General features: G+C 71.7%; 116 protein-coding genes and 1 pseudogene (2 of these 117 only partly in view). 65 read left to right on the forward strand and 52 right to left on the reverse strand.

Annotated elements, in window-relative coordinates:
- Positions 1–786 carry the 3' portion of a Gfo/Idh/MocA family protein gene (locus ACULK4_RS03420; RefSeq protein WP_445965057.1) on the forward strand. Its footprint begins 336 nt before the window's first position, so only the last 786 of its 1,122 coding nucleotides appear in the window; its start codon lies beyond the left edge, outside the window; its stop codon occupies positions 784–786.
- Between the two features lie 9 nt (positions 787–795).
- Here the strand turns inward: ACULK4_RS03420 and ACULK4_RS03425 are convergent, their stop codons facing one another.
- Positions 796–1,980, reverse strand: coding sequence for a multidrug effflux MFS transporter (locus tag ACULK4_RS03425; RefSeq protein ID WP_445965058.1), 1,185 nt, complete (start codon positions 1,978–1,980; stop codon positions 796–798).
- 224 nt (positions 1,981–2,204) lie between these two features.
- Between ACULK4_RS03425 and ACULK4_RS03430 the strand changes: the two genes are divergently transcribed.
- Complete coding sequence (locus ACULK4_RS03430; RefSeq protein ID WP_445965059.1) at positions 2,205–3,914, forward strand: formate--tetrahydrofolate ligase; 1,710 nt, start codon at positions 2,205–2,207, stop codon at positions 3,912–3,914.
- An 82-nt stretch (positions 3,915–3,996) separates the two neighbouring features.
- A complete protein-coding gene (gene nhaA, locus ACULK4_RS03435; protein ID WP_445965060.1) occupies positions 3,997–5,847 on the forward strand; it encodes a Na+/H+ antiporter NhaA in 1,851 nt (616 codons plus the stop codon).
- A gap of 90 nt (positions 5,848–5,937) precedes the next feature.
- Here nhaA and ACULK4_RS03440 read toward each other — a convergent pair whose 3' ends face one another.
- Positions 5,938–7,266 carry an MFS transporter gene (locus ACULK4_RS03440; protein ID WP_445965061.1) on the reverse strand — a complete coding sequence of 443 codons (1,329 nt, stop codon included), beginning with the start codon at positions 7,264–7,266 and terminating at the stop codon, positions 5,938–5,940.
- 325 nt (positions 7,267–7,591) lie between these two features.
- Here ACULK4_RS03440 and ACULK4_RS03445 point away from each other — a divergent pair, with 325 nt between their 5' ends.
- Positions 7,592–10,090, forward strand: coding sequence for an FAD-dependent oxidoreductase (locus tag ACULK4_RS03445; RefSeq protein WP_445965062.1), 2,499 nt, complete (start codon positions 7,592–7,594; stop codon positions 10,088–10,090).
- 46 nt (positions 10,091–10,136) lie between these two features.
- Here the strand turns inward: ACULK4_RS03445 and ACULK4_RS03450 are convergent, their stop codons facing one another.
- From ACULK4_RS03450 to ACULK4_RS03470, 5 genes are all read right to left on the reverse strand, one after another.
- A complete protein-coding gene (locus ACULK4_RS03450) occupies positions 10,137–11,342 on the reverse strand; it encodes a Dyp-type peroxidase (RefSeq protein ID WP_445965063.1) in 1,206 nt (401 codons plus the stop codon).
- Complete coding sequence (locus ACULK4_RS03455) at positions 11,339–11,899, reverse strand: copper chaperone PCu(A)C (RefSeq protein ID WP_445965064.1); 561 nt, start codon at positions 11,897–11,899, stop codon at positions 11,339–11,341. Before ACULK4_RS03455 ends, ACULK4_RS03450 begins: the two co-directional genes overlap by 4 nt.
- 139 nt (positions 11,900–12,038) lie before the next feature.
- Positions 12,039–12,653 (reverse strand): hypothetical protein, encoded by a 615-nt coding sequence (locus tag ACULK4_RS03460; RefSeq protein WP_445965065.1) that lies wholly within the window; start codon positions 12,651–12,653, stop codon positions 12,039–12,041.
- Positions 12,654–12,761: 108 nt separating this feature from the next.
- Positions 12,762–12,983, reverse strand: a complete 222-nt coding sequence (locus ACULK4_RS03465; protein WP_445965066.1) for a three-helix bundle dimerization domain-containing protein — start codon at positions 12,981–12,983, stop codon at positions 12,762–12,764.
- A gap of 31 nt (positions 12,984–13,014) precedes the next feature.
- Positions 13,015–13,623, reverse strand: coding sequence for a GNAT family N-acetyltransferase (locus ACULK4_RS03470; protein WP_445965067.1), 609 nt, complete (start codon positions 13,621–13,623; stop codon positions 13,015–13,017).
- A gap of 203 nt (positions 13,624–13,826) precedes the next feature.
- Here ACULK4_RS03470 and ACULK4_RS03475 point away from each other — a divergent pair, with 203 nt between their 5' ends.
- Genes ACULK4_RS03475 through ACULK4_RS03485 form a run of 3 tightly spaced genes read left to right on the forward strand, consistent with a single transcriptional unit; the run spans position 13,827 to position 16,518 of the window.
- A complete protein-coding gene (locus ACULK4_RS03475; RefSeq protein WP_445965068.1) occupies positions 13,827–14,807 on the forward strand; it encodes a 1-phosphofructokinase family hexose kinase in 981 nt (326 codons plus the stop codon).
- Positions 14,804–15,559 (forward strand): 5'/3'-nucleotidase SurE, encoded by a 756-nt coding sequence (locus tag ACULK4_RS03480; RefSeq protein ID WP_445965069.1) that lies wholly within the window; start codon positions 14,804–14,806, stop codon positions 15,557–15,559. The genes ACULK4_RS03475 and ACULK4_RS03480 overlap by 4 nt, the downstream gene beginning before the upstream one ends.
- 44 nt (positions 15,560–15,603) lie before the next feature.
- Positions 15,604–16,518 carry a hypothetical protein gene (locus ACULK4_RS03485; RefSeq protein WP_445965070.1) on the forward strand — a complete coding sequence of 305 codons (915 nt, stop codon included), beginning with the start codon at positions 15,604–15,606 and terminating at the stop codon, positions 16,516–16,518.
- 49 nt (positions 16,519–16,567) lie between these two features.
- Here the strand turns inward: ACULK4_RS03485 and ACULK4_RS03490 are convergent, their stop codons facing one another.
- A complete protein-coding gene (locus tag ACULK4_RS03490) occupies positions 16,568–17,395 on the reverse strand; it encodes a Rossmann-fold NAD(P)-binding domain-containing protein (RefSeq protein WP_445965071.1) in 828 nt (275 codons plus the stop codon).
- 136 nt (positions 17,396–17,531) lie between these two features.
- On the opposite strand from ACULK4_RS03490, the gene ACULK4_RS03495 reads away from it, so the two are divergent.
- Complete coding sequence (locus ACULK4_RS03495) at positions 17,532–18,545, forward strand: AraC family transcriptional regulator (protein ID WP_445965072.1); 1,014 nt, start codon at positions 17,532–17,534, stop codon at positions 18,543–18,545.
- 7 nt (positions 18,546–18,552) lie between these two features.
- Here the strand turns inward: ACULK4_RS03495 and ACULK4_RS03500 are convergent, their stop codons facing one another.
- Positions 18,553–18,843 (reverse strand): DUF4287 domain-containing protein, encoded by a 291-nt coding sequence (locus ACULK4_RS03500; protein ID WP_445965073.1) that lies wholly within the window; start codon positions 18,841–18,843, stop codon positions 18,553–18,555.
- A gap of 10 nt (positions 18,844–18,853) precedes the next feature.
- Complete coding sequence (locus ACULK4_RS03505) at positions 18,854–19,255, reverse strand: cupin domain-containing protein (protein ID WP_445965074.1); 402 nt, start codon at positions 19,253–19,255, stop codon at positions 18,854–18,856.
- A 46-nt stretch (positions 19,256–19,301) separates the two neighbouring features.
- Here ACULK4_RS03505 and ACULK4_RS03510 point away from each other — a divergent pair, with 46 nt between their 5' ends.
- Entirely contained in the window at positions 19,302–20,291 is a 990-nt protein-coding gene (locus ACULK4_RS03510; RefSeq protein ID WP_445965075.1) for an ArsR/SmtB family transcription factor, read from the forward strand.
- Positions 20,292–20,359: 68 nt separating this feature from the next.
- Positions 20,360–21,388: a LacI family DNA-binding transcriptional regulator gene (locus ACULK4_RS03515; RefSeq protein ID WP_445965076.1), complete on the forward strand. Its 1,029-nt coding sequence runs from the start codon at positions 20,360–20,362 to the stop codon at positions 21,386–21,388.
- Here ACULK4_RS03515 and ACULK4_RS03520 read toward each other — a convergent pair.
- Positions 21,374–23,056, reverse strand: coding sequence for a glycoside hydrolase family 32 protein (locus ACULK4_RS03520; protein WP_445965077.1), 1,683 nt, complete (start codon positions 23,054–23,056; stop codon positions 21,374–21,376). The genes ACULK4_RS03515 and ACULK4_RS03520 overlap by 15 nt on opposite strands.
- A gap of 709 nt (positions 23,057–23,765) precedes the next feature.
- Here ACULK4_RS03520 and ACULK4_RS03525 point away from each other — a divergent pair.
- Complete coding sequence (locus ACULK4_RS03525; protein ID WP_445965078.1) at positions 23,766–25,349, forward strand: glycoside hydrolase family 68 protein; 1,584 nt, start codon at positions 23,766–23,768, stop codon at positions 25,347–25,349.
- A 57-nt stretch (positions 25,350–25,406) separates the two neighbouring features.
- Here the strand turns inward: ACULK4_RS03525 and ACULK4_RS03530 are convergent, their stop codons facing one another.
- From ACULK4_RS03530 to ACULK4_RS03540, 3 genes are all read right to left on the reverse strand, one after another.
- Positions 25,407–28,352, reverse strand: a complete 2,946-nt coding sequence (locus tag ACULK4_RS03530; protein WP_445965079.1) for a GH32 C-terminal domain-containing protein — start codon at positions 28,350–28,352, stop codon at positions 25,407–25,409.
- A gap of 297 nt (positions 28,353–28,649) precedes the next feature.
- Positions 28,650–29,585 carry a carbohydrate kinase family protein gene (locus ACULK4_RS03535; protein WP_445965080.1) on the reverse strand — a complete coding sequence of 312 codons (936 nt, stop codon included), beginning with the start codon at positions 29,583–29,585 and terminating at the stop codon, positions 28,650–28,652.
- 2 nt (positions 29,586–29,587) lie between these two features.
- On the reverse strand, positions 29,588–30,649 hold the full coding sequence (locus ACULK4_RS03540) for a LacI family DNA-binding transcriptional regulator (protein ID WP_445965081.1): 1,062 nt from the start codon (positions 30,647–30,649) through the stop codon (positions 29,588–29,590).
- A 118-nt stretch (positions 30,650–30,767) separates the two neighbouring features.
- Here ACULK4_RS03540 and ACULK4_RS03545 point away from each other — a divergent pair, with 118 nt between their 5' ends.
- From ACULK4_RS03545 to ACULK4_RS03565, 5 genes and pseudogenes are all read left to right on the forward strand, one after another.
- A complete protein-coding gene (locus ACULK4_RS03545) occupies positions 30,768–31,871 on the forward strand; it encodes a substrate-binding domain-containing protein (RefSeq protein WP_445965082.1) in 1,104 nt (367 codons plus the stop codon).
- Between the two features lie 111 nt (positions 31,872–31,982).
- Entirely contained in the window at positions 31,983–33,023 is a 1,041-nt protein-coding gene (locus tag ACULK4_RS03550) for an ABC transporter permease (RefSeq protein WP_445965083.1), read from the forward strand.
- Positions 33,020–33,835: pseudogene (locus ACULK4_RS03555) on the forward strand (ATP-binding cassette domain-containing protein). Before ACULK4_RS03550 ends, ACULK4_RS03555 begins: the two are co-directional and overlap by 4 nt.
- Positions 33,832–34,188 carry a putative quinol monooxygenase gene (locus ACULK4_RS03560; RefSeq protein ID WP_445965084.1) on the forward strand — a complete coding sequence of 119 codons (357 nt, stop codon included), beginning with the start codon at positions 33,832–33,834 and terminating at the stop codon, positions 34,186–34,188. The pseudogene ACULK4_RS03555 and the gene ACULK4_RS03560 overlap by 4 nt, the downstream one beginning before the upstream one ends.
- Before the next feature lie 120 nt (positions 34,189–34,308).
- Positions 34,309–34,626, forward strand: coding sequence for a hypothetical protein (locus ACULK4_RS03565; protein ID WP_445965085.1), 318 nt, complete (start codon positions 34,309–34,311; stop codon positions 34,624–34,626).
- Between the two features lie 251 nt (positions 34,627–34,877).
- On the opposite strand, the gene ACULK4_RS03570 is transcribed toward ACULK4_RS03565, so the two are convergent.
- From ACULK4_RS03570 to ACULK4_RS03580, 3 genes are all read right to left on the reverse strand, one after another.
- A complete protein-coding gene (locus tag ACULK4_RS03570) occupies positions 34,878–35,549 on the reverse strand; it encodes a cupredoxin domain-containing protein (RefSeq protein WP_445965086.1) in 672 nt (223 codons plus the stop codon).
- Positions 35,550–35,646: 97 nt separating this feature from the next.
- The gene (locus ACULK4_RS03575; protein WP_445965087.1) at positions 35,647–37,116 is read right to left on the reverse strand and encodes a multicopper oxidase family protein; all 1,470 of its coding nucleotides are present in this window, start codon (positions 37,114–37,116) and stop codon (positions 35,647–35,649) included.
- Positions 37,100–37,594 (reverse strand): COX15/CtaA family protein, encoded by a 495-nt coding sequence (locus ACULK4_RS03580; protein ID WP_445965088.1) that lies wholly within the window; start codon positions 37,592–37,594, stop codon positions 37,100–37,102. Before ACULK4_RS03580 ends, ACULK4_RS03575 begins: the two co-directional genes overlap by 17 nt.
- A gap of 197 nt (positions 37,595–37,791) precedes the next feature.
- Between ACULK4_RS03580 and ACULK4_RS03585 the strand changes: the two genes are divergently transcribed.
- The 5 genes from ACULK4_RS03585 to ACULK4_RS03605 all read left to right on the forward strand — a co-directional run bounded on the left by ACULK4_RS03585 (position 37,792) and on the right by ACULK4_RS03605 (position 42,170).
- Positions 37,792–39,858 carry a sensor histidine kinase gene (locus tag ACULK4_RS03585; protein ID WP_445965089.1) on the forward strand — a complete coding sequence of 689 codons (2,067 nt, stop codon included), beginning with the start codon at positions 37,792–37,794 and terminating at the stop codon, positions 39,856–39,858.
- A complete protein-coding gene (locus tag ACULK4_RS03590) occupies positions 39,851–40,528 on the forward strand; it encodes a response regulator transcription factor (RefSeq protein ID WP_445965090.1) in 678 nt (225 codons plus the stop codon). The genes ACULK4_RS03585 and ACULK4_RS03590 overlap by 8 nt, the downstream gene beginning before the upstream one ends.
- Positions 40,529–40,647: 119 nt before the next feature.
- Positions 40,648–41,139: an SRPBCC family protein gene (locus ACULK4_RS03595; protein WP_445965197.1), complete on the forward strand. Its 492-nt coding sequence runs from the start codon at positions 40,648–40,650 to the stop codon at positions 41,137–41,139.
- Positions 41,136–41,453 carry an ArsR/SmtB family transcription factor gene (locus tag ACULK4_RS03600; protein WP_445965091.1) on the forward strand — a complete coding sequence of 106 codons (318 nt, stop codon included), beginning with the start codon at positions 41,136–41,138 and terminating at the stop codon, positions 41,451–41,453. Before ACULK4_RS03595 ends, ACULK4_RS03600 begins: the two co-directional genes overlap by 4 nt.
- A gap of 84 nt (positions 41,454–41,537) precedes the next feature.
- Positions 41,538–42,170, forward strand: a complete 633-nt coding sequence (locus tag ACULK4_RS03605) for a GyrI-like domain-containing protein (protein WP_445965092.1) — start codon at positions 41,538–41,540, stop codon at positions 42,168–42,170.
- A gap of 31 nt (positions 42,171–42,201) precedes the next feature.
- Here the strand turns inward: ACULK4_RS03605 and ectB are convergent, their stop codons facing one another.
- Together ectB and ACULK4_RS03615 are read right to left on the reverse strand one after the other, a co-directional pair.
- A complete protein-coding gene (gene ectB / locus ACULK4_RS03610) occupies positions 42,202–43,491 on the reverse strand; it encodes a diaminobutyrate--2-oxoglutarate transaminase (RefSeq protein ID WP_445965093.1) in 1,290 nt (429 codons plus the stop codon).
- 95 nt (positions 43,492–43,586) lie between these two features.
- Positions 43,587–44,225 carry a MerR family transcriptional regulator gene (locus ACULK4_RS03615; RefSeq protein WP_445965094.1) on the reverse strand — a complete coding sequence of 213 codons (639 nt, stop codon included), beginning with the start codon at positions 44,223–44,225 and terminating at the stop codon, positions 43,587–43,589.
- Positions 44,226–44,307: 82 nt separating this feature from the next.
- Here ACULK4_RS03615 and ACULK4_RS03620 point away from each other — a divergent pair, with 82 nt between their 5' ends.
- The gene (locus ACULK4_RS03620; RefSeq protein ID WP_445965095.1) at positions 44,308–44,733 is read left to right on the forward strand and encodes a hypothetical protein; all 426 of its coding nucleotides are present in this window, start codon (positions 44,308–44,310) and stop codon (positions 44,731–44,733) included.
- 17 nt (positions 44,734–44,750) lie between these two features.
- Here the strand turns inward: ACULK4_RS03620 and ACULK4_RS03625 are convergent, their stop codons facing one another.
- Positions 44,751–45,794: a hemolysin family protein gene (locus ACULK4_RS03625; RefSeq protein ID WP_445965096.1), complete on the reverse strand. Its 1,044-nt coding sequence runs from the start codon at positions 45,792–45,794 to the stop codon at positions 44,751–44,753.
- The gene (locus tag ACULK4_RS03630; protein ID WP_445965097.1) at positions 45,791–47,227 is read right to left on the reverse strand and encodes a hemolysin family protein; all 1,437 of its coding nucleotides are present in this window, start codon (positions 47,225–47,227) and stop codon (positions 45,791–45,793) included. The genes ACULK4_RS03625 and ACULK4_RS03630 overlap by 4 nt, the downstream gene beginning before the upstream one ends.
- A 317-nt stretch (positions 47,228–47,544) precedes the next feature.
- Between ACULK4_RS03630 and ACULK4_RS03635 the strand changes: the two genes are divergently transcribed.
- A complete protein-coding gene (locus tag ACULK4_RS03635; protein ID WP_445965098.1) occupies positions 47,545–48,420 on the forward strand; it encodes an RNA polymerase sigma-70 factor in 876 nt (291 codons plus the stop codon).
- Positions 48,421–48,721: 301 nt separating this feature from the next.
- Here the strand turns inward: ACULK4_RS03635 and ACULK4_RS03640 are convergent, their stop codons facing one another.
- Both ACULK4_RS03640 and ACULK4_RS03645 read right to left on the reverse strand, forming a co-directional pair.
- Positions 48,722–49,432 (reverse strand): alpha/beta hydrolase, encoded by a 711-nt coding sequence (locus tag ACULK4_RS03640; RefSeq protein WP_445965099.1) that lies wholly within the window; start codon positions 49,430–49,432, stop codon positions 48,722–48,724.
- 299 nt (positions 49,433–49,731) lie between these two features.
- Positions 49,732–50,418 (reverse strand): alpha/beta fold hydrolase, encoded by a 687-nt coding sequence (locus tag ACULK4_RS03645; RefSeq protein ID WP_445965100.1) that lies wholly within the window; start codon positions 50,416–50,418, stop codon positions 49,732–49,734.
- A gap of 128 nt (positions 50,419–50,546) precedes the next feature.
- On the opposite strand from ACULK4_RS03645, the gene ACULK4_RS03650 reads away from it, so the two are divergent.
- From ACULK4_RS03650 to ACULK4_RS03660, 3 genes are all read left to right on the forward strand, one after another.
- Complete coding sequence (locus ACULK4_RS03650) at positions 50,547–51,026, forward strand: recombinase family protein (RefSeq protein WP_445965101.1); 480 nt, start codon at positions 50,547–50,549, stop codon at positions 51,024–51,026.
- 64 nt (positions 51,027–51,090) lie between these two features.
- Positions 51,091–51,588, forward strand: a complete 498-nt coding sequence (locus ACULK4_RS03655) for a DUF2975 domain-containing protein (protein ID WP_445965102.1) — start codon at positions 51,091–51,093, stop codon at positions 51,586–51,588.
- The gene (locus ACULK4_RS03660; RefSeq protein ID WP_445965103.1) at positions 51,588–51,866 is read left to right on the forward strand and encodes a helix-turn-helix domain-containing protein; all 279 of its coding nucleotides are present in this window, start codon (positions 51,588–51,590) and stop codon (positions 51,864–51,866) included. Before ACULK4_RS03655 ends, ACULK4_RS03660 begins: the two co-directional genes overlap by 1 nt.
- Here ACULK4_RS03660 and ACULK4_RS03665 read toward each other — a convergent pair.
- On the reverse strand, positions 51,859–52,809 hold the full coding sequence (locus tag ACULK4_RS03665; RefSeq protein WP_445965104.1) for a DUF1254 domain-containing protein: 951 nt from the start codon (positions 52,807–52,809) through the stop codon (positions 51,859–51,861). The two genes, ACULK4_RS03660 and ACULK4_RS03665, sit on opposite strands and share 8 nt — an antisense overlap.
- A gap of 92 nt (positions 52,810–52,901) precedes the next feature.
- Between ACULK4_RS03665 and ACULK4_RS03670 the strand changes: the two genes are divergently transcribed.
- Positions 52,902–53,330, forward strand: coding sequence for a hypothetical protein (locus ACULK4_RS03670; RefSeq protein WP_445965105.1), 429 nt, complete (start codon positions 52,902–52,904; stop codon positions 53,328–53,330).
- Here ACULK4_RS03670 and ACULK4_RS03675 read toward each other — a convergent pair.
- Complete coding sequence (locus tag ACULK4_RS03675; RefSeq protein ID WP_445965106.1) at positions 53,327–54,043, reverse strand: TetR/AcrR family transcriptional regulator; 717 nt, start codon at positions 54,041–54,043, stop codon at positions 53,327–53,329. The genes ACULK4_RS03670 and ACULK4_RS03675 overlap by 4 nt on opposite strands.
- A gap of 102 nt (positions 54,044–54,145) precedes the next feature.
- Between ACULK4_RS03675 and ACULK4_RS03680 the strand changes: the two genes are divergently transcribed.
- Positions 54,146–55,171 carry an NAD(P)-dependent alcohol dehydrogenase gene (locus ACULK4_RS03680; protein WP_445965107.1) on the forward strand — a complete coding sequence of 342 codons (1,026 nt, stop codon included), beginning with the start codon at positions 54,146–54,148 and terminating at the stop codon, positions 55,169–55,171.
- A gap of 31 nt (positions 55,172–55,202) precedes the next feature.
- Here ACULK4_RS03680 and ACULK4_RS03685 read toward each other — a convergent pair whose 3' ends face one another.
- Entirely contained in the window at positions 55,203–57,008 is a 1,806-nt protein-coding gene (locus tag ACULK4_RS03685) for an AfsR/SARP family transcriptional regulator (RefSeq protein WP_445965108.1), read from the reverse strand.
- 122 nt (positions 57,009–57,130) lie between these two features.
- Between ACULK4_RS03685 and ACULK4_RS03690 the strand changes: the two genes are divergently transcribed.
- From ACULK4_RS03690 to ACULK4_RS03740, 11 genes are all read left to right on the forward strand, one after another.
- Positions 57,131–58,330 (forward strand): acyl-CoA dehydrogenase family protein, encoded by a 1,200-nt coding sequence (locus ACULK4_RS03690; RefSeq protein ID WP_445965109.1) that lies wholly within the window; start codon positions 57,131–57,133, stop codon positions 58,328–58,330.
- Positions 58,331–58,360: 30 nt separating this feature from the next.
- Complete coding sequence (locus ACULK4_RS03695; RefSeq protein WP_445965110.1) at positions 58,361–58,921, forward strand: flavin reductase family protein; 561 nt, start codon at positions 58,361–58,363, stop codon at positions 58,919–58,921.
- Positions 58,921–59,652: an AzlC family ABC transporter permease gene (locus ACULK4_RS03700; protein WP_445965111.1), complete on the forward strand. Its 732-nt coding sequence runs from the start codon at positions 58,921–58,923 to the stop codon at positions 59,650–59,652. The genes ACULK4_RS03695 and ACULK4_RS03700 overlap by 1 nt, the downstream gene beginning before the upstream one ends.
- Complete coding sequence (locus ACULK4_RS03705) at positions 59,649–59,963, forward strand: AzlD domain-containing protein (protein WP_445965112.1); 315 nt, start codon at positions 59,649–59,651, stop codon at positions 59,961–59,963. The genes ACULK4_RS03700 and ACULK4_RS03705 overlap by 4 nt, the downstream gene beginning before the upstream one ends.
- Complete coding sequence (locus tag ACULK4_RS03710; RefSeq protein WP_445965113.1) at positions 59,960–60,157, forward strand: hypothetical protein; 198 nt, start codon at positions 59,960–59,962, stop codon at positions 60,155–60,157. The genes ACULK4_RS03705 and ACULK4_RS03710 overlap by 4 nt, the downstream gene beginning before the upstream one ends.
- 135 nt (positions 60,158–60,292) lie before the next feature.
- Positions 60,293–61,729, forward strand: coding sequence for an MBL fold metallo-hydrolase (locus ACULK4_RS03715; RefSeq protein ID WP_445965114.1), 1,437 nt, complete (start codon positions 60,293–60,295; stop codon positions 61,727–61,729).
- A 9-nt stretch (positions 61,730–61,738) separates the two neighbouring features.
- Positions 61,739–62,041 (forward strand): rhodanese-like domain-containing protein, encoded by a 303-nt coding sequence (locus ACULK4_RS03720; protein ID WP_445965115.1) that lies wholly within the window; start codon positions 61,739–61,741, stop codon positions 62,039–62,041.
- Positions 62,042–62,135: 94 nt separating this feature from the next.
- Positions 62,136–62,924 (forward strand): sulfite exporter TauE/SafE family protein, encoded by a 789-nt coding sequence (locus tag ACULK4_RS03725; RefSeq protein ID WP_445965116.1) that lies wholly within the window; start codon positions 62,136–62,138, stop codon positions 62,922–62,924.
- A gap of 105 nt (positions 62,925–63,029) precedes the next feature.
- The gene (locus ACULK4_RS03730) at positions 63,030–63,287 is read left to right on the forward strand and encodes a BatC protein (protein WP_445965117.1); all 258 of its coding nucleotides are present in this window, start codon (positions 63,030–63,032) and stop codon (positions 63,285–63,287) included.
- The gene (locus tag ACULK4_RS03735) at positions 63,287–64,522 is read left to right on the forward strand and encodes a cupin domain-containing protein (protein WP_445965118.1); all 1,236 of its coding nucleotides are present in this window, start codon (positions 63,287–63,289) and stop codon (positions 64,520–64,522) included. The genes ACULK4_RS03730 and ACULK4_RS03735 overlap by 1 nt, the downstream gene beginning before the upstream one ends.
- Positions 64,519–65,433 carry a ferredoxin family protein gene (locus ACULK4_RS03740; protein ID WP_445965119.1) on the forward strand — a complete coding sequence of 305 codons (915 nt, stop codon included), beginning with the start codon at positions 64,519–64,521 and terminating at the stop codon, positions 65,431–65,433. The genes ACULK4_RS03735 and ACULK4_RS03740 overlap by 4 nt, the downstream gene beginning before the upstream one ends.
- A gap of 56 nt (positions 65,434–65,489) precedes the next feature.
- Here ACULK4_RS03740 and ACULK4_RS03745 read toward each other — a convergent pair whose 3' ends face one another.
- On the reverse strand, positions 65,490–66,431 hold the full coding sequence (locus ACULK4_RS03745; RefSeq protein WP_445965120.1) for a prenyltransferase/squalene oxidase repeat-containing protein: 942 nt from the start codon (positions 66,429–66,431) through the stop codon (positions 65,490–65,492).
- A gap of 77 nt (positions 66,432–66,508) precedes the next feature.
- On the opposite strand from ACULK4_RS03745, the gene ACULK4_RS03750 reads away from it, so the two are divergent.
- On the forward strand, positions 66,509–67,528 hold the full coding sequence (locus ACULK4_RS03750) for an alpha/beta fold hydrolase (RefSeq protein WP_445965121.1): 1,020 nt from the start codon (positions 66,509–66,511) through the stop codon (positions 67,526–67,528).
- 64 nt (positions 67,529–67,592) lie between these two features.
- Here ACULK4_RS03750 and ACULK4_RS03755 read toward each other — a convergent pair whose 3' ends face one another.
- The 9 genes from ACULK4_RS03755 to ACULK4_RS03795 form a co-directional block, all read right to left on the reverse strand.
- Positions 67,593–68,048 (reverse strand): nitroreductase family deazaflavin-dependent oxidoreductase, encoded by a 456-nt coding sequence (locus ACULK4_RS03755; protein WP_445965122.1) that lies wholly within the window; start codon positions 68,046–68,048, stop codon positions 67,593–67,595.
- 46 nt (positions 68,049–68,094) lie between these two features.
- On the reverse strand, positions 68,095–68,499 hold the full coding sequence (locus ACULK4_RS03760) for a DUF6855 family protein (RefSeq protein ID WP_445965123.1): 405 nt from the start codon (positions 68,497–68,499) through the stop codon (positions 68,095–68,097).
- 16 nt (positions 68,500–68,515) lie between these two features.
- Positions 68,516–70,549, reverse strand: coding sequence for an acyl-CoA dehydrogenase family protein (locus ACULK4_RS03765; RefSeq protein ID WP_445965124.1), 2,034 nt, complete (start codon positions 70,547–70,549; stop codon positions 68,516–68,518).
- Between the two features lie 247 nt (positions 70,550–70,796).
- A complete protein-coding gene (locus ACULK4_RS03770; RefSeq protein ID WP_445965125.1) occupies positions 70,797–70,943 on the reverse strand; it encodes a hypothetical protein in 147 nt (48 codons plus the stop codon).
- A gap of 101 nt (positions 70,944–71,044) precedes the next feature.
- Entirely contained in the window at positions 71,045–72,091 is a 1,047-nt protein-coding gene (locus ACULK4_RS03775) for an NADPH:quinone reductase (RefSeq protein WP_445965126.1), read from the reverse strand.
- A 97-nt stretch (positions 72,092–72,188) separates the two neighbouring features.
- A complete protein-coding gene (locus ACULK4_RS03780; protein WP_445965127.1) occupies positions 72,189–72,680 on the reverse strand; it encodes an SRPBCC family protein in 492 nt (163 codons plus the stop codon).
- A 5-nt stretch (positions 72,681–72,685) separates the two neighbouring features.
- Complete coding sequence (locus ACULK4_RS03785; protein ID WP_445965128.1) at positions 72,686–72,985, reverse strand: antibiotic biosynthesis monooxygenase family protein; 300 nt, start codon at positions 72,983–72,985, stop codon at positions 72,686–72,688.
- Between the two features lie 56 nt (positions 72,986–73,041).
- Positions 73,042–74,595: an HD domain-containing phosphohydrolase gene (locus tag ACULK4_RS03790; RefSeq protein WP_445965129.1), complete on the reverse strand. Its 1,554-nt coding sequence runs from the start codon at positions 74,593–74,595 to the stop codon at positions 73,042–73,044.
- 63 nt (positions 74,596–74,658) lie between these two features.
- On the reverse strand, positions 74,659–75,111 hold the full coding sequence (locus tag ACULK4_RS03795) for an Lrp/AsnC family transcriptional regulator (RefSeq protein WP_445965130.1): 453 nt from the start codon (positions 75,109–75,111) through the stop codon (positions 74,659–74,661).
- Between the two features lie 82 nt (positions 75,112–75,193).
- Between ACULK4_RS03795 and ACULK4_RS03800 the strand changes: the two genes are divergently transcribed.
- Positions 75,194–75,886: a LysE family translocator gene (locus tag ACULK4_RS03800; protein WP_445965131.1), complete on the forward strand. Its 693-nt coding sequence runs from the start codon at positions 75,194–75,196 to the stop codon at positions 75,884–75,886.
- On the opposite strand, the gene ACULK4_RS03805 is transcribed toward ACULK4_RS03800, so the two are convergent.
- Positions 75,880–77,043, reverse strand: coding sequence for a hypothetical protein (locus ACULK4_RS03805; RefSeq protein WP_445965132.1), 1,164 nt, complete (start codon positions 77,041–77,043; stop codon positions 75,880–75,882). The genes ACULK4_RS03800 and ACULK4_RS03805 overlap by 7 nt on opposite strands.
- Positions 77,043–77,438, reverse strand: coding sequence for a hypothetical protein (locus ACULK4_RS03810; protein WP_445965133.1), 396 nt, complete (start codon positions 77,436–77,438; stop codon positions 77,043–77,045). Before ACULK4_RS03810 ends, ACULK4_RS03805 begins: the two co-directional genes overlap by 1 nt.
- Before the next feature lie 156 nt (positions 77,439–77,594).
- Here ACULK4_RS03810 and ACULK4_RS03815 point away from each other — a divergent pair, with 156 nt between their 5' ends.
- The 4 genes from ACULK4_RS03815 (at position 77,595) to ACULK4_RS03830 (ending at position 80,362) form a co-directional block, all read left to right on the forward strand.
- Positions 77,595–77,963: a nuclear transport factor 2 family protein gene (locus ACULK4_RS03815; protein WP_445965134.1), complete on the forward strand. Its 369-nt coding sequence runs from the start codon at positions 77,595–77,597 to the stop codon at positions 77,961–77,963.
- 97 nt (positions 77,964–78,060) lie between these two features.
- Entirely contained in the window at positions 78,061–79,137 is a 1,077-nt protein-coding gene (locus tag ACULK4_RS03820; RefSeq protein WP_445965135.1) for a winged helix DNA-binding domain-containing protein, read from the forward strand.
- Between the two features lie 41 nt (positions 79,138–79,178).
- Complete coding sequence (locus tag ACULK4_RS03825; protein WP_445965136.1) at positions 79,179–79,703, forward strand: dihydrofolate reductase family protein; 525 nt, start codon at positions 79,179–79,181, stop codon at positions 79,701–79,703.
- Between the two features lie 26 nt (positions 79,704–79,729).
- Positions 79,730–80,362, forward strand: a complete 633-nt coding sequence (locus ACULK4_RS03830; RefSeq protein WP_445965137.1) for a putative glycolipid-binding domain-containing protein — start codon at positions 79,730–79,732, stop codon at positions 80,360–80,362.
- Between the two features lie 22 nt (positions 80,363–80,384).
- Here ACULK4_RS03830 and ACULK4_RS03835 read toward each other — a convergent pair whose 3' ends face one another.
- From ACULK4_RS03835 to ACULK4_RS03845, 3 genes are all read right to left on the reverse strand, one after another.
- Entirely contained in the window at positions 80,385–80,756 is a 372-nt protein-coding gene (locus ACULK4_RS03835) for a hypothetical protein (protein WP_445965138.1), read from the reverse strand.
- A 32-nt stretch (positions 80,757–80,788) separates the two neighbouring features.
- Positions 80,789–81,154, reverse strand: a complete 366-nt coding sequence (locus tag ACULK4_RS03840) for a cupin domain-containing protein (RefSeq protein WP_445965139.1) — start codon at positions 81,152–81,154, stop codon at positions 80,789–80,791.
- Positions 81,155–81,323: 169 nt separating this feature from the next.
- Complete coding sequence (locus ACULK4_RS03845) at positions 81,324–82,109, reverse strand: FCD domain-containing protein (protein ID WP_501043354.1); 786 nt, start codon at positions 82,107–82,109, stop codon at positions 81,324–81,326.
- 109 nt (positions 82,110–82,218) lie between these two features.
- Here ACULK4_RS03845 and ACULK4_RS03850 point away from each other — a divergent pair, with 109 nt between their 5' ends.
- The 11 genes from ACULK4_RS03850 to ACULK4_RS03900 are packed head-to-tail and all read left to right on the forward strand — an operon-like array spanning position 82,219 to position 94,585.
- On the forward strand, positions 82,219–83,589 hold the full coding sequence (locus ACULK4_RS03850; protein ID WP_445965141.1) for an ABC transporter substrate-binding protein: 1,371 nt from the start codon (positions 82,219–82,221) through the stop codon (positions 83,587–83,589).
- A gap of 1 nt (position 83,590) precedes the next feature.
- The gene (locus ACULK4_RS03855) at positions 83,591–84,535 is read left to right on the forward strand and encodes a carbohydrate ABC transporter permease (protein WP_445965142.1); all 945 of its coding nucleotides are present in this window, start codon (positions 83,591–83,593) and stop codon (positions 84,533–84,535) included.
- Positions 84,528–85,430 (forward strand): carbohydrate ABC transporter permease, encoded by a 903-nt coding sequence (locus ACULK4_RS03860; RefSeq protein ID WP_445965143.1) that lies wholly within the window; start codon positions 84,528–84,530, stop codon positions 85,428–85,430. Before ACULK4_RS03855 ends, ACULK4_RS03860 begins: the two co-directional genes overlap by 8 nt.
- A gap of 7 nt (positions 85,431–85,437) precedes the next feature.
- Positions 85,438–86,589, forward strand: coding sequence for a mandelate racemase/muconate lactonizing enzyme family protein (locus ACULK4_RS03865; protein WP_445965144.1), 1,152 nt, complete (start codon positions 85,438–85,440; stop codon positions 86,587–86,589).
- A 19-nt stretch (positions 86,590–86,608) separates the two neighbouring features.
- Positions 86,609–87,571, forward strand: coding sequence for an MBL fold metallo-hydrolase (locus tag ACULK4_RS03870; protein ID WP_445965145.1), 963 nt, complete (start codon positions 86,609–86,611; stop codon positions 87,569–87,571).
- Complete coding sequence (locus ACULK4_RS03875) at positions 87,568–88,653, forward strand: Gfo/Idh/MocA family protein (protein ID WP_445965146.1); 1,086 nt, start codon at positions 87,568–87,570, stop codon at positions 88,651–88,653. The genes ACULK4_RS03870 and ACULK4_RS03875 overlap by 4 nt, the downstream gene beginning before the upstream one ends.
- Positions 88,650–89,900, forward strand: coding sequence for a CaiB/BaiF CoA transferase family protein (locus ACULK4_RS03880; protein WP_445965147.1), 1,251 nt, complete (start codon positions 88,650–88,652; stop codon positions 89,898–89,900). Before ACULK4_RS03875 ends, ACULK4_RS03880 begins: the two co-directional genes overlap by 4 nt.
- The gene (locus ACULK4_RS03885; protein WP_445965148.1) at positions 89,900–91,045 is read left to right on the forward strand and encodes a hypothetical protein; all 1,146 of its coding nucleotides are present in this window, start codon (positions 89,900–89,902) and stop codon (positions 91,043–91,045) included. Before ACULK4_RS03880 ends, ACULK4_RS03885 begins: the two co-directional genes overlap by 1 nt.
- Complete coding sequence (locus ACULK4_RS03890) at positions 91,045–91,824, forward strand: enoyl-CoA hydratase/isomerase family protein (RefSeq protein ID WP_445965149.1); 780 nt, start codon at positions 91,045–91,047, stop codon at positions 91,822–91,824. Before ACULK4_RS03885 ends, ACULK4_RS03890 begins: the two co-directional genes overlap by 1 nt.
- A gap of 35 nt (positions 91,825–91,859) precedes the next feature.
- A complete protein-coding gene (locus ACULK4_RS03895) occupies positions 91,860–93,029 on the forward strand; it encodes a fumarylacetoacetate hydrolase family protein (RefSeq protein ID WP_445965150.1) in 1,170 nt (389 codons plus the stop codon).
- A 14-nt stretch (positions 93,030–93,043) separates the two neighbouring features.
- Positions 93,044–94,585, forward strand: coding sequence for an aldehyde dehydrogenase (NADP(+)) (locus ACULK4_RS03900; RefSeq protein WP_445965151.1), 1,542 nt, complete (start codon positions 93,044–93,046; stop codon positions 94,583–94,585).
- 22 nt (positions 94,586–94,607) lie between these two features.
- Here ACULK4_RS03900 and ACULK4_RS03905 read toward each other — a convergent pair whose 3' ends face one another.
- From ACULK4_RS03905 to ACULK4_RS03920, 4 genes are read right to left on the reverse strand one after another with little or no spacing between them, the layout of a single operon-like run.
- Entirely contained in the window at positions 94,608–95,588 is a 981-nt protein-coding gene (locus ACULK4_RS03905) for a sugar kinase (RefSeq protein WP_445965152.1), read from the reverse strand.
- Positions 95,585–96,196, reverse strand: a complete 612-nt coding sequence (gene eda, locus ACULK4_RS03910; RefSeq protein ID WP_445965153.1) for a bifunctional 4-hydroxy-2-oxoglutarate aldolase/2-dehydro-3-deoxy-phosphogluconate aldolase — start codon at positions 96,194–96,196, stop codon at positions 95,585–95,587. Before eda ends, ACULK4_RS03905 begins: the two co-directional genes overlap by 4 nt.
- Positions 96,193–96,951, reverse strand: coding sequence for an SDR family oxidoreductase (locus ACULK4_RS03915; protein ID WP_445965154.1), 759 nt, complete (start codon positions 96,949–96,951; stop codon positions 96,193–96,195). Before ACULK4_RS03915 ends, eda begins: the two co-directional genes overlap by 4 nt.
- Entirely contained in the window at positions 96,948–98,009 is a 1,062-nt protein-coding gene (locus ACULK4_RS03920; protein WP_445965155.1) for a zinc-dependent alcohol dehydrogenase, read from the reverse strand. Before ACULK4_RS03920 ends, ACULK4_RS03915 begins: the two co-directional genes overlap by 4 nt.
- A 148-nt stretch (positions 98,010–98,157) precedes the next feature.
- Between ACULK4_RS03920 and ACULK4_RS03925 the strand changes: the two genes are divergently transcribed.
- On the forward strand, positions 98,158–99,129 hold the full coding sequence (locus ACULK4_RS03925; protein ID WP_445965156.1) for an aldo/keto reductase: 972 nt from the start codon (positions 98,158–98,160) through the stop codon (positions 99,127–99,129).
- Between the two features lie 19 nt (positions 99,130–99,148).
- Here ACULK4_RS03925 and ACULK4_RS03930 read toward each other — a convergent pair whose 3' ends face one another.
- Positions 99,149–99,895, reverse strand: a complete 747-nt coding sequence (locus ACULK4_RS03930; protein ID WP_445965157.1) for a FadR/GntR family transcriptional regulator — start codon at positions 99,893–99,895, stop codon at positions 99,149–99,151.
- A gap of 65 nt (positions 99,896–99,960) precedes the next feature.
- Between ACULK4_RS03930 and ACULK4_RS03935 the strand changes: the two genes are divergently transcribed.
- Genes ACULK4_RS03935 through ACULK4_RS03950 form a run of 4 tightly spaced genes read left to right on the forward strand, consistent with a single transcriptional unit; the run spans position 99,961 to position 102,786 of the window.
- Positions 99,961–100,824, forward strand: coding sequence for an amidohydrolase family protein (locus ACULK4_RS03935; protein ID WP_445965158.1), 864 nt, complete (start codon positions 99,961–99,963; stop codon positions 100,822–100,824).
- Positions 100,821–101,675: a fumarylacetoacetate hydrolase family protein gene (locus ACULK4_RS03940; RefSeq protein WP_445965159.1), complete on the forward strand. Its 855-nt coding sequence runs from the start codon at positions 100,821–100,823 to the stop codon at positions 101,673–101,675. Before ACULK4_RS03935 ends, ACULK4_RS03940 begins: the two co-directional genes overlap by 4 nt.
- Entirely contained in the window at positions 101,672–102,439 is a 768-nt protein-coding gene (locus ACULK4_RS03945) for an SDR family NAD(P)-dependent oxidoreductase (protein WP_445965160.1), read from the forward strand. The genes ACULK4_RS03940 and ACULK4_RS03945 overlap by 4 nt, the downstream gene beginning before the upstream one ends.
- Positions 102,436–102,786 (forward strand): L-rhamnose mutarotase, encoded by a 351-nt coding sequence (locus ACULK4_RS03950; RefSeq protein WP_445965161.1) that lies wholly within the window; start codon positions 102,436–102,438, stop codon positions 102,784–102,786. Before ACULK4_RS03945 ends, ACULK4_RS03950 begins: the two co-directional genes overlap by 4 nt.
- Positions 102,787–102,916: 130 nt before the next feature.
- Here ACULK4_RS03950 and ACULK4_RS03955 read toward each other — a convergent pair whose 3' ends face one another.
- Complete coding sequence (locus ACULK4_RS03955; protein WP_445965162.1) at positions 102,917–103,492, reverse strand: dienelactone hydrolase family protein; 576 nt, start codon at positions 103,490–103,492, stop codon at positions 102,917–102,919.
- Between the two features lie 107 nt (positions 103,493–103,599).
- On the opposite strand from ACULK4_RS03955, the gene ACULK4_RS03960 reads away from it, so the two are divergent.
- Entirely contained in the window at positions 103,600–103,722 is a 123-nt protein-coding gene (locus ACULK4_RS03960) for a hypothetical protein (protein WP_445965163.1), read from the forward strand.
- Positions 103,723–103,731: 9 nt separating this feature from the next.
- Positions 103,732–104,439, forward strand: coding sequence for an SGNH/GDSL hydrolase family protein (locus ACULK4_RS03965; RefSeq protein ID WP_445965164.1), 708 nt, complete (start codon positions 103,732–103,734; stop codon positions 104,437–104,439).
- A gap of 28 nt (positions 104,440–104,467) precedes the next feature.
- On the opposite strand, the gene ACULK4_RS03970 is transcribed toward ACULK4_RS03965, so the two are convergent.
- Complete coding sequence (locus ACULK4_RS03970) at positions 104,468–104,914, reverse strand: VOC family protein (protein ID WP_445965165.1); 447 nt, start codon at positions 104,912–104,914, stop codon at positions 104,468–104,470.
- Positions 104,915–104,970: 56 nt separating this feature from the next.
- Here ACULK4_RS03970 and ACULK4_RS03975 point away from each other — a divergent pair, with 56 nt between their 5' ends.
- Positions 104,971–105,243, forward strand: coding sequence for a DUF1905 domain-containing protein (locus ACULK4_RS03975; RefSeq protein ID WP_445965166.1), 273 nt, complete (start codon positions 104,971–104,973; stop codon positions 105,241–105,243).
- Between the two features lie 110 nt (positions 105,244–105,353).
- Here ACULK4_RS03975 and ACULK4_RS03980 read toward each other — a convergent pair whose 3' ends face one another.
- Positions 105,354–106,496 carry an epoxide hydrolase family protein gene (locus ACULK4_RS03980; RefSeq protein WP_445965167.1) on the reverse strand — a complete coding sequence of 381 codons (1,143 nt, stop codon included), beginning with the start codon at positions 106,494–106,496 and terminating at the stop codon, positions 105,354–105,356.
- 67 nt (positions 106,497–106,563) lie between these two features.
- Between ACULK4_RS03980 and ACULK4_RS03985 the strand changes: the two genes are divergently transcribed.
- On the forward strand, positions 106,564–107,520 hold the full coding sequence (locus ACULK4_RS03985; RefSeq protein WP_445965168.1) for a helix-turn-helix transcriptional regulator: 957 nt from the start codon (positions 106,564–106,566) through the stop codon (positions 107,518–107,520).
- Between the two features lie 29 nt (positions 107,521–107,549).
- Here ACULK4_RS03985 and ACULK4_RS03990 read toward each other — a convergent pair whose 3' ends face one another.
- From ACULK4_RS03990 to ACULK4_RS04000, 3 genes are all read right to left on the reverse strand, one after another.
- On the reverse strand, positions 107,550–107,945 hold the full coding sequence (locus ACULK4_RS03990) for a hypothetical protein (RefSeq protein WP_445965169.1): 396 nt from the start codon (positions 107,943–107,945) through the stop codon (positions 107,550–107,552).
- A gap of 108 nt (positions 107,946–108,053) precedes the next feature.
- Positions 108,054–109,412, reverse strand: coding sequence for an RNA polymerase sigma factor (locus ACULK4_RS03995; RefSeq protein WP_445965170.1), 1,359 nt, complete (start codon positions 109,410–109,412; stop codon positions 108,054–108,056).
- A protein-coding gene (locus ACULK4_RS04000; protein ID WP_445965171.1) for a YciI family protein crosses the window boundary here: on the reverse strand, positions 109,394–109,575 show its 3' end. It continues 199 nt past the right edge of the window; the window shows 182 of its 381 coding nt (coding positions 200–381); its start codon lies off the right edge, out of view; it ends in the stop codon at positions 109,394–109,396. Before ACULK4_RS04000 ends, ACULK4_RS03995 begins: the two co-directional genes overlap by 19 nt.

Here is a 109,575-nt window from a genome sequence, read left to right on the forward strand (position 1 = left end):
CCCGTCGCCGCCGTCCCGTTCATCTACCGGTACTACGGGCTCGTCCGCGAGATCCGCGAGCGTATCCTGCGAACCCCGGAGAACCGGCTCTGGATGCTGCACGGCAGCTACCTGCAGGACTGGCTCGCCGGCGTCGACCAGACCAACTGGCGCGTCGATCCGACCGCGGGCGGCGCGAGCCGTGCGTTCGGCGACATCGGCGTGCACTGGTGCGACCTCATGGAGTTCGTCACCGGCCACCGCATCACCACGGTCACGGCCACGGTCGGCAATGCGTTCGAGCGCGAGGGGGGACCGGCGCAGAACCTCACCGAGGACGGGGCCGTGCTCACCTTCACGACCGACCACGGCGCCATCGGATCGCTCGTCGTCAGCCAGGCGAGCGCCGGGCGCGACAACCGCCTCTACTTCTCGTTCGACGGGCCCGAGGAGAGCTACGAGTTCGACCAGCAGCTGCCCGAGCGCGCGTGGATCGGCCGCCGCGACGAGAGCCGCCTCATCACCCGCAACCCCGCCAAGGCGCTCGCATCGCCCGTCGGACTCGAGCCGGTGCCCGCCGGCCACCCCCAGGGCTACCAGCAGTGCTTCAACGACTTCGTCGCCGACGCGTACGTCGCCCTGGCGGGCACGCCGTCGGGCACGCTGCCGACCTTCGCCGACGGGCTGCGCGCCGCGCACGTCACCTCGGCGGTGCTCGAGTCGGCGCGCACCGGGGCCCGCGTCGCCGTTCCCGAGCCGACGGCGACCTGGGTTCCGGAACCGGCCGTCGCCGGTTCTCGCGCCTGAGCGCAGGCCTCAGCGTCGCCTGCGCGACCACGCGAGCCAGGCGCTCACCAGCCCGACCGTGGCGAAGCCCGCCATCGCCGTCATCGCCGGCAACGCCGTCTGCGTGCCGGCGATGCCGCCCAGCGGCGACGCGACGGCACCGAAGACGAACTGCGTGAAGCCGACCAATGCCGAACCGGCACCCGCGGTGGCACGGGCCTCGCCGACGGCGAGGGCGGATGCGCTCGACATGACCGACCCGCAGCCCATCGCGAACACGGCCACCACGATCAGGTACGTCGTCAACGTCAAGGTGCCCGTCAGGGCGAGCACCACGCCCGCCGCCGCCGAGGTCGCCTGCAGGAACTGAGCGACCCGCAGCGTCGGGTACGCGCCGATCCGATGCGCGACCATCCCGTTGAGCCATGCGCCCGCCATCACCGAGACGGAGCTGAACGAGAAGGTGAGGGAGTACCCGAGGGGCGTGATGTCGAGCACGTCCTGCACGATGAACGACGACGAGCTGATGTAGACCATCAGCGCGGCGTAGCCCGCTCCGAATGCGATCGTGTACCCCATGAAGGCGGGATGGTGCAGGAGCCTGGCGATGTTCCGTACGAGGGCGGCGAGGGTGAACGGGTGCCGCCGCTCCGGCGGCAGGCTCTCCGGGACGAAGAGCGCCGCGACGACGAGCATGCCGGTCGCGAGCGCGGCGAGTCCGAGCAGGGCGGCCCGCCACCCACCCACCTGCGTCAGGAGCGCGCCGAGCGGACTCGCCACGGCGGGGCCGAGCGCGATCATGACGAAGATCGTGCTGAAGGCGCGCACCGCCTGTGCGTGATCGACGAGGTCGGCGATGACGGCGCGGGCGAGCACCGTCCCCGAGGCGCCGGCGAATCCCTGCACGGCGCGGACGAGGATGAGCACCTCGACCGTCGGACTGACGGCGGCCAGGTAGCAGCAGAGCACGAACACCGTCAGCGCGGCCAGGAGCGTGCGGCGCCGGCCGAGTGCGTCGGACACCGAGCCGATCAGGAGCTGGCCGAGCGCCGATCCGGCGAGGAGGGCCGTGAGCGTGAGCTGCACCGTCGACGCGCCGACCCCGAGGTCTGCGGCGATGTCGGGGAACGCCGGCAGGTAGAGGTCGGTCGACAGCGAGCCCGCCATGGAGATGTAGCCGAGCGCGAGCATCAACCCCGGGCTGATCCGGCGCACCCGGCCCTCGGCCGGCAAGGACGCCGTCACCGCCCGGCCACGGCGTGAGGCCGGAACGCCGGTGCGTGTCGAGAAGTGCGGGCCACGAGATCCTCCTCCGAGTCGATCGGCGAGCTGGACAGCATGATGACAGGTCCTGACGCGCGGCCGGCAGAGCGGCCGGTTCCCGCGACTCGACGTAGGCTGGCTGCCGCGGGCAGCGCAGCCCGCGGACGGGAGGACCTGTGGCGCTCAGCAGCATCGAGATCGCCCAAGCGGCGGAACTCCAGCCCATCGGCAGGATCGCGGCGGGCCTGGGCATTCCCGACGAGAGCATCGTGCCGTACGGCCGCCACAAGGCGAAGGTGGCGCTCTCGCACCTCAGGACGCTGGAGGACCGCCCACAGGGCAGCCTCGTGCTGGTGACGGGGGTCTCGCCCACGCCGGCGGGCGAGGGCAAGTCCGCGACGTCCGTCGGGCTCGGCGACGCCCTGCGGCGCATCGGCGAGCGCGCGATGATCTGCCTGCGCGAGCCCGCGCTGGGCCCGGTGTTCGGCATGAAGGGCGGAGCGGCCGGCGGCGGCTACGCGCAACTCGGCCCCATGGAGGACATCAACCTGCATTTCACCGGCGACTTCCAGGCGATCCAGATCGCCACGAACCTGCTGGCCGCGATGATCGACAACCACGTCCACCAGGGCAACGAACTGGGGATCGACGTGCGGCGCATCACCTGGCGCCGCGTGCTCGACGTGAACGACCGGGCGCTGCGCGACATCGTGATCGGACTCGGCGGCACCGGCAACGGGATTCCGCGCGAGGCGGGCTTCGACATCGTCGTCGCCAGCGAGGTGATGGCGATCCTCTGCCTGGCCACGAGCCTCGCCGACCTCAAGGAGCGGCTCGGCCGGATCGTCGTCGCCTCCACGCGCGACCGGAGGCCGGTGCGGGCGAGCGACCTGCACGCGCACGGCGCCATGGCGGCCATCCTGCGCGACGCGCTCGCGCCCAACCTCGTGCAGTCGCTCGAGGGCACGCCCGCCTTCGTGCACGGAGGTCCGTTCGCCAACATCGCGCACGGCTGCAACTCGCTCATCGCGACCTCCTCCGCGCTCCGGATGGCGGACTACGTCGTCACCGAGGCCGGGTTCGGGACCGACCTCGGCGCGGAGAAGTTCGTCGACATCCTGTGCCGTTCCTCCGGCCTGCGTCCGGCGGCAGCGGTGATCGTGGCGACGGTGCGGGCGATGAAGTACCACGGCGGGGTCGCCGTCGCCGACCTCGGCACCGAGGACCTTCCCGCCCTCGAGCGGGGGCTTCCCAACCTGGAACGGCACGTCCACATCATCCGAGAGGTCTTCGGGCTCCCGTGCGTCGTGGCGATCAACGAACGCGCCGAGGACACGCCCGCCGAACTCGACGCGCTCGTCGCAGGGGCCGCCCACTTCGGCGTCCGTGCCGTTCGGGCACGTCATTTCGCAGAGGGCGGCGCCGGCGCGGAGGACCTGGCCCGGGAGGTCGTCGCCCTCTGCGCGGATCGACGGGCAGGGGCGCCGGCGGTGCAGTCGGCGACGGGCGATGGGCTGACGTTCACGTATCCGGACGACGCGTCGCTCTGGCAGAAGGTCAAGGCCGTCGCCACCCGCGTGTACGGCGCCGCCGACGTCTCGGCGTCGACTGCGGTGCGCGCGCAGCTGAAGCGACTGGAGGAGGAGGGGTACGGCCGTCTGCCGGTGTGCGTCGCGAAGACCCAGTACTCGTTCTCGACCGATCCGAAGCTGCGCGGGGCGCCCACGGGGCACATGGTCGACATCCGGGAGGTGCGGCTGGCCGCGGGTGCGGAGTTCGTCGTGCTGGTGTGCGGTGACATCATGACGATGCCCGGCCTGCCGACGCGCCCGGCGGCCGAGGCCATCGACGTCACCGACGACGGCCGCATCGTCGGGCTCTACTGAGGTGCGCACTCGGCGGATGGCGCGCGGCATCCCCCCGGATGAGTCATGCCGCCGACGCGGCATCCGCCCCTAGCATTGGCGCATGAGCGCCCCCGCACCCGCGCCCGCCGCCACCACCGAGGGCGGCCGGCGCCGCACCCGGCTCCACCTCGGCACGGGCGACCGCCAGGCGGCCGCCCTCCTCCTGTTCGCGACCGTGCTCGCGATCGCCTGGGCCAACTCGCCCTGGGGTGAGACGTACGAGGCGTTCTGGGGGCTGCCGATCGAGCTGGGCGTCGGCGAGTTCGTGCTCGCCACCGACCTGCACCACTTCGTGAACGACGCGCTCATGACGCTGTTCTTCTTCGTCGTCGGCCTCGAGGTCAAGCGCGAGTTCACGCTCGGCGAACTGACCGACCGCTCCCGCGCGATCGTGCCGGTCGTCGGCGCCGTCGCGGGGCTCGTGGTGCCGGCGCTCATCTTCTTCGCGATCGCCTGGGACACCGGGCAGGCGCACGCCTGGGGGATCGTCATCTCGATGGACACCGCGTTCCTGCTCGGCGCGCTCGCGATCATCGGCCCGAGGTTCCCGGCGCGGCTGCGGGCGTTCCTGCTCACGCTCGCCGTGGTCGACGACATCGGAGCGCTGCTGGTCATCGCGGTGTTCTACAACACCGGCCTCGACCTCGCGCCCCTCGCGATCGCGGTCGTGCTCATGATCGCGATCGCGCTCGTGCGGTTCCTCCGGGCGGGTCGCGGCATCGCCTACGCGACGCTCGGCATCGCACTGTGGTTCGCGGTGCTCTCGGCGGGCATCCACCCCACGCTCGCGGGCGTCGCCGTCGCCCTGCTGATCCCGGTGTTCCCGCCCGCGCGGTCCGACGTGGAGCGCACCGCCGAGCTCACGCAGGCGTTCCGCGAGTCGCCGAATGCGGCCTACGCCGCCGCAGTGAACCGGAGCCTCCGGGAGTCGATCTCGATCAACGACCGGCTGCAGGGGGCGTGGGGCCCGTACATCTCGTTCCTCGTGCTGCCGATCTTCGCGCTCGCGAACGCGGGCGTGCACCTGGACGCCGAGACGCTCGGCGCCGCGGTCGTCTCGCCCCTCGTGTGGGGCATCGTCGCCGGTCTCGTGATCGGCAAGTTCGTCGGCATCACCGGTGCGGTCGCCGTCGTCGTCGCCACCGGCGTCGGCAGGCTCGCGCCCGGGCTCGGGATGTCGCGCATCGCCGGCGGCGCCGCCCTCTCCGGCATCGGCTTCACGATCTCGCTGTTCATCGTGTCGCTCGCGTTCACCGACCCCGAGCTGCAGGACCTCGGACGGGTCGGCGTGCTCGCGGCATCCGTCATGGCCTTCGGCCTCGGCTGGGCGGTGTTCCTGGTCGGCGACCGGGTCTGGCCGCCGCAACCGGTCGGCAAGGTGCTGGTGCGACCCTTCGACCCCGAGCGCGACCACTACCGGGGCCGGCCCGACGCGGCGTACCAGATCGTCGAGTACGGCGACTTCGAGTGCCCGTTCTGCAGCCGCGCGACCGGGTCGATCGATGCGGTCATCGAGCACTTCGGCGACGACGTCTGCTGGGTGTGGCGGCACCTGCCGTTGGAGGCCGTGCACGCCCACGCGAAGGAGGCCGCCCAGGCGTACGAGGCCGCTGCGCTGCAGGGCCGCCACCTCGACATGGCCCGGCTGCTCTTCGCCAACCAGGATGCACTCGACACCGATCACATCTGCCGCATCGCCGACGAGCTCGACCTCGACGTCGAGCGGTTCCTCGAGGACCTGCACTCGCCGAAGGTCGTCAACCGCGTCGAGGACGACCAGCTCGACGCCGAGGTGATGGACCTGCACTCGACGCCCACGTTCTTCATCGGCGGCATCCGCCACGTCGGGCCGTGGGACTCGCGGTCGCTGATCCGGGCCCTCGAGCGGTCGGTCGACCCGGGCTCGCCCTGATACCGTTCGGCGCACACGAGACGGGGGCGGATGTCGCGTGACATCCGCCCCCGTCGTTCGCGCGGAACCCCACCGCGCGCCGCACGTGCCCTAGACGTGCAGGTCGGTGCCCTTCGTCTCCTTGACGAACGAGACGGCGGCCAGCGAGATCAGCGCGGCGATGGCGATGTAGACGCCGATCGTCCACGAGTTGCCGGTCGCGGTGAGGAGGGCCTCGGCGATCATCGGGGCGAACGCGCCGCCCAGGATCGCGCCGAGCGCGTAGCCGATCGAGACGCCCGAGTAGCGCACGTTCGCCGGGAACATCTCGGCGTAGAGCGCCGCCTGCGGGCCGTACGAGAGGCCGAGGCCGAACGTCATCACGAAGAGTGCGACGAAGTACCAGACGATGTTGCCGGTGTCGATGAGGAACCACATCGGCACGGCCCACAGGGCGAGGAAGCCGTACCCGATCTGGAAGGTGCGGATGCGCCCGATGCGGTCGGAGACGCGGCCGCCGAACATCGTGAAGACCAGCCAGCCGAACGAGGCGAGCACCGTGGCGAGCAGCACCGTCGGGCGGTCCATGCCGAGCACCGTCACCGCGTAGGTCGCGAAGAAGGCGATGAGCAGGTAGCCGGCCGCGTTGTTGCCGATGAAGATGAGCGCCGTGAGGACCACGTTCTTCGTGTTGTGGCGGAACAGCTGGCCGAGGGGAGCCGACGACTCCTTCTGGCGGCGCTGGAGGTCCTGGAAGACCGGGCTCTCCTCGACCGCGCGACGGATCGCGTAGCCGATGACGATGAGCACGATCGACAGGATGAACGGGATGCGCCAGCCCCACGTGAGGAACGCCTCCTGGGACATGGAGGACGTGATCACCCAGAGCGTGAAGGTCGCGAGGATCATGCCGACCGGCACGCCGATCTGCGGGAACGCGCCGAAGAAGCCCCGCTTCTGGTTGGGGGCGTGCTCGACGGCCATGAGCGCCGCGCCGCCCCACTCGCCGCCCGCCGAGAAGCCCTGCAGGATGCGGAGGGTGATCAGCAGGATCGGCGCCGCGATGCCGATCGCGGCGTAGGTCGGCAGGAAGCCGATCAGCGAGGTCGAGACGCCCATCATGATGAGCGTGAAGACCAGCATCTTCTTGCGGCCGATCTTGTCGCCGAGGTAGCCGGCGACGACCGCGCCGAGCGGACGGAACAGGAACGAGATGCCGATCGTCGCGAACGCGAGGATCTGGGCCAGAGCCGGGTTCGCCTCGGCCACGGGGGCCAGGAACAGCGGGGCGAGCACGAGGCCGGCGGCCTGGGCGTAGATGAAGAAGTCGTACCACTCGATGGAGGTACCGACGAGGGTGCCGGCGAGGACCTTGCGCTCCTCCTTGGGCATGCGCCCGGTGCGCTCGGCTTCCTCATGGATCTGTGACGTCGTCGTCATGCGAACTCCGTTGTTCTGTGCAGGTTCGGGTGTGTCGGGTTGTCGGCCGCGCGGGGGATGGTGCGCCGCCGTTGGTGCAGGCCGAACGACCGGTCGCTTTGCTGACCGATCGTTCGGTATGGAAATCAGACCATAGCGCAGATCCGTCGTTCGACGGAACCCCCCTGCGACGAACGGCGGCGCACGCGCGACGAACGGCGGTGTCGGATGCCGCGGTGCGGCCGAGCCGCGGGACCCATGGCCCATGCGCGCCATCCCGCCGGTCGTAGCCTCGGGACGGGCTGACACGGCGAACGACCGCGCGCCCCGCTCGGAGGGAGTCCGCATGAAGATCGTCGTCGTCGGAGGAGTCGCGGGAGGGGCGTCCATCGCCGCGCGAGCGCGTCGGCTCGACGAGTTCGCCGAGATCATCGTGTTCGAACGCGGCGACTACGTCTCGTTCGCCAACTGCGGACTGCCGTACCACATCGGCGAGGTCATCACCGATCGCAGCCGCCTGCTGCTCCAGACACCCGAGAGCCTCCGCGAATCGCTCGACATCGACGTGCGGGTCGGCACCGAGGTGGTCTCGCTGGACCGTGACGCGAAGACCGTCACCGTGCGGGAGCTCGCGACCGGACGCGAGTACGCCGAGTCGTACGACCGGCTCGCGCTGTGTCCCGGCGCCGACCCGCTCCGGCCGCCGCTGCCCGGCGTCGACCTCCCGGGGGTGCACGTGCTGCGCAACATCCAGGACATGGACGGGATCAAGGCCGAGCTCGACGCGGCGCTCGAGGCCGCGGCATCCGCTCGGGGTCGCACGGTGCACGCCGTGGTCATCGGCGCCGGGTACATCGGCGTCGAGATGGCCGAGAACCTGCGGCACCGCGGCGCGGCCGTCACGATCGTCGAGCTGAGCGACCAGATCCTGCCCCCGCTCGACAAGGAGGTGTCGATCCCGGTGGAGCAGCACCTGCGCAGCCGGGGAGTCGACCTGAACCTGTCGACCGCGGCGGCGGCGTTCACCGAGCGGCCCGGTGGCGGCGTCACGGTCGAGCTGCAGAACAACCGGTTCCTCGAGGCCGACCTCGTGATCCTCTCCGCCGGCGTGCGTCCCGCGGTGGGCCTCGCGAGGGACGCGGGACTCGAGATCGGTCCGCGGGGCGGCATCGTCGTCGACACCCGCATGCGCACGTCCGACCCGAGCATCTGGGCGGCCGGCGACGCCGTCGAGACCGCGCACACGGTGCTGCCCGGCTCGTGGCTCACGCCGCTCGCGAGTCCCGCCAACCGCGAGGCGCGCGTCGCCGCCGAGAACATGTGCGGGCGCGACACCGAGTACCTGTCGTCGCAGGGCACGTCGATCGTGAAGGTGTTCGACATGGTCGCGGGCGGCACCGGCGCCACCGAACGCCAGCTCGACGCCGAGGGCATCGAGCACCGCACCGTGCACATCCACCCGTCCGGGCACGCCGGGTACTACCCGGGCTCGGCGATGATGCACCTCAAGCTGCTCTTCGCCCCCGACACGGGGAGGATCCTCGGCGCGCAGGTCGCGGGCTTCGACGGCGTCGACAAGCGCCTCGACGTGCTGGCGACCGTGATCCGCCTCGGCGGCACCGTGCACGACCTCGAGCGACTCGAGCTCGCGTACGCGCCGCCCTTCGGCTCGGCGAAGGATCCGGTCAACATGGCCGGCTTCGTCGCGACCAACGTGCTGCAGGGCGACCTGACCCTCTGGTACGCGAAGGACTTCCCGGCCGCCACCGAGGGCACCCGCCTGGTCGACGTGCGCACGCCCGAGGAGTTCGGCATCTGGCACATCCCCGGCGCCGAGAACGTCCCGCTCGCCACCCTGCGCGCCGCCTGCGAGGGCTGGGACCGCTCGACGCCGGTCCGCGTGTACTGCGCCGTGGGCTTCCGCAGCTACCTCGCGCACCGCATCCTCGTGCAGCGGGGCTTCGCGGATGTCGCCACCCTCTCGGGCGGCTCGAACACATTCCGCTACTGGCATGACATCGAACCCGCGTCGCCCGCGCCGCCCGTGCCCGAGACGCACTACGCCGAGGCCGTCGACCTCATCACCGCGGCGCGAGGGACCGGGAGGTCGGTCGACCTCGACTGCACGGGCCTCGCCTGCCCGGGGCCGATCATGCGCCTGTCGAACACGATGGGCGAACTCGCGGACGGCGACGAGGTCGTCGTGCACGTCTCCGATCCGGGGTTCTTCAGCGACGGACCCGCGTGGGCGGCGAGCCACGGGCACGAACTGCTGTCGATGGAGCCCGAGGGGCCCGGCTACGTCGCCGCGTTCCGCAAGGGCGGGGCGGCGGCATCCGCTTCGGCCGGTTCGGGGCTCGCGCTCGGGCAGAAGCTGAACCAGACCTCGTTCGTCATCTTCTCGGGCGACCTCGACAAGGTGCTCGCCGCGTTCATCATCGCGAACGGCGCGCTCGCGATGGGCCAGCAGGTGTCGATGTTCTTCACCTTCTGGGGCCTCAACGCGCTGCGCCGCGAGGACCCGCCGAAGCGCGACCACACCGCCCTCGAGCGGATGTTCGGGATGATGATGCCGTCCGGCCCCGACCACCTCCCGCTGTCGCAGATGAACATGGCCGGAGCCGGCGCCGCGATGATCAAGCACGTGATGAAGGGCCACGACGTGCAGTCCGTGCCCGAGCTCATCGGCGCGGCGCGTCAGAGCGGAGCGCGGCTCATCGCGTGCACGATGACGATGGACCTGCTCGGCATCGCCGAGTCGGACCTCATCGACGGCATCGAGCTCGGCGGCGTCGCGACGTTCCTCGGCGAGGCGGAGAAGTCGGGCACGACGCTGTTCATCTGATCGGCGGCGGACCGCCCGGCCGGTGCCGGACGGTCCGCTCCTCGGTTCACGCCAGCAGCGTCTCGCCGACGAAGCCACCCTCGGCGCAGCCGGGCGGGATCGCGAACACGGCCGACCCGAGGGGCGTGGTCCACTCGTTCAGCAGGTCGAGTTCGTCGAGTCGCCGCTGGATCGGCACGAACTGGCGGTCGACGTCGGCCTGGTACGACGCGAACAGCAGCCCGGCGTCGGAGATCGCGCCTCCGGCCGGCGCGTCGTCGTAGTTGTACGAGCGGCGGAGGATCCGCTCGGCCGGGTCGGCGCTGCGCGAGCGCCGGAGGTGCGCGAACTCGGGAATCACGCGGAGCCCGACCGCGTCGGTCGCGTCGAGGTCCGGTTCGTCGTGCTCACGGGTGCCGGTGAGCGGCGCGCCGTTCGCGAGCGTGCGGCCGACGGCCTGCTCGCGGGCGAACCGGTCGACGCGGTCCCAGCCGTCCAGGTCCATGTGCACGCGCCGGAGCACGAGGCTCGTGCCGCCCGCGAGCGGGCCCTCGGGGATCCACACGAGTCGCGCGAACTCCTCGGTTCCCGGCACGGGATTGCTCGTGCCGTCGACCTGGCCGAAGAGGTTCCGCATGGTCGTGCCTGCGTTCTCGGCGCCGTGGCTCCGTCGGAATCCGCGCTGCGTCCACCGCACGGTCGCGAACGATCGCGCGTCCTTCAGCAGCATGCGCGCGGCGTGCGCGACGGTGACCGGGTCGTCGGCGGCGATCTGCAGCAGCAGGTCGCCGTCGGAGAACGCCGGGTCGAGCCGATCGATCGAGAACGCGGGCAACGGGCGCAGCCAGCTCGGTACGGTCGCCGGCGCGGCGAGCGCGACGAGTCCCGGTCCGAATCCGAACGTGACCGTCAGCCGGGCCGGGACGAGCGCGAGCTCGGGCTCGGTGTCGGCCAGCGCCGCCTCGCCGCGCGTGAGCCGTGCGGCGTCGTCGGTGAGCAGGCGCATCATGCGCGCGATCGCGGCCCGGTCGACGTCGTCGCGCAGGTCGAGCGCGATGAACGCGGCGTGCGCCTGTGCGGGGGTGTCGACGCCGGCCTGGTGCGGGCCGTGGAACGGGACCGTTCCCGTGCCGTGGAGCGGGCAGGCGGATGCGGCATCCGTGCCCGCGCCCGTGGCCGCCTGCACGCCGAGCGTCGCCGCGGCACCCAGCCCGGCGCCGAGCCCGGCGGCCGCGCCGCCGAGGAGGAACTGCCGCCGGGTGCTGCCGGTCACCGCTCCTCCATGTCGTCGTCCATGTCGTGCATCTCGTCGCCCATGTCGTCGTCGTCTTCGTGGTAGCTGTCGTCGGCACCCGCGAAGTCCTTCACTGCGGCATCGAACTCGACGGTCGAGTCGTCGTCGAACGTGAGCGTGACGGTGATCTCCGAGCCCGGCGCGAGCGGCCCGGTGAGGCCCATGAGCATGAGGTGCGATCCGCCGGGCTCCAGGTCGAGGGTGCCGCCGGCGGGAATGACGAAGCCGCCGTCGATCTCGCGCATGACCATCCGGCCGTCCTCCTCGACGGTCTCGTGCAGTTCGAGTCGATCCGCCGCGTCGGTCGTCGCGGAGACGACCGTGACGTCGGCGTCCCCGCCGTTGGCGAGCTCGCCGAACGCGCCGGTCATGCCCTCCTCGGCGGCCTTGACCCATGGGTCGGTGACGGTGACGGATGCCGCGGCGGTCGATGTCCCGGCGTCGCCGGCGGTCCCGGACGCGGTCGCGCATCCGGTGAGGGCGAGGGCGGTGGCGGCGAACAGGGCGCCGAGGCGGAGTGCGGTACGGGTGTGCATGGAAGGGTCCTTCGATTCGTCTGGATGGGAGCGCATTCGGCTCCGGATCTCCGCGCCGGATCGGCGCGGAGCGGTCGGCCGCGGCGCGCAGGGTGCGCGGCGGCGTGCGGCGGCGCCGTCCTGGCGCGGCCGAGTGGGTTCAGAGCGAACCGAGGAGGGGAGGGCCGCGCAGGGGTCGCGCGGCCGGGAAGACGCCCGCGGGCAGCAGGACCCGGATGCCGGGCACGCCGCTGCGGACACGCGCGGGCGCCTCGGATCGAGGCGGCGCCGGCAGCACCGCGACGACCCAGCGGGCCACGCGCGCGGCGAGCGTCGCCAGCAGCCCGAGCACGCGCTCGGCCTGGTGCAGCGCCACGATCGTGACGGCCGCGGCGACGGCATGCCAGCCCCACATCCCCGCATCGGCGGAGGCCGCGACCGCCGTCAGGTCGATCGCGCTCGCCGCGCCGTGGGCGTGGCCGGCGTGAGCGCCGGCCACGGCCGTGCCGGCAGCGGGGGCGGCACCGAGCGTGAACAGCGCATGGAACAGGCCCTGGCTGACGAGCACCGCGGCCGACAGCCGGGCGAGCGACAGGGTTCGCCCCGCGAGCAGGGTCGACGCGGCGACCGAGAGCGTCCACGGCGCGAGCACGCCGACCCAGGAGGGCGGTTCGCCTCCCGCGAGCACGTGCGACGCGAGCGCGACGAAGGTCGCGAGGCTCGCGGCGGCCAGCCCGTGCAGTGCACGACGGGCCCGCGACCGGGGAGGGGTCATGAGCGAACCATATCCGCCGCGGCTGGGGGCATCCTCGGCGTTGGTCCGGGCATTGCGGGCGTACGGGCGACACGCGTCGAACGCCCTGCCGCCGCGCAGCGGATGACCTCAGGTCGCGGCGAGTGCCTTCACGCGACGCTTGGCGCTCTTCTCGACGAGGACGGGGACGAAATCCCTCACCTTGCGCCCGTCGAACGTGTGATGCTCCTCGTCGACGATCTCGGCGATGCGCGCCCGGTCGATGTCGGGGAAACGCTCCGACAGCCGATCGATCACCTGTTGCACGCCCTGCTGTTCGTCGAGCTCGCGGGACTGCCCGTCTTCGGTCATGGGGGAAGTCTCATGCCGGCGAAACGATCCGTCAACTTCGCACGAGCATCCGTCCGGAGCGGGGCTTGCGCAGGTCGAGCCGCATCACCACGCGCGGGAATCCGTTCAGCACGGACGTGGTGTCGGCCGCCTTCGTGAACCCGGCTCGCTCGAACAGTGCTCGCGTGCCGACGTAGGCCATCGTGAGGTCGACCTTCGCGCCGTGGTTGTCGACGGGGTAGCCCTCGACCGCGGGCGCCCCGTGCTCGCGAGCGAACTCGACCGCGCCGGCGAGCAGGCGGTGCGAGAGCCCCTCGCCCCGATGCCCGGGACGTACGCGGATGCACCACACCGACCACACGTCGAGGTCGTCGACGTGCGGGATCCTCCGGTTGGTCGCGAAGCTCGTGTCGGAGCGCGGATGCACGGCCGCCCAGCCGACGGGCTCGTCACCGTCGTACGCGATCACACCCGGCGCCGGATCCTCCGCGACGAGCTCGCGCACGCGCTCGCCGCGAGCCGGGCCGACCAGTGCGCGGTTCTCCGCCGACGACGTGAGCCGGTAGCTCAGGCACCAGCACACGCTCGCGTCGGGCCGCTTCGGCCCGACCACCGCGGCGACGTCATCGAAGACGGATGCCGCGCGCACGTCGATCGCCATGCGGCCAGCCTGCCAGCGTCATCCGACATCGGGAAGGGATGCCCCGGGACGCGGGTCGCAAGGCCCTCGCGGCATCCGCTCGACGCGCCTATCGTGGCTCGCGAGGCCGACCGGACCGGCAGCGCGAGGCCGACCGGACCGGCAGAGGGACCGGCGAGACCGTCCGGGCCGCCCGGACCGATCCCGAGAGGGAGGGCATGTCGATGGCCGACGTACTGATCTTCGCGCCCGCGCCGCTGCTGACCGTGACGCTCGAGGGCGATCATCCCGGCGGCGACCTGCACGTGCACTCGGGCGGGCAGGGCATCTGGCAGGCGCGCATGCTGCGCACGCTCGGCAGGAGCGTGGCGATCGTCGGGTCGTTCACGGGCGAGTCCGGCCGCGTGGTGCACCACCTGCTCGCGGACGAGGGCATCGAGGTGCATCCCCTCCAGCGGAAGGGTCGCGGGCCCGCCTACGTGCACGACCGGCGCACCGGACATCGGACGGTGGTCGCCGAACTCCGCGGCGACCCGCTGTCGCGGCACGAACTCGACGAGTTGTACGCGGCCGTCCTGCGCGAGGCGATGGCATGCCGGCTGGTGATCCTCAGCGGTCCCGCCGACGAGGGCATCCTCCCCGACGACGTGTACCGACGCCTCGCCGCCGATCTCAGGGCCGAGGGCCTGCCCGTCATCGTCGACCTCTCGGGCGCGCGCCTCGAGGCGGCGCTCGACGGCGGCGTCGCCCTGGCGAAGGTGAGCGACGCCGAGTTGCGCGAGGCCCTCGAGATCCGGGGCGACTCCCTCGACGAGATCGTGGCCGCCGGCCGGCGCATGCGCGACGCCGGCGCTCGCAGCGTGGTCGTCACGCGCGCGCGCGAGCCGCTCGTGCTGATCGACGGCGAGCACGCGTACCTGGTGCGGGTCCCGCGCATGCAGGAGGTCGACGCGGACGGCGCCGGCGACTCGCTCCTCGCGGCGGTGGTGAGCGCGCTCGCCGAGGACCAGCCGCTCACCGAGGCGATCGCGCTCGGCGCCGCCGCGGGGGCGCTCAACGTCACCCGCCACGGTCTCGGCACGGGCGACCCCGAGGCGATCCACCGGTTGCGGGCGCGGGTCACGATCGAGGAGATCGGCGAGGACGACGCCGAGGCGTTCACCCTCGACCAGCTCGCCGCCCGTGCGGAGGTGGACGACCGATGAGCACCGTCCTCATCACGAACGACGATGGCATCGATTCGCCCGGCCTGCACGCGCTCGCGCATGCCGCGCTCGCCGAGGGGCTCGACGTGGTCGTCGCCGCCCCGGCGTCCGAGGCCAGCGGCTCGAGCGCGTCGATCATCGGGGCCGACCACGACGGCCACGTGCACATGCGGCACCGCGCGGTCGCCGGCCTCGACGTGCCGTGCTTCGCGGTGCAGGCGGCCCCGGCGCTCATCGCGCTGATCGCGGCGCACGGCGCGTTCGGCCGGGTGCCCGACGCGGTGCTCTCGGGCATCAACCGCGGCGCCAACATCGGCCATGCGGTGCTGCACTCCGGCACGGTCGGCGCGGCGCTCACGGGCGGGTCGAGCGGTGGCCGGGGCCTCGCGGTCTCGCTCGACGTGGGCATGCATCCGGTCACGCACGAGTGGGAGGCCGCCGCCGTCCTGGCACGCGGCATCCTGCGCCCGCTGCTCGCGGCGCCGGCCGGCACGGTGCTGAACCTCAACGTGCCCAACCGAGCGGATGCCGCCGGCCTGCGGCCGCAGCTCGCGACGCTCGCCCCGTTCGGCATCGTGCAGACCACCGCCGCCGAACGCGGCGAGCAGGGTGTGCGCCTCACCGTCTCGGACCTCGAGGGCGAGCACGACCCGCAGAGCGACGCGTCGCTGCTCGCCGAGGGGCAGGCCACGCTCACCGCGATCACCGCGGTGGGGGAGGCGCCGCTGCCGGAGGGCGTCGCGACCGCCTGAGGCGCACGGTGGCGCCGAGGGGTGGATTCGCTCACGATGGACGGATGACCGAGCACGAGCCCGCCTCCCCGCCCGTGCCTGCGCCCGACCGCCCCGCGCCGCACGACCGACGCGGCGAGCTGATCGCCGAGGCGCGGGAGCGGGCGGCGCGGCGCCGTCCCGCCGAACTGCTCGCGCAGTGGCGCGACGACGTGACGGTGACGACATCCCCGGTCGACCTGCGCACGGCGGTCGCATTCGACGCGCTCGCGCTCGACGCCGCTCCCGAGTACGACGCGGTGCTCCTCTCGCCGGTCGCGCCGATCGGGGTCGCGTCCGTGCTCGCGCCGACCTCGCAGGACCGGACGCTGTCGACCATCCGACCGACGGAGGTCGTCTCGGACCCGACCAACGTGCTCGCGCTCGAAGCGGCGCGGCGAATCCGCGACGCGCCGCGCGGCGCGGCGCCCGGCCGCGTGCGGCTCTGCACCGTGCATCAGGTGCTGCGCATGCAGGCGCCTGCTGCCGGCCGCGCCCATACGCGCCATTTCCGCATGTTCGCGCTCGCCGACGCCGGTCGGGCTCTGCCCGAGGACGGGTTCGAGGTCGACGCGGTCGTCGCTCACCTCCGGGTGCATCGCCGGCTGCTCGACGCGGCCGTCGAGCGTCACGGGGTGCGGTTCGGCGACCCGCAGGTGATCGTTTCGTCCGACGGGCCGCGCCGGGTCCTCGCCGATCGCACTGCGTCCGCGGTCGCCACCGCGTTCCCCGACGCCGGGGTCGTCCACGAGTCGATCGACGCGGCGTACTACGACGGGTTCCGCGTCGAGTACGCGGTGCGCGACCGTCGCGGGGCCGCCGTCCGCATCGTCGACCTCGGGCGCTTCGACTGGGTGGCCTCGCTCACCGGCGACCGCCGGAATCGCTTCGTCGCGAGCGCGATCGGGATCCAGTTGCTGCCGCTGCTGCTCGGCCGGTAGCCCGGTGCGGGCGGCAGGCGCCCATGCACCCGCCGCCCGCGTCGGCAGCTCAGGCCGGCGTCGCGGCCCAGGCGCCCTCGGCGGCGGCGGCCGCCAGCGTGCTGCGGAGGTCGCGGGCGGGCCGGCCGAGTATCTCCGGCACGGTCGTCGTCGTGGCCTCGTTGCGTCCGTCGAAGACCTCGCGGCACAGCTCGGTGAGCAGCGTCGCCAGGTCCTCGCCCTCGGCGGCGGCGAGGGCAGCGTGGAACTCGTCGAACCCCACGGGCACGTAGGCGACGTCGCGTCCGGCGGCCTCGGACAGCCGCGCCGCTGCTTCGGCGAAGGTGAGCGACTCGGGTCCGGTGACCTCGTAGCGGCGACCCGCGTGGCCGTCGCCGAGCAACGCCTCCACGATCACGTCCGCGAGGTCGTCGAGGTCGACGAACGGCTCGCGTGCGTCGCCCGCGGGCAGCGCCAGCACGCCGTCGGCGACCGCACCGCCCAGCATCCCCTCGGTGAAGTTCTGCATGAACCATGCGGCGCTGACGACGGCGGCCGGAACGCCGGAGGCGAGGAGGATGTCCTCGCAGCGGCGTGCGCCCGACTCGCCGCGCCCGGACAGCAGCACGATCCGGCGTACGCCGGCCTCCCGGGCGATCGAGGCGAGGCGGGCGATGGCGGCGTCCGCGCCGGGCGCGGCCAGGTCGGGCACGTACGCCGCGTACAGCCGGCCGACGCCCGCGAGCGCCTCCGGCCAGCCCTCCGGACGCTCCCAGTCGAACCCCGGCGTGCTGCCGCGCGACAGCCTGCGGACCGTCTTCCCGCGCGCGTCGAGCCGGTCTGCGACGCGCCGTCCGGTCTTGCCGGTGGCGCCGATGACGGCGATGATCTCGTCCACGATGGACCTCCCTCGTTCGGATGTGCGTCCACGCTGGCGCATCATCCTCGGATGGTCGATCTCCGATCGCCCGGAATCCTATGCCGATCGTCCGCGATCACGGATCCCCGGCGATCCGGCATGCCACGGTGGACGCATGGTCAATCCGCGCACCGCGACGACCGGCGTCGTTCCTCCCGGAGCCGGGCCCGACGGGTTCGGCGACAGCCTCCATCTCCTGCGGTTCACGGGCGCCCTCTACTGCCGCGCCGAGGTCACGGCGCCGTGGGGCGTCGACTTCCCGCCCTTCCCGGGCTGCGTGATGCTGCCCGTCGTGCTCGCCGGCCGGTGCATCCTCGAGGTCGGCGCCGAACGTCACCTGCTCGAGGCGGGCAGTGCCGCGCTCATCACCCGGGGCGTCCCGCACCGCATGCTCAGCACGACGGATGCTGCGTCGACGCCGCTCTTCGACATCCCCGTCGAGCAGCTCAGCGACACGTACGAGCACATGCGATTCGGCGGCGGCGGCGAGGCCGCCCGCGTGGCGTATGCGGCGATGCAGGTGGACGGGCCGTTGACGGCGCGGCTCACCGCGCAGCTGCCCGACGTGATCCGCGTCGACGCGTGGGACGACGGCGAGGGCGGCGCGTTCCAGGCGGTGCTGCGGCTGCTGGCACGCGAGGCCGAGGAGATCCGCCCGGGCGGCGAGGCGGTCATGACGCGGCTCGCCGACATCCTGGTGATCCAGGTGCTGCGACGGTGGCTCGCGACCGTCGACGCGCCGCCCACGGGATGGCTCGCCGGGCTGCGCGACCCGCACGTCGGGCGCGCGCTCGGCGGCATGCACGGCCATCCCGGCGAGGAGTGGACGCTGGCCTCGCTCGCGAGGCAGGCGAGCATGTCGCGATCGGCGTTCGCCGAGCGCTTCACGGCGCTCGTCGGCGAGCCGCCCATGCGCTACCTCGCCGGCTGGCGGCTCGAGCGCGCACACGCGGAGCTCATGGCCACCGACGAGCCGATCGCGTCGATCTCACGGCGCGTCGGCTACTCCTCGGAGGCGGCGTTCAGCCGGGCGTTCAAGCGGCACCACGGGGTGACGCCCGGCGCGGTGCGGCGCGGCGCGGAGACAGGTCCGCCGCCGACGCCGATCCGCGCGCTCGCCGTCGGGTGATCCCGCGTCATCCGTGCGGGTTCGTCGCCGCCCCATCGAGCCACAGCGTGTCGACCGGGTCGCTGTGCGCGCCGCCGCTGTCGACATGCTTCGCACTGATCTGCGGACCCTTCGTGATGACGTGCACGAGCGCCATCGCATGGCCGCGACCGAGGCCGTAGTCCTCGGCGAGCCAGGCCACGATCGGCGTGGCCTTCGTCTCCGGCCCGAACCCGCGCTCGTTCGCGAGCTCGACGAACTGCCGTGGGGTGAGTCCGGTCTTCGCCTCGATGTTGTCGAGGTACGCCTGGAAGGACATTCGCTGCTCCTCAGCTGGTCGTGGACTCGTCGGCCCAGATCTGGATGATGGTGTCGGACGCGTGGATGCACAGCATCCGCAGCGGCCCGTCGCCGGCATTGGTGAACCGGTGCCAGACGCCCGCGGGCACCGTGGCGGTGTCGCCCTCGCGGGCGGTCAGCTCGGACTCGCCGACGACGATGCGGGCGGTGCCCTCGAGCACGACCCAGGTCTCGGCGTACGGATGCCAGTGCAGGCCCGGCCCCTCGCCGGGATCGTTGTCGACGAAGAAGTACGAGATGCCGGCGCCGTGCTCGCGGCCGACGAAGCGGCGCGTGCGTCCGGTGCCGATGCGCAGCGCCCCGGCCGGCACGATCGCGGGCGTGGCCGGCGGGGTCGTGGTCGGGGTCAGGGTGATCTCGGTGTCGGTCATGGTGCAAGGCTGCCGCCGCGGCATCCGTCGCCGTTAGTGTTTCGATGTGGATCGAAACTTCGTGGACTTCCGGCTCGCTCCCGGCGACATCTCCGCGATCCGGTTCGGGGTGTCGCCGGGGCACGAGCTGTGCCACGCGGTGCGGGTGCTGCAGCGTCCCGAGGAGCATCCGCTGCAGTGGGGCTGGCTGCGCGCCGTCCGCGCGGGAGTGCCGCGCGAGGCGTTCGAGATGCTCGCGGTCCTGATCGGCGAGCGCGGCTACTTCCCCGACTTCCTCACGACCACGCCCACGTGGGACCTCGATCCCGCCGAGGAGGCGGCGCGGCTGCGCGAGGTGCCGGACGGGCCGATGACGGTCGACCTGCGCAAGGTGGTCGTGCGCTCGGCCGGCGCCCGGCAGCAGGCGATCCTGCGAATGATCGACGACCTGCCCCGGGCCCGGGCGATGATCGCCGACGCGTGGCTCGAACTCTGGGCGGCGGTGCTCGCACCGGTGTGGACCCAGCTGGAGCGCATCCTGCGGGCCGACATCGCCGTGCGCGCCCGTCGCATCGCGACCGACGGCCTCGCAGGGATGGTCGGCGGCCTGCACCACACCGTCGAGTGGCACGACGATGCCGTCCGCGTCGAGCTGCGGCTGCACTCCGAGGTGCTCGACTGCCGCGGCTCGGGCATCGTGCTCGTGCCGTCGGTGCTCGGCGGGCTCGGGTGCTCGGTGCTCACCGAACCGCCGGCGCAGCCCACCCTGTTCTACCCCGCCCAGGGCGTGACCGAGCGGTGGGCGACGGATGCCACGGCCCTCGCCGAGGCGCTCGGCGCGCTGCTCGGCCAGGCCCGCGCGGCGATCCTGCTGGGCGCGCACGCACCGCGCACGACCTCGCAGGTCGCCGCGGACGCCGGGCTGGCGCCGTCGACCGCGTCGCACCACCTCACGGTGCTCCGCGACGCGGGCCTCGTCACGAGCCGACGCGACGGGGCACGGATGCTGCACCTGCGGACCCCGCTGGGCGAGGCGCTGGTCGGCGCGGCGCTCTGAATTCCACGCGGCGCGTACGCTCGAAGCTCATGAGGAGACGTGGGCGTGGCGATGAGGCGGTCCAGCCGATGCCGCGTGTGGGGATCCGCGCGGTCGCCCGGGCTGCGGGCGTCTCGCCGACGACGGTCTCGCATGCGTTCTCCGGCACCCGCGCGGTGCGGACGGAGACGCGGGACCGGGTGCTCCGCGCCGCGGCCGCGCTCGGCTACACACCCGATCGGGTGGCGCAGGGAATGCGTCGCGGGCGGACGGGCGTGGTCGGATTCGCGAGCGACCGGATCGCCACCACTCCCTTCGCGGGCAGGATCATCCAGGGCGCGCAGGAGGTGGCCCGCGAGCACGACGTGCTGCTGATGGTGGCCGACTCGGAGGGCGACCCCGACCTCGAGGCGCGCCAGCTCCGCGCGCTCACCGCGCAGCGCGTCGACGGCATCCTCATCGCGCGCATGTTCCATCAGGTCGTCGGGCGGTCCGGCGTACCCGGCGACGTGCCGGTCGTGCTCGTCGATGCCGCGCCGGAACCCGGGTGGCATGTGCGCGCGGTGGTGCCCGACGAGCGGGGCATCGCATCGACGGCGGTCCGCCGACTGCTCTCGGCTGGCCATCGGCGGATCGCGCTCGCCAGCACGGTGGACGATGCGCCGGCGCGGATCGGGCGGGAAGCGGGCTTCCGAGAGGAACTCGCCGCAGCCGGGCTCAGCGTGCCCCAGGCTGCCATCGCCCGTGCGACCTCCGACGCCGAAGGCGGCCGAACCGCCGGCAGGGCGCTGCTCGACCGGCCACGGCATGAACGGCCCACGGCGATCTTCTGCTTCAACGACCAGATGGCGATGGGGGTCTTCCAGGCGGCAGCGGCACTCGGGCTCGACGTGCCATCCGACCTCTCGGTCATCGGAGTGGACGACCTGGAGCTGATCTCGGGAGGTCTCGTTCCGGGGCTGACGACGGTCGCACTGCCGCATCGCGAGATGGGGCGTTGGGGCATGCGCGCCTTGCTCGCCATGGTCGACGACGCGGATGCCGCGGGGGAAACGGCTCTCGTCCGCCTCGCGTGCGAACTGGTCGAGCGCGGCTCGGTGGCGTCACCGTCCGCCTGACGGGATCCGTTCGATCGCCGCGACGGCGAGCGGGACGAGCTCGAACGCGTCGATCCTGGTCGCTCCGTCCACCGATTCGATCGAGAGTCCGTTCGCGTCGGGCGCGCCGAAGACCAGGTTCGAGATCACCGCCTCCCCGTCGTTCGCGAACACCTCGACGGAGGACGCATCGACGATGACGTCGAGGACGACCTCGCCGCGCTCACCGCTGGTCACGGGGGCAGTGCGCACCTCGCGGTAGGCATCGGGCATCGCGGATGCCGCGGCGTCCGCGTCGCGCGCGACGAAGACGACTCCGGCCTCGAAGTCCACGCCGATCGTCGCGAACGCGCCGTCGCCCTCGCGGATCCGGAACCGTGCCTCCCGGGCCGGGTCCGCCGCGTCGGGCGCGAGCGTGACGCGGAGGCGGTAGGCGTCGGATCGCGGTTGCGGGAGGACGGCCCCCGCGGCATCCGTCACCGTGACGTCGTGGACGACGTCGGCCGGCCCTTCGAGGTCGCCGATCCCGTCGACGACCGAGGAGCGGAGCGTCGGTCCGGCCCCGCCATCGACGAGGCGGATCTCGCGAACGATGGAGTCGGCGCCGCCGTGCCAGTCGTCGGTGGGCAGGTCGCCGGCATACGCCCAGTTGTTCATCCACCCGAGCGCGTACCGGGAGGCGAGGCGGTCGGCCTCGGACGCTCGCGGGTCGTCCCAGGTGACGGTCGCGTAGAAGTCCGCCCCGCGATCGAGCCACTTCGGCTCGTCCGAGTCCGGCGTGAAGGAGGTGCCGTTCCACTCCCCGGTCCAGTAGGCCGTGCCCGTGGTCATGCCGTGCTCGGCCCCGTTCACTCCCGCGAGGAGCACCCAGCGGATGCGGTCGGGGTCGCCGTCGACCGACATCGGGAACAGGTCGGGGCACTCGAGGACGCCCAGGTCGTCGCGCTCGTATCCCGACACGTACGTCCAGTCGGTGAGGTCGGGCGAACGGTAGAAGCCGAGCTTGTGCCCCTCCGCCAGCACCATCAGCCACTGGCCGGTCGCGTCGTCCCAGACGACCTTCGGGTCGCGCCAGTGCTCCTCGCCGGGGTTCTCCATGATCGGATTTCCGTCGATCGGCTCGAAGCGGTATCCGCCGTCGGTGGAGACGAACAGCGATTGGCGCTGCACGCCGTCGTCCTGCTGGGTCACCATGGCGATGACCGCGCCGGCGCCGAACCCGGCGGTGTCGTCGACGTCGACCACGGCGCTTCCGGTGAGGATGTCGCCGAGCCCGTTCTCGTACTTCTCGATCGCCACGCCCTCGTCGCGCCAGTGGACGAGGTCGGAGGACGTCGCGTGGTACCACTCGGTGCCGTTTCCTCGGGGGTGATCGGCGTTGTAGAGGTAGTAGTAGTGCCACTTCCCGTCGAGCCAGAACGGGCGTTGCGGGTCGTTCATCCAGTGCTCGGCCGGCGTGAGGTGGACGGCGGGCCGGTAGGGCGACCATTCAGCGGGTCGCGTGAACTCCGCCTGGGCACCCGGTTGCGGGGCCGCGGGCAGCGGTTCATCGGGCGAGCCGCCGCCGACGACGGTGAGGCTCGCAAGCAGGAGCACGACGACCAGTCCCCCGCCGAGCAACCATGCGACCGGATGTCGCCACCGAGCACGCCGCACGCGCGGCGCCGGGGTGGCGGGCGTATCGCCCATGCCTGTTCGATTCATGATCCTCCGTGTGGTTCTGGCATCGCGGACCGTCCGAGGCGCGAGGCGCGAGGCGCGACCGGGGCGGTGCCGGCGATGCGCCTTCGCAGCAGGTGTCCGGGGAGGAGCGCGAGCGCCACTCGAGGAGTCGACGTCACGCTAGCCATGCACAAAACGTTTTGCAAATGGACCGGACGCCGCAGGCGACATGAAAGCGCGACCATCCGCGAACCCGCGCTGATCTGGAAATTCTCGCCGTGGATGACACGTCCAGAGGTTTTCGTCTTCGGCTTGACAACGTTGTCAGCGTGCGGATAGCTTCCAGTGCCAGGGGGAGCACGACGCCACGTTCTCGAGGACGAATCATCAAGTCCCGACCGCCGACGGATCCGCACATCGGACGAAAGCGAAGAACGTGAACACATCACGACCGACGCGCACATCGCGCACGATCGCCGAGCCGCGGCGACCCGACCCGGCACTGCCGTGCACGCGCGACAGGACGCCCGCCCGACGCGTCGACGAACGGCCGCCGGACATCGACCTCCGACCGGCCGACTGACGTCGCGCCGTTCGGACACCCGGTCGAGCGCGCCGCGCGATCGACCACCCCGCCGGGCACCGGGTCCGGCGGTGGATCGACTCCCGCCCATCGGCACGCAGGAATCGCCTGCGCTGGAGGAGTCGATCGTCCACTCCAGGAAAGGTAGGAACCATGACGAGAACCACACGCCGCCTCCGGCGGCCGATTCTCGCAAGCCTCGTCACGGCCGGAGTCGTTGCGGGCGCGGTCGCGGGTGCTCCCGCGGCGGTCGCCGAGACGGAGCTCCAGCCCGGCCCCGAGCCGACGATCCACACGCAGGAGGCGTACGACCCGGAAGACGACTTCACCGCGAAGTGGACCCGGGCCGACGCGCGCCAGATCAAGCGGCTCTCGGACCCCGACGCGGGTTCGCGGGAGAACTCGATGCCCGCGGCGCTCACGATGCCCGAGGTGCCCCAGGACTTCCCCGACATGTCGAACGGCGAGGTCTGGGTGTGGGACACCTGGCCCCTGACCGACGAGGACGGCAACCAGTACAGCGTCAACGGCTACGAGGTCATCTTCTCGCTCGTGGCGGACCGCAGCCTCGGCTTCGACGAGCGACACCACTACGCCAAGATCGGCTACTTCTTCCGTCCGGCCGGCATCCCGTTCGAGGAGCGGCCCGAGAACGGCGGCTGGACCTACGGCGGCCTCGTCTTCGACGACGGCGTGACCGGCCAGATCTTCGAGGACCAGTCGTTCACCCACCAGACCCAGTGGTCGGGCTCGGCCCGGATCTTCAAGGGTGGCGAGATCAAGCTGTTCTTCACGGATGTCGCGTTCTACCGCAACCCGGACGGCAGCAACATCAAGCCCTACGACCCGCGGCTCGCGCTGAGCGTCGGCAAGCTCCACAGCAACAAGAACGGAGTGTCCTTCACCGGCTTCGACAAGGTCCACGACCTGCTGCAGGCCGACGGCGTCTACTACCAGACGGGCGAGCAGAACGAGTTCTTCAACTTCCGCGACCCGTTCACCTTCGAGGACCCGGCCAACCCCGGCGAGACCTACATGGTCTTCGAGGGCAACACCGCCATGCCCCGAGAGGAGGCCTACTGCACGGAGGAGGACCTCGGCTACCGCGAGGGCGACCCCTACGCCGAGACCGTCGATGAGGTCAACGCCTCGGGCGCGACGTACCAGATCGCGAACGTCGGCCTCGCGAAGGCCCTGAACGACGAGCTGACCGAGTGGGAGTTCCTGCCGCCGGTCCTCTCGGCGAACTGCGTCACCGACCAGACCGAGCGTCCGCAGTACGTGTTCAAGGACGGCAAGGCCTACCTCTTCACCATCAGCCACCGCGGCACCTACGCGGCCGGCATCGACGGCCCCGAGGGGGTCTACGCCTTCGTGGGTGACGGCATCCGCAGCGACTTCCAGCCGCTGAACAACGGATCCGGCCTGGCGCTCGGCAACCCGACGAACCTCAACTTCGCCGGGGGCCAGCCGTTCGCGCCCGACTACAACCAGCACCCGGGCCACTTCCAGGCGTACTCGCACTACGTCATGCCGGGCGGGCTCGTGCAGTCCTTCATCGACACGATCGGAACGCACGATGACTTCGTGCGCGGCGGCACCCTCGCGCCGACCGTGAAGATCGACCTCGACGGCGCCTCGTCCGCGGTCGACTACTCGTACGGCGACGGGGGCCTCGGCGGCTGGGCCGACATCCCGGCGAACATCGCCGTGAATCCCGGCGGCAAGGTGCAGTAGCGCCTCCGTCAGCGGGTGGGATGCAGCGCTCAAGCCGCCGCATCCCACCCGCGCCGCTCAGCCGGCGACCGTCACGAGGAGCTCACCCCCGTCGGTGACCCCGACCGAGTTCTCGAGTTCGACCGTGTAGCGGTGCTCGCCCGGCGGGGAATCCTCGACCATGAACGAGAACGTCCGCTCCGACTCCGCGGTGCGGTAGACGCGATCGATCACGCGGCCGCCCTCGAGCAGGCGGACCACCGTGGTCGGCTCGCCCTTGCCGACCTTCACCTTGATCTCGTAGTCGCCGTCGGCGTCCGGGCCCGTGCGTGGTCCGGTGAGCGCCGTGACCTCGGCCGCCGGCGGCGCGGCCGTCGCGCCGTCCGCGCCCGCCTCCTTGTACATCGCGCCGTGCATCGGCGTCACGGTCAGCGACTCGAGCCACGCCTCGCCGCCCTCGGCCCACAGGCCGATCGCGTCCGCGCCGGCGTTCGGGAACACCTGGTCGGTGATCGTCGTGCGGCCGCCGTCGGCGAACACCTCGACCGAGGCGCGGTCGACGTACACCGTCAGCGCGAGCCTGCCGTCCTCGAGCTCCACCGGCGCATCGTCGAACGACGCGAACGCCGGGTGGAAGTCCGTGTTCCCCGAGTCGCGGCGGTCGACGAAGAGGCGAGCGGATGCCGCGTCCCAGCCGATTCGCGTCGCCGACTCGTCGTCGCCCAGCACGCTCAGGCCCACCGCCTCGGCGTCGCCCGGTTCGAGCACCGCGTCGATGCGCAGCACGTCGCCCGCCACGGGCAGGGTCTCGCTTCCATCGGCGATCGTGCGCGCGGCATCCGTGAACGCCACGTCGGGTCGTTCGAGCTCGGCGAACTCCGGGACGACGCGCTGCGCGAGTCGCGGCCCGCGGTCGGTGCTCACGAGCTCCACGTCGCGCGGGAGCGTCATGGCGCTGCGCCAGGTCCCGGTGGGGATGTCGTTGGCGTAGTCCCAGTTGTTCATCCAGCCGAGCATGACCCGACGGCCGTCGGGCGCGCCCGAGAACGAGACCGTGGCGTAGTAGTCGCGACCCCAGTCGAGCCAGTCGTAGCCCTCGATGCGCGGTGCGGCGGCGGTATCCGAGAACATCACCTGGTCGACGAGGATGTGGCCCCAGCCGAACCGGTTGTTGTCGATCATGCGGATGGACGCCTCCTGACCGGCGAACTCGGCGATGTCCCAGCTGGCCCAGTCGAGGTTCTCGCTGTTGCGACCCGTCGCGCTGCGCACGATCTCGCCGTCGACGACGAGGTTGACGGAGGTCTCGTCGCTGCGCACCTGCGCCGGCTCCCCGTCGAGCACGAGGTGGTCGACCGTGAGGTGGCCCCAGCCGCCCGTGGCGTCGTCGTGCACCTGGAAGCGCGCGTCGCGACCGGCGAACTCCGAGACATCCCATGACTGCCAGTTGAGCTGGCCCGCCTCCGGGCCCGTCGCGGTGCGCACGACCTCGCCGTCGACGAGCAGCCGCACCTCGAGCGTGCCGTTGAGGCGCTTGCCGCCGCCGAGCAGGAACGAGAGGTGGTCCTCTCCCTCGCCGATGGTGAACGCGGGCGACGTGAGGTCTCCGCGGTTGTCGTCGCCGAACGGGCCGCCCTCGAACGTGTTGATCCGCTTCGCGCCGATGTAGTAGTCGCCGCCCTGCGTGGAGGGATTGCGCCACGGTTCCGTCGCGAAGTCGCCGGTCGCCTCCCAGCCGGTGTCGACGAGCGTGGTGCCATCCGGGAACTCGAACCCGTCGAAGAGCACCCGACCGGCCGGGGGCTCGTTGCCGAGCTGGGTGCCCTCGACGTGCGGGTGGTTGCCGCCGCCGACGAGCAGGTTCACGCGGTCGTGCTCGATCGTGAACGTCGGCGACTCGAGCGTGCCCACCGGCCAATCGCCGTCGTGGAAGCCGTTCACGAGGCCGGCGCCGATGAACCCGGTCACCGGGTTCTGCCCGGGCAGGGTCCCCGCGGCGGGCACCGTGCCCCAGGGGCCGTCCTTCCAATTCCCCGGCTCGTTGCCGACGACCCAGTCGCCCCAGGCGCCCTCGTCGAACGAAGCGAACACGTCGCCGGGCGGCAGCGCGTCATCCGTCACGGTGCTCTCGGAAGTGAAGGTCGTGCCGTCGAAGTCGCCCACGAAGTACTGGCCGCCGGACCCGCCCGCGACCGAGCCCGGGTTGAGGTTCACGACCATGACCCACTTGACGTTGTCGGGGTCGCCGTCCACTGCGAGCGGGAACAGGTCGGGGCACTCCCAGATGCCGCCGGTCGCGTTCGCGGGGCCGAAGTCGCTGAGGTGCGTCCAGGTCTTCAGGTCGTCGCTGCGGTAGAGCACGACCGTGTACTCCAGGGCCTCGACGGCGACCATCACCCAGTACGACTCGTCGGTCTCGGGGTCCTCGTACCGGAACACCTTGGGGTCCCGGAAGTTCGCGGAATTCCGGTCGAGCACCGGGTTGCCCTCGTACTTGGTCCACGTCGTTCCGCCGTCGGTGCTGTAGGCGAGCGACTGCGCCTGCTTCCCGGCGTGCGTCGGATGCGCCGGCGTGTAGGCGCTCGTGTAGATCGCGACCATGGCCGGATCCTCAGCCGTGCCGAACCCGCTCGTGTTGCCCTCGTCGATGACGGCGGACCCCGAGAAGATGTCCTCGATCGCAGTGCCGTTCTCGTCGAAGGTCTGCGGGATCGCGATCGGCTGCTCCTCCCAGTGCACGAGGTCGGTGCTCGTCGCGTGGCCCCAACTCATGTTGCCCCAGCGGGTGCCGTAGGGGTTGTGCTGGAAGAAGAGGTGCCAGGTGCCGTCGTCGTACACCATCCCGTTCGGGTCGTTCATCCAATTGCGTTCGGGGGAGAAGTGCAGGTATGGACGGTACCGCTCGCTCGCCGGGTCGGGCACGGCCTCCTCGGCCGCCGCGGGAACGGCGCCCAGGAAGCCAGCTGCGAGCGCGGCGACGGCGGCAGCGGAGACCAACCCTCGCCAGCGTGATTTCGTGATCATCGTCTGTTCGCCCTTCATTGCGCGATGCGTGATGTCGGAATGACATCGTTGTCAGTTCAAACGCTGGCGATGGTACGTACTGTCCGGCGGACATTGCAAGAGGGTCGGCGGATGCCGTCGCGCCGAGCTCGTCCGGACCCTCGACACGTGGGTCGCTGTCGTGATCCCACCCGGTCGGCTCGCGGATGCGCGCCGACGGCGCCGAGAAGCTCGGCGAGCGCCGGCGGGTCGCCGAGGTGCGCTTCGTGCGCCGAAGCGCATCGGCCGGCGCGCCCCCGGTGACCGCGCGTCGACGCGTCAGTTCAGGGACACGGTCTCGGCGGTCGGCACGCGAAGGAGCGCGCCCTCGTGCCGCACGGTCGCGGCCGCGATCGCCATGGCTTCCTCGAGCGCCGCGGCCCAGGCGCCTGCCGTGCCGGGCATCCCGTTCCGTGAGATGTGGTCGACGATCGCCGAGAGGGTCGCGTCGCCGGCGCCCATCGTGTCGATGATCGGGCCGGGCAGGGCGACGATGCCTGCATGCACGGCCGAGTCGCCGTGATGCACCGTGGCTCCGTCGCGGCCGGCGGTCGCGAGGATCGCGCCGGGTGCACCGTGGCCGCCCGGAGTTCCGCGGAGCCGGTCGACGAACGCCTCGAGCGAGTCGTCGAGGAGCAGCTCCGCGTCTTCATCGCCGACCTTGGCGAGCAGGGCGCGCGAGGCGAACTCCTCGAAGTGCGCGAGGAACCCGGCACGATCGGCGAGCATGCCCGAGCGCGGATTCCCGTCGACGATGACCCGCTCCTCGGGCCGCACGATCGCGTCGACGAGCTCGCGGTACTGCTCTGCGAAGTCGAACGGGAAGCAGCTCACGACCACGAGGTCGGCCTCGTCGAGCGCCGCGCGCGTCGCGGCATCGAAGCGGATGCCGCGCTGCTTCGCCGCCTCGTTGAACTCGTAGCGGGGCTCGCCATCGGTGCGGTCGGAGATCGCCCGAGAGGTGCCGTGCGCCGACGGACTCTCGACGAGGCGCACGCCGTGGTCGGCCAGGAAGGCCCGGATGCGGCTCGCCGGCTCGTCATCGCCCAGCATCGCGATCAGTGTCGGGCGGTGACCGAGCACGGCGAGTCCCACGGCGACGTTCAATGCGGCGCCCCCGACGAACTCGCGCGAGCCGCTCGGGTCGCGGAGTTCGTCGATCAGGGCGTCGCCGACGACGACGATCCGGCTGGCAGCGGGGGTGGTGGGCGACAAGGTCATCCTTCCGGTCGGGGCTCGATCTCGCCGGAGCCGCGCGCGATGAGGCGTGTCGGCACGACAGTGCGTGCGGCCGGGGAATCGTCGCCGTCGAGGCGCGCGAAGACGCGCTCCGCGGCGATCCGGCCGATCTCCTGCGGGTTCTGGGCGACGACGGTGACGCCCGGCTCGAGCAGGTCGGCGAGCGGCACGTCGTCGAACCCGACGAGCGCGGTGTCGCGATGCCGGCCGAGTTCGCGGAGCGCCCGGATCACGCCGATCGTGACGAGGTTCTGGCTGGAGAAGATCGCCGTGGGCGCGTCGGGGCGGCTGAAGAGATCGACCGCGGCGCGCTGGGCGGCGGCCTCGTCGTGCAGGTCCTCTACGACGGGGATCTCGCGGGTCGCGACGCCGGCCGATCCGAGCTCCTCGAGGAACCCGCGTCGGCGCTCCTGGGCGGTGCGGATGGTCGAACGGTCGCCGAGGTACGCGAGCCGGCGGTGCCCGCGCTCGAGCAGGTGCCGGGTGGCCAGGGCGGCGCCCTCCCGGTTGTCGCTGACCACGGTGTCGGAGGTCACTCCGGCAGGCTCACGGTCGACGAAGACCACGGGCGTGCCGCGTCGCAGCTCCGGCGCCAGGTACGCCTGGCTCTCGGACACCGTGGTCAGGATGAGGCCGTCGACGCGGCGACGGAGGAACGCCGAGACCGCCGCCTGCTCGCGTGCCGGGTCGTCGTCGAGGCTGGAGGCGAACACCGCGACGCCCCTCCCGAGGGCCACGTCTTCGACCGCCCGGTGCACGGCGCCGGCGAAGGGGTTGTCGACGCTGCCGACGAGCAGGCCGAGCGTGCGCGACCGGCCATCGGACCGCCTGAGGTTCCCCGCGTGCAGGTCGGGCTCGTAGTCCAGGGTGCGCGCCGCGGCCAGCACCTTCGCGGTGGTGGCGGGGGAGACGTTGGGCTCGCCGTTGATGACGCGCGAGACGGTCTTCACGCCGACGCCCGCGAGCGCGGCGACGTGCCGCATGGTCGGCCGGGCGCGGGCCGCCTCGGGCGCCGCACCGCCATTTGACAACGGTGTCACGTTTGAATCTCCATCGACAGGGATGGTCTTGACTATACACACGACGATGCACTAGACCTACCGTGACATCGTTGTCAGCAAGGGTGACGATGCCCCGAACCCAGGAGGAGATTCACCGATGAATCACGCAAGCACGGGCGCGATCCGCCGTCGACTGGTCGTCGCCGGCTCGCTCACCGCGACCGCAGCGCTCGTCTTCACCGGATGCGCGTCGTCGGGCGGTTCCGGCCAGAGCGCGAGCGGCGCGGAGGAGGAGGCCATCAGCGTCTCGCTCATCACCAAGACCGACACGAACCCGTTCTTCGTCGCCATGCAGCAGGGTGCCGAGGAGATCGCCGACGAACTCGACATCGAGCTGACGCTCGCGGCCGGCCGCGAGGACGGCGACGAGGACACCCAGATCCAGGCGATCGAGAACGCGATCTCCCGGGGCGACGCCGGCATCCTCATCACGCCGAACGGTCCAGCCGTGGAGGACGCCCTCGTCAAGGCCCGCGACGCAGGCCTCTACGTCATCGCGCTCGACACCCCGCCCGGCGACCCCGAATCGGTGGACATCACGTTCGCCACCGACAACTATCTCGCCGGTCAGGAGATCGGCCGGTGGGCCGCCGCCAAGCTCGACGGCGAGAAGGCGACGATCGCCATGATCGACCTCTTCGACGACAAGATCGTCTCGGTCGACGTCGCACGTGACCAGGGCTTCCTCGACGGAATGGGCATCGACCTCGCCGACGAGACCAGGAACGGCGACGAGTCGCCCACGGGAGAGTACTCGGGCGGCGAATACGAGATCGTCGGCAACGAGGCGTCGCAGGGCGCCGAGGACGGCGGTCGCACCGCCGCCGAGACGCTGCTGTCGCAGAACTCCGACATCAACGTCGTGTACACCATCAACGAGCCCGCTGCGTACGGCGCGTACGAGGCGTTCAAGGCCGCAGGCGGCACCGACGGCCTCATCGTGGTCTCCGTCGACGGCGGCTGCGCCGGCATCGACGCCGTGACGGAGGGGATCATCGGCGCGACGAGCCAGCAGTACCCGCTGAAGATGGCCGAGCTGGGAATCCAGGCGATCCACGACCTCGTCACGACCGGCGAGACCCCCGAGGTGAGCGAGGGCCTCGACTTCTTCAACACGGGCGTGGCGCTCGTGACCGACGAGCCGCAGGACGGAGTCGACTCGATCGACACCGCCGAGGCGAGCGAGATCTGCTGGGGCTGACCCGGTGACCGCGTGACGGTGCGAGCCGACACGGAGCGCCCCCGGCATCCGTGCTCGCACCGTCACGCCGGTCGACCGGCCTCATCCCGACCACTTCCGAACGGAGCCCACGTGACTCAGCACACGACCGAGCCGCCCACCGCGGCGCTCGACCTGGCCGAGGAGTTCCTCGACCGAACCACCCCGCTCAGCCGCATCCGGAACACCCTGCACCGTTACCCTGCGATCAGCCCGGCGATCGTGCTCGTGGTGGCCGTGATCGTGTTCGGCCTGCTCAACGAGCGATTCCTCAATCCCGCGAACCTGTCGCTCATCACCCAGCAGGTCGCGGTCGTCGGCACGCTCGCCGTCGCGCAGACCCTCATCATCCTCACGGCCGGCATCGATCTCTCGGTCGGTGCCGTGATGGTGCTGACCTCGATGGTCATCGCCCAGTCCACGGTGCAGGCCGGCCTGCCCGCCGTGCTCGGCCTCGCGGCCGGACTGGTCGTCGGCCTCGCCGCGGGCGCCCTCAACGGTGCGCTCGTCACGCGCCTGAAGCTGCCGCCGTTCATCGTGACGCTCGGCACGTTGAGCATCTTCCTGGCGCTCACCCTGCTGTACTCGGGCGGGGCGACGGTGCGCGGGCGCGAGATGCCCGAGCTGCTCACCTGGACCGGGGCGACGTTCCCGGTGTTCGGGGTGAACTTCACCGTGGGCGTCGTGATGATGCTGCTGCTCTACGTGGCGGTCGCGTTCATCCTCCAGAAGACAGCCTGGGGCCGGCACGTGTACGCGGTCGGCGACGACCGGGAGTCCGCGCGCCTCGCGGGCATCAGCGTCAACAGGGTGCTGATGAGCGTCTACCTCGCGGCAGGGGCGATCATCGCCCTCGGCGCGTGGATCCAGATCGGCCGATCCAACGCCGCATCGCCGAACGCGGGCGCCGATCTCAACCTCGACTCCATCACCGCCGTCGTGATCGGCGGCACCAGCCTGTTCGGCGGTCGCGGGATGGTCTGGGGCACGCTCCTCGGCGCGCTCATCGTGGGCGTGTTCCGCAACGGCCTCGCGCTCGCCGGGCTCGACGTGCTCTGGCAGACCTTCGCCGTCGGCGTGCTCATCATCATCGCGGTCTCGGTCGACCAGTGGATCAGGAAGGTACGCGCATGACCCCCCACGAACTCCCCGGCACGACCGTCGAGCAGGAGGAGGCTGCGGCGGATGACCGCACGCCGATCCTCCGCGCGCGGCGCCTCGTCAAGACCTTCGGGCGGGTCGTCGGCCTCGACGGCGTGAGCCTCGAGCTGTACCCGGGCGAGGTGCTCGCCGTCATCGGCGACAACGGCGCAGGCAAGTCGACCCTCATCAAGTGCCTGACCGGCGCATAGATCCCCGACGAGGGCCAGATCTGGCTCGAGGGCGAGCCGGTGCACTTCAAGCGCCCGCAGGACGCCCGCGCGGCGGGGATCGAGACGGTCTACCAGGGCCTCGCGGTGTCGCCCGCACTGGATGTCGCCGCGAATCTCTTCCTCGGGCGGGAGGTGCGTCGGAGGGGCGTCCTCGGCTCGGTGTTCCGCATGGTCGACCAGAAGGGCATGCGGCAGCGCGCGAGGGACGAGCTCACCTCACTCGGCATCTCGACACTGCAGGACGTCACGGTCCCGGTCGAGAACCTCTCGGGCGGACAGCGGCAGGCGGTGGCGGTTGCGCGTGCGGCGGCGTTCGGATCGAAGGTCGTGGTCCTGGACGAGCCGACGGCGGCGCTCGGCGTGCGCGAGTCGAACCAGGTGCTCGAGCTGATCCTGAGCCTGCGCGATCGAGGGATTCCGGTCATCCTCATCTCGCACAACATGCCCCATGTCTTCGAGGTCGCCGACCGGATCCACATCCAACGCCTCGGCAAGCGCGCGGCGACGATCACGCCGCAGTCGCACTCCATGACCGACGCTGTGGCGATCATGACGGGAGCGAGCCGCGCATGAGCATGACCCAGACCTCGACCACGGTGGAACTCGTCGCCGAGTTCACCGCGCTGCCGGGCAAGGAGGCGGAGGTGGAGTCGTTGCTGCGCGACCTCACCTCCGCGGTGCGGGCGGAACCGGGCTGTCTCGTCTTCGACTCGTACGTCATCGCCGATCCGCCTGCCGTCGCCGAGGCCGACGCGGCCTGGACGGAGGTCGGAAGCCGGTTCGTCGTCGTCGAGGCGTACCGCGACGCCGCGGCCTTCGCCGAGCATCTCGCCCAACCGCACGGCGCGGCCTTCAACGCCGCCCTGGAGCCGCTCATCGTCGAGGCGAACGGTTCCGTGCTGCGGTTCCTGCGGCGAGTGGCGTAGCGGAGGTGCGGCACCCGGCCGACGTCGTCGTACGGCCGGCCGGGAGCGGCGGTGCTTGTCGCGTTTCGGGCGCCCGTCAACCCCATGGCGCCGACCCGCCGTCCGGCGTACTCATGGAGGATGGATCGGATTCACTATGCAGGCGACTCCGTCCTCACGGGGACGGAGATCGCGGGAGCGCTGCTCGAGTACGCGCAGGCGCTCGCGAAGATCGGAGCCTCCGCCACGGTCGAGATCCCGACGCGCGAGGACGACGGGTCGCTCGGACGCTCGAAGATCCTCGTCGGCCCGGCCAGCCAGCTGATCGCGGACGCCGAGGAGAGCGCGTACGACGAGGTCGTCGACGACGAGGTGGTCGCCTACTTCAGAAGCGAGACCGCCAGGCTCCGGCGGCCCGACGGACCCGGGCATGCGAGCGAGCGGCTCGTGCCGAGCTGATACGACGACCTCTGACGGGCTCGTCGGTGAGCGCGGGGTGGTCGCCGAACACCTCGACCGACGGCGGCTCGGGGTCGGTCGCGCGGTCGGGCCGGGCGGCGCGGGAGGCCTCCCAGAGGGCGTGCGCGGCGGCATGGTCCACGGGTGCGTCGGACATGCCGCCCAGTGTGGCAGCGTCGGCGCGCAGACGCGCGGATGCCGCCGGGCCCGGGCCGCGGCGGCATCCGTCATCGATCGAGCGGGACTGCGGGTCAGTTCGCGATGCCCCCGCACAGCACGGGCACGGTCGCCTCGAGCGGGATCGCCGCGCCGAGCGAGGACGATCGGCTCGCGAACGGGTCCTCGGGGTTGAACGCGTACATGCCGTTGCGGTCGAAGTCGATGCCGTGCACGACCACCTGCACCGTGCCGGCGTCGGTGTAGCCGGGCACGTCGGTGAACGTGCGCTCGTAGTGCAGGTATCCGCTCTCGTCGGCGACCGCGAAGCGGTCGAGGGCGAGCGCGCTTGCGGGCGACACGTCTCCGGTCGACGTGAGCGACGTCAGGATGCCGCCGTAGAACGGCGCGCCGTCGAGCACGGTGACGACGCCGTCGTCGCCGGCCTGGGCGGGTCCCGGGCAACCCATGTCGGTCGCCGCTCCGGGCACGCCGTGCAGGTGCATCGCATGGGGCAGGTTCGGCGACAGGCCCCACGCCTCGACCGTGACCTGGAGCTTGCCGTTCGGCAGGGCCTTCACGCGGGTCTTGCCGCTCGCGCCGCTCCCGGGCACGTCGGCCGGCTGCACCGCGTTCAGCGCGTAGCCGTAGCTGGCGACCTTCTCGGACGGGTTCGCGTCGTGGCCGGCGTGCGCGGCGCTCGCGCCGCCGGCGACCAGGGCGAGGCTCACCAGCGTGGCGGCCGCGGTTCGTGTTGCGATCTTCATCGAGTACTCCCTCGTACGGCGGGCGCCGGATCGCGCCCGTGACTGCGCCGTGATGGCGGTCGTTGGGAGTTCGGAGCGCGCGCCGGAACGGATGGGGTCACTCCGGCCGGTTGCCCGCCGCGCCGTCGATCGTGAACGGCGTGGTCACGCCCTCGTACATCACGTGGGCGATGAGTCCGTCGACCGCGTGCGGGAGCGTGTGGCAGTGGTCGCTCCAGATCCCGGGGTTGTCGGCGAGGAATGCGATCTCGTACGACTCGCCGGGACGCACGTCGAGCGAGTCCACGATCCAGGGGCTGCCGGATGCCGTGACGCCGTCCCGCGCGAGCACGATGACGTGGTGACCGTGCAGGTGCATCGGGTGCACGTCGCCCGAGTCGTTCCGCAGGCGCATCGCGACGACGTCGCCCTCGCGCACGTGGAACATCGGCACGTCGGGGAACATGCGGCCGTTGATGGTCCAGAAGTTGCCGGGCCGGCCGTCGATGAGTCCGAACCGGCGGGCGATCACGTAGTCGTATGAACGGTCGGGAACGCTCGGGTCGAAGTCGGGCGAGTCCGGGTCCGGCGTGCCGTACGCGAGCAGGTCGAGGGTGTCCTTCGGCTGCGATGCGCGGGGGGCGGATGCCTCGGGGGCCGAGGGGTCGCCGATGACGATGCTGCGAGCACCGCCCACGTGCAGGCGCGCGACGCCGTCCGCGGGCGCCCGTACCGCGACGTCCGCTCGCCCGCCGGCCGGGATGAGGAGCCGCTGCCCGTCGACGTCGGTGGGCCCGGTCACGTCGTGGCCGTCGACCGCGACGACCCGGTACGGCGTGGACGACCACACTGCCGCGGTGCCCTGGTCGGTGTTGACCACGCGGATGCGCACGGTCGAACCGCTCTCGGCGTCGACACGCGCGTCCTCGACGCGGCCGTTCAGCGTGTGCTGCCCGCCGTAGACGTGCAGGAGCGCGGTGAACTCGGCGTCGGCCGGGTCGGGCGAGGCATCCGATGCCGGCTCGATCACGATCGCGCCGAGCAGGCCGCGCACGACCTGGTCGTGCGACACCTGGTGCGAGTGGTACCAGTACGTCCCGGCATCCGTCGCCTCGAACCGGTACACGTGACGGCCGCCGACGGGCACGGCGTCCTGCGTGATGCCCGCGACGCCGTCGGCCGCGTTCGGCACGTCGATGCCGTGCCAGTGCAGCGTCGCGCCGTCCGACACCGACTCGTTCGCGAACACCACCTCGACGAGGTCGCCCTGCCGCGCGCGCAGCTCCGGCCCCGGCGACGTGCCGTTCACGGTGAACCCCTCGATCGAGCGGCCGCCGGGCACGTCGATCGTCTCCTGCCGGGCGGTGAACTCGACGCGCACGTCGGCCGGGCGGTCGGGGTCGGCGGCCAGCGACGTGACCGCGACGTCCGAGCCCCCGTGCGCGTGCACCGGGTGACCGGCCCCCATGTCCATCACCGAGTACTCGCCGAGCAGCGTGGAGCTCCACGCGAGCGCGCCGGCGCCGACCGCGGTGACGACCGCGACGGCGACGGCGGCCCGCCGGACCAGCTCACGTCGCGACGGCATCGGAGCTCGCCTCCTCGATGGTCGCGTCCGTCGCGACCGCGCGCGAGCCCGCCTGCGGCATCCGCCGCGTGCGCAGCGCCGCGATCGACCCCGCGGCGACGATCGCCAGCGCGTTGGCACCGTGGATCAGGCCGAGGTACGGCACGTCGGTGATCGAGAAGCCCAGCGTCACCTGCAGTGCGACCAGGCCGAACACGATCGCCGCCCACATCCTCGCTCCGCGCATCCGCACGAAGAAGGAGACGACGAACAGCGCGAACGCGAGGAGCGGGATGACGACCCCGCCCACGAGACCGTGGATCAGGAAGCCGAGCTCGCCGACGCCGCCGGCCTGGAAGGACTCGAGGAGTGCCTTGTCGACGACGCCGCCCTCGGACACGAGGTTGAGCATGCCGCCGAACGCGAACGCGATGGCGGCGGCCTGGACGACGACGCCCCCGGCGACGGTCCAGGCGATGCCCCGGTAGATCTTGCGCATGATGTGACTCCCTGTTCGTGCGGCGCCGTGTCGCGGCATCCGTTCGCCCGACACCCTCGCGGACGTGCGCCGGCGCCGGAACACGGCAGACCCGACGTCGGATGGCAGCGCGCCGCATGCCCCATGGGGGCCAGCCGCTAAGGGACGTCGGGGGAGACCCCCTCGCACGAGCGCTCCGACAGGAGGACCATGGGAGCGTGGATCGCAGGTGGGTGTGGCTCGCGACGCTCGGCCCGATCGGGGTCGCGTCCCTCGTCTACGTCGTCGTCATCAGGGGATTCCTCGACGCGAACGCCGACCACGGGCTCGCCTGGCCGTTGCTCGGGGCACTGCCGCTGTTCGTGTTCGGCATGTGGCTGCTCACCGTGTCGTCGGCCCGCACGGCGGTGCTCGTCGCGCTCGCGGGAACCAGCATGCTCGCCGGGTCGGCGTACGAGACGATCGTGCAGCGCAACGTCGAGATCCTCGCCGAGCCCTGGTTCCCGCTCTTCAACGTGCTCGGCCTCACGGCCGACGCGGCCGCCACGTCGGCGCTGCTCATCGTGTTCGCGACGTTCCCCGACGGCGTGCCGGAGCGGCGCTGGCAGCGGATCGCGGTCGCCTTCGCCTGGGTGCCGATGCTCGCCGGGCCGCTCACGCTCCTCACGATCCCGCACGTCGTGATGTCGCCCTACATCGGGATCAGCGGCGACGCGATCCCCAACCCGTATGCGGTGCCGTGGCTCGCCTGGGCGGAGCCGTTCGTCCAGTCCGTCGTGGTGACCCCGTGGGCGGCGGTGGTCGTCGCGCTCGGCGTGCTCGCCTACCGGGCCGTCCTCGGCCCACCCGAGGTGCGAAGGCGCACGCGCGTCATGGCGCTCACCGTCTCCGCCAGCATGGTCGCCTTCGCGCTCTGGTCGCTCATTCCCGACGTCTGGGGTATCGAACTCCTGGTGTACGCGTCGCTCATCGCGGTGCCGGTCGCGGCGATCCACGGCGTGCTCCGGTACGGAGCCTTCGACATCGAAGCCGGTGACCGCGGCCGGCTCGTGGAGACGTCATCGAACCTCCTCATCACGATCGTCTACGCCGCGGCCGTCGCGACCCCGGCGATCCTGCTCGCGCCGCCGCTCCGCGTCGTGCCCGCGATCCTGCTGACGACGCTCCTCGCGGTCGTGCTGCTGCCCGTGCGCGGGTGGATGCAGCGGCGCCTCCACCGCGCGCTCTTCGGCGACCGCGATCGCCAGTTCGCCATGCTGAGCGAGCTGGGCGCGCAGCTCGAGCAGGCCGTCGACGCACGGCAGCTGCTCGACCGGCTGGCGGCGGCGGTGCGCGAGGGGCTCGACGCGTCCTGGGTGCGCATCCGGTTGTCGTCGACGGATGACGCGGCGGGGGCGACGACGGCGGCGGTCGCCGGCGACGCGGGGGCCTCGGTCGACGCGCCGGACGTCGTCACACCCGTCGAGTCGTGCGATCTGGTCCACGGCGACGAGTCGCTCGGGCGCATCGAGGTCGGTCCCCGCCATCGCGGCGAGTACGGCGAGGCGGAGCGGACGCTGTTGCGCACGTTCGCGGGCCAGGCCGCGGCATCCGTCGCCAACGTGCACCTGACCGCACAGCTCGCCGCGCAGCTCGACGAGCTGACCGCCTCGCGCGAGCGGCTGGTCGCGGCGCAGGACGAGGAGCGCCGGCGCCTCGAGCGCGACCTGCACGACGGCATCCAGCAGGACGTCGTCGCGCAGATCGCGGGGCTGCGCCTCGCCCGGAACCGGCTGCAGCGCGGCGAGCTCGCGCCGGCCGAGCTCGAGGAACTGCAGGACCAGGCGCGGGAGACGCTCAACGACCTCCGCGAGCTCGCCCGCGGCATCCACCCGCCCGTGCTGAGCGACAACGGGCTCGTCGCAGCGGTCGAGTCGGGCGTGGCCAGGTACCCGATCCCGCTGACGGTCGAGGCCGACGACCGGATGCGCACGGAGCGGTTCCCCGGCGACGTGGAGACCACGGCGTACTACGTCGTCCGTGAGGCGCTCGCGAACACCGCCAAGCACGCGCACGCGAGTCGTGCATCGGTCGGACTCGCGCGCCGCAACGGGCACCTGCGCATCGCGATCAGCGACGACGGATGCGGCATGGGGGAGATAGCCCCGGCGTCGGTGTCGAGCGGCGGGCTCGCGAACATCCGCGACCGGGTCGCCGCTCTCCGCGGCACCCTGAGGGTCGCGCCGAACGAGCCGACCGGCACCACCGTGCTGGTCGAGTTGCCGGTGGGTGAACCCGGTGGATGACCAGCGGACGCTTCGCGTCGTCATCGCCGAGGACAACTACCTCGTGCGCGAGGGTGTGCGGCGGCTGCTCGAGGACTCGGGCGAGATCGACGTCGTCGCCGGCACCGGCAACGCGACCGAACTGCTCGATGCGGTGCGCCGCATGTCGCCCGACGTCGTGCTCACCGACATCCGGATGCCGCCTGGACACCACATGGAGGGCATCGAGGCGGCCCGCGTTATCCGCGCCGCCCATCCGGAGACCGGCGTCGTCGTGCTCTCGCAGCATGCGGACGAGAGCTACGCGCTGGCCCTGTTCGCCGACGGCTCGTCCGGCCTCGGATATCTGCTGAAGGACCGCATCGGCGACCTCGAGGACCTCGTGCACGCGCTGCGCGAGGTGCGGGCGGGCGGCTCGGTGATCGACCCGCAGATCGTCGACACGCTCGTCCGGCGTCGGAGCGCCACCGCGTCCAGCCCGCTCGCGGCGCTGTCGCCGCGCGAGCTCGAGGTGCTGCGCGAGATGGCGGCCGGCAAGACGAACGCGGGCATCGAGCAGGCGTTGTTCCTGTCGACGTCGACCGTGGAGAAGCACGTGAACGCGATCTTCACCAAGCTGCGCCTTCCCGAGACGGGGGTGCATCGGCGGGTCGCGGCGGTGCTGGCGTTCCTGCAGAGCCACGGAGGCTGATGCCGGGCCGCGCTGCGACGTGGAGCTTCTGCAACCACGGGGTTGCGCGTCCCGTAGGATAGGTGCAACTATGGGGTTGCAGATATCCCGCATTCGAACAAGGAGAGATCATCGTGACCATGACCGACAACCCGGCATCCGTCATCGACGAGGGCACGTACACCGTGCGCCGCACGATCCGCATCGCCGCGCCCATCGAGGCGGTGTGGCGCGCCGCCACCGAGCCCGAGCACATCTCGAGGTGGTTCGGGCGAACCGTGCTCGACGGTGCGGGTCCCGGCGCGCAGGGCACCATGACGTTCCCCGACTACGGCGCGGTGCCCATCCGCGTCGAGGCGATGGACGCCCCGCACACCGTGTCGTACCGCTGGGGCAACGACGACGCGCTCGGCCGGCTGCCCGACGCGGTCGACGAGGAGACCTCGACGGTCTTCACGTTCACGCTCGAGACGGTGACGGACGGCACGCAGCTCACCGTCGTCGAGACCGGGTTCGAGCTCACCTCCGACCCGGCCGAGAACATGGCCTCCCACGGCGAGGGCTGGGTCTCGGAGCTCGACAAGCTCGTCGCCCTGCTCGAGGGCGCCCGGGGCGCCGAGGGCGCCGCGTGACCACGGGGACGCTGGTCCCGGTGTTCGCCGCACTCGGCGACGAGACCCGGTGGAGCATCCTGGCGGCACTCGGCGAGGGCGACGCGTCGGCGTCGGCCCTCGCCGGGCGCCTGCCGGTGACGCGGCAGGCGATCGCGAAGCACCTCGCCGTGCTGCAGGAGGTCGGCCTCGTGGAGCCCGTACGCGTCGGCCGCGAGGTGCGCTACCGGGTCATCGGCTCGCAGCTGAGCGACACCGCGCGACGGCTCGACGCCATCGGGGCCGAGTGGGACCGCCGCCTCGCCGCGATCAAGGAGATCGCCGAGGAGCTCTGACCTTCTGCCGCCGCCGGCGCCACGGATGCCACGCGGGCGTCGATCCGGTCACGAGCTGACCGGCCATCGGCGTACGCTCGCGCCATGACCGGCCCCGGGAACGCGAAGTACGACCTCAAGCGCGCGCACGCCGAGCTGTACGCGCCGTCGGCGAAGGAGTGGGCGGTCGTCGACGTGCCGCCGATGCGCTGTCTCGCGGTCGACGGACACGGAGATCCCAATACCGAGGCGTCCTATCGCGAGGCGGTCGAGGCCCTGTTCGGCGTCGCGTACGCGGTGAAGTTCGCCAGCAAGCGCGCACTCGGTCGCGACTTCGTCGTCGCGCCGCTGGAGGGGCTCTGGTGGGCCGACGATCCGCGCGCCTTCGTCGCGCGCGACAAGAGCGCATGGGACTGGACGATGCTGATCGTCCAGCCCGACTGGATCGACCAGGACGCCGTCGCGGCCGCGATCGCCACCGCGCGCGCGAAGTCGCCGAACCCCGCACTCGACCTGCTTCGCCTCCACCACCTGCATGAGGGACGGTCGGCACAGATCCTCCACGTCGGTCCGTACGACGACGAGGCGCCGACGCTCGCGCGCCTCCACGACGAGTGGATGCCGCAGCGAGGGCTCACCTTCAACGGGGCGCACCACGAGGTGTACCTCAGCGATGCGCGACGCACGGCGCCCGAGAAGCTCCGCACCGTCCTGCGCCAGCCGGTGCGACCCGCCTGAGGTGCGGCCGTCCGGACGGCGGGCGCGGGCGCTAGCCGGCGAGCACCGCCGCGAGGCTCTCGCGCACGATCTCGAGGCCGCGACGCATCTCGTCTTCGGTGATCGTGAGCGCGGGGAGGAACTTCAGCACCTCGTCGTGGGCGCCCGACGTCTCGATCACGAGGCCGCGCTCGAAGGCGGCCTTCGAGACGCGCCCGGCGAGCGTGCGGTCCGAGTCGCAGGCGATGCCCATCATGAGGCCGCGCCCGCGCACGACGAAGCCCTGGTCCGGGTGCTCGGCCGCGATCCGCTCGAGCTCGGCGCGCAGCAGCTCGCCCTTGGCCGTGACGGCCTCGGCGAAGGCGGCATCCGCCCAGTACGTCTCGAGTGCCACGCGCGCCGACACGAACGCGAGGTTGTTGCCGCGGAACGTGCCCGTGTGGGCGCCCGGCTTCCAGACGTCGACCTCGGGACGGAGCAGCACGAGCGACATCGGCAGGCCCGACCCCGAGATCGACTTCGACACGGTCACGATGTCGGGCACGATGCCCGCGTGCTCGAACGCGAAGAACCTCCCGGTGCGGCCGACGCCGGCCTGGATCTCGTCGAGGATGAGCAGGATGCCGCGCGCCTCGGTGATCGTGCGCAGGCGCTGGAGCCACTCGACGCGGGCGACGTTGATGCCGCCCTCGCCCTGCACCGCCTCGACGATCACGGCGGCGGGACGGTCGAGCCCCGAGCCCGGGTCGTCGAGCATCTTCTCGAACAGGTCGAGGGTGTCGACCTCCGCCCCCAGGTAGCCGTCGAACGGCAGGCGCGCGATGTCGTCGAGTCCCACGCCCGCCGCCTCGCGGTAGTGGCTGTTGCCGGTCGCCGCGAGGGCGCCCATGCTCAGCCCGTGGAAGCCGTTCGTGAACGCCACCACGAGCGACCGGCCGGTCGCCTGGCGGGCCACCTTCAGCGCCGCCTCGACGGCGTTCGCGCCGGTCGGGCCGGTGAACTGCAGCTTGTGGTCGAGGCCGCGCGGCTCGAGCACGAGCCGCTCGAACGCCTCGATGAACGCCCGCTTCGCGGACGTGGCCATGTCGAGGCCGTGGATGATGCCGTCGCGCTCGAGGTACTCGATGAGCGCCCGCGTGAACGCCGGGTTGTTGTGCCCGTAGTTCAGCACGCCCGCGCCGGCGAAGAAGTCGAGGTACTCGCGCCCGTCGGCGTCGACGAGCGTCGAGCCCGTCGCCCGGTCGAACACCGTCGGGAACGCGCGGACGTACCCGCGCACCTCCGATTCGCGGCGGTCGAAGACGTCCAGGTCGGTGGCGCTGGTGGTGGTGGAGCTGCTCATGGCAGGCGGACTCCTCTCGGAAGGCGGGCGGTGAGATGAGACTACGACCTCCCGCCGAGAGTGCGGTGTGTCGACGGATGCCGCTGCGGCATCCGTCACCTCGGCTCGGGCGCTCCCCCTTCGCCGCGGAGGCCGCGAGCGGCGATGTCCTGGTGGGCGAGGCGTCGAAGCGCGAGGATGACCGGCTCGTAGAGGGCGGTGCCGAGCACCGTGTACTCGACGGCCGCGTGGGGCTCGCGAGGCATCCGCTCGAGGTCGAACGCGGCGATCTCGTGGAGCCGCCGCCCGTACTCGAGCAGGCGCTCGGCGCTGATCGGCATGCCGGCGGCCTCGGCCGCCTCGAGCGCGGACTCGAGCTGGGCGACGGCGGCGTAGCGCGGGTCGTAGACCTGGCCGAGCGCCTCGAGGGCGGCCCGCGCCCGGGGGTGGGGGTCGTCGTCGCCGGATGCCTCGCGCACGGCGGGTGGGAGGGCGCTGACCGCGCGGCCGAGGGTGGAGTAGAGATCGGCGCCGGGGTCGTCGATGAGGCCGAGGATGGTGCGGGTCTGCTGGACGCTCAGGCCGACCGCGCCGGTGAGCGCCCGGATGACGCGGAGACGATGCAGGTGCGACTCGTCGTAGCTCGCCTGCGTGGCGGAGCTCGCGAGCCCGGGGTGCAGGAGGCCCTCGCGCAGGTAGAACTTCACGGTGGCGAGCGGAAGCCCCGCCTCGGCGGCGAGGGACGAGATGCGCATGCCGGCTCCTTGCATTAGATAGTGCAACTCTCTAATATTGGAGAGTCAAGCTATCCAATCACATCACCCGGAAGGACCGCCCATGCCGTCCCCGAACGACCTCATCCTCATCGGCATCCTGCTGCTCGCCCTCGTCACGGTCGAGAGCGGCGGCTACTTCCTCACTCGGGTCGTACGCGGCCACGTGCCGGTGAACCGCCTGCAGCAGGGCTTCTTCCGCGCAGGCCACGCGCATGCCGCGGTGCTCCTCGTGCTGTCGGTCGCGATCCTCTCCGTGATCGACCACGCCGCGCTCGACGGCTTCTGGCTCTGGCTCGCGCGGCTCGGCGTGCCGATCGCCGCGATCCTCATGCCGGCCGGGTTCTTCCTCTCCGTGCTCGGGAAGGATCCCGAGCGGCCGAATCGGCTCATCGTGCTGCTCTGGGTCGGCGTGCTCTCGCTCACCGCGGCGCTCATCACCGCCGGCGTCGGGCTGATCGCGGGGGGAATGGCGGCACTCGGCGGCTGACCCGCAACCTGCCGCGCCTAGTCGGAGGCGCCGCCCGCTCCTGCCGGACTCGCGCTCGTCGCCTCGGGGAGCACCCGCCGCACCACGTCGGTGAGCGTGACGATCCCGAGCAGCCGGCCATCGCGCTCGACGACGGCGAGCTGAACGCGCTGCTCGCGCATCTGCCGCAGGAGCTCGTAGACGGGAGTCGAGACGTCGACCCGGAAGGCCGGGCGTGCGAAGGTGTCCGCGCGCGTGGCATCCGACGCCTGCAGTGTGTCTCGCACGTGCACGACCGTCGCCATGCGACCGTCCGCGTCCCGCATGAGGATGCGGAGGTGGCCGGACGCCAGCGCCGCGGCGCGCACGTCGGCCACGGTGGCGTCGCGTGCGACGGCGGTCGGCTCGGTGTTCGGCGTCGTGATCTCCTCGACGGTCAGCTCCTGCAGGCCGATCACCTCGGTGATCTGCGTCCGGAGCTCGGGTTCGAGCACGCCGACCTGGGTGGAGTGCTCGACGAGGTGCCGGATGGTGTCGGCATCCCGACCGCCCACGGCGGCCCGGTCGACGGGCTCGACTCCCGTGCGTGCGACGAGGCGGTTCGCGAAACGGTTCACCCAGACGAGGAACGGCCGGAAGAGCCAGATGAACGCGCGCGACGGCAGTCCGATCGCCTTCGCGGCGAGTTCGGGATGCGAGATCGCCCACGACTTCGGCGCCATCTCGCCGATCACGAGGTGGAGGAACGTCACGAACAGCAGCGACAGCGCGAACGCCGCGCCGCCCGCGAGCCACTCGGGCAGGCCCCACGAGACGAACACCGGGCCGAGCCACCCGTCGACCGCGGGCTTGGTCACCGCGCCCAGCGCGAACGTGGCCGCCGTGATGCCGAGCTGCGCGCCGGCGAGCATGATCGTCAGCTCGTTCATGCCGCGCAGCGCCGCACGGGCCGAGCGGCTGTCGGCGGCATCCTGCTCGAGGCGGTGGCGTCGCGCGCCCATGAGCGCGAACTCGATGACGACGAAGAACGCGCTGAGCGCGATGAGCGCGATCGTGGTCGCGGCGACGGCCCACGCGTTCATCGGCGCTCCTCCCGGTCGGCGGACTGCTCGGCGGAGCCGGGGTCGCCGGCGGCGCCCGGCTCGGCGGCATCCGCCGCGGTCGCGTCGTGCTCGACCACCCGGACGCGCACCACGCTCGGAACGTGCCGGTCGACCTCGGCCACCTCGATGAGCAGGTGCCGGCGCTCCGGCTCGTCCTCGGCGAGGTCGGCGCCCCTCGCGGGCAGTTCGACCTCGAGGGTCTCGCCGATCGCGGGGAGACTGCCGCCCTGCGCGATGATGAGGCCCGACATGGTCTCGTAGTCGCCGCGGGGCAGGTCGCGGTCGATGATCCGCTCGACCTCGTCGATGTGCATGTCGCCGTCCATGACCCACGCGCCGTCGGCGTCGAGCTCGGCGCCGACGCCGAGGGGCGTATCGTGCTCGTCGCTGATCTCGCCGACGAGCTCCTCCGCGAGGTCCTCGATCGTGACGACGCCGCTGAACCCGCCGTACTCGTCGATGACGCACGCGAGCTCGTTGCGCGTGTCGGTGAGCTGCCCGAGGGCGTCGGGCAGCGGCATGAGGGTCGGCACGACCAGGGGCGCCCGCATGATGGCCGTGACCGGCCGCGTGTCGTGGGGCTCCACCGCGAGCACGTCGGCGAGGTGCACCACGCCGACGGGTTCCTCGCGCTCGCCGATCACGGGATAGCGCGTGTGCCCGCTCGACATGCGGACGCGCATCTCGGCGATCGTCGTCTCGGGTTCGACCACGTCGACCCGCACGCGCGGGACCATCGCGTGCTCGACGTCGCGGTCGGGGAAGTCGAGGATGCGGTCGAGGAGGATCGAGAGCTCCTCGGGCAGGTCGCCGCTCGCGCGCGAGTCGTCGATGATGTGCTCGAGGTCCTCGGCGGTCGCGCTGATGTCGACGTCGTGCACGGGTTCGACCCGGATCACCCGGAGGACTGCGTTGGACGCAGCGTCGAACAGGGCGATGAGCCATCCGAACGCCGCGAGGTACACCTGGGTGGAACGCGCCAGAGCCCGCGCGAGCGGTTCGGGGTTGGCGATCGCGAGGTTCTTGGGGAACAGCTCGCCGAAGATCATCTGCACCACCGTGGCGAGCGCCAGGGCGAGCACGGTGCCGATCGTGATGCCGAGCGCGGTCGGCACGCCGGCCCCGCCGAGCAGGGCGCCGAGCGCCTCGCCGATGAACGGCTCGGCCACGTACCCGACGAGCAGGCCCGTCACGGTGATGCCGAGCTGCGCGCCCGACAGCATGAACGACGTGCGCTTCGTGATCGCCAGGGCGCGCTTCGCGGCCGCGTCGCCGCCCTCGGCCCGTGCCCGCAGCCGCGCCCGGTCGACGGACATGTACGCGAACTCCTGCGCGACGAAGTACCCGTTCGCCGCGATGATCGCGGCGGTGAGCACGAGCCCGAGGAGCAGGAGCAGGAGCGCGGTGATCATCGGGTCACCGCCGCACGGCGCTGCTCGGGATGATGGCCGGGATCGTCAGCCGGGGAAGTCTCGGTGATGGTGGGCCCGTCCGTCGTCGTGGCGGGACCATCGATGGTGGTGGGCACGGTGTGCTCGACGCCTCCAAGCGAGTGTGGTGTGGATCCGAGCGTAGCGACGATCGCTTGACGATCACTGTATGCGCCGGTGGCCGACGGTGGTGGGCGGATGTCACAGCGGCTGCCGCCGCGGTGTCTCCATGTCGACGAGGCACGACGAGGCATCGGAGGAGACATGTCCATCACGGCTCGCGGCGTAGGGTGGCGCACATGAGTGCCGACCCGTTCGTCACCCACCGGAACCTGCTGTTCACGGTCGCCTACGAGATGCTCGGATCGGCGGCCGACGCGGAGGACGTGCTGCAGGAGTCGTGGCTGCGCTGGTCGTCGGTCGACCGCTCGCAGGTACGCGATCCGCGCGCCTACCTCGTGCGCATCGTGACCAGGCAGTCGCTCAACCACCTGCGGACGCTGTCGCGCCGCCGGGAGGACTACGTCGGCGAGTGGCTGCCCGAGCCGCTGCTCACGAGTCCGGATGTCTCGGCCGACGTCGAGCTCGCCGAGTCGGTGTCCATGGCGATGCTGACCGTGCTCGAGACGCTCGGACCGGCCGAGCGGGCGGTGTTCGTGCTCCGCGAGGTGTTCGACGTGCCGTACGACGAGATCGCGGATGCCGTCGACAAGTCGCCGTCGGCCGTGCGGCAGATCGCGCACCGGGCGAAGGCGCACGTCGCGGCGAGGCGGCCGCGCGTGCACGTCGAGCCGTCGGAGCAGGAGCGGGTGGTGCATCGGCTCATGGTCGCGTTCAACACCGGCGACGTGCAGGGGCTCATGGACGTGCTCGCACCCGACGTGGTCTCGGTCGGTGACGGCGGCGGCAAGGTGCGCGGCGCGGCCCGGCGCCCGATCGTGGGCGCCGAGAAGCTCGTGTCGTACCTCATGGGCGGCATCGCGAAGTGGGACGTGCACCCGGTCGCGACGCTCACGTGGATCAACGGCGCCCCCGGCCTCCGGATCGAGGTCGACGGGCAGCTCGCCGCGGCGATGAGCGTGACCGTCGAGGACGGGCGGATCACGAGGATCTACTCGGTCGCGAACCCCGACAAGCTCGCCGGGTTCGATGCCGAGGCGACGCTCACCCGGTGACGTGGCGCCGGGGGAGTATCGCGCGCTGTTCGGGGAAGGTCCATCCGAAGAAGACGGCGGCCAGGCGGACGAGCGTGGTCACCGCCACGCAGACGAGGCCGGCGATCAGCACGGGTGTGCCGAAGGCGATGAGCAGGATGAGCGTGCCGATGCCCGCCCCGGCGGCGACGGCATGGGGGGTGCCGACGTGGAGGAAGGAGAGCGGCAGGTTCAGGATGATGCAGTCACGCTCCAGGGATGATCGGGGCCGGCCCGCGACGAATTGCGCAGACCGGCCCCAGGGGACGATGCGGTCCGGCGCTCAGCGAACGCCTGCGAAGGCGTTCTGAGCCGCGGTGTGGATGACGTCGGAGACGACGCCGGACTGCGTCATGAAGAGGGCATGACTGGCCGAGACGTAGGTGATCTCCGCGCCGGCCCGCGTCGCCATGTGGTTCAGCATCGCCTGGTCGAAGGACTGGTCCTCGGTGGCGATGACGGCCCACGTCGGCTTGTCCTTCCATGCGGCGTGCGTCACCGGGGTGGCGAAGGCCGACATGTTGATCGGGATCTGCGAGTCACGCAGGAACGCGGCATCCGCGTCACTGGCATCGGCAGCGAAACCGATCTTGAACGTGTCGTGGTTGAGGAAGCCGAATCCGTCATCGGCGACGTCGATGACGAAGTTCGGAGTCGGGGCGAACCCTTCGTACTGCTTGGATGTGTTCTCGCCGCTGTCCGGGGCGAGCGCCGATACGTAGACCAGTCCGGCGACCGCGGCGTGGTTGCCGGCCTCGGTGATGACCGTGCCACCCCAGGAGTGGCCGACGAGGATCGTCGGGCCGTCCTGCCGGTCGAGGACTCTCATGGTGGCGGCGACGTCGTCCTCCAGCGAGGTGAGCGGATTCTGGACGATGCTCACGCGGTAGCCGCGGGCCGTCAGGTTGTCGTACACCCCGCGCCAGCCCGAACCGTCGGCGAACGCTCCGTGTACCAGCACGACGTTCTTGATCCCTTGCTCTGTGGTGGTCATGTTCCTATTCCTTTTCCCTTTCCTTCCGTTCCCGCCCGGCTTCGCCGGTGGGAGTCCCGTCGAGTCAGCCGGTCATGTCATGCAACGCTCTGCGGTGGCAATATATTGCATATTGCTTTCACCCGCAATGGTTCGCGTGGAACGCGCGACATCTCGATCCGCGCGCTCGGGCACGGGTGACCGCCGGTGGTCGCGCACCGGCTCGGCGAGGACATCGCGCCGGCCGCACGGAGCCGGTGGCGCAGGAGCGATCGGGCCGCGCGGCAGGGCGAGCCGGACGGATTCGACGCGGTGCTGCCTCAGGCCGGCCGGCCCACGGCCCATCCCTCGACGAGCGCGGTCAGTTCATCCGCGACCGCGTCGGGCCGCAGCAGGTGACCGAGGTGCCCGAGCTCAATGGTGTGCGTGGGCCATCCCAGCGACTCTGCCAGGCGCCGCTCGTCGGCATAGGCCTCGCCGAACGCGAGGAACCCGGCCCGCAGTCCGGACATCCAACCGGCTGGTACCTCGACGGTGTCGTCGAGGTACCCGGCCGGGATGCGCGGCGTCGCGGCGTGCACCGCGGTGAACGTCGCCGCATCGGGGAACAGTGCGCGCACGTCCTCGATCGGCCACCACTCGGTCCACCGCGGAAGCGCTCCGTCGACGACGCGCGGCCGAAGCAGGTCGCCGAGATCGGGACGGACCACCGGCCGCGTTCCGCCGCCGGGGCCGGGCAGCACCGCGTCCATGAAGACGGCCGAATCGAGGCATCCGCTCGCGGCCAGCGCCGGCACGTAAGCGCCCGCGTTCGAGTGGGCGACCCCGACGGTGCCGCGGCCGTGGTCGAGGGCGGCACGGTACGCCTCGAGGGCGTCGTGCGCCGTCGACGCGTGCGCTGCGTTCGCGATGCGCACGTGATGTCCGCGCTGCTCGAGCGCCTCGGCGAGCGGATCGAACGTCGAGCCGGGGAGGAAGACGCTCCCGAGCAGCGCGATCTCCGACATCCCGCGATCGTACCGAGGGGCACGTGGAGGTCGTCGTACTCGACGGTGATGTACATGACTGACAGGCGGCCCGAGACCCGGGCGAGGCGATATCGGCGAGAATGGAACCCGACACGAAGGGGTTCGACATGCCTGACCAGACGACCGGTTCGACGACGGATGCCGCGGTGCCGGCGTCGCCGGGAGCCGCGGGCGTCGCGCACGGGCCCGGCCACCACGCCATCGGCTGCCCCGAATGCTTCGAGGAGCTGCAGCGCAACCACGACTGGTGGAAGGCGCGTCCCGAGGGTTCGCGGCTCGTCGGACTCGTCGTGCCGCGCGACGACATGCCGCCGATCCTCCAGCAGCGCACCGACCTGACCCGGTTCGGCGTGCAGATCCTCGACTTCCGGTATCCCACCCCGGATGCACCGGAGTCGTGGGAGCAACGCCTCGCGCGCCTCTTCGAGACACTGCGTGCGGGCGACGTGCTCGTCGTCGTGAACGAGCGGGCGCTCGGGCGCACGTCGGACGAGGTGGCGCGCACGATCCGCACCCTCCGTCGCCACGACCTCGTCGTCAAGGTGCTGAGCCATGGCGCACCGCACCTGGAGGATGCGCGGGCGTGAGCCGTGCATCGATCCTCGTATGAAATCTATTGACATTCGATAGTCAAGAATCGATACTCGATCCATGCAGCGTATCGATCGTGTCGTGGTGCCGCTCCGGGCGCTTCTCATCCTGGTCTTCGTCGGCCTCCTCGTCGCCGAGTTCCTCAGCCTCCCCGGGCAGTTCTTCGGCGGCGACGCGCCGAACCCGGTGCTCGGCCCGCTGCCGTGGGTGCTCCTGGTCGGGTCGATCGCGGTGGCGGTCGGCATGCAGGTCGTCATCGTGTGCGTGTGGCGGCTGCTCACGCTCGTGGCATCCGACCGCATCTTCAGCCACGACGCGTTCGGCTGGGTCGACGCGATCGCGTGGGCGCTCGCGGTCGCGTGGTCGATCTGGTTCGCGGCCTGCGTGTTCGTGATCGGCTACGTCTACGTCACGCCCGAGCTGCGCGATCCGGGCGTGCCGATCGTGCTGATCGGCACCGTGCTGATCGGTGCGGTCGTGGTGCTGCTCGTCATCGTGCTCCGCGCGCTGCTCAGGCAGGCGGCCGCCCTGCGCAGCGAGATGGAGGAGGTCATCTGATGGCGATCGTCGTGCGCATCGACGTCGAGCTCGCCCGCCGCAAGATGAGCGTCGGCGAGTTCGCCGAGCGCGTGGGGCTCACGCCGGCGAATGTGGCCGTGCTGAAGAACGGCCGCGCCAAGGCCGTTCGCTTCAGCACGCTGGACGCGATGTGCCGCGTGCTGCAGTGCCAGCCGGGCGACCTGCTCGAGTGGGTCGACGACGACGGGAACGACGGCGGCGATGAGGGGCCGACGGATGCCGCGGGGGAGCCCGCGGCACCGGTCGCCGTCACGTGAGGACGGTCTCGAGTCCCCGGCTGCGGAGCCCCTCGATGTACTGCCGGGCCTCCTCGACGTCGCGCGGACGGTACAGGCGCATGCCGTAGCGGAACCGCCGGCCTGCGGTGGTGCGGATCACGTTGCCGCTCGCGATGCAGGTGTCGTCGCCGAAGTAGACGCTGATCGTGCCGTCGCCGTTGCGCATCATCTCCGTCCCCGCGATCGCGGGACGGTCGACGTCGAGCCGGCCGTCGTCGTCGTACTTGACCACCGAGTAGAAGCCGTTGCGGTCGAGGTCGACCGGCGGCACGTCGAAGGTCCAGATGTCGCATCCGCTGCTCGTGGCGGTGCCCTCGTAGTACAGCGCGTGCTCGGGCGGGAGTCCGCCCCAGCCGACCCGGGTGCCGAGCAGGTGCTGGTCGGGATCGGTCGACGTCGGGGTGCCGAACGCCCGGGTGAGGTCGGACCCGGCCGCTCGTCGCTCGAGCCGCACGCCGACCGCGCGCCGGCTCGTCTCGTCCCAGTCACCGGGCCGGTACGGGTTCGCGGTCGCCGCGCTGATCCGCCGGAGGTCCTGCAGGCGATGCGCGCGCTCGACGCCGCCGACGAGGGCGGTGCGCCCGAGGACGTACACGTGCGTTCCGCCCGAGAGGTCGGCGTTGCGGATCGTCAGGGTCTCGCCGGGATAGACCACCCCGACGACGTAGTGGTTCTCGTCGATCACCTGGTCGACCTGGTACTCGTCGGACGGCGCGACGGAGAACGTCGCCTCCTCGGTCACGTCGACGACGGCGTACGAGAACAGCACATCGACGTTCGAACGGGCGACGGCCTGGTTCTGCATGCCCACGGGCGCCCGCTCGTGGTGGTACTCGTTGACCGGCGCCCGCCTCAGCTGGGCGGTGAAGTAGTGCGCGGTCTCGGCCTGCACGAAGTTCCTCGACGTGACCTTCTTCGACATCGGCGTCCGCCCCCTCGGTCTGCGCCCCACTCGGCGACCGGCTCCAGTCTTGCAATGAGCGCTCCCGGCCGGTAGCCCCATACCCTGACCTGATGGACGCCTGCGCCGCCCTCGCCGAGTCGATCGACCGCCTCGCCGAGCGCGGCCACCCGAACGGGCGGTTCCTCAAGGAGCTCGGCCGTGCGGCCGGGGTGCGTCGCGGACCGCTGTGGCTCACCGACGCGGCGACCGGCGGCCGCAACCGGATCCGCGGGCGCGGCTTCCACCCCGCGGTCGACGACGACACCGAGGGGCAGGCGCGGCACTTCGCCGGCACGGTCGCCGTCGCCGCTCGGCTCGGCGGCCCGATCACACGCTGGCTGACCACGCACATCCTGCGCGACCCGCCCGAGAGCGCGGACGGTCGGCTCAGCGACGAGGCGATCCGGTTCGTCCGGCTCGTCCGGTCGGGCGAGCTCGCGCAGGCGGATGCCGCGGGCTGGGTGCGCGAGCGTCTCTGCCACGCCCCACGCCGCGACTAGGAGACCGAGGGCTGCTCGGCAGCCTCCGCCTTCCGCCGCCGTTCGATGCCCTCGAGCAGCAGGTCGAGGCCGAACTCGAACTCGGACTGGTCGTCGCACCAGCCGAGCGTGGAGTCGGGGTCGACGTGCGCGACCTCCGCGAGCATCGCGGCGAGGTTCGGCGCGAGCGCCGCGAGCTGCTCGAGCTGCGCCGGGGGAGGTGCGTCCGTGTCATCGCTGAGCTCCTGGACGTAGCCGTACACGCGGCTGCCGATCGCGTGCAGCGAGTGGTGGATGAGGTCGAACGACATTCCGCCCGCGCGCATGATGCCGACGATGCCGTCGACGTGGCGGGTCGCGTTCGGTCCGGGTGCGCCGCGCGCGTTCATGATCCAGGGGGCCCACGGATGCCGCAGCAGCACGCGGCGCGCACCGAGGATGCGTTCCCGCAGCGCGGGCGCCCACGTCGCGGCATCCGTCGTCGTCGGCACGCCGAACCCGCCCACCTCGGCCTCGATCTCGGCGAAGACCACCTCGACGGCCCCGTCGAGGATCGCGTTCTTGTTGGGCAGGTGGTGGTAGATCGACATCGCCTCGACGCCGAGCTCGTCGGCGAGGGCGCGCATGGTGAGGGCGTCGAGCCCGTCGCGGTCGGCGAGCCGCAGGGCGGTCTGCAGCACGCTGTCGCGGCTCAGGCGCGTGCGCTCGGCGCGTTCGGCGGATCTCGACGGCATGCGCTCACCTTACATCGTCAGGTTTCTTGGCCCGGGGTCTGGACACGGCGCGATCGGAGGCGTACCTTACGACGTAAGACTTACAACGTAAGGGAGCAGGCCATGACCAGCGAACGATCCCTGCCGGCGGCATCCGTCACCGGCACGACCATGCGCGCCGCATCCGCCGACCGGTTCGGCCCGCCCGAGGTGGTGCGGGTCCTGGACGTCGCGAGGCCGGCGCCGAAGCCGAGCGAGCTGCTCGTGCGAGTGCGGGCGACGACGGTGAGCGTCGCCGACCAGCGCCTGCGCAGCCGGCGGGTGCCGCGTGGCACCTCGCTGCTCGTCGCACCGACGATCGGGCTGTTCCGGCCGCGCGTGCGGGTGCTCGGCATGGAGGCGGCGGGCGTCGTCGAGGCGGTGGGCGCCGACGTCACGCGCTTCGCGCCCGGCGACGAGGTGATCGTCATGCGCGGCGCCCGCTTCGGATGCCACGCCGAGTACGTCACCGTGCCCGAGGACGGGGAGGTCGCGCCCAAGCCGCGGAACCTCTCGTTCGAGGAGGCATCCGCCGTGATCTTCGGCGGGTACACCGCGGTGCGCTACCTCGACCGCGTGGAGATCGGGCCGGGGACCGACGTGCTCGTGAACGGCGCCTCGGGAGCGGTCGGATCGGCCGTCGTGCAACTCGCCGCCGCGCGCGGTGCGAACGTGACCGCCGTGACGAGCGGGCGGAACGCCGACCTCGCGCGCTCGCTCGGTGCCGCGCGGGTCGTCGACTACGGGCGCGAGGACTTCGCGGCGCCCGGCGTCGGTCCGCGGTACGACGTGATCGTCGAGTGCGTCGGCAACGCCCCGTTCTCCCGCGTCGCCCACCTGATCCGCCCCGGCGGCGAGCTGCTGCTCGTCATCGCCGACCTCCCGGGCATGCTCGCCGCCGGTCGGCAGTCGCGTCGCAGCGGCATCCGCGTCGACCACCGCGGCGGTGAGATGGGCGCCGAGGGGATGGCGCGGCTCACCGCGCTCGCCGAGGCGGGCGAACTGCGACCCGTGATCGACCGCACGTACGACCTCGACGAGGTCGTCGACGCGCACCGGTACGTAGACACGGGGCGGAAGCGGGGCAGCGTGGTGCTGCGAGTGGCGTGAGACGCCGCAGCTGCGCCCGCCGAGCGGGCGACTACGCCGCCACGACCACCCCGACGGCCTCCGCGCGTCGACGAAGGGCGGGATTGTCGATCTCGCCGATGAGGAGCGCGGCCGCCTCGGCGGCGGCCGGCGAGCCGAGCGCGACCCGGTGCAGGAGTGCGCGGGCGAGCAGCTCGCGCATGCCGCGACGCCCGGCGAACTCCTCGAGCTCGTCGACCCAGCCCTGCGCCGACGGCAGCCCTCGAGCGACGGCGAACCCGCACAGCGCGTCGAGGCAGTAGCCGTCGACCCAGTCGTGCGTGTCGGGCAGGCGGCGCGAGGCACGGGGCGCCTCGGTGAGCAGGTCGAGGGCGGCGGCGTCGTCGCCGCGCGCCGCGGCGAGCAGGCCCCGGCCGCGAAGGGCGTAGCTCTCCCAGCAGGGATCGCCGACCTGGCAGGCGAGGGCGTAGGAGTGCTCGATGGCCTCCTCGGCGGCGGCGCGGTCGCCCTCGAGCAGGTCGACCTCGGCGATCAGCGCGCGGGGGAAGGGGAGGAACGCGGTCCAGCCGATCTCCCGCACGGTCGCGACGGCGAGGTCGAGCTCTGCGCGTGCCCGATGGAGGTCGCCCCGGAGCAGATGCAGGCGCCCGAGCCCGGTGGCGGCGTAGGCGAGCGCGCGCAGTTCGCCGCTCGACCGTGCGAGGTCCTCGGCTTCCTCGAGCGTGGCCAGGGCGAGCGGGTACTGCGCCTGGTCGGTGCGTCCGAGACCGGCGTACACCCCGATCCACGCCAGCAGCCGCTCGTCGCCGTCGGCGAGGCCGCGCGCCTCGGCGAACCACGCCTCCATCCGGGGGTAGTGCGCGCGCAGCGTCTCCACGAGGCCGAGCTCGAGGGCGGCGCGTGCGGCGACCGGCCGCGCTCCGCAGTCCGTGGCCATCGCGAACGATCGGTGCAGCACGATGACGGCCTCCTCGTCGCTGCCGCGGACGCCGTGCACGAGGGCCGCACCGAGCGAGAAGAGCGCACGCGCCGTCAGGTCCGGGTCGCCGTCGTCGGAGATGGCTCGGCGGAGCGCCTCGATGGCGTGGTCGTAGGCGCCGCCGTACGCGGCGCCGGCGCCCAGGTCGATCGCGGCGAGGAGCTCCGACCGGCTGCGCGACGTCGAGGCGAACGGACGCGGGCGCAGTGCGTCCCAGAGCGTCGGTGACGGATGCCGCCCGAGCTCCTGCTCGAAGAGGAGCCGGCACTCGTCGACCCGCGCCATCGCGGCCTCCTCGTCGCCGGCGGCGACGAGGGCGCGCACGAGCAGCTCGTGGCTGCGCTCCTCGAGCGGGGCCGCGGCGACGAGTCGTTCCGCGAGGCGGACCGCAGCGGCGGTGTCGCCGCGCGCGAGCCGGCTGTGGGCCCCCTCGTGCAGGATCGACGCGCTCGCCGCCGCGAGCCTGCGGCGCTCGTTCGCGAGCCACACCTCGAACGACGGGCCGACCCGGAGGGAGATGCCCTCGAGCAGCACGCCGGCGAAGCCGGGCAGTTCGAGGGCCTGCGACCACAGTCCGCCCAGCACCACCTCGACGTCGACGACGGTGTCGTCGGCGGGTTCCCAGCGCAGCGGGTCGCCGCTCAGCGAGGCGGCATCCCCGAGCGCGCGACGCAGTTCCGACAGGCTCCATCGCAGGGCGGCCGCGGGGTCCTCGGCACCGTCGAACAGCAGGTCCATGAGGCGCCCGCGAGGGACCGGCCGACCGGTCAGGACGAGGTAGGCGAGCAGCGCCCAGCACTTGCTCCCGCGCGGACCGGGTACCTCGGCGTCGCCCACGTGGATCCGCGGGGGTCCGAGGAGGTCGATCCGAGTCGCCACCGCGTCTCCCTCCTCCCGCGTCGCTGAGCAATCCTCTCACTTCGCCGTCACACGCCGGCTCACACGCCTCGACCCGAGCATGGGTTCGCGGTCGCAGCGGCCGCAGCGACGGAAGGACTGAGATGACGTTCACGACCACGCCCGACCGGATCCGGAGCCGCGAGGCGCTCAGCGACGAGATGCTCGCGCGCTTCGACGAGCGGGCACCGCAGTACGACCGGGAGCACCGATTCTTCGCCGAGGACTTCGCGGAGCTGCGCGCGTCCGGGTACCTCGACCTCGCGCTCCCGCCGGAGTACGGCGGCCCGGGTCTCTCCCTCGCGGAGATCGGGCGGCAGCAGCAGCGCCTCGCGTACGTGGCGCCGGCGACCGCGATCGCGGTGAACATGCACTTCTACTGGACCGGCGTCGCCGCCGACCTGCTCCGGGCGGGCGACGACCGCATGGCATGGGTGCTCGAACGCGCGGCGGCGGGCGACGTGTTCGCCGCAGGGCATGGGGAGTCGGGCAACGACGTCCCGCTGTTCCTCTCGACGACCACGGCCCGTCGCGTCGAGGGCGGATGGGAGCTCACGGGCCGCAAGGTGTTCGGCAGCCTCTCCCCGGTCTGGGACTGGCTCGGCGTGCACGCGATGGACCCGACCGACCCGGCGAACGCCCGCATCGTCCACGGCTTCATCCGCCGCAGCGACGACGGGTACCGGATCGAGGAGACCTGGGACGTGCTCGGAATGCGCGCCACGGCGAGCGACGACACGGTGCTCGACCACGCCTTCGTACCGGACGAGCACGTCGTCCTGGAATGTCCGGCGGGGTTCGCCGGCGCCGGACCGTTCCAGGTGGCGGTCTTCGCCTGGGCGATGCTCGGCTTCGCCCGCGTTTACGCGGGTATCGCGCACCGGGCGTTCGACCTCACGGTCGAACGCGTCCACCAGCGCACGTCGATCGCCCTGACGCGGTCGATGGCGTACCACCCTGAGGTGCAGCACGAGGTCGCAGAGATGCGGATGGCGCTCGAGGGCCTCGACGCCCACCTGGCGGTCGTGAGCGACGAGTGGTCGGCCGGCGCGGCCCACGGGGCGCTGTGGCCGCTCAAGATCCTGACCGCCAAGCACGCCGTCGTCACGGCCGCATGGAACGTGGTCGACACGGCGATGGACCTCTCGGGCGGGGCCGGCATATTCCGCCGGAACCGGATCGAGCAGCTCTTCCGCGACGCGCGCCTCGGCCGCATCCATCCCGGCAACTCGGCCCTCGCGCACGAGCTGGTGGGCAAGTTCTCGCTCGGCATCGACCCCGACGAGCAGCCCCGCTGGGGCTGACATCCGCAGACCATCGAGAGGAACACGATCATGAGCGAGCTCGACCTGGAGCTCTCGCCGACGCATCCGGTGATGGACTCGGCCCGACCGGCGCACACCGGGGCCGGAACCGAAGAGGCGCGCCGGTTCCGCGCCCTCATGCGCGAGATCGCGCAGCCCGTCGCAGTGCTGACCGGGCGCGACGAGCGGGGTGCGCCGTGGGGGCTCACCGTCACGTCGTTCACGTCGGTGTCGATGGCCCCGCCGTCGATCGTCGTGTGCCTCGGGAGCCGGTCGCGGACGTGGTCGCGGATCCGTCCCACGGGGCGGTTCGTGCTGAACGTGCTCGGTCCGGCGCAGCGCGCGGTCGCGGAGTCGTTCGCGGCGCCGGGCGCGCCGTTTCCCGGGGTCCCGCACCGCTACACGATCGACGGGATCCCGGTCCTGGCCGGAACCGTCGCAGCCGTGCGCTGCGCCACGTCGAGCGTCCTGCCGGGCGGTGACCACGACGTGGTCCTCGCACGGGTGACCAGGGTCCGCCTCGACGGCGGGCTGCCGTTGACCTACCGCGACGGCGAGTACGTCGCCGCCGAGCCGATCGAGGTGCCGTGATGTCCGCGAACCAGCACACGGGCGCGACGCCCGCGATCGGGCTTCCCCGGGCGCGGCCGGTCCGCGACGGCGTCCGCGACGCCCTCACCGTGGTGATGGCGTACATCCCGTTCGGCCTGGCACTGGGCGCCGCGCTCGCGTCGACGAGCGTCGACCCGGTCGTGGCATGGTCGTCGTCGGCCCTCGTCGTGGCGGGCGCCGCTCAGCTCGTGGCCGTGCAGCTGATGTCCGACGGCGCGGGTCCGGTGGTCGTCGTGCTCACGGCGCTCGTGGTGAACTCCCGTCACCTGCTGTACAGCGCCTCGATGGCCCCGCACCTGCGCGGGTGGCGTCGCGGCACCCGCGCGGCGGGGGCGTACTTCCTCTCGGACCCGATGTACGCGCTCGCGATCGCGCGGTTCGAGGGGCATCCGAGCGAGGATGACACCGCCCGCGTGCGCTACTACTTCGCGATGGCCCTCACGGCATGGGCCGGATGGCTCATCCTCACGGGCGCCGGCGGCCTGCTCGCCGGAGTGCTTCCCGAGGCGCTGCCGCTCGAGCTCGCAGCCCCGCTCACCTTCCTCCTGCTGTTGCTCCCGTCCCTGAAGGGGCGACCGGCGTACGTCGCCGCGGCATCCGCCGGCGTCGTCGCCGTGATCGCGTCACCGCTGCCCCTCGGCCTCGGACTCATCGTCGCCGCCGCCGTGGGCATGGTCGCCGGAGCCCTCACCGAAAGGTCGAAACCATGAACGAGTTCCTCACCCTCGCCGTCGTCGGGCTCGGCACCTACGCGCTGCGCTCGGCCTTCCTGGTCGGCCGCGACGCCCGCCCGCCGGCGGCCCTCGACCGACTGCTGCCGCACATCGCCCCGGCGGTGCTCGCGGCGATCGCCGCTCCCTCGCTCCTCGCCCCGCGCGGGATCATCTCGGCCGAGGAGACGCTTCCGGCGCTCGTCGCGGCCGCGGCGACCTGGCTGCTCTGGGCGAGGACCGAGCGGATGCCGCTGGCGCTCATCGGCGGCCTCGGCCTCTGGTGGGCCATCGAGGCGGTGCTCCCGTGAGCGCGCCGGCGGCATCGAGCCGCATGGTCGACCTGCTGACGCGGTTCGGCGTCATGGGCTCGCGGGCCCGGCGTATCGCGCCGGCACCCACCCGCGACGAGATCGGCCGCCTGCGGGAGAACCGGGCGGAGGCCGAGCGCCTGCGCGAGCGCGCCTTCGCGGAGGTCGCGGTCCGCACCCGGCCGCCGCTCTGACCGCCCGGCAGCGGTGCGCGCGCGCTCCGAGTTGACAATCGTGGATACCCATGGGGTATTATGGGCGATACCCCGGGGGTATCGCACGGGTGGGCTCGACGCCCATCGGCCCGCGGTCTGAGACAAGGAGCCGACATGCTGTTGGAACGCATCTACGACGAGGACCTCGCCCAGGCCAGCTACTTCATCGGCTGCCAGGCGAAGGGAGAGGCGATCGTCGTCGACCCGCGCCGCGACCTCGACGTGTACCTCGAGCTCGCGCAGAAGAACGGGATGACGATCACCGCGGTGACCGAGACGCACATCCACGCCGACTACCTCTCGGGCACGCGTGAACTCGCCGCGCGCACCGGCGCGACGACCTACGTGTCGGACGAGGGCGGCCCCGACTGGACCTACGGTCCCGCCTTCGACGATGCCGTCCGCATGAAGGACGGATACGAGATCACCCTCGGCAACATCACGGTCACGGCCGTGCACACGCCGGGACACACGCCCGAGCACCTGTCGTTCCTCGTGACCGACGGCGCGCAGGCGGACGAGCCCGGCTTCATGCTCACCGGCGACTTCGTCTTCGTCGGCGACCTCGGTCGTCCCGACCTGCTCGACGAGGCGGCCGGCGGCATCGACACGCGCTTCGGCGGCGCTCGCGACCTCTTCGCGAGCCTGCGCGACCGCTTCCTGACCCTGCCCGACTACGTGCAGGTGCTGCCCGCGCACGGCTCCGGCAGCGCGTGCGGCAAGGCGCTCGGCGCCATCCCCACCACGACCGTCGGCTACGAGCGGGCGTTCTCGTGGTGGAGCGACTACCTGCGCAATGACGACGAGCAGGGATTCATCGACGAGCTGCTCGGCGGCCAGCCCGACGCGCACGCCTACTTCGCACGCATGAAGGTGCAGAACAAGGTCGGTCCCGAGGTCATCGGCGAGGCCGACGAACTCGTCGAGTACTCGCCCGAACGACTCCGTGCCGAGCTCGACGCCGACGAGGTCATCTTCGTCGACACGCGACACAACTCGGCCGTGCACGAGGGCACCGTGGCGCGCTCGCTCAACATCCCGGGCATCGCCAAGGCCGCGAGCTACGGCGCGTGGGTCTACGACCCCGAGGTCGAGCACCGCCCGCTCGTGCTCCTGGCCCACGACGGCGAGGAGGCGGCGCAGTTGCGCGACCACCTCGTGCGCGTCGGCATCGACAGGGTCGCCGGGTTCATCACCTCGCTCGAGGGGCTCGACCTGGTCGCGCCCAAGCTGGTGCAGCCGCAGGAGCTCCCCGGGTTCTCCTACGACCTGCTGCTCGACGTCCGCAACACGACGGAGTACGCCGACGGGCACCTGCCCGGCGCCGCGCAGCTCAGCGGCGGCCGCGTGATGTGGCACACCGACGAGCTGCCCGAGCACGGCACCATCGTCACCTACTGCCAGAGCGGCGTGCGCAACAGCGTCGCGGCCAGCGCGCTGCGCCGCGCCGGGTACGACGTCGTCGAGCTCGACGGCTCGTACCTCGGCTGGACCCGGGTGCCCGGCAACGTGCCGGTCACCGAGGCATCCCCCGTTTCGAAGGCCGCATAGGAGGACATCATGGCCGACATCACGATTGCGCAGGTGCGCGAGCGCCTCGGCGGCGCCGACCAGCTGATCGACGTGCGCGAGGACTTCGAGGTCGCCGAGGGCATGGTCCCGGGCGCGAAGCACATCCCGCTCGGCACGTTGGCCTCGCGCCTGAACGAGATCGACCGCTCGCGGCCGGTCATCGCGATCTGCCGCTCGGGCAACCGCTCGCGCCAGGCGACCGAGGTGCTCAAGACCGCCGGTTTCCGCGTCGACAACATGGAGGGCGGCATGATCGCCTGGTCGCAGGCAGGTCTCCCCGTCGCTCGCTGAGCCCCATCCACTCCCGCAGCGTGGCCCGCACCTCACGGTCGCGGGCCACGCTGCTGATCACCCACGCTGCTGAACACCCCACGGAAGTCGGTACATGGAAATCGGACTGGTCGTCGCGCTGCTGCTGGCGGTGCTCGTCGGGGTGTCGCTCGGACTCATGGGTGGCGGCGGATCGATCCTCACCGTGCCGATCCTCACCTACGTGCTCGGCATGGGCCCGAAGGAGGCGATCGCGGCGTCCCTCTTCATCGTCGGGGTCACGAGCGCCGTGAGCGTCTTCTCGCACGCCCGGGCCGGGCGGGTGCGGTGGAAGACCGGCCTCATCTTCGGTGGCGCCGGGATGGCCGGGGCATTCCTCGGCGGCATCCTCGGCGGCTACATCCCCGGCCCCGTCCTCATGGTCCTGTTCGCCGTCATGATGATCGCCACGGCGACCGCCATGATCCGCGGCCGGAAGAAGTCGGCCGACCCGGCCGGGCACCCGCAGAAGACGCTCCCGGTGGCGCGCATCCTCCTCGACGGATTCGCGGTCGGCATCGCGACCGGGCTCGTCGGCGCCGGCGGCGGATTCCTCATCGTGCCGGCGCTGAACCTCCTGGGCGGCCTGCCCATGGCGGTCGCGGTCGGCACGTCGCTGCTGGTCATCGCGATGAAGTCGTTCGCCGGACTCGGCGGCTACCTCCTCAGCGTGCAGCTCGACTGGCCCGTGGTGCTCGCCTTCACCGCGATCGCGGTCGCCGGGTCGTTCGTCGGATCGGCCCTGGCGGGCAGGATCCCCGAGACGGCCCTGCGCAAGGGCTTCGGCATCTTCGTGCTCGTCGTCGGCGCGTTCGTCATCGTCCAGGAGGCCCCCCAGCTGGTGGCGCTCATCTCGGGCGCCTGACGTTCCCGGATCGAGCACGCGTCAACCCGTCGCCCTCCGCGGTTCGGCTGATTAGGCTGGCGTCGCGCGGCGGCACCCGTTCGCGGCGCGGCGAAGGGGGAGGCCATGTCCATCGGTGACGACGACATCACGCTCGAGCCGGGCGAGGAGGGCGAGGGCGTCGCCGACGGGGGCGCGAACCCCGCCGGTCACGACGGGGGCGCCGACGGCTCCGCGGCCGGCGGCGAGGGCGTCGCGGACGGCGGCGCGAACCCGGGCGGCCACGACGGCGGCGCGGACGGCGCCGCATCGCGCGGCGAGGGTCCGGCCGACGGCGGCGCGAACCCGGGCGGCCACGACGGCGGCGCCGACGGCTCCGCATAGTGGTGACGACCGGGCCCAGGCCGGACGCCCAGCCTGCGCTCGCCCGGTGCCTCCGGATCCCGGTCGAGCAGTTCGCGGCCGAGTACTGGGGGCGGCGGGCGCTGCTGTCCCGGGCGTCCGAGCTGACGTCGGGGTTCGACGACCTCTTCACCGCTGACGCGGTCGACGAGCTGGTCACCCGGCGCGGAGTGCGGACACCGTTCATCCGGATGGCGCGCGAGGGCTCGGTGCTGCCCGCTTCCGCGTACACGGCACCGGGCGGCCTCGGCGCCGAGGTTGGCGACCAGGTGTCGAGCGACCAGGTGCTCGAGCGGTTCGCGGACGGCGCGACGATCGTGCTCCAGGGGCTGCACCGGCTCTGGCCGCCGATCATCGACTACACGCGCGCGCTCGTCGACGACCTCGGGCATCCCGTGCAGGTGAACGCGTACGTCACGCCGCGCTCGTCGCAGGGGTTCGACCCGCACTACGACACCCACGACGTGTTCGTGCTGCAGGTCGCGGGCGAGAAGCACTGGCGCATCCACGAACCCGTCCACGTCGACCCGCTGGGCTCGCAGCCGTGGACCGAGCACCGCGCCGCCGTCGCGCGCGCGGCACTCGGAGCGCCGGCGATCGACGCCGTGCTGCGCCCGGGCGATGCGCTCTACCTGCCGCGCGGCTGGATCCACTCCGCGACCTCGGGCGACGCGACCTCCGTGCATCTCACGGTCGGCATGGCGGCCTACACCCGCGCCGACGTGGTGAGCGCCCTGCTCGCCGGCGTCGGGGAGAGCGCGGCACTGCGGGCGTCGCTGCCCGTCGGCATCGACTTCGCCGACGCCGAGGCGTTCGCGCCGGTCCTGCGCGAGACCGTCGAGGCGCTCGTCGAACTCGTCGGGCAGTCGGATGCCGCCGGCACCGCCGCGCGGCTCGGACGCCGGTTCGACGGCGACATCCGGGCCGAGCCGCTCGCCCCGCTCGCCACCCTTGACGCGCTCGAGCGCCTCGACGCGGCGACCGCCGTCCGGTGGCGCGGTTCGCTCCGCGCACGGATCGTGGCGTCGGGCGACCGGGTGCGGATCGTGTCGCGCACGAAGACGCTGTCGCTCCCGATCGAGGCGGAGCAGGCGGTCCGGCGCATCGCCGAGGGCGCCCCGATCGAGGTCGGCAGCCTGCCCGGTCTCGACGCGGAGAGCGCCGTGGTCGTCGCGCGGCGACTGGTGCGCGAGGGATTCGCGGTGGCGCCGGCGTGACCCTCCCCGCCGAGCACTGGGCGCCGTGCAGCGATCGTGCACGAGAGCGTGCCGACCCGCTCGCCGGCACGGCACCCCGCGGTATCCGCTGGTTCCTGCTCGAGGTCGCCGCGAGCTGGGGCACGAACGCCCTGCTCGACGCGCCCTTCGACCGGGCGCTCGGGCGGGCGCTGGCCCGGCGGGTCGAAGCCGCCGACATGCGAATCCTCGCCATCCGTCGCACCGGGCGGCGCACGCCGCCGGCCACGCAGCGATGGGCGATCGTCGACTCCCGGCCGGGCGGCGAGCGGATCGTGTGGGGTGAGGTGGCGGATGCGCGGGAGCTGCTCGACGTCCCCCTCGACGGATCGACCGGCACGGCGTCATCCGACCCGGTGTTCGCGGTGTGCGCGCATGGCCGCCACGACCGGTGCTGCGCCGTGCGCGGACGCCGGGTGGCGACCGCGCTCGCGGCGGCCTACCCCGACGAGACCTGGGAGTGCTCGCACGTCGGCGGCGACCGGTTCGCCGGCACGATGGTCGTGTTCCCGCAGGGTCTGTACTACGGGTACGCCGACGACGGCGATCCGGTGCGCATCGGCGACGCGCATGGCGACGGGCACGTCGTGGCCGACCGGCTGCGCGGCCGGAGTTCGCTCTCGCATCCCGTGCAGGCCGCGCAGCACTACGCGCGGAAGTCGTTCGGCGACGACCGCATCGCCGCATATCCGCCGCTCGACGAGACGTCGACGGCCGACGGATGGCGCGTGCGCCTCGGCCTCGACGGCGGCGCGTCGGTCGTGGTCCACCTCGCCGACGAGTCGTCGCCGCCGTTGCTGTCGACGTGCGCGGCGACGCGACTGGTGCGGGTGCGGCAGTACGGGTTGCGGGAGATCCGGATCGAGGACGCGGCGGGGCGGATCGTCGGATGAGCTCAGCCGGCGCCCTCGCGCCGGATGCTCCGCGTCGGAGAGCCCCACGAGCTCGATCAGACGGCGTCGGGCGCCGCCCACTCGAGCACGCGGAGCGCCCGCAGGGTGATCCACCGGCTGGGTTCGCCTTCCGGCTCCTCGAGGAAGTACCCACGCAGGCCGGGGCGTCGAGGCCCGGCGGGCCAGCGGCCGTCGTCGCGGCGGCGGGAGAGTAGGAGGTCGATCGCCGGCGAGAGTCGCGGGTCGGGCTCGCCGCCGTTCGCCCGGAAGTGCTCGAGTGCGCGGAGCACGTCGTAGAACCAGTACATCGGGAAGGCGAAGTCGGTGTACCGGTCGTTCGCGACCTCGCCGGTGGACCTGCGGAGGAAGAGGCTGCGTTCGAGCAGGTACTCCTCGCCGCCGCGGACGGCGTCGTCGAGCGCGGCATCGGTCGACCCGATGGTGCGCTGGTATGCACGCAGCCCCTCGAGCACGCACAGCGTGCTGTCGAACGACGAGCGGTGCGTCGGCCTGGGTGGTGCGCAGTTCCATCCGCCGTCGGCGCGGCGCTGTTCGACGAGGAGCCGGACGATGCGGTCGGCGCCCTCGTCGATCGCGCCGAAGTACGCGGCGTAGCCGAGCACCCCGCCGTTCACGCACTCCTCGACCTCGCCGTGGAAGAAGGGCCGGCCGCCGACGTCGTCGTGCCACCTGACGCCGTCGCGCACCTTCGCGATCGCCTCGCGCACCGAGGTCGCACCGGGGTCGATGCCGAACCGGAGCAGGACCTGCAACGTCCACATCACCGTGTCGCGCTCCCGGCGCCTCCCGTAGACGTCGCCGCCCCAGTACCCGTCATCGCTCTGCAGCGCGAGGATGTCGCCGCCCCACCCCTCGGTCGCGACGCGAGCGCGTTCGGCCTCGACCACGTCGGCCGGCTGGCCGAGCAGGTCGCTCCGTACCTGCCAGCCGATCGCCGGGTCGGCCTGGAGCAACCAGTCGATGACGTCCTCGCCCATACCCGCATGTTGGCGTGAGCCACCGACATCCGTCGACGCGATGGGTGAAGGGGAGTACGCTCCGGCGAAGGGGCGAGATGGGCACGACACGCACTGCGGCAGGCCGTCAGCCCGTCCCGATCGCTTCGCGTCTCGCGGCATCCGCCTCGCTCGTCGTCCTGCTGCTCGCCGCCTGCACGCCCCCGAACGACGATCCGCAGACCCTCCCGGACGCGGCGGCTCCCACCTCGACGGCCCCGCCCGCGGCATCCGGTGCCTTCGAACCCGGAGCGGGCGACCGATCGGGGCTCGTCGACCTCGGCGCGGGTCGCAGCATCCACCTGGAGTGCGGCGGAACCGGCTCGCCGACCGTCGTGCTGATCTCAGGCGCGGGCGTCGCGGGCGACAACTGGCGGTACGCCGTCGCCGGCCCCGAGGACTCGGTCGAGTCCGCCGAGCCGGTCGACACCGCGGTGTTCCCCGAGACGGCGAGCTTCACGAGGGTCTGCGCCTACGATCGCCCCGGCACCCGGACCTGGGACGGCACGGCGGCCAGGTCGACGGCCGTGCCGCAACCCACGACGACGCAGGCCGCCGCTGCAGACCTCCATGCCGTCCTGGCGACGGCCCAGATCCCGGGCCCGTACGTGATCGTCGGCCACTCCCTGGGCGGGCTGATCGCGACCACGTTCGTGCGGACCCACCCCGAGGAGGTCTCGGGCGTGGTGCTCGTCGATCCGGCTTCGCCCTACATGCAGGCGACGTTGCCACCGGACGTGTGGTCGGACTGGATGCGGTCCGTCGCCGAGACCGGCGCGGAGCATCCGGAACTCGAGACACCCGACTATCCCTCGAGCCTTTCGGTGCTCGAGACCACGCCGCCACTGCCGCCCATGCCGGCCGCGGTGCTCTCCGCCGACCGGCCGTTCGACTACCTCGGCATCGGCGACGCCGAGGCGTACTGGCCGCAGTGGCTCGAGGCGCATGCCCTGCTCGCCGCGTCGCTGGGTGCGCGTCACCTGACGGAGACGAGCAGCGGGCACTTCGTCGGGAACGAGAGCCCGGCGCTCGTGATCGAGCAGATCTGCACGGTGGTCGCGCCGCCCGGAGGGTGCTGAGGCGGCGCGGGCCCTCGCCTGGTCATCGCGATGAAGTCGTTCGCCGGCCTCGGCGGCCACCTCCTCAGCGTGGGTGGGGCTCGACCAGCTCGAACACCGGATGCCGGTCCGCCTCGGCGATGAAGGACTCGACGGGATCGTCCCGGCCGGCGACGAAGTACGGCAGGACGATCGGCGCCACCGCCACGTACCGCTTCAGCACCGGTCCGGCCTCCTCGGCCATGGCCTCCCGCACCGCGAACCGCCGCCTCGTGCGCCGTCGGGTGAGCGTGAGCTCCCCGCTCGCGCGCACGTTGCGCACCCAGGAGACGGCGCCGTACGGGGCCACCAGCCACCGGGCGCCGCCGTGCTCGATCGCGGTGACCGGGGTCGATCGGGGCTGCCCGCTCGTACGTCCCCGCGCGGTCAGCACCGCCGAGCCCGGGATGAGCCCCGCCCGGGTGAGCACCACCATCACGGGGTTGATCGCCTTGTGGATCCCCGTGTGCCGGTAGGTCTTCGGCACTCGCTGCTCGTTCATCGGGCGCTCCTCCGTCGGGCCCGATCGGGCCCGGGCGCGCGCCGGGTCAGATGGCCCGCACGCGGTTGTTGCGGGCGTCGTGGGTGAGCTCGGCGAGCCCGAGTGCTTCGAGCAGCGGCGGCAGGTACATGCCGAACCTGCCGCGGTACCCCTTGCGCAGGCCGTACCATCCCCCGACGGGGTTGCCGGGGTCGCGACCCCAGGCTTCGACGGTTCCGGATGCCGCGGGCTTCTGCTCGTCGGCGGCGCCGAGCGCAACCCAGTCGCCCTGCTCCCGCAACCAACCGTGCAGGTCGTCGATCGCGCTGAGGTGGTACTTCAGCGTGGTCGACCCGACCTGGCAGACGAGCGCGGGCGGGTCGGCGGCTTCATCGCGATACATCGTGTACGTGCTCGTACCGGGCGCCGTCGTCAGCTGCCACGGGTCGTCCTTCGTCCCAGAACCTGCCACGGTGTTCCCCTCCTGCCTAGTCCTCGTCCGCCGACCGGATGACGCGTCGGTGGACGTCCCCGGCCGCGTCGGCCGGCACCTCCTCGGTGATCCACGGCCCCGTGCCCTCGCTCTGGTCGATGATGCCCTCCTCGAGCCAGGTGTAGCGCCCGTCGAGCACGCGTTCGGCGAGGCGCTCGTCCGCGGCATCCGTGTTGTGCCAGAGCTCGTGCATGAGCCGGTCGGTGCGATGACGTGACTGCTCGGCGAACGTGTCGGCGAGCTGGTACGCGGCCTTGCCGTGCTCGGGCTCGTCGGCGGCGATCATCGCCGCGCGCACGCACGACGCCGACACGGCGAACAACTCGGCGCCGATGTCGACGATGCGGGCGAGGAACCCCTGCTTCTTCTCGAGGCCGCCCTGCCAGCGCGCCATCCCGTAGAAGGTCTCGCGCGCGAGCTTGCGGCTCGTGCGTTCGACGTGGCGCAGGTGCGTCGCGAGCGGGCCGAACTCGTCGTACGACGTGGGCAGGTCGCCCTTGCCCGCGACGAGCTGCGGCAGCCAGCGTGCGTAGAACCCGCTCGCCGACGCGGCGGCCTTCAGCCGCTCGGCCACGTCGAGCTTCGGGTCGATCAGGTCGCCCGCGGCGGTGAGGTGCGCGTCGACGGCTTCGCGCGCGATGAGCAGGCGCATGATCTCGGTCGACCCCTCGAAGATGCGGTTGATCCGCATGTCGCGCAGCAGCTGCTCGGCGTTGACGGCGCGCTCGCCGCGGGCCGCGAGGGACGCGGCGGTCTCGAATCCACGACCGCCGCGGATCTGGACGATCTCGTCGGCGATGCGCCACCCCATCTCGGACGCCCACATCTTCGCGAGCGCCGCCTCGATGCGGATGTCCTTGCGATCCTCGTCGGCGAGCATGCCCGACAGGTCGACGACCGCCTCGAGGGCGAACGTCGTCGCGGCGATGAACGCGATCTTGTGCGCGACCGCGGCGTGCTCGCCGACGGGTCGCCCCCACTGCACGCGCGCGGTCGACCACTCGCGCGCGATCTTCAGGCTCCACTTGCCCGTACCGGCGCAGAGGGCCGGGATCGCCAGCCTGCCGGCGTTGAGGGTCGTCAGTGCGATCTTCAGGCCCTCGCCTTCGCGGCCGATCAGGTTCTCAGCCGGCACGCGGACGTTCCGCAGCGAGGTCAGGCCGTTCTCGATGCCGCGCAGTCCCATGAAGGCGTTGCGGCGGTGCACCGTGATGCCGGGCGAGTCGGCCTCGACGACGAACGCGCTGATCCCGCCGCGGTGCCCGTCGGACTTCGGCACCCGTGCCATCACGACGAGCAGCTCGGCGACCACGCCGTTCGTGGTCCACAGCTTCGTGCCGTCCAGCACGTAGCCGGTGCCATCCTCGGTGGGGACCGCGGTTGCCCGCAGCCGGGCCGGGTCCGAGCCGACCTCCGGCTCGGTGAGCAGGAACGCGCTGACGGCACCCTTCGCGCAGCGCGGCAGGAAGCGACGCTTCTGCTCCTCCGTTCCGGCGAGCATGAGCGGCTCGGGCACGCCGACGGACTGGTGCGCCGAGAGCAGCGCGCCGATGCTGGCGTTCACCGATCCGATCGTCACCAGCGCGCGGTTGTAGTAGTGCTGCCCGAGCCCGAGGCCGCCGTGCTCGACCGGGATCTTCATCCCGAACGCGCCGAGGTCGGCGAGCCCCTGGAAGACCTCGTCCGGGATGCGCGCCTCGCGCTCGATGAGCGCGGCGTCGACGGTTCGCAGGTACGCCTCGAGATCGGCGAGGAATCGCTCGCCCCGCTCGACGCGCTCCGGATCCGGGCGCGGGTGCGGATGGATCAACGACAGGTCGAATCGCCCCAGGTACAGGCCCTTGGCAAAGCTCGGCTTCCGCCACTCCTGCTCGCGAGCGGCCTCGGCGACGGCGCGCGACTCCTGTTCGGCGGCCTGGCCGACGGGCTCGACGGGCTCGGCGGGGGAGACGGTGGACTCGGACTCGGTGGTGCTCACGCGGACCTCCTCGTTCGTGCCAAATCTACGCCGCCGGCCTGCGGATGCCATCAGGAACCGCCCTGCAAGGGATGGCGAAGCGAGCGAGGAAGGCCGCCGCCTCCTCCGCGCCGCCCCGGATGCGCAGGTCGCCGTCTCGAGCGCATCGTCGAGCGTGCACCTGTGGAACATCACGGCCCGCAGCACCGACTCGGAGGCGTCGAGGACGATCGCGGGGTCGGCCCCGAGGCGCGTGCGACCTCGATGGTGTCGTCGCCGACCTCGAGGTCGGAACGCAGGCGGCATCCGCTCGCTGAGCTCAGCCGCCCCCGCTCGCCGTGCCGTCGGTCTCCGGACCGGCGGCACGGCCATCGCTCGAGACGAGTTCGGGCACGGCTGCGAACGGGATCGGGCAGTCGTCCTCGAGCGCACACATCTCGAGGTCGCTGCAGCCGGCATCCCGCACCTGTCCGAGCGTCTGCTCGATGTCTCGAGCGCCGCGAGTTCACGGCCGAGGCCGAGGCAGTCGGCGTCGAGGGTGAGTTCCGCGCAGAGCGCGGCGTCGCCTTACGAGGTCGCGCCCGCGGCATCCGCTGCGACGTCGATGAGCACCTTGCCGACCGTGCCCGCCTCGACCGCGTCGTGCGCCTCGGCGGCGCGCTCGAGGGGGAACCGGGTGAGCGGCAGCCCGGCCGCCTCGCCGACGGGCAGGGCGCCGTCGTCGAGCGCGCGCCCGACGTCGTCGGCGGCGGTCGCGAGGGCGGCGTCGCCCACGGTGTAGAGCAGCAGGAACTGGTAGCGCGCGTTGAGCGCGAAGTGGTGGCGCACATCGAGGGTCATCTCGGTGCCGCCGTCCGTCGCGTAGACCGCGATCGACGCATGGTTGGCGATGACCTGCGCGTTCAGGGACGCGTTGCGGGCGGGGGAGACCTCGACGACCTGGTCGACGCCGTCGGGTGCGATGGCGCGGATGGCGCGCGCTGCGTCATCCGTTTTGTAGTTCACGACGTGGTGGGCGCCGGCCGCGGTGGCGAGGGCCGCCTTCTCGGGTGAGCTGACCGTCGTGATGACGCGTGCGCCGGCCCAGCGTGCGAGCTGGATGGCCGCATGCCCGACCGCGCCGGCGCCGCCGGCGACGAGGACGGTGCGGCCGTCGAGCGCTCCCGGTCCGAGGCGGGTCGGCCCGCCCTCGTGCACGGTCAGGGCGCGGTGCGCGGTCATGGCGGGGACGCCGAGGGATGCGCCGAGGTCGAAGCTCGCGGCATCCGGCAGCCGCACGACCCGGGTCGCGGGCAGCACCGTGAACTCCTGCGCGGTGCCCGTGGGGCGGCCGTGCGCGGCGAGGAACACCCAGACCCGGTCGCCGACCTCGAACCCGGTCACGCCGTCGCCGAGCGCGTCGACGATGCCCGCGCCGTCCTGGTTCGGCACGACCTCGGGGAACGGCGTCGCGCGGCCGGCCGCTGCGCCGGCGCGCGCCTTCCAGTCGGTCGGGTTCACGCCCGACACGACGATGCGTACGCGCACCTCGCCGGGGCCGGGGTGCGGGATCTCGCCCTCGACGAGGTGCAGGACGGACGACGGGCCGGTCTCGGAGTACGCGATCGCTCTCATGCGGGTGACAACGCGGCCGGGGCTGCGGATCTTCCGCCGCCGGCAGCAGCCGGACATGATCCTGCCGTTCGCCTCGCGTCGACGATCGCGCGCTCGTCTACCCGGTCGTCGGGTCGGGGGCGCGACGGACGGCTCCGCTCTCGGCCGTATCGTCCTCCAGACGACGGAACGTCTCCTCGAGGGCGTCGCCGAGCATCCGCCGCCCGGCCAGGGCGAGCAGGATGACGAGCAGGCGCCCCCGCAGGCCGCGCGAGAACCGGATGGAGACCCATTCGACCGTCGACCCGTCATCGACGGGCTCGACGTGCAGCTCCCAGGAGCTTCCGGCGGCGAAGACGTTGGAGTCGACCACTTCGGCACGGACCACTCCGTGACGAGACCAGTCGTAGCGTTCGCGCGCCCAGATCCCGCCGAGTATCGCCGAGCCTTCGATCGCCTCGGCGCCGGATCCGGCCAGCGAGACCAGCCGGTACCGCGACGCGTCGAGGTTGGGCCAGAGGGCCGGTCGACGATCGCTGAAGTCGGTCGCCGCAGCGAGCACGCGATCCGCGGAGATCGTCGTGTGCCTGGTGAACCTGACCTCCACCATGGGACTCACCCGCTCCCCGAGTCGAGCGCGACCTCGCAGCGCTCGACGGACAGCACGGTGCTGTCGACGTTCACGGGGTTGTCGTGGCGCAACCTGGTGGCGTCGGCCTCGCTCGCGCGCAACCGGTCCTCGCTCTCCCAGATGGTGATGGCGATGGAGCGGCCCGAGGCTCGATCGTTCAGGATCAGGAGCCTCCGGAAGCCGTCCATCCCCTCGAGCTCCGGCAGGACGTTCTCCCTCGCGTCGGCGAGGTCGTCGTCGAGACGACCCGGTGCGCCGAGGAATGTGGTGACTCTCGCGTACATGATGTCCACCTCCACCGACAGACTGCGCGCCGGCACGCGGTCGCGCATCGGTAGACCTACCCATCCGGGTGGTACAGGCCGTGCTCCATCGCGAAGAGTGCAGCACCCGCCCGCGTGGAGCGGCCGATCTTCCCGTACACGCTCTGCACGTGATGCTCGGCCGTGCGTGCGGAGATGTGGAGCTCTGCTCCGATCGCCCGGTTCGTGAACCCGTGGGCCACCAGCCGGAGCACCTCCACCTCGCGGTGGGTGAGTCCGGACGGCCAGGGCACCGACCGGCTGGTCCGGGGCATGCCGACCACGGCGCACACCGCAGCCACCGCATCGACGTCGAGGTGACCGGCCGAGCCCATTCGATGCAACTCGGCCGCTGCCTGCTCCGGGTCGCGGGCGGGGCGGTACGAGCGGGACTGCGTCATCGCCTGGTACACGTCGGTGGCCGCCAGGAGGCGGGCGCCCGGGAGGATCGCGGCGCCGGACAGCTGACGGTGATAGCCGGAACCGTCCTGGCGCTCACGGTGCATGCCGGCGAGACGGGCGGCTGGGACGAGGACAGGGCATCGGCTCAGGATGCGTTCCGAATGGTACGGGTACAGCCGGACACGCTCTCGATCGGTCGCGCTGAGCGGTCCCGGCTTCTCCCAGATGCTGTTGGGCACGCCGACGCGGCCGATGTCATGGAGCAGCGCCGCTCGGCGGACCGTGGTGTGCTCGTCGACCGAGAGTCCGTACTCGGCGGCGGCTCGCTCCGCGATCACGGCGACCTCGGTGGAATGCCCGTGGGTCCAAGGCGTCCTGAGGTCGATCAGGTCGGCGAAGACCCGAACCACTCGGTCGACGTCGGTCGGCGCGACAGTCCGGACGAATCCCGGTTCGATGGAGGTCACGGCCTCGAGCAGGTCGAGATCGTCGATCTCGGCGAGCAGGGCGGCACCGCGGTCGGCGAGCACGTGTGCGATGTCCGGGTCGAGCCATCCGCCTGCCCGCTCGCGGATGGTGGCACAGGCGGTCTGCGCTCCGACGGCGGAGGCCAGACTGGCCAGTTGCGCGCACGCCTGCGCGACCCGTGCCGCGATCGCGATGCCCGTCTGCCGCAGCCCGTCCGGCTGGCCCTTGCCGTCCCAGCGCTCGCTGATCTGGAAGAGCCCCGCCTCGACACCGCTGCCCAGGTCGAGACGGCGTGCCGTGGTCGCGGCGACCTCGCAGACCGAGCGACTCACGATCCGGTCGAAGGAGGGCGAGGCCAGGTGCCGGATCAGCGACGGCCGGGCGCCGAGCGGCACGGAGCCGAGCATCTCGCGAGCGAGGGCCATGGCCTCCCGGCGCCTCGTCACGTCGGTCGTCACCAGCCGCGACCGGAACGCGATCTGATCGCGCACGAGGAAGACGGACTCCTCGTGTGCGGACGCCGTGCAGCCGATATGGCGCAGGAGGGTCGTGTAGTAGCAGTCGGCGAGCTCGGCCGTCGACAGACCGATCGTCTCGCCGAGTCGCACGGCGAGCAGGGTCGAGCGCAAGGCCTGGCCATCGGGCTCTCCCATGCCCAGGTCGGTCACGAAGGAGAGGGGCGCAAGGAGCTCCACGTAGCGCAGTCGCGCCGACGCCGCCATGCAACCGAAGATACCGCGATGCCCGGCGCGACGGCAGCTTCCGTCGGCGCTCCGCCGACCCGGTCAGAGCGGCAGCGGTCGGTCATCGACGACGGTCTTCATGACGAGCGTCGACTGCACGCGCGCCACCCCGGGGAGCGCCGACAGCTTCTCGTCCCACAGGCGCTCGTACGCCCGGAGGTCGGGCACGGCGACGCGCAGCAGGTAGTCGGGGTCGCCGAAGAGCCGCAGCGCCTGGATGACCTCGGGGATCTCGGCGACGGCGGCGTCGAACGCGGGCACGGTGTCGCGGTTGGCCTGCGCCATCGTGACGAACACGAGCGCTCCGAATCCCATGCCGACCGCGTCGGGGTCGATCACCGCGCGGTACCCGGTGATGGCTCCCGATGCCTCGAGCGCGCGCAGCCGGCGGTGCGTCGGCGACATGCTCAGCTGCACGCGCTCGGCGAGCTCGGTGAGGCTGAGACGACCGTCCTGCTGCAGCTCGGCAAGGATCTTCCGGTCGATGGCATCCATGTAGAGAATTCTTCCACGCTAGCGGCGGAGCGGGGCGAAACTCGGCAGCGGCTTCTCCGGCGACATCCGTACCGTTCTCTTCGTGGACACCCAACTGCTGCTCGCCGCCGCCGTGATGATGACGCTCATGGTGCTGCTGCCCGGCCCCGACTGGGCCTACCTCATCGCTGCGGGCACCCGCGAGCGCAGCATCCTCCCCTCGCTCACGGGGATCCTCGCCGGGTACCTCGTGACGGTCGCCGCGGTCGCGATCGGTGTCGGCGCCGTCGTCGCGGCGCTGCCCGGGTTCATCGTCGGGCTGACGTTCGCCGCGGCGATCTACCTGACGTACCTCGGCGTGCGCGTGCTGCGGGCGCCGCCCGTGGTGGCGGCGTTGGTGCCGGCGGGCGGGTCGGCCGGACCGGGCGCGGGCGGCGTCATCGGTGACGGCGGCGGGCGCGACGTGGCATCCGCTCGCCCGTGGCTTCGCCTGCTGCAGGGCGCCGGCGTCAGCGGCCTCAACCCGAAGGGCCTGCTCGTGCTCGTCGTGCTGCTGCCGCAGTTCACGGATGCCGCGGGCGCCTGGCCGATCCCGGTGCAGCTCGCGGTGCTCGGCCTGATCTTCGTCGCGGCGTGCGCCTTGGTCTACTCGGTCGTCGGCTTCGGCGCGCGGACGGTGCTGCGCCTGCGCCCGTCGGCGATGCGGATCGTGTCGCGGGTGTCGGGCGGCGCGATGATCGTCCTCGCGGCGGTGCTCGTGGTCGAGCAGTCGGTGCACCTGGTCGGGGGTCAGTAGCCACGCCGCGCCTGCCGGTACTCCTCCCAGGCGGTGTGGATCTCGATGCACTGGTCGGCGATCCGGACGTTGTCGTCGTGCACCGGCTCGACGTTCGTGTACCAGGTGAGTCCGTCGTTGAACCGGTGGACCGGCGGCGTGAGGTAGGCATGCAGCCACGACCGGTGATCGCCGCCGGGAAGGGCGAGCATCCGGTCGGCGACGATCAGCGCGCACACCTCGTCGCCCCGATACCGGCGCCGGACGTCCCGTCCCAACCCCTCCGTCATCGCCGCGTGGCCGAGTCGAGACACCCAATCGATCGCCCATCGGTACACCGGATGGTCGGCCAGCGCGGTGTACGCCAGCGCTTCGCTCCCCAGGCGGACCTCCGTGCCGCTTCCCTTCGCGACGTCCATCATGAGCGGGACGAGCTTGAGGTAGAGCCGCTCCTGCTCCTCCTCGAGGTCGGGAGCGGACACCCGCGGCCGGAGGAACCGCATCCGCTCGGATCGCTTCAGCGACCTCGCGACCGCCGATCCGCCGCGCAGTGTGAACGCATCGAACATCCGGACCGGGTCATTGGTCTGCAGGGCCCAGTGCGCGATCAGCGGGAAGAGCACCACGGTCATGAACCCGAGCCGCTGCTCGAGGTCGCGATACGGTCGCGCGTACGATCCGCCGATGATCCGCATCGCGAGCGAGACGGTCGCGAAGCTGAACCCGTCGTCGTCGGACCGGAACAGGCCGTTGACGCGCGCGTCCTCGAGTTCCGCGGCGAGTTCCGGGCTCAGCTGTCCGCCCTCGGCGAGCTCCGCCTCGACGAGGTCGTGGGGTCCGGTGTTCAGGATGTCCCAGTAGCGGCTCAGGCACTCGACGAGATCGAGGATCGAGAATCCGAATGCCGGATGCGGCGTGGTGAACTGCGGCCGGAGCGTGGTGGTGCCGTCGGCCGACCCGGTGCTCCGGAACCTGAGGAGGCTCTGCCAGTCGTCGCCGGCCAGGATGAGCAGGGCCGGCGAGCTCAGCTGCTGCCAGTAGTGCGTCGCCTCGTGCATGAGCACGCGAGACAGCTCCACGTCGAAGTGCGCGGGGTCCTCGACGTACCGACGATCGGGCGGACGGTGGGGAGCGTCGATCTCGGTGACGAGCGACACCCGGCTGAGTGTCGCGTGCATCAGCTGCCCAGGATCGTGCTCAGCGTCCGATCGTCCGGTGCGGCGAACACCTGCGCCCCGTCGTCGCCGACCACGACGACCGTGCCGGCGTTCACCCCGCGGACGCGCTCGCGAACGGTCAGCTTCGGCCCACGACGGTCGATCACGACGCCGCCGTGACGGTGATCGCGAACGATGCCCGAGATCGCTCGCGCGAGGTAGGCGATCGCGGCCGCCCCGGCGATGAGCAGCAGCGGTTCGAAGCCGGCGTCGTCGGTGTCCGAGGCCAGATCGGCGGGTGCAGGCCGGGGCTCGGCGTCGTCCAGTGCGACGCCCGCCGAGGTCAGTGCATCGACGACCTCCGGGGCGACGGATTCCGCGACCAGCCATTGGAACGGGATTTCGACATCGGCCATGATCATCCCCCTCACCACGGTCCCACCGGCCGGTGGTGCTGTCAACGAGGGCGGTGCGGGAACGGCATCCGCACTTGACGGCGGCGATCGGCCGGAAGATGCTGATCGCATCCGTCATCCGCGAAGGCGCGGGATGCCGCGCGAGGGGGCAACCACATGGACGTCACGACCGACCTCACGACCGAGAAGATCGCGCGGGCGTTCTCGAGCCACCGGTTCGAGCTCGCGCTGCCGCACCTGGCCGACGACATCATCTGGACGCTGGTCGGCGCCGATCCGCTCGTCGGCCGAAAGGCGGTCGAGAAGGCGATCGAACGCACCGCTGCGGACCTGGCGGCGGTCACCACCGAGTTCCAGCGATTCCGCACGGTCGTCGGCGAGGAGAGCGTGGTGGTCGACAGCCTTGCCAGGTACACCGATGCCGGGGGCGACGTCTCGATCGTGGCATCCTGCGACATCTACGACTTCGCCGACGACGGGCGCATCACCGAGATCGTCTCCTACACGGTCGAGCTTCCCAGCTGAGCAGTCCGCCTGCGCTGGGGCGAAGAGGCGCCGGTCCGGGGCGCAAGGGCGACGTGAGCCGATGCCGCTGGCGGGCGCATCGCCATACGCTACGGGGGTGACCACCGATCGCGACCTCGCCCGTTGGCGACTGCAGTCGCAGCTGCTCGTCGCGCCGGTCGAGGGGGCCGAGCGGGTGGTGCGGTCGCTGGTGGCCGTGCAGGCCGAGAACGCGTCGCAGTCGGCGTGGGCGGTCGCGACCCGGACGACGTCGCCGCGACCGGACGACCTGGCCGCCGCGCTCGCCGATGGTCGTGTGCTGCGCACCCACGTGCTGCGCTCCACGTGGCACTACGTGCACGCCGACGACCTGCAGTGGCTTCAGGACCTCACCGCGCCTCGCGTGATGCCCGTGTTCGAGCAGCAACTGCAACCGCTGGCGGGACGGATCACCGCGCTCGCCGACGCGGTCGAGGAGCTGCTCGACGAGGCATCCGACCGCACCCGCGCCGACCTCGCCGTCGCCCTGGCCGAACGCGGTGAGCAGCTCACCGGGCAGCAGCTGATGCTGCTGCTCGGCTTCCTCGAAGTGCGGGGCGTGGTCACCAGCGGCGTGCCGCGCGACGGCGCGCACACCTACGCGCTGTTCGCCGATCGCGTGCCGGAGCCGAGGCGGCTCGACCGCGAGGAGGCACTCGCCGAGCTCGCCGTGCGCTACTTCGCGTCGCACGGGCCCGCCACCGAGCGCGACCTGTCGTACTGGGCGACGCTCACCGTGACCGACGTGCGTCGGGGGATCGCCGGCGCCGGCGATCGGCTGACGTCGTTCGACCACGACGGCCGCACGTTCCGGCACGCGGCCGGGGATGCTGCGGCATCCGTTTCGCCCGACGGCCACCTGCTGCAGGTGCTCGACGAGATGTACCGGGGCTACCAGGACTCGCGGTGGGTGCTCGACGCCGACGGCATCGTGCCGCGTGGGCGCGAATCGTCGCTCGGCATGGCGCTCGTCGCCGGCCAACTGGTCGCCGGCATGAAGCGCTCGGTCGCGGCGAAGGCGGTCACGTTCGAGATCCGGCCGTATCGGGCGCTTCGCCGGGGTGAGGTCACCGCGATCCGGGATGCCGCCGCGCGCTACGCCGACTACCTCGGCCTCGAGCCGGCGGTGCGGATCGAGGCGGCGCCGGGGGAGTGACATCCGGACCGCGCCGGAGGAAGCTGGAGCCCATGGGCAGGGTGACGATCTCATTCGAGATGACGCTCGACGGGGTGTTCGACCAGATGGAGCACTGGTTCGACGTGGACGATCCGGATCTGGTGCGGCATTCCGACGAACTCGTCTTCGGGGCCGACGCGGTGCTGCTCGGCCGCAGGAGCTACGAGTTCTTCCGCGAGTACTGGCCGGCCCAGACCGACCATCGCGGCTTCGCCGCGCACTACAACGCACTTCCGAAATACGTCGCCTCCACGACGCTGACAGGTCCGCTCGACTGGAACGCGACGCTGATCCAGGGAGACGTGGCCGAGACGGTGCGGGGCCTGCGCGACCGCTACCGGTCGATCATCTCGCACGGCTACGGCCGACTGGCGGCCGAGCTCGTCGACGCCGGGCTGGTCGACGAGATCCACGCGGGGATACATCCGTTCCTGGTCGGCAACGCCGAGGACCGGTTGCGCACGCCGCATCCGGTCGGACTCCGGCTGCTCGACGTGCGGAGCTTCGACTCGGGGATCATCGCCGCGAGGTACGCGCCGGCGTAGCGTGCATGCCGTCGAGCGGAGGGGCGATGGACGAGCACACGGATGAGCACGGCGCACCGCGTCTGCGGACCTGGATCGGCGATGACGACCCGGACCGTATCGAGACGGCTTGCGTGCGGTTCGGCACCGAGGGGAGCATGCACGCGATCGGGGGGGCCCGCACCCACCGGTACGTGACCGATTGGGAACTCGACATCGGCGACGGATGGCGCACCCGCGCGCTGCGCGTGACCGCCCGGGGCTTCGGCTGGTGGCGCACCCTCGACCTCGAGCGCTCGCCGCAGGGGGAATGGCATGCCGACGTGCAGCAGTCGGGCGTCGTCGACCTGCCTGCCGCGGGGCTGGCCGATCCGTCGAGCGTCGCCGACGCGCTCGACTGCGACCTCGGCCTGTGCCCGCTCACGAACACGATGCCGATCCGTCGGCTCGGGCTGCTCGACGCCGACGTGGCCGAGACGGCGCTGGTCATGGCGTGGGTCGAGGTGCCGTCGCTGCGCGTCATCCGCAGTGACCAGGCGTACGCGTCGACGACGGTCGGCGGCCGGCGCCGGGTGCGGTTCCGCAGCCTCGACAGCGACTTCGCCGCCGAGCTCGAGGTCGATGACGACGCCCTGGTAGTGGACTATCCGGGCATCGGACGGCTGGCCGACATCCGGTGACGGGGCGGCTCGGGACGCGCACTCAGCTCAGCGCCACGAGCAGGCTCAGGAGCGCCAGCAGGGTGACGACCGGGGTCATCGTGTAGCGCTCGGGCTTGCTGCGCGAGATGGCGTTCATCACGATGCCGAGCACGAAGTAGCCGAACACGACCCACATCCCGATGGTCGAGACGGCGTCGGGGACGACGTCGATGAGCCCGACCCGGTCGAGCGCGAGCGCGGCGATGGCGGCGTAGATCACGATCGACACGAGACTGCCGATGCGCAGCCTCGTCGGGAGCACGCGGTGTGCGCCGCCCCACGCGAACCGGCCGAGCGGCGCGCCGAGTGCCAGCGCCAGCTGGAACGCCGCGAGCACGGCGAGGATGACGGTGAGGGCGATCGCGGCGGGCATGCGGTGAGCGTATCGCGGGGCGCTCCGACGGCTCAGCCGAGTTCGCGGAGCTGCGTGGTGCGCTCGCTCGGGGTGTCGCCCGTGTTGACGATGCCCTGGGGTTCGATCAGGATCGCCGAGACCTCGCCCGCGGCCTTCGGACAATGCTCGATGCCGCGGGGGACGACGTAGACGTCGCCCGGGCCGAGTTCCACATCGCCGTCTCGCAGCTGGATGACGAGCCGACCCGAGAGCACCATGAACAGCTCGTCGGTCTCGGGGTGCGAGTGCCAGGTGAACTCGCCGAGGAGCTTCACGACCTTCACGTCGTAGTCGTTCACGCTCGCGAGCCGGCGGGGCTGCCAGTGCTCCGAGAACGAGTCGAGGGCGTCCTGCACGTTGCGAACCTGAGCGCTCATCGTCCGATCCTCGTTGGTGCGAGGGTGCTCCGCAACGTGCGGGACGCAGTGGACGAGGGGGCGTTGGGATCGTCGATGACGATCGGGAGCTCGTGCATGCGGCGGATGGCCGCGCGTCGAGGCTATCGCGACGGAAGGTGGACGGCACCCGAGAGGTTCCCCGGCAACTTCAGCGCTTCGGGCTCGGCGGACGCCGGCGTTCCCAGGCGTCTGCGATGTGGGAGCGCATCGCCTGCTCCGCGGCATCCGCATCGCCCGCCTCGATCGCGGCGAAGACGCGCTCGTGCTCGTGCAGGGTGATGTCGAGCCGACTGTGGAGATGGAAACGAGCGCTCTCGCGCGCCTGGTCGAAGAGGATCTGCACGAGGTTCACCGCGAGCCGATTGGCGCTCATCTCGCCGACGGTGGTGTGGAACACCACATCCGCCGCATTGAATGCGGATTCGTCCTCGATCGTGTCGCGCATGAGTTGCAGCGCCTCGCGAAGCCGCTCGAGCTCCTCGGGAGTGCGCCGCACGGCGGCGTCACGCGCGACGATGCCCTCGAGTGAGGCGCGTACGACACTGAGGTCGTCGAGGATGCCGAGCGTCGCGTCGTTCGCGACGAGCGCCGAGAGCACGGTGGCGTCAACCATGTTCCACGACTCCGCGCCGAGCACCTGCGTGCCCCGACCCTGGGCGACGGTGACGAGGCCCTTCTCCTCGAGGCGCTTCACGGACTCGCGGATGACGGTCCGGCTCACGCCGAACTGCTCGCAGAGCACTGCCTCGGGTGGCAGGGAGGACCCCGGCGCGAGGTCGCCCCGGACGATCGCGTCGACGAGGTCGGCCACGACGGTCACACCGAGTCGGGGCGTGCGGGCGCGGGCTGCGATCGTCGGGTAGGCGGTCGCCTGCTCGACACCTGTGCGCGCTTCTAGGGGCATGTCGAAAGCATAGCCGTCCAAACTGGTCACACCTATTACCTTTCCTTGCGTCTTTGTAAGACGTATGATGTAATCGCTTCGAGCCCGTCCCCCGGGCGCCCAGTCGTCAGCGACGCCGACCAGAACAGGAATGCGCGACATGTCACAGCACTCGTCCTTCCGACGCCGAGGATCTCGGCTGATCATCGCCGGGGCCGCCGCGGCCTCCGGCCTCCTCATCCTCAGCGGCTGCGCCTCCGGCGCGGACGCGGGGGGTGACGACTCCTACGGCTTCGCGGCAGCGGAACAGGTGGCCGACAGCCCGATCACGGTCTGGGTCGACGCCTCGCGCGAGCCCGCCGTGACCGCCTTCCAGGAGGCCTACCCCGACATCGATGTCGAGCTCGAAACCTACGATGGCAACGCAGGCGGAAGCGGGTCCTTCCAGAGCAAGATCTCGCTCATGGACCAGGCCGGCGACGGCTGGCCGGATGTCGTCTTCTCCACGCAGCAGAACGATGCGATCTGGGCGTCGAAGGACACACCCCAGGGCGAGCCCGGCTTCGCGGCACCGCTCAACGAGGGCCTCATGGACCAGGACTTCCTGGACGGGTTCGCGGAGGGCTCGCTGGACTACGCCACGATCGATGGCACCGTCTACGGCCTGCGCAACGACCTCGCCCAGACGGTCTTCTACTACAACCAGAGGCTTCTCGACGAGTTCGGCTACGAGGTGCCGACCACCTGGGAGGAGTACGCGGAGCTCGGAGACAAGCTCGCTGCCGAGCACCCGGGCTACATCCTGGGCAGCATGGGCGACAGCTTCATGACGTACATCTACTACGGCGGCTCGCAATCGCCGGTCTTCCAGTCGCCCGAGCCCGGGGTCTTCCACTCGGACACCTCCGACGAGAACGCCCAGGAGATCTCCGAGATCATCGACGGGATGCTCGAGAACGGCACGCTCGTGCAGGACAGCTTCTTCAGCCCCGAGTTCGCCGCCAACTACGCCGACAAGCTCGTGGGCGTGCCCGGCCCGGTATGGTACACCGGCGCGATCTTCCAAGGCGGACTCGCGACGCCCGCTGGTGAGATCGGCGTCGCGCCCCCGCTGAAGTGGGAGGGCGGCGAGGTCGCGGCCGGTAACGTCGGAGGCGGTATCTGGTATGCCTCGCGCCACTCCGAGAACCTCGAGGCGGTCAAGACCTTCCTCGAGTTCGTGACGAGTGCCGACGAGTTCCAGGTCGAGGCCTCTTCGGGGTATCCCGCCTACACGTCGGCCGCCGAGAAGTGGCTCGACAAGCAGGCCGAGGCCGGCTACTTCGTCAACGACGACTTCAAGACTGTCATGTCCGATGCCGCGGGCCAGATCTGGGGCGGATGGAACGTCACCTCGTGGAGCCCCGAGACTGCTTGGGCGAAGGTCGTCATCCCCGGCATCGCGGAGGGGGAGAGCGTGGTCTCGCTCCTTCCCGCCTGGCAGACGGAGCTCGAGAACGAGGCCACCGTCAACGGGTACACGGTCGAGTAACGTGACCGTCACCGCACCTCCGGCTCCCGCCGACGTCGTCCCCTCGGGGCGGCGTCGGCCGGACCGCCGGCGCGCCACCAGGGTGAATGCGGGACAGTCGCGCTACGGCTACATGTTCGTCAGCGGCTACACGCTGCTGCTCATCGCGTTCGGACTGCTCCCCACGCTCTACGCGCTCTACCTCTCGTTCACACGGAACGGCGTCTTCGTCGGCTTCGACAACTTCGTCCGCGTCTTCGGCGACTACCGTTTCCTGCCCGCGGTCGGCCATGTCGCGCTCTACGTGCTCTACTGGCTCGTCAGCCTGATCGTGCTCGTGGTCGTGCTCGCGATCGTCGTGCATGGCATCCGCGTCCGCTGGCTCGGCGACGCCGCGCGATTCCTCTTCTACATCCCCGGTGCGATCGCGGGTGCCTCGAGCGTGCTGCTCTGGCTCTTCGTGCTCGACCCTTCGGTGAGCCCGGTCTCGGCGCTCCTGCGAGCCATGGGCTACGAGTCGCTCGTCAACGTCGTGGCGGTCGGCAACCTTCCGGTCGTCTTCACCGTCATCGCCTTCTGGGCCGGGGCAGGCGGCTGGATCGTCATCATGTACGGCGCGCTGAACAACATCAGCGCCGACGTCATGGAGGCCGCCCGCATCGACGGCGCGAACGCGCTCCAGGTCGCCTGGCACATCCAGCTGCCCATGCTCACCAAGTGGATCAGCTACATGGGCATCATGTCGCTCGCGGCGGGCACCCAGCTCTTCGTCGAGCCGAAGGTGCTCGCGCAGGCGACGAAGAACGTCGTGCCCGAGGACTACTCGCTCAACCAGCTCGCCTACCTGTACGCGTTCCGACAGGGGGACTTCTCGGGATCCGCCGCGATCTCGGTCATGCTCCTCGTCGTGGCGCTCGGGCTGTCCACGATCTTCATCTTCCGAGGAAAGTTGTTCGAACGTGACTGATCTCGCCGTGCGCCGACGGCGCGCCTTCACCCCCGGCCAGTGGGTCGGCCGCGCCCTCGTGGCGGTGCTGCTGATCACGTTCGCCGCCTTCTTCATCCTGCCGATCATCTGGCTGCTGCTCGCCCCGACGAAGACGAACTCCGAGCTGCTCCTGGACGGACCGTTCAGCGTCGGCACGCTCGAGCAGCTGGCGGTCAACTGGAACGAGCTGTTCGCCTTCGGCAGCGGCGTGTTCGCCACGTGGCTCGGCAATTCCGCCTTCTACTCATTCACTGCGCTCGCCATCACGCTCCTCGTGAGCGTCCCGGCCGGATACGCTCTCGCGCTGATCGAATTCAAGGGCCGGAGGCTCCTGCTCATGACGACCCTCATCGTCATGCTCATTCCGAACACGGCGCTCGTGCTCCCGATCTTCCTCGAACTCAGCGCGGCCCGCCTGATCGGTAGCCCGCTCGCGGTGATCCTGCCGTTCTCGTTCTTCCCGTTCGGCGTGTACCTGACGTACATCTACTTCTCCACCGCCGTCTCGCGAGACCTGCTCAATGCGGCTCGCATCGACGGTGCGGGAGAGCTGAGGGTGTTCACGCAGGTGGCGATGCCGCTCGCGACGCCGGTGATCGCGCTGGTGGGGTTCTTCAGCTTCGTGGCCAACTGGAACAACTACTTCCTGCCGTTCCTCGTTGTCGGCGGTGACAAGATCCCCGTCCAGGTCGGACTGGCCAACCTGCTGTCGAACGTCCCCGCATTCAACCCGACGACCGCGTCGAGCATCGTCATCCAGCTGCCGACGCTCGCCCTGGCGACCCTCCTCTCGGTCGCGCCGATCCTGCTGATCTTCCTGTTCGCGCAGCGTTTCCTCGTCGAGGGAATGACAGCGGGCGGGACCAAGGAGTGAGGACGTCATGAGGATCACCGGGTACCGCACCCTGACCGCCCAGCAGCACTGGCGACGCGCCATCGGCGACGCCAACGGACACATCGTCGAGGCCGTCACCGAGGTGCCGCTCGTCATCGTCGAGACGGACGCCGGCATCGAAGGCGTCGGCGTCGGCTCGCACGCCGATCTCGCGCGCCTGTTCCCGGCGATCGACGGCGAGGATCCGCGCGGGGTCGTGGCGCTCTTCGACCGCATGCTCGCGCAGGTGTTCAAGTCCGGCCACGCCGGCGCGACGTACGGCGGAGTCGCGACGTTCGACGCCGCGCTGTGGGACATCAAGGCCAAGGCCGCGGGCGAGCCGCTCTGGCGTCTGCTCGGTGGCCGCGACCGGTTCGTGCCGGGCTACGCGTCCGGCCTGGACATCGCCCTCGGCGATGAGGAGCTCGCCGCGTTCTACGCCGAGTTCGCCGCCCGCGGCTTCGTCGCGGGCAAGCTCAAGGGCGGTCTCGACGTCGACGCCGACCTGCGTCGCCTCGGCATCCTGGCCGACGCGCTCTCGGCGAACACCTCGCGGCCGGGACTCATGCTCGACGCGAACGAGTCGTGGCAGGTCAAGCAGGCCGTGCGCTACGTCAGCGCCATCGAGGAACACGTCGACCTGCTCTGGGTCGAGGAGCCGCTCCGGCGCTGGGACGCGGTCGGCCATGCTCGCCTCAGCACCGCGATCCGAGCTGCCGTCGCCACCGGCGAGAACCTCACGGGCGTCGAGCAGTTCCGGCCCCTGTTCGACGCCGGCGCGCCCGATGTCGTGCAGGCGGGCGCGATCTGGGGGGTCAGCCACATGCAACGCCTCGGGCTCGCCGCTGCCGCCCGAGACCTGCCGATCAGCCCGGTCGGCTACAACGCGAACCCGGCGGTGGCGCATGTCATGACGGCGGTGCCGAACCACCTGACCACCGAAGTGCAGGCGACCGAGTTCGCCGATGGCGTGCTGGTCGATCACGAGTTCGCCGACGGAGGCATCGTCCTCAGCGACGAGCCGGGAGCCGGCATCCGGGTGGACGAGGTCGCGATCGACGGCGCCCGCAACGGCGACGGTTGGGCGAATCCCGCCGGACCGCACATGCGCCCCGTCCGCGCGGGACTGCGCGTCGTGCTCGACGGCGTCGAGCGCTGAGACGGACGGAGAGGTTCCGATGGAGATCAGGACGGGCCTGCACCGCGTGCAGGCACCCCTCGGAGCGCGCTTCGTGGCGCTCTACCTGCTCGTGGGTGACGACGCGGCGCTGCTGGTGGACACCGGCGTCCGCGAGACCGTCACCGAGACGCTTCTGCCGTACCTCGACGCAGCCGGGATCCCGCGCGAGAATATCCGGTGGGCGGTGAACACGCACTGCGACTACGACCACACGGGCGGGAATGGCGCGCTGAAGGCGGCGATCCCGTCGGTCGAGATCCTCGCGCATGAGCTCGACGCCGAGCTCGTCGGGAACGTGCAGCGACTCATCGACGTCCGCTACGGCGAGTTCCGCGACAGCGACGGCTTCGACGATCCGCCCGAGACGACCGCGTACCTGCGCAGCGCCTCGGACCTCGTCCCGGTCGATCGCCGACTCGCCGGCGGCGAGGAGTTCGACCTCGGGGGACGTGGGGTCCGAGTGCTCCACGTTCCGGGGCACAGCCCCGGGCATGTCGCGGTGCACGATCCCGCGAATCGTGCCCTCGTGATCGGCGACGCGACGCTCGGCACGACCGTTCCGTTCGCCGACGGTCGGGCGGCGTTCCCGCCGACCTACCGCGATGTCGATCCGTACGTCGCGAGCCTCTCCGCCTTCCGCGACCTCGATGCCGACCTACTGCTCACAGCGCACTATCCCGTGTTCGAGGGCGCCGCGGTGCAGGAGTTCCTCGACGAAAGCGAGGCGTACACCGAGCGCATCGACGAGGTGCTCACCCGCGTGCTGGAGCGGGCCGACGGCCCGTCCACAACGCTCGAGCTCGTCCGCGCCGCGGGCGCCGAACTCGGGCCGTGGCCCGCCGACGCGCTCGACTATGCAGTCTTCCCGGTCACGGGCAACCTCGAGCGGCTCGCGACCCGCGGCATCGTGTCCGAGCAGACGGACGCCTCAGGCCGCCGTCGCTGGAGACTCGCCCGATGAACGGGCGGGTGCGCCTCGGCGCTGTGGGCGCCGGCTGGTGGGCGACGAGCAATCACTTCCCGATCTTCGCCGCTCGCGACGATGTCGACCTCGTGGGCGTCTGCGGCATCGGCCCCGAGCTCGAGGCCGTCCGTGAGCAGTTCGGCTTCGGCATGGCCACGAGCGACTACGACGAGCTCCTCGACCAGGGCCTCGACGCCGTCGTGATCACGACGCCGCACGACCTGCACCACCCGCAGGCGGTCGCCGCGATAGAGCGAGGACTGCACGTGCTCGTCGAGAAGCCCGTCACCCTCACCGCCGAGCAGGGCTGGGACCTCGCCGACCGTGTGCGCGCCGCCGACGTGCACTTCCTCGCGCCGTACGGCTGGAACTACAAGCCGTTCACCACGGAGGCCAAGCGACTCGTGGAGGCGGGCCACCTCGGCGAGATCCAGCACGTCCTGTGCCACATGGCCTCGCCGACGCGGGGCCTGTTCGCGGGGGATACGAACCACATCCGTTCGCTCTGGGATTCCGAGACGAGCGGACCCGACCCTCGCACCTGGCAGTCGCCCGCGCGCGGCGGCGGCTACGCCCACGGACAGGTCACCCATTCGAGCGCGCTGCTCTTCTGGCTGAGCGAGCTGCGCGCGGCATCCGTCATGGCGAAGGTCTCGAACGGCGGGGCCGCGGTCGACCTGTTCGACGCCGCCGTGATCTCCTTCGACGGCGGCGCGCTCGGCTCGCTGTCGGGTGCGGCGACCCTGCCCGACGGCAACCCCTACCAGGTCGACCTCCGCATCTTCGGAACCGAGGGCGTGCTGCTGCTCGACACCGAACGCGAGCGCGTCTCGTTGCACCGCTACGACGGGCGACAGTGGGACCTCGTCATCGAACCCGGCGCGGGCGCCTACGAGTGCATCGTGCCCCCCAACCGCTTCATCGACCTCATCATCGGTGCGAGCACCGAGAACAACTCGGATGCGGACGTCGCCGCGCGCTCCGTCGAGCTCATCGACGCGATGCTGCGGAGCGCCGCCGCCGGCGGCGCCGAGCTCGCCGTGCACGAGACCGCAATCCAGACCCAGGAGTCAGTGTGACCCAGACCACCGGAGTGCTCGCGGGATACCGCGTGCTCGACTGTTCCATCGCCATGGCCGGACCGTTCGCGGCACAGCGCCTCGGCGACCTCGGCGCCGACGTCATCAAGGTCGAGCCGACGACCGGCGAGTGGCAGCGCCACGCCGCCGCGGGCGGTGCGGCCGGCAACGAGATCAACGTCTCGTTCCTGTCCCTGAACCGCAACAAGCGGTCGGTCGCGCTCGACCTGAAGAGCGATGAGGGACGGGCGGCGCTCCGCGAGCTCGTCGCAGGCGCCGACGTGTTCCTGCAGAACTACCGGCCCGGCGTCGCCGCCCGCCTCGGCGTCGACTACGAGTCGCTGCGTGCGATCAATCCGTCGATCGTCTACGTCTCGATCTCGGGCTACGGCGAGGACGGACCGTACCGGGACCGCCCGGGCCAGGACCTCCTCCTGCAGGCGATGTCCGGCGCGATGCTCTCGGCGGGTCGCCATGGCGACGAGCCGACGCCGGCCGGGCAGTATCTCGCGGACGCCGTGACGGCGTCGACCGCATTCGAGGGTGTCCTCGCCGCGCTGCTGCACCGTGAGCGCACCGGCGAGGGCCAGCTCGTCAGCGTGAACATGCTCGACGCGCTGACGACCCTCCAGATGCAGGAGCTCTCCGTGTTCACGGTGGGTCGGAAGACCCAGGAGCGCTCGGCCGAGCCGCACGCCCACGTCTACATCCGCGCGCCCTACGGCGTCTTCGCCACGAGCGACGGCTTCGTCGCGCTCGCGTTCGCCGACCTCCACGAGCTCGGCCGTCTCATCGGCGAACCGTCGTTCGACGGCTGGAACAGCGAGGTCGAGGGCTGGACGCGCCGTGACGAGATCCACGCGAAGACGGCCGCGAAGCTCCGCGAGAAGCCGTCCGGGTACTGGATCGAGACCCTCGGCGCCGCAGGCATGTGGATCGGGCCGGTCCATGGCTACCAGGAACTCGTGGACGACCCGCAGATCCAGCACAACGGAACCTTCATCGAGTACGACCATCCCACCGAGGGGCACGTCAAGACGCCTGGCTTCCCATACCGGTTCTCCGCGACCCCGCCACAGCTCTACCGCGGTGCGCCGCTCGTCGGCGAGCATACGCGCGAGATCCTCGCCGAGGTGGGCTTCGACGCGGCGAGCATCGACGCGTTGCTCGCGTCGGGCGCGGCACGCGTCACCGAGACGGCGGTCGAGCCGACGGCCGCACAGGCGGCCGTGACCGCGAGCGCGTGATGACCGCGCGCTACCGCGGGCTCACGTGGGACCACCCGCGCGGTCGGCTCGCGCTCGAACGCGCGGCGGCGAACGCCTCGGCGACGGATGCCGCGGCGCGGTCGCTCATCGAATGGGACGTGCAGCCCCTCGAGGGCTTCGAGTCGAGCCCGATCGAGGAGCTCGCCCAGCGCTACGACGTGATCGTGCTCGACCACCCGCACCTGGGCGACGCGATCGAGGCCGGCGCGATCCGGCCGCTCGACGAGGTGTTCGACGCGGCGTTCCTCGACGAGGTGCGCGCCGGCGCCGTCGGCCCGAGCACTGCGTCGTACACGCTCGGCGGCCGGCTCTGGGCGTTGCCGCTCGACGCGGCGACGCAGGTCGCGGTGAGCCTGCCCGAGTTCGTGACGGAGGCGCCGAGGACGTGGGCCGACGTGGCCGCACTCTCCGAGGCGTCCCCGGTCGCGCTCAGCCTCGCAGGTCCGCATGCATTCCTCTCGTTCGCCTCGATCTGCGTCGCGCTCGGCGCGGAACCCGCAGTCGAGCCGGGTGACGGCTTCGTCGATGCCGCCGTGGGCACGCAGGCGTTCGCCATGATGGCCGAGGTGGCGGGTAGGACGCCCCCGGGAGCCGCCGAGCTCAACCCGATCGGCCTGCTCGAGCGCATGCGGCGGGACCGCGACATCGCCTACGTCCCGCTGGTGTACGGCTACGTCAACTACGCCTCCGGCCCCGGGGCGCTCCGTTTCGACGACGCGCCGGCAGCGCACGTCGGCGGTCGACGCGGCTCGACGATCGGCGGCACCGGCATCGCGATCTCCGCGCGCAGCACGCCTTCCCCCGAACTCGTCGCTCATCTCGCCGGCCTGCTCGACCCGGCGACGCAGCGGAGCTTCATCCCCGAGCACGCCGGTCAGCCCGGGCTGCGGAGCGCCTGGACCGATGGCGCCGTGAACGCGGCATCCGGCGACTTCTACCGTCGCACGCTGGCCACGATCGAGGACGCCTGGGTGCGCCCACGCGTGCCCGGCTACATCCCGTTCCAGGGCGCCGCGTCGGCGGCCCTCCGCGACGCGCTGCTCAGTCCTGCTCGGGCCTCCGATGCCGTCGCCGAACTCAACGGGACCTTCGACGCCCTCGCTCGCGAAAGGAGCACGCTCTGATGCAGCCGTCCAGCCAGCACATCCGACTCGAGGTCGAGGGGCATGTCGCGGTCATCACGATCGACCGCCCCGAGAAGCTCAATTCGGTCACGCCCGAGATGTCGAACGCCCTCGTCGAGATCATCGAGTGGGCGGATACCGCCGACGAGGTCCGCGCGATCGTGCTCACCGGCGCGGGGGAGCGGTCGTTCTGCGCCGGCTCCGACATCCGCACGCTCGACGCCTACGCGACGCCGTGGGACTTCCGCAACCGCACCGACTACTGCGACGCGATCCGCGCAGGCCGCAAGCCCGTCATCGCCGCGATCAACGGCTACGCGTTCGGCGGCGGGCTCGAGACGTCGCTCATCTGCGACATCCGCATCGCCTCGATCACCGCGAGCTTCGCCGCGCCCGAGATCAAGCTCGGCTGGATCGGCGGCGGCGGCATGTCGACGTTCCTCGCGCACTCGATCGGCCCGTCGAACGCCGCCGTGATGCTCATGACGGGCGACCCGATCGACGCCGACACCGCACTGCGGTGGGGTCTCGTGAGCGAGCTCGTCGAGCCGGGGCGCCTGCGCGAGCGGGCGGTCGCGCTCGCCGCGATCATCTCGCAGCGGCCGCCGATCGCCGCCGAGACCGCCAAGGCCAACCTCCGGGCGGCCTTCAACATGACCCAGGACGAGGCGATGCGCTACGAGCGCGACCTGCAGACTGTCACCTTCGCCACGGCGGATGCCGCGGAGGGCCGCGCGGCCTTCGCGGAGAAGCGCGCCGGCGTCTTCCACCGCCGCTGACCCATCGTCGCCGAGAACCGAGGAGTACCAGCCCAATGACCTGGCCCGACGCCCGCAGCATCCTGCCCGACGATGCCGACACCGCGAACCTCGTCGGTCGCGCCTGGACGACCGAAGGGCCGAGCGTCGTCGTCCTCCGACACGAGGGCGTCGTCGACGTCTCGCGCAGGTTCCCGACGATGCGCGCGCTCACGGAGCACGAGGACCCGGTGGCTGCCCTCGCCGACGCCGACGGGCCGGTGCTCGGCAGCCTCGAGGAGCTGCTCACGAACACGCCGCCCGAGACGCGCGACGCAGCGCGACCGTGGGTGATCTCGCCGATCGACCTGCACGTCGTGAAGGCCGCGGGCGTGACCTTCCCCGTCTCGATGCTCGAGCGCGTCATCGAGGAACGAGCGCGCGGCGACCAGGACGCGGCGGCCGAGATCCGCGCCGAGATCCTCGGCACGATCGGCGGCTCGCTCGACGACCTGAAGCCGGGCTCCGACGAGGCGGCGGCGCTCAAGGCTCTCCTGCTCGAGCGTGGCTGGTGGAGCCAGTACCTCGAGGTCGGAATCGGCCCGGACGCCGAGGTCTTCACCAAGGCGCCCGTGCTCGCGACGGTCGGCCCGTGCGTCGACGTCGGCGTGCACCCCGCGTCGCAGTGGAACAATCCGGAGCCGGAGGTCGTGCTCGTGGTGAGTTCGACCGGCCGCATCGTCGGGGCGAGCCTCGGCAACGACGTGAACCTGCGCGACGTCGAGGGGCGCAGCGCGCTGCTGCTCGGAAAGGCGAAGGACAACAATGCGTCCGCCTCGATCGGTCCGTTCATCCGCTTGTTCGACGGCGGCTACGACCTCGACGACCTGCGCGCCTCCGTGGTGCGGCTCTCGATCGACGGCGAGGACGGGTACCGCCTCGACGGCACGAGCGAACTCGCCCGGATCAGCCGCGACCCCGCCGACCTCGTCGGCCAGGTCGTCGGTGCCCACCACCAGTATCCCGACGGGTTCGTGTTGTACCTCGGCACGATGTTCGCGCCCGTCGACGACCGCGACGTCCCCGGCCACGGCTTCACCCATCGCGACGGCGACGTCGTCCGCATCGCGGAGCCCCGGCTCGGCGCGCTCGTGAACCGGGTGCGCTCCACCGCCGACGCCGAACCGTGGACGTTCGGCATCGACGCCCTCTACCGCTCACTGACCGCGCGCGCCTTGCTGCGCTGACCCTGGAGACCACGATGCCGACCGAGACCACGACGCCGACCGAGACCACGACGCTCACGAGCACCGATCCGCGTACGGGCGCGAGGGTGCCCACAGACCTCACCGCGACGACCGCCGAGCAGGCGGACGTCGTGGTGCGCGCCGCCGACGCCGCGTTCGCCGCGGCATCCTCCCATGACCGCTTGTGGCGGGCCGGCCTGTTGGACGCGCTCGCCGACGCGCTCGACGCGCACCGCGACGAGCTCGTCGCGGCCGCCGACCGTGAGACCGGGCTCGGCACCACGCGGCTCGAGGGCGAGGTCGGACGCAGCAGCTTCCAGTTCCGACTGTTCGCCGAGGCCGTCCGCGAGGGCGGCTACCTCGAGGCGACCATCGACCGCGGCGGCCCGACCCCGCTCGGGCCCGCGCCCGAGATCCGGCGCATGCTCGTGCCGGTCGGCACGGTCGCGGTTTTCGGCTCGAGCAACTTCCCGTTCGCGTTCTCGGTCGCCGGCGGCGACACCGCGTCGGCGCTCGCGGGCGGCAATGCCGTCGTGCTGAAGGCGCACTCCTCGCACCTGGAGACCTCCGCCCGTTCGTACGCCGCGCTCGCCGAGGCGGCCGCGGCGTACGGCGCGCCCGACGGCCTCATCGGCATCGTCTACGGCACCGAGGCGGGGCGCGTGCTCGTGGCGCACCCACTCATCCAAGCGGTCGGCTTCACCGGCTCGCTGAACGGCGGCCGGGCGCTCATGGACGTCATCGACCAACGGCCGCGGCCGATCCCGTTCTACGGCGAGCTGTCGAGCCTCAACCCGCTCGTCATCACGCCGGGCGCCGCCGCCGTGCGCGGCGAGGCGATCGCCGACGGACTCTACGGGTCGTTCACCCTCGGCAGCGGACAGTTCTGCACGAAGCCGGGCCTGGCGTTCGTCCCGACCGGCGCGGACGGCGACGCCGTCGTCGCGCGCATCGCGGCGAAGGCCGGCGAGGCCGGGGCATCCGTTCTGCTCAACGGTCGCATCGCGACCTCGTTCGACGAGATCCGCGACCGCCTGATCGCGACGGGCTCGGTCGAGGTCCTGGCGCAGGGCGTCGCCGACGCCGGTGCCGGATTCACCGCTGCGCCGACCGTGCTCTCGACGACCGCGGACACGCTCACGGCCGACGTCGCCGAGGAGGCGTTCGGCCCGCTCCTCGTGATTGTTCGCTACGACGACGACGCGCAGGTCGTGCGCGCCCTCGACGTCGTGCCGGACTCGCTGACCGCGACCGTTCACAGCGAAGCGTCCGAGACGGATGCCGTCGCCGCACTCGTGCGCGAGTTCGCGCCGCGCGTCGGCCGCATCGTCTTCGACGGCTACCCCACGGGCTTGCGCGTGTCGTGGGCGCAGCACCACGGCGGGCCGTGGCCGGCCACGAACTCGCAGCACAGCTCGGTCGGCGTCAGCGCCGTCCGCCGCTTCCTGCGGCCGTTGGCCTACCAGGACGCGCCCGAGGTGCTGCTGCCCCCGGAACTGCGCGACGACCACACCGACATTCCCCGGCGGATCGACGGACGCCTGCAGCTCGGCTGAGCGGGTACCGCCCGGGGCCGGCTCAGCGCCGCACAGGGTCGTTGCCGACGTCGCGGTGGAGTTCGCGGCGGGTGGGCACGCCCTCCCAGTCGCCGGGGTGCGTGCACGCGGCGGCACCGGTGCGCACGGCGAGGTCGAGCCGCCCGGCGAGAGGCTCGCCCGCGACCCGTGCGGCGAGGTATCCGGCGACGAACGCGTCGCCCGCGCCGACCGTGTCGACGACGGCGACCGGCACGGCCGCGCGCTCGGCGAACTCGCCGTCGCAGAGCGCGATGGCACCGGCGTCGCCGAGCTTCACGACGACCTCGGCCGGACCGAGTTCGGCGGCGATCGCGCGCGCGACGTCGGCGGGCGAGGCATCGGTCGCGTCGGTCATGCCGGCCACCAGCGCGGCCTCGTCAGCGCCTGCGAACACGACATCGGCGCGTCGCGCGATCGAGCGGTAGGCGGCGGATGCCGCGTCGGCATCCTGCCACAGCGAGCTTCGGTGGTTCACGTCGAACGAGACGGGCACGCCGACGGCGCGCGCGCGGTCGACTGCGGTGTCGATCGTCGCGCGCGCGGTCTCGGAGAGCGCCGGAGTGATGCCGGTCACGTGCAGCAGGTCGTATGCCCGGATATCGACGCCGTCGAGATCGGCGGGCGAAAGACGGCTGCCGGCGCTGCCGGCGCGGTGATACGTCACGACCGTCCGGCCCGCCGCCGGCGTCTCCTTGAGGAGGAGGCCCGTGGCAGCGGCGGGGTCGATCGGCGCCACGACCGTGACGCCCTCCGCGCGGAGTTCGCGCACGACGCGCGCGCCGAGTCCGTCGTCGCCGACGCGGCCGAGCCAGGTGACCGGCGTGCCGAGGCGGGCGAGCCCGATCGCGACGTTGCCCTCGGCGCCGCCGGTTCCCACGACGAGGTCGGACTCGTGCGCGAGCGAGCCGACGCCGCGCGTACGGAGGACGCCGAGCGCCTCGCCGAGGGTCAGGACGCCGCGCGCACCGGCGGCGGCGCTCACGACGCCACCGCCTCGACGGCGGCACGACTGAGCTGCTCGATCGCCGCGAAGTCGCCCGCGGCGATGAGTTCGCGCGTCGCCATCCAGCTCCCGCTCACCGCGAAGACGTGCGGCGAGGAGAGATAGTCGGCGGCGTTCGCGGCGGAGATGCCGCCGCTCGGCAGGAATCGCACGTCCGGGAACGGACCGGCGAGTGCGCGGATCGTCGCGAGTCCGCCGAGCGGCGCGGCGGGGAACAACTTGAGGCGGTCCAGGCCGAGCCGCACCGCACGCTGCACCTCGGTCGCGGTCGCGATGCCGGGCACGACGTCGAGGCTGCGAGCGCGGGCGCGCTCGACGACGTCCTCCGCGAGTCCGGGACTCACGACGAAGCGCCCTCCGGCATCCGCGACACGGTCGACGTCGTCGGGCGTCAGCACGGTGCCGGCGCCGACGGTGAAGTCGGGGAGGTCCCGGATCGCCGCGATCGCGTCCAGTCCGGCCGCCGTCCGCAGGGTGATCTCGGCGCAGCGGATTCCGCCGCGACGGAGGGCCTCGGCCAGCGGCACCGCACGGGCCGGGTCGTCGAGGACGATGACCGGGACGAACCGCTCGCCGTCGAGGCTCATCGGCCGAGCCATCCGCCGTCGACAGGGAGGATCACACCCGACACGTACTCCGCCGCGGGTGAGGCGAGGAAGACGGTCGCGCCGGCGAGGTCCTCGGCACGGCCCCAGCGCCCGGCCGGAATCCGGTCGAGGATCGCCTTCGAGCGCTCGGCGTCGGCGCGGAGCGCCTGCGTGTTGTCGGTCGCGATGTAGCCGGGCGCGACGCCGTTGACCGTGACGCCGCGCGCTGTCCACTCGTTGGCGAGCGCCTTGACGAGGCCGGCGATGCCGGACTTGGCGGCGGCGTACCCGGGGACGTTGATGCCGCCCTGGAAGCTCAGCAGACTGGCAGTGAAGATCACCCTGCCGTGGCCGCGCTCGAGCATGCCCTTCGCGATCGCCTGGGTCAGCACGAACTGGCTCGACAGGTTCACCTCGACGACGCGGTCCCAGAGTTCGAGCGGATGCTCTGCCGCGGGCGCCCGCTCGATCGTGCCCGCGTTGTTCACGAGGATGTCGATCCTCCGCCCGCGCACGGAGTCCGCGAAGGCGATGACCGCGTCGCGGTCGGCGAAATCGACTGCGTGCGCCTCGAAGCTGCGGCCGTGCGACTCGACGGCCGCGCCGATCGCGCTGCGTTCCGGCTCGAGCGTCGCGCTCACGCCGATGACGTCGGCGCCGGCGGCGGCGAGCGACTCGGCCATCGCGAAGCCGATGCCCCGCTTGGCGCCCGTGACGAGCGCGGTCGTGCCCGTCAGGTCGAAGCTGATGCTCATGCCATGGCCCCCGATGCGTCCTCGGTCTCCGGGACGCTCTGGCCCGCCTGCACGTCGACGAGCACCTTCATCGCCCGGCCCCCCTCGAGGTCGTCGAAGGCAGCACGGGTCTCGGCGAGCGGCACGATCTTCGTGATGAGCAGGCGGCTCGGGATGGTGCCGTCGGCAACGAGCTCGACGGCCTTTTCGAAGTCGGTGCGCTGGTAGACACGGGCGCCGAGGATGCGCAGTTCCCGCCAGAACACGCGCTGCAGGTCGATCTCACGCGGCGTCGGATGGATCGCGACGACGACGAGCGTGCCGCGGACCTTGGCGAGCGACGTCGCACCGAGCACGGCCGCCGCTGCTCCGGAGACCTCGAAGACGACGTCGGCGCCCGCGCCTCCGGTCCATTGCTCGACCCAGGCGACCTGGTCCACCTCGCGCGGGTCGAGCGTGGCGAAGCCGAGGCTCGCGATCTGGGCACGGCGGCTGGCGTCGAGCTCGACGACCGCGACATCGGCGCCGAAGGCGCGCGAGACGGTCGCGATGAGCACGCCGATCGGGCCGCCGCCGATCACGACGGCCTTCTCGCCCGGCGCGATCTCGGAGCGGCGCACATCGTGCACGGCGACGGCGACGGGTTCGACGAGTGCGGCGGCGTCGAGGGCGATGCCGTCGGGCAGGGGCACGAGGACCCGTGCCGGCACGTTCCAGTACGCCTGCAGGGCGCCGGGGGAGTCGATGCCGATGAAGTCGAGGTTCTGGCAGACGTGCTCGTTGCCGGCCAGGCACGCGGGGCATGTCCCATCCCAGTCGAGCGGCATGACGGTGACGGCGTCGCCGATGTTCCAGCCGGAGACGTTCGATCCGATCGCGCTGATTCTGCCGCTCATCTCGTGTCCGAATACGAGCGGCGTCTCGACGCGGGCGTCCATGTTGCCGTGCAGGATGTGCAGGTCGGTCCCGCAGAGGCCCACGTAGGAGACCTCGATCTGCACCTGGCCGGACGCCGGTGGTTGCGGTTCCGCCTCCGTGACGGTGATGGTCGTGTCGCCTGAGTACGCGGCGGTCAGCATTGATCCTCCAGAGCGGATATCGGGACGAACGGCGGCCGATTCAGTAGACCTTTGACGCCGTGGTTCCTCGATTATCGCAGAGAAATGGACCGTTGGCACGATATCATCTAACCTTTACGCGATACATGCTGTCCCATGGAGGTCCTCGATGCTGAGTCGCACACTGCGGTCGGGCGCTGCCCTGACCGAACTCGGATTCGGAGCCGCGCAACTCGGCAACCTCTCCAGGCCGACGGGGGAGGACGAGGCGGGCGCCGCGGTCGACGCGGCCTGGGACGCCGGCATCCGCTATTTCGACACGGCGCCCCACTACGGACTCGGCCTCTCCGAGCGCCGCCTCGGCGAGGCGCTGCGCGATCGCCCGCGCGACGAGTTCGTCCTCTCGACCAAGGTCGGCCGGCTCCTCGTGCCGAGCGGGTACCCCGAGGGTGCGATGGACGACCAGGGTTTCGCGGTGCCCGCGACCCTCCGGCGCGAGTGGGACCTCAGTCGCGACGGCATCCGCCGCTCCGTCGAGGAGAGCCTCGAGCGCCTCGGTCTCGACCGGATCGACATCGCGTACCTGCACGACCCCGATGAGCACGGCGACCAGGCGCATGCCGAGGCGATCCCCGCGCTCATCGAGCTCCGTGAGGAGGGCGTCGTCGGCGCCGTCGGCGCGGGCATGAACCAGTCGGCCATGCCGGCGGAGTTCGTGCGGCGTCACGACGTCGACGTGATCATGCTCGCCGGGCGCTACACGCTGCTCGAGCAGGGCGCGCTCGACGACCTCCTGCCGGCAGCCCTCGAGCGCGGCGTCGACATCGTGGCGGCGGCGGTCTACAACTCGGGGCTGCTGTCGAGGCCGCGCCCCGCTGCCGACGCCACGTACGACTACTCTCCTGCGCCGGTCGCCATGATCGAGCGGACCAACGCGATCGCCGACGTCTGCGAGGAGTTCGGCCTGACGCTGCCCGAGGCGGCCGTGGCATTCCCGCTGCGGCATCCGTCGGTCGTCTCGGTCGTGGTCGGCATGCGGACCGCCGGCCAGGCGCGCAGCACGGCCGACCGGTACGCGACCGTCATCCCCGACGGCTTCTGGCGCGCCCTCTCGGAGCGCGGGCTCGTGCGCGATGCCTGAGCGCGTGAGACCCCGGGGGTCAGCCCTCGTCCGGGAGCGGTTGCTGGTCGACGTGTCGCTCGGTGTACTCCTCGACGCCGAGCACGTGCACGCTCATGCGGATGCGCGCTCGGTCGGGGTCGTGGGCCTCGAGCGCGTCGAGGATCGCGCGGTGCTCGCGCTGGGTGTCGTGCACCGCGCCGCTCTGGTGGATGGCGCGCCACAGCCGGGCACGCGCGGTGCGGCTGACGAGCGCCTCGATGATCGCCGCGAACGCGGGGTTGCCGCTCGCGGTCGCGATGAGGCGATGGAACTCGGTGTCGACGTCGATGGTGGCCTCGAGGTCGACCTCGTCGTCGGCGAGCAGCGCTTCGCCGCGCTCCAGGATGCGGCGCGCCGCGGCGAGCTCGTCGTCGGAGATGCGGAGCGCCGCGTGCGCGGCCGCTTCCGGCTCGAGCACGCGTCGCACGCCGAGCAGGTGGACGCTGTTCTCGGGGCTCTGCAGTTCGGCGAGCATGCCGAGCGGTTCGAGGAGTTGGCCGGGCTCGAGCGACGTGACGTAGGTGCCGTCGCCCTGGCGGGTCTCGAGGACGCCGAGGATCACGAGCGCGCGCACGCCCTCGCGCAGTGGTCCACGGGAGACGCCGAGTCGCGCGCCGAGCTCGCGCTCGACGGGGAGGCGAGACCCGGCGACGAGCTCGCCGCTCGTGATCATCTCGCGGATGCCGTCGATGACGACGTTCGAGCGCGATCGGCTCGGGGCGCTGTGCGGGGCGCGGTTGGCCATGGCCACAGCATAGGCGAGCGCGATGCAGTCATCAGATCTTTCCGATCCTCCCTGGAGGGGGCCGCATGACCGGGATCATCGACGCGCACCAACACGTCTGGGACCTCGAGCGGGCCCGCTACGACTGGCTCGGACCGGAAGCCGGCGTGCTGAACAGATCGATCGGCATGGATGAGGTGCTGCCGTCGTTGGCGGCGACCGGGGTCACCGGGACGGTGCTCGTGCAGTCCGCCGACAACGACGACGACACCGAGTTCATGTTCGCCGTCGCCGCCGCCGAACCGCTCGTCGTCGGGATCGTCGGCTACGTGCCGTTGCACGAGCCCGACCGGGCTGCGGACCGGCTCTCGGTGCTCCGGCAGCGGCCGCTGTTCTGCGGCGTCCGGAACCTCGTCCACACCCGCCCGGACCCGCACTGGCTGCGACGCGCGAACGTGGACGCCGGGCTCGGCCTCCTCGAGGCGGCCGGCGTCCCGTTCGACGTCGTCGGCGTGCTCCCCGAGCACCTCGAGGCGGTGCTGGAGATCTCCGAGCGCCATCCCCAGCTCGACCTCGTGCTCGACCACCTGAACCATCCGCCCATCGGCGGGGACGACCTCGAGCCATGGGCCTCACTGCTCACGCGCGTCGCCGCGAACCCGCGCGTGCACGGCAAGATCTCGGGCCTGTACTCGGCCGTGGGCGATCCGGCCGACTGGAACGTCGACTCTGTGCGCCCCGTGTTCGACCATGCGCTCGCCGCGTTCGGTCCCGAACGGCTGATGTACGGCGGCGACTGGCCGGTCTCCCTCATCGCTGGCGGCTACGAGCGCGTGTTCGCCGGCATCCAGGCGCTGCTCGAGGGCCTCGGCCCGCGCGAGCGCGACCTCATTGTGGCGGGCACCGCCCGTCGCTTCTACTCACTCCCAGAGACGAAAGGCCCCCGATGACCGCCCACTTCACCCTCGCCCGACTGGGTGCCCCCGGACACGAGGTGCCGGTCGTGCGCGTCGGCGATCGCGTGCTCGACGCCCTCAGCATCACCGCGGACTACGACGGCAACTTCTTCGCGCGGGACGGTCTCGCGCGCGTCCGTGCCGCGCTCGACACGCTGCCCGAGTACACCGGCGACGACGAACGGGTCGGCGCGCCAATCGCCCGGCCGGGGAAGATCGTCTGCATCGGCCTGAACTACCGCGACCACGCGGAGGAGACCGGCGCCGCGCTGCCCGACGAGCCCGTGATCTTCATGAAGGACCCGTCGACCCTCGTCGGACCGTTCGACGACGTGCTCATCCCGCGGAACTCCACGAAGACCGACTGGGAGGTCGAACTCGGCGTCGTCATCGGCTCGACGGCCCGCTACCTCGCCTCGCCCGACCAGGCCCTCGCGCACGTCGCGGGCTACGCGGTCTCGCACGACGTATCCGAGCGCGAGTTCCAGCTCGAGCGCGGCGGCCAGTGGGACAAGGGCAAGAGCTGCGAGACGTTCAACCCGTTCGGCCCGGACCTCGTGCCCGCCGAGCGGGTCGCCGACCCGCAGCGACTCGGGCTGCGCCTCTGGGTCAACGGTGAGCAGCGCCAGGAGGGCTCAACGGAGAACATGCTGTTCTCGGTCGCGCACGTGATCTGGTACCTCAGCCAGTTCATGGTGCTGCACCCTGGCGACGTCATCAACACGGGCACGCCTGCGGGCGTCGCGCTCGGGCTGCCCGACGCGCCGTACCTCCGCGCGGGCGACACCGTCGACCTCGAGATCGACGGCCTCGGCCGGGCGAGCCAGCGAATGGTGCAGGCATGACCGCCGCGGAGTTCGACGGCCTCGTCGCGCTGGTGACCGGCGGCGCGTCGGGTATCGGGCTGGCCGCCGCGCGGGAGCTCGCCGCGCGCGGCGCGCAGGTGGCGGTCCTCGACCGGAGCATCGAGGGCGTGCCCGAACCTCTCGTCGGCTTCGGCGCCGACGTCACCGACCGCGCCTCGGTCGCTGAGGCCGTCGCGGCCATCGCCGACCGGCTCGGTGGCATCGACGTCGTCGTGAACAATGCCGGCATCAGCGCGGTCGGCACCGTCGAGGACAACGACGACGCCGAGTGGATGCGGGTCCTCGACGTCAATGTCGTCGGGATGGCGCGCGTCACCGCGGCGGCGCTGCCATGGCTCCGGCGCTCGAAAGCGGCATCCGTCGTCAACCTCTGCTCGATCGCGGCGCTCAACGGGCTGCCGCAGCGGGCGTTGTACTCGGCGTCGAAGGGCGCCGTGCTCGCGCTCACCTACGCGATGGCGACCGACCACGTGGGCGAAGGCGTCCGCGTGAACTGCGTCAGCCCCGGTACCGTCGCGACCCCATTCGTCGAGCGGATGCTGCAGGGCTTCGCCGACCCGGTCGCCGAACGGGCTGCACTCGACGCGCGTCAGGCGACCGGTCGGATGGTCACCCCCGAGGAGGTCGCCGGCGCGATCGCGTACCTCGCGAGCCCCCGCTCGGGCTCGACCACAGGCACTGCGCTCGAGGTCGACGGCGGCGTCACGCACGTCCGCGCGCGAGCGGCCGGAGCCCGCGCATGACGCACGAGAACGTCGGCTCGCCCGTCCGCCGCCTCGCCTCCGTCATCGGATTGCCGGCCGAGAACCGCGAGGAGTACGAGCGCCTCCACGCCGCGGTCTGGCCGGCGGTGCTCGAGCGACTGACGCTCAGCAATATCCGCAACTACTCGATCTACCGCCATGGCGAGGTGCTCTTCGCCTACATGGAGTACGTCGGCGACGACTTCCAGGCCGACATGGCAGCGATCGCCGCGGATCCCGCGACGCAGGAATGGTGGTCGGTGTGCGAGCCGCTGCAGCGGCCGTTCGCCGAACGGGCCGATGGCGAGTGGTGGATGGAGATCCCCGAGATCTTCCACCTGGATTGACGGGCGGGATGCCGCGCGGCCGTCATCCGCCCTCGCGGATTCGGCAGCAGCACCGCCCACGGGCGGGGGCGCGGGCGACGAACGCATCCGTCACGGCATCGTTCAGGCGTGTGAAGCACGAGGAGCCGCGTCAGCCGACCCGCGCGAGGAACTCGAGCACGCGCTGGGTGAGGAGCTTCGTCGCGTCGGCGTCGTAGCCCGGCAGGCCGGAGTCGGCGAAGAAGTGCTCGTCGCCGGGATAGAGGAAGAGCTCGGCATCGTCGGCCGCCTCGACGAGCTCGCGGGCGGCATCGACGTCGCCTTCCGCCATGAAGATCGGGTCGGCATCCATCCCGTGGATCTGCGCAGGGAGATCGGCCGGCCACGCGCCGAACTCCGAGGTCGGAATGCACGAGGAGAAGAACAGCGCGCCGCGCGCGCCGGGACGGGTCTGCGCGAGCTTCTGCGCGGGAACGACGCCGAGCGAGAACCCCGCGTAGACGAGCTCGTTCGGCAGCGCCTCGGCCGCGCGCTCGCCGCGGGCCATGATCTCGCCCCAGCCCACCTCGTTCGCGTAGCCGACACCGGCCTCGATCGAGTCGAAGGTGCGCCCCTCGAACAGGTCGGGCGCGTGTACCGTGTGGCCCGCATCTCGCAGCTCATTCGCGAAGGCGCGCAGGCCGGCGGTCGGGCCCAGTGCGTGGTGGAAGAGCAGTACCTCAGCCATCGTGATCCCCTCGTCCGGTGAATGATCTCCGATTGCGATCGATCGAAAGCTACTCGGTCCATCCGAACCTGTCGACCGGTCGACATCGTGCCTGTGGAGAAGGGAGGATGGCTCGCTGGCTGCTCGCGTGTTTCGGCCTGCGCGACGTGCTTCGGCTCGACACGAGCGAGGGATGCCGCCGGCAGAGCCGCGACGGCGGTGCGCGCGACGCGCCGGCATCCGATTCCTAGACTGGCCCCATGCGCGGGCACGCAGCAGCAGCCGCAGTCGGCGCGGTCGCGCGCCGCGTCGGCGCCGCGCTCGCCGTCGCGGCATGCGCGAGCGTGATCGTCGGATGCTCCGCACCGGGGCCCGCCGACGGCACCGGGTCGCCCGAGGCATCCGTCGCCGCCGCTCACGGCACCTTCGCCGCCGTCGGCGACTCGATCACCGACGCCGACAGCCCCGACTACCCGGCAGGCGACTTCGGCGCGGCGTCGTGGGCGACGTACGTCGTGGCGGACGGCTTCGCGTTCGCGGGCGGCTGGGCGGAGTGGGGTGCGACGACGGAGCAGATGGCCGACGCGGTCGGACCGATCGAGGCCGACGTCCTCGTGGTGCTCGCCGGCACCAACGACGTGGCGTTCGGCTTCCCGTTCGGCGAGTCCGCCGCGAACCTCGAACGGATCGTCGACGTCGTGGGCATCGAGGACGTCGTCGTCGTCTCGATTCCGCCGATGGACGCGTTCCCCGACGGCGTAGAGGACTACAACGAACGCCTCGACGACCTGGCGGACGATCGGGGCTGGCGGTTCGTCGACGCATCCGCGGGCCTGCGCACCACCGACGGGAGCTATCGCGAGGGAATGAGTTCCGACGGGCTGCATCCGTCGCCGGATGGTGCGCGGGTGCTCGGCGAGGCGATCGCGGCGGAGTTGCGCGAGTTGCGGGACGGGCGCGAGGGCTGACGCGAGGCGCGAGCAGCGCGAGCAGCCCTCAGCCGACCTGCTCCGCCAGCGCGACGATGATCCCCGCCGGTCCACGCAGGTAGCAGAGCCGGTACACGCCCTCGTAGTTCGCGACGTCGCGCAGCAGCTCGGCCCCGTGCGGGCGCAGGCGGGCGAGGGTGTCGTCGAGGTCGTCGACGGCGAACATGATCCGGTGCAGCCCCAGCGTGTTGGGTGGCAGCGCCGCCGGTGATGTGGCGGATGCCGCGGGGTGGTGGTACTTCGTGAGTTCGAGCCGGCCGTGGCCGTCGGGCGTGCGCATCATCGCGATCTCGCTGCGGATGCCGTCGAGCCCGACGGTCTGGTCGGCGAAGGCCCCCTCGATGTGCGCGCGGCCCTCGGGCTCGAGCTCGAGGCCGAGCTCGCTGAAGAAGGCGATCGCGGCGTCGAGGTCGTCGACGACGATGGCGACGTTGTCCATGCGTTGGATGGTCATGGGTCGACCCTAGGACGGGCCTCCGACGAGCGTGCGCCCTGAAATACGCTGTCGGCATGGGTGCGGACCGGCTGAGCTTCCAGACGACGATCGGTGTCGAGGTCAAGGGCGAGACGTGGAGCTGCGTCGAGATCCCCGACTCCGCAGAGTTCTTCGGCACCGGGAAGACGGTCCGAGTCGACGCGAGCATCGACGACCTCCGTCTCGAGAACGTCGGCGCGATGGTGACCGGAACGGGCGGCCACATGGTGTCCCTGAGCGCGACGGTGCGGAAGGCGCTCGGCAAGGACATCGGCGACCCGGTCGAGGTCACGATCACCAAGCGATAGCTCGCCGGCGTTCGGCTCCGTCGATCTCGGGCGCCGCATGTGACGAGGACGCGCCCGCCCGGGCCGACCGGGCGAACGCGTCCTCTTCAGGCGGGCCGGAGCGCCGCACCTCAGCGCCGCGACGCGAAGAACGCCGCGATGTCGCCCGCGACCGCGTCGGGCACCTCGAGCGCGGCGAAGTGCCCGCCCTCGGGGAACCGGCTCCAGTGCACGATGGCGTCGTTGTCGCGCTCGGCGAACACCTTGATGGTCTGGAAGTCGTCGGCGAACACGGCGACGCCCGTCGGTGCGTGGTTGACTGCGGGCTCCGGCTCGTCCTGCGCGTTCTCGTAGTAGGCGCGGCTCATGCCGGCCGCCGAGTTGGTGAACCAGGCGATGCTCACCGCGGTGAGGATCGCGTCGAGCGGCACCTTCGAGGTGCCGTTGCCGAACGACTCGAACAGCTCGCTGTACGCGAGCAGCCCGACGGGCGAGTCGCTGAGCGCGGCCGCGATGGTCTGCGGGCGCGACGCGTTCATGGTGTTGTAGCCGCCGACCTTCTGGAACCACTGCATGTGCTCGAGGCCCGCGTAGTCGGCCGGCTCGAGGTGCTCGAACTCGCTCGGGTCGCCCGACGGGAACGAGAACAGCTGCAGCACGTGCAGGCCGAGGAAGCCCTCGGGCTCGAGCAGGCCGAGCTCGCGGGCGACGAGCGCGCCGTTGTCGGAGCCGTGCACGCCGTAGCGCTCGTAGCCGAGGCGGCGCATGAGCGTGTCGTACGCGCGGGCGACCCGCCGGATGTTCCAGCCCGATTCACTCACCGGGTTCGAGAAGCCGAAGCCCGGGGCATCCGGGATCACGAGCGTGAACGCGTCCTCGGCCCGGCCGCCGTGCGCGACCGGGTCGACGAGGCGGTCGATGAGGTCGAGGTAGTCGACGGATGACCCGGGGTAGGTGTGCGCGAGCAGCAGCGGAGTCGCCTCGGGGTGCGGCGAGACGACGTGGATGAAGTGGATCGGCTGCCCGTCGACCTCGGTGATGAAGTGCGGCACGGCGTTGATGCGCGCCTCGACGGCGCGCCAGTCGAAGGACTTCCACTGCTCGACGGCGCCCTGCAGGTAGTGGTTCGGGGTGCCGGTGGTCCAGTCGTCGGCGGGCGCGGGCTGGGGCAGTCGGGTGCGGGCGAGGCGGTCGGCCAGGTCGTCGAGGTCGGCCTGCGGCACGGCGATGGTGAAGGGGCGGATGTCGGTCTGATGTGCGGTGGTGGTGTTCATGTCTCCGACGGTACGGTCGATAGCGGAAAGGATCGTTCCTGATGAGTGAACTTCGCTGGAGGCGCTCGTGACCGACACCGCGGGCCGCCTGCTGGCCCTGCTCGGCCTGCTGCAGTCGCGCCCCGCGTGGTCGGGTCCGGAGCTCGCCGAGCGGCTCGGCGTCACGACCCGCACGATCCGCAACGACGTCGAGCGACTCCGAGCGCTCGACTATCCCGTCGAGGCGACCCGCGGTTCGATCGGCGGCTACCGGCTCGGCGCGGGCGGGCGCCTGCCGCCGCTGCTCCTCGACGACGAGGAGGCCGTCGCCGTGGCGATCGGCCTGCGCGCGGCGACCGGCGTCGCGGGTGTCGGCGAGTCCAGCCGGCGCGCGCTCGCCAAGCTCGAGCAGGTGCTGCCGGCCCGCCTGCGGCCGACGGTCGAGGCCGTCGCGAGCGCCATCGATCGCGCGCCCGAGAACACCGACACGGATGCCCCCGACCCCGAGGTCGACCCCGACGTGCTCCGCGCGATCGCCACCGCCATCCGCTCGGTCGAGTGGCTGCGCTTCGACTACGACGACGTGCCACGGCTCGTCGAGCCCTACCGGCTGCTCGCCTGGTCGCGGCGGTGGTACCTCGTCGCACGCGATCCCGAGTCCGGGGAGTGGGACGTCTTCCGCGCCGACCGCATGCGTCCGCGCATGCCGACCCGGCGGCGGTTCGAGCCGCGGCGGGTGCCCGGCGGCGACTACACCGCGTTCACCATGCGCCAGGTCGCGGTGAGCGGATGGAACGTGCACGCGCGCCTGCGGATCGAGGCGGCGGCAGCCAAGGTGCTCGATCGGATCCACCCGGCCGTCGGCATCGTCGAGGAGGTCTCGGCCGATGAGTCGATGCTCCTCACGGGCGCCGACAGCCTGGACACGATCGCCGCGTACATCGGCATGCTCGGGATGGACTTCACGGTCGAATCGCCGCCCGAGCTGCGCGACCTGCTGCGCGTCTACGCCGACCGCTACCGCCGGGCGGCGGACGGCGGCTGAGATACCGCCGTCGTGGTCACCTCGGCGCGCTACATCATCGACTTCAGGAGCTGCGTGGCCCGCTCGTTGTCGCTCGTCGCGAGGACGACGCGGTTCCTGGAGGCCACGTACACGAGCGTGATGTTGATCCCGGCGTCGGAGAGCGCGCGCGCCATCTGGCCGAACCTGCCAGGTGTGTCCACGTCGGGCTCGGGGAGCGCCGGGCTGACGATGACGTCGGTCTCGGCCTGGACCACGATGCCCGCGCCCTCGAGCGCCGCCCTGGCGGTCGCGACGTCATCGACGAGCACGTGGACGTTGGCCGTTCCGCCCTCCATGAGCGCGCAGAGCCCTTCGATGTTGACCCCCGCGTTGCCGAGCGCCTCGCCGAGCCGAGCTCCCTCGCCGGGCTGGTCCGTGAGGGTGACGAAGAGATCCTTCGCCATGTCGGCACCTCCTTCTCGGATCCCTCAGGTCTACGCCCGCGCCCGCGGCGCGTCAACGCGTCGGCGACTCCGGAGGATCGTCCGGGAGCTCATTCACGACACGCCGCGTCAGCCGGTCAGGCCCCGCCTGCTCTCGAGGAACGTACGCAGCTCGGGTTCGCGAGCGAGTTCGATCGCGCGGGAGTACGCGACCTCCGCCTCCGCGTCGCGCCCGGCGCGACGCAGCAGCTCGGCGCGCGTCGCCCACCACGGCTGGAACGCCTCGCCGCCGGGCGGAAGGGCTGCGAGACCGGCGGCCGCGCCATCCGTTCGCCCGATGACGGCCGCGGCGGCGACCTGCGCGCCGATGCTCGGCGCGACCGCGAGCAGCGCCGAGTAGAGGGTGCGGATCGCGGCCCAGTCGACCGTGCCGGTGCGGCGGCGGTCGACGTGCACGGCTTGGATGGCGGCTTCGAGCTCGAATCGCCCCGGCGCGGCCGAGCCGCGAAGCGCAGCCGCCCGCCGCAGGTGGGCCTCGCCCTCGTCGATCAGCTGGTCGTCCCAAGATGCAGGGGGCTGCTCCTCGAGCGGGACGTACGGCCCCGAGTGGCGCCGCGCGAGCGAGAGGGTCACGAGCGCGGCGAGCGCCCACGCCTCGGATTCGCGCTCGAGGAGGCGCGCGAGGGTCACTGCGAGATGACGCGCTTCGCCAGCGAGCGAGTCGGCGTCGTCGCGCCAGGTGATCGCCGCGCAGCCGTACACCGCCTCGAGCACGGCCGGAAGCCGCTCGGGCATGTCGCGACGGTCGGGCACGACGAACGGGATGCGGGCGCGCGCGATGCGCCGTTTCGCCCGGGTCAGTCGCTGCGCCATGGTCGCAGTGGGCACGGCGTATGCGGCGGCGATCTGCGCGGCGTCGAAGCCGAGCGCGACCTGCAGGATCAGCGGAGTGCGCGCCGCCGGGTCGATCGCCGGGTGCGCGCAGGTGAAGCACAGCTCGAGCCGCTTGTCGGGGATGCGGAGCGGGTCGACCGCGCCGAACGGGTCGGCGAGGTCACCGCCGGCGTCGTCCGCCGCAGCGATCTCCGCCGCCGGGTCGAGCGGGGTGCTCCTCCGTGCCGCCGCCGACTTCCAGACATCGCGCTGCCGGTTGCGAGCCACGGTGATCAGCCAGCCCTCCGGGTTGTCGGGGATGCCGCTCGCCGGCCAGTGTCCGAGGGCGGCGGTGAACGCGTCGGCGAGCGCGTCCTCGGCGAGTGCGAGGTCGCCGGTGCTCGCAGCGAGCACGGCGACGAGCCGCGCGTACGACTCGCGGGCGGCGTGGGCCGCGGCGGCGTACGCGTTCGCGCGGTCGGGCGCGCCTGCGGTGCCGCCCGCTGCCGGGCCCGAAGCGTCGCCCGAGGCCGGGCCCGAAGCGTCGCCCGTGGCCGAACCCGTGGCGTCGCCCGCGGCCGGGCCTGCGGCATCCGTCACCGGTTGGGCACCCACGACCCGGCGACGGTGTGCACGGCGCCGGGCCGGACCTCGACCGCCCCGCCCCAGTCGAGCGCGGGCGCCTGCGACGCCCACTCGATCGCGGCATCGAGGTCGGCCACGTCGATGACGATGGTGCCGCCGAGTTGCTCCTTGGCGTCGACGAGCGGGCCGTCCT

This window comes from Agromyces selenitireducens, assembly GCF_052748465.2.

Bases quoted from the DNA above. Each gene is read 5' to 3' on its own strand.
- ACULK4_RS03595 (WP_445965197.1), top strand. From the start codon at position 40,648: ATGACCGACAACCCGGCATCCGTCATCGACGAGGGCACGTACACCGTG.
- ACULK4_RS03575 (WP_445965087.1), bottom strand. From the start codon at position 37,116: ATGCCGTCGCGACGTGAGCTGGTCCGGCGGGCCGCCGTCGCCGTCGCG.
- ACULK4_RS03975 (WP_445965166.1), top strand. From the start codon at position 104,971: ATGGGTGCGGACCGGCTGAGCTTCCAGACGACGATCGGTGTCGAGGTC.
- ACULK4_RS03475 (WP_445965068.1), top strand. From the start codon at position 13,827: ATGGCCGACGTACTGATCTTCGCGCCCGCGCCGCTGCTGACCGTGACG.
- ACULK4_RS03445 (WP_445965062.1), top strand. From the start codon at position 7,592: ATGAAGATCGTCGTCGTCGGAGGAGTCGCGGGAGGGGCGTCCATCGCC.
- ACULK4_RS03525 (WP_445965078.1), top strand. From the start codon at position 23,766: ATGACGAGAACCACACGCCGCCTCCGGCGGCCGATTCTCGCAAGCCTC.
- ACULK4_RS03675 (WP_445965106.1), bottom strand. From the start codon at position 54,043: ATGCCGTCGAGATCCGCCGAACGCGCCGAGCGCACGCGCCTGAGCCGC.
- ACULK4_RS03965 (WP_445965164.1), top strand. From the start codon at position 103,732: ATGCGCGGGCACGCAGCAGCAGCCGCAGTCGGCGCGGTCGCGCGCCGC.
- ACULK4_RS03655 (WP_445965102.1), top strand. From the start codon at position 51,091: ATGCAGCGTATCGATCGTGTCGTGGTGCCGCTCCGGGCGCTTCTCATC.
- ACULK4_RS03480 (WP_445965069.1), top strand. From the start codon at position 14,804: ATGAGCACCGTCCTCATCACGAACGACGATGGCATCGATTCGCCCGGC.
- ACULK4_RS03915 (WP_445965154.1), bottom strand. From the start codon at position 96,951: ATGAGCATCAGCTTCGACCTGACGGGCACGACCGCGCTCGTCACGGGC.
- ACULK4_RS03495 (WP_445965072.1), top strand. From the start codon at position 17,532: ATGGTCAATCCGCGCACCGCGACGACCGGCGTCGTTCCTCCCGGAGCC.
- ACULK4_RS03815 (WP_445965134.1), top strand. From the start codon at position 77,595: ATGGACGTCACGACCGACCTCACGACCGAGAAGATCGCGCGGGCGTTC.
- ACULK4_RS03930 (WP_445965157.1), bottom strand. From the start codon at position 99,895: ATGGCCAACCGCGCCCCGCACAGCGCCCCGAGCCGATCGCGCTCGAAC.
- ACULK4_RS03640 (WP_445965099.1), bottom strand. From the start codon at position 49,432: ATGACCACCACAGAGCAAGGGATCAAGAACGTCGTGCTGGTACACGGA.
- ACULK4_RS03935 (WP_445965158.1), top strand. From the start codon at position 99,961: ATGACCGGGATCATCGACGCGCACCAACACGTCTGGGACCTCGAGCGG.
- ectB (WP_445965093.1), bottom strand. From the start codon at position 43,491: ATGAGCAGCTCCACCACCACCAGCGCCACCGACCTGGACGTCTTCGAC.
- ACULK4_RS03970 (WP_445965165.1), bottom strand. From the start codon at position 104,914: ATGACCATCCAACGCATGGACAACGTCGCCATCGTCGTCGACGACCTC.
- ACULK4_RS03850 (WP_445965141.1), top strand. From the start codon at position 82,219: ATGTCACAGCACTCGTCCTTCCGACGCCGAGGATCTCGGCTGATCATC.
- ACULK4_RS03570 (WP_445965086.1), bottom strand. From the start codon at position 35,549: ATGAAGATCGCAACACGAACCGCGGCCGCCACGCTGGTGAGCCTCGCC.
- ACULK4_RS03875 (WP_445965146.1), top strand. From the start codon at position 87,568: ATGAACGGGCGGGTGCGCCTCGGCGCTGTGGGCGCCGGCTGGTGGGCG.
- nhaA (WP_445965060.1), top strand. From the start codon at position 3,997: ATGAGCGCCCCCGCACCCGCGCCCGCCGCCACCACCGAGGGCGGCCGG.
- ACULK4_RS03705 (WP_445965112.1), top strand. From the start codon at position 59,649: ATGAACGAGTTCCTCACCCTCGCCGTCGTCGGGCTCGGCACCTACGCG.
- ACULK4_RS03695 (WP_445965110.1), top strand. From the start codon at position 58,361: ATGAGCGAGCTCGACCTGGAGCTCTCGCCGACGCATCCGGTGATGGAC.
- ACULK4_RS03690 (WP_445965109.1), top strand. From the start codon at position 57,131: ATGACGTTCACGACCACGCCCGACCGGATCCGGAGCCGCGAGGCGCTC.
- ACULK4_RS03635 (WP_445965098.1), top strand. From the start codon at position 47,545: ATGAGTGCCGACCCGTTCGTCACCCACCGGAACCTGCTGTTCACGGTC.
- ACULK4_RS03780 (WP_445965127.1), bottom strand. From the start codon at position 72,680: ATGGTGGAGGTCAGGTTCACCAGGCACACGACGATCTCCGCGGATCGC.
- ACULK4_RS03650 (WP_445965101.1), top strand. From the start codon at position 50,547: ATGCCTGACCAGACGACCGGTTCGACGACGGATGCCGCGGTGCCGGCG.
- ACULK4_RS03665 (WP_445965104.1), bottom strand. From the start codon at position 52,809: ATGTCGAAGAAGGTCACGTCGAGGAACTTCGTGCAGGCCGAGACCGCG.
- ACULK4_RS03945 (WP_445965160.1), top strand. From the start codon at position 101,672: ATGACCGCCGCGGAGTTCGACGGCCTCGTCGCGCTGGTGACCGGCGGC.
- ACULK4_RS03955 (WP_445965162.1), bottom strand. From the start codon at position 103,492: ATGGCTGAGGTACTGCTCTTCCACCACGCACTGGGCCCGACCGCCGGC.
- ACULK4_RS03745 (WP_445965120.1), bottom strand. From the start codon at position 66,431: ATGGGCGAGGACGTCATCGACTGGTTGCTCCAGGCCGACCCGGCGATC.
- ACULK4_RS03700 (WP_445965111.1), top strand. From the start codon at position 58,921: ATGTCCGCGAACCAGCACACGGGCGCGACGCCCGCGATCGGGCTTCCC.
- ACULK4_RS03795 (WP_445965130.1), bottom strand. From the start codon at position 75,111: ATGGATGCCATCGACCGGAAGATCCTTGCCGAGCTGCAGCAGGACGGT.
- ACULK4_RS03455 (WP_445965064.1), bottom strand. From the start codon at position 11,899: ATGCACACCCGTACCGCACTCCGCCTCGGCGCCCTGTTCGCCGCCACC.
- ACULK4_RS03520 (WP_445965077.1), bottom strand. From the start codon at position 23,056: ATGGGCGATACGCCCGCCACCCCGGCGCCGCGCGTGCGGCGTGCTCGG.
- ACULK4_RS03605 (WP_445965092.1), top strand. From the start codon at position 41,538: ATGACCGGCCCCGGGAACGCGAAGTACGACCTCAAGCGCGCGCACGCC.
- ACULK4_RS03545 (WP_445965082.1), top strand. From the start codon at position 30,768: ATGAATCACGCAAGCACGGGCGCGATCCGCCGTCGACTGGTCGTCGCC.
- ACULK4_RS03505 (WP_445965074.1), bottom strand. From the start codon at position 19,255: ATGACCGACACCGAGATCACCCTGACCCCGACCACGACCCCGCCGGCC.
- ACULK4_RS03830 (WP_445965137.1), top strand. From the start codon at position 79,730: ATGGACGAGCACACGGATGAGCACGGCGCACCGCGTCTGCGGACCTGG.
- ACULK4_RS03895 (WP_445965150.1), top strand. From the start codon at position 91,860: ATGACCTGGCCCGACGCCCGCAGCATCCTGCCCGACGATGCCGACACC.
- ACULK4_RS03715 (WP_445965114.1), top strand. From the start codon at position 60,293: ATGCTGTTGGAACGCATCTACGACGAGGACCTCGCCCAGGCCAGCTAC.
- ACULK4_RS03890 (WP_445965149.1), top strand. From the start codon at position 91,045: ATGCAGCCGTCCAGCCAGCACATCCGACTCGAGGTCGAGGGGCATGTC.
- ACULK4_RS03485 (WP_445965070.1), top strand. From the start codon at position 15,604: ATGACCGAGCACGAGCCCGCCTCCCCGCCCGTGCCTGCGCCCGACCGC.
- ACULK4_RS03440 (WP_445965061.1), bottom strand. From the start codon at position 7,266: ATGACGACGACGTCACAGATCCATGAGGAAGCCGAGCGCACCGGGCGC.
- ACULK4_RS03560 (WP_445965084.1), top strand. From the start codon at position 33,832: ATGAGCATGACCCAGACCTCGACCACGGTGGAACTCGTCGCCGAGTTC.
- ACULK4_RS03580 (WP_445965088.1), bottom strand. From the start codon at position 37,594: ATGCGCAAGATCTACCGGGGCATCGCCTGGACCGTCGCCGGGGGCGTC.
- ACULK4_RS03775 (WP_445965126.1), bottom strand. From the start codon at position 72,091: ATGAGAGCGATCGCGTACTCCGAGACCGGCCCGTCGTCCGTCCTGCAC.
- ACULK4_RS03840 (WP_445965139.1), bottom strand. From the start codon at position 81,154: ATGAGCGCTCAGGTTCGCAACGTGCAGGACGCCCTCGACTCGTTCTCG.
- ACULK4_RS03785 (WP_445965128.1), bottom strand. From the start codon at position 72,985: ATGTACGCGAGAGTCACCACATTCCTCGGCGCACCGGGTCGTCTCGAC.
- ACULK4_RS03960 (WP_445965163.1), top strand. From the start codon at position 103,600: ATGGCTCGCTGGCTGCTCGCGTGTTTCGGCCTGCGCGACGTGCTTCGG.
- ACULK4_RS03900 (WP_445965151.1), top strand. From the start codon at position 93,044: ATGCCGACCGAGACCACGACGCCGACCGAGACCACGACGCTCACGAGC.
- ACULK4_RS03865 (WP_445965144.1), top strand. From the start codon at position 85,438: ATGAGGATCACCGGGTACCGCACCCTGACCGCCCAGCAGCACTGGCGA.
- ACULK4_RS03980 (WP_445965167.1), bottom strand. From the start codon at position 106,496: ATGAACACCACCACCGCACATCAGACCGACATCCGCCCCTTCACCATC.
- ACULK4_RS03835 (WP_445965138.1), bottom strand. From the start codon at position 80,756: ATGCCCGCCGCGATCGCCCTCACCGTCATCCTCGCCGTGCTCGCGGCG.
- ACULK4_RS03630 (WP_445965097.1), bottom strand. From the start codon at position 47,227: ATGATCACCGCGCTCCTGCTCCTGCTCCTCGGGCTCGTGCTCACCGCC.
- ACULK4_RS03925 (WP_445965156.1), top strand. From the start codon at position 98,158: ATGCTGAGTCGCACACTGCGGTCGGGCGCTGCCCTGACCGAACTCGGA.
- ACULK4_RS03990 (WP_445965169.1), bottom strand. From the start codon at position 107,945: ATGGCGAAGGATCTCTTCGTCACCCTCACGGACCAGCCCGGCGAGGGA.
- eda (WP_445965153.1), bottom strand. From the start codon at position 96,196: ATGAGCCTCGACGGCGAGCGGTTCGTCCCGGTCATCGTCCTCGACGAC.
- ACULK4_RS03660 (WP_445965103.1), top strand. From the start codon at position 51,588: ATGGCGATCGTCGTGCGCATCGACGTCGAGCTCGCCCGCCGCAAGATG.
- ACULK4_RS03470 (WP_445965067.1), bottom strand. From the start codon at position 13,623: ATGGCGATCGACGTGCGCGCGGCATCCGTCTTCGATGACGTCGCCGCG.
- ACULK4_RS03920 (WP_445965155.1), bottom strand. From the start codon at position 98,009: ATGCTGACCGCCGCGTACTCAGGCGACACGACCATCACCGTCACGGAG.
- ACULK4_RS03565 (WP_445965085.1), top strand. From the start codon at position 34,309: ATGGATCGGATTCACTATGCAGGCGACTCCGTCCTCACGGGGACGGAG.
- ACULK4_RS03755 (WP_445965122.1), bottom strand. From the start codon at position 68,048: ATGAACGAGCAGCGAGTGCCGAAGACCTACCGGCACACGGGGATCCAC.
- ACULK4_RS03765 (WP_445965124.1), bottom strand. From the start codon at position 70,549: ATGGCATCCGCAGGCCGGCGGCGTAGATTTGGCACGAACGAGGAGGTC.
- ACULK4_RS03885 (WP_445965148.1), top strand. From the start codon at position 89,900: ATGACCGCGCGCTACCGCGGGCTCACGTGGGACCACCCGCGCGGTCGG.
- ACULK4_RS03725 (WP_445965116.1), top strand. From the start codon at position 62,136: ATGGAAATCGGACTGGTCGTCGCGCTGCTGCTGGCGGTGCTCGTCGGG.
- ACULK4_RS03645 (WP_445965100.1), bottom strand. From the start codon at position 50,418: ATGTCGGAGATCGCGCTGCTCGGGAGCGTCTTCCTCCCCGGCTCGACG.
- ACULK4_RS03810 (WP_445965133.1), bottom strand. From the start codon at position 77,438: ATGGCCGATGTCGAAATCCCGTTCCAATGGCTGGTCGCGGAATCCGTC.
- ACULK4_RS03805 (WP_445965132.1), bottom strand. From the start codon at position 77,043: ATGCACGCGACACTCAGCCGGGTGTCGCTCGTCACCGAGATCGACGCT.
- ACULK4_RS03730 (WP_445965117.1), top strand. From the start codon at position 63,030: ATGTCCATCGGTGACGACGACATCACGCTCGAGCCGGGCGAGGAGGGC.
- ACULK4_RS03750 (WP_445965121.1), top strand. From the start codon at position 66,509: ATGGGCACGACACGCACTGCGGCAGGCCGTCAGCCCGTCCCGATCGCT.
- ACULK4_RS03620 (WP_445965095.1), top strand. From the start codon at position 44,308: ATGCCGTCCCCGAACGACCTCATCCTCATCGGCATCCTGCTGCTCGCC.
- ACULK4_RS03500 (WP_445965073.1), bottom strand. From the start codon at position 18,843: ATGTCCTTCCAGGCGTACCTCGACAACATCGAGGCGAAGACCGGACTC.
- ACULK4_RS03515 (WP_445965076.1), top strand. From the start codon at position 20,360: ATGCCGCGTGTGGGGATCCGCGCGGTCGCCCGGGCTGCGGGCGTCTCG.
- ACULK4_RS03720 (WP_445965115.1), top strand. From the start codon at position 61,739: ATGGCCGACATCACGATTGCGCAGGTGCGCGAGCGCCTCGGCGGCGCC.
- ACULK4_RS03530 (WP_445965079.1), bottom strand. From the start codon at position 28,352: ATGATCACGAAATCACGCTGGCGAGGGTTGGTCTCCGCTGCCGCCGTC.
- ACULK4_RS03460 (WP_445965065.1), bottom strand. From the start codon at position 12,653: ATGACCCCTCCCCGGTCGCGGGCCCGTCGTGCACTGCACGGGCTGGCC.
- ACULK4_RS03625 (WP_445965096.1), bottom strand. From the start codon at position 45,794: ATGAACGCGTGGGCCGTCGCCGCGACCACGATCGCGCTCATCGCGCTC.
- ACULK4_RS03940 (WP_445965159.1), top strand. From the start codon at position 100,821: ATGACCGCCCACTTCACCCTCGCCCGACTGGGTGCCCCCGGACACGAG.
- ACULK4_RS03670 (WP_445965105.1), top strand. From the start codon at position 52,902: ATGGACGCCTGCGCCGCCCTCGCCGAGTCGATCGACCGCCTCGCCGAG.
- ACULK4_RS03950 (WP_445965161.1), top strand. From the start codon at position 102,436: ATGACGCACGAGAACGTCGGCTCGCCCGTCCGCCGCCTCGCCTCCGTC.
- ACULK4_RS03680 (WP_445965107.1), top strand. From the start codon at position 54,146: ATGACCAGCGAACGATCCCTGCCGGCGGCATCCGTCACCGGCACGACC.
- ACULK4_RS03870 (WP_445965145.1), top strand. From the start codon at position 86,609: ATGGAGATCAGGACGGGCCTGCACCGCGTGCAGGCACCCCTCGGAGCG.
- ACULK4_RS03465 (WP_445965066.1), bottom strand. From the start codon at position 12,983: ATGACCGAAGACGGGCAGTCCCGCGAGCTCGACGAACAGCAGGGCGTG.
- ACULK4_RS03790 (WP_445965129.1), bottom strand. From the start codon at position 74,595: ATGGCGGCGTCGGCGCGACTGCGCTACGTGGAGCTCCTTGCGCCCCTC.
- ACULK4_RS03615 (WP_445965094.1), bottom strand. From the start codon at position 44,225: ATGCGCATCTCGTCCCTCGCCGCCGAGGCGGGGCTTCCGCTCGCCACC.